This window comes from Actinoplanes italicus (assembly GCF_003001815.1).
Taxonomy (GTDB): Bacteria; Actinomycetota; Actinomycetes; order Mycobacteriales; family Micromonosporaceae; genus Actinoplanes; species Actinoplanes italicus.
Genome location: NZ_PVMZ01000008.1, coordinates 172,683 through 288,025, shown reverse-complemented (window position 1 = coordinate 288,025; position 115,343 = coordinate 172,683). Strand labels below are relative to the sequence as shown.

Genomic DNA, 115,343 nt, shown 5'->3' with positions numbered 1-115,343 from the left:
GAGTTCGACCTGATCGAGTTCCTGCAGATGCTCGCTGATCGGGTCGCGGTGCTCACCGCCGATGCCACCGTCGGCATCCTGCTGGTCGACCCGAAAGGCCGCCTGCACTTCATGGCGGCTTCCGACGAGAGCGCCAAGCTGCTCGAGTTGCTACAGCTGCAACAGCAGGCCGGGCCGTGTCTCGACGCGTTCCGCACCGGCCGTGCGGTGGTCAACACCGATCTGTTCGCCGGCGCGGCCGCCGAAGCCTGGCCGGATTTCGCCCGGTCCGCCACGGACCTCGGGTTTCACGCTGTGCACGCGTTCCCGCTGCGGCTACGGGACGAGATCATCGGGGCGATGGGCCTTTTCAGCCGGACCATCGGCGACCTCGACGACAGCGACGTGCGGATCGTGCAGGCACTGGCCGATATCGCGGCGATCAGCCTGTTGCAGGAGCGCACCATCAGCCGCGCCGAGGTCCTGACCGAGCAACTGCAGTCCGCCCTGAACAGCCGCATCGTGATCGAGCAGGCCAAGGGCGCCATCGCGCAGCGCTACGAGATCGATGTCGACGCCGCGTTCCAGATGATCCGTTCCTACGCTCGCCGGAACAATCGGCGCCTCGGAGAGGTCTCCTACCTGATCGTCACCGATCTGCCCAGCCTGACCGACTTCGCCGGCCCCGCCCGCTGACGAGCCGTCAGGCCCCGGGCCTCACGGCTGAAGTTCGCGCCGGAGCCGGTTCAAGGCTCGTGCGATCAGCCGGGAGACGTGCATCTGCGAGATGCCGATCTCCTGGGCGATGGTCGACTGGGTCAGGTTGCCGTAGAAGCGCAGAGTCAGGATCCGGCGGTCCCGCTCATCGAGTCCGGCGAGAGCCGGAGTGACGGTGATCCGGGTCTCCGCCGCCGCGAAGGCGGGGTCGACCCCGCCCAGAGAGTCAGCGAGTTCGTCGGTGTCCTGGGACCGGATGGGCGTCGACAGCGATACCGCGTTGTAGGCGCGGGCGCTCTCGATGACTTCGAGGACGACCTCCTCGGTGATGCCGAGGTGCGCGGCGATCTGGACGATCGTGGGCGGGTGCCGAAGGCTCTGCGTCAGTTCCTCATTGGCCAAGTTGATCTCCTGCCGCAGTTCCTGCAGCCGGCGCGGCACCCGGATCATCCATGCCCGGTCGCGGAAGTAGCGTTTCAGCTCACCGAGGATGGTCGGGATGGCGAACCCGATGAAGTCGACGCCGAAGCCGGGGTCGAACCGGTCCACGGCCCGGATCAGGCCGACGGCGGCGGTCTGGACCAGGTCGTCGGCCGGCACTCCCTTGCCGTGGTAGCGGGCGGCGAGCCGCCGGGCCATCGGCAACCATGTCTCGATCGCCCGCTCCCGCAAGGCCGCCCGGTCGGGATGTCCAACCGGTAGTGCGGCCATCGCCGCCAACAGTTCGTCCGGATCGCCGTGGTCGCGGGAGGCCATGGCGGTGGCTCTGGAATTTCTGGTCATCGTCCCGGCAATCAGCTGGCTGGGTGCCGGGGTCCGGGGCAGCGGTCATGTACGAGCCGCATCCTCGACTCTAGGCGCTCTCCGGCATTTCGGCAGGGTTCGTTTCGGTTGAGTCGAGATGGGCACACGCCAGGAGGCCGCCCGGACTCCGCGGTCGCTGTCGTCCGGATTTCACCACGGGAAGACCCGATCATGAGTCAGTTCGATGTTCCCCCCTCCTTCGGCCGTACCGTGGCGCCGCCTGTCGCCGGCGATGCCGGTTGGACCGAGATCGACGTCCGCGCCGTCGACACCGCCCGGCTGCTCGCCGCCGACGCGGTGCAGAAGGTCGGCAACGGTCACCCCGGCACCGCGATGAGCCTGGCTCCACTGGCACATCTGCTGTTCCAGAACGTGATGCGACACGACCCGGCCGACGACCAGTGGCTCGGCCGGGACCGGTTCGTGCTGTCCTGCGGGCACTCCAGCCTGACCCTCTACATTCAGCTCTATCTCAGCGGGTACGGCCTGGAGCTGAGCGACCTGAAGGCCCTGCGTACCTGGGGGTCGGCGACGCCCGGCCATCCTGAGTTCCGGCATACGCGGGGCGTGGAGATCACCACCGGCCCGCTCGGTCAGGGGCTGGCCAGTGCCGTCGGCATGGCGCTCGCGGCCCGCCGCGAGCGCGGTCTGCTCGACCCGGACGCCGCACCCGGACAAAGCCCGTTCGACCACCATGTGTACGTGGTCGCGTCCGACGGCGACCTGATGGAAGGCGTCACGGCCGAGGCGAGTTCCCTCGCGGGTCACCAGCAACTGGGCAACCTGGTGCTGTTCTACGACTCCAACCACATCTCGATCGAGGACGACACGGACATCGCGTTCAGTGAGGACGTCGCCGCCCGTTACGCCGCTTACGGATGGCATGTGCAAACCGTCGACTGGACCAGCACCGGAACCTATGTCGAGGACGTCGACGCGCTGCTCGCCGCGACCGAGGCCGCCAAGGCGGAGACCGGGCGACCGTCGCTGATCCTGCTCCGGACGATCATCGGCTGGCCGGCGCCGACGAAGCAGAACACCGGCAAGGCGCACGGGTCGGCGTTGGGTGACGAGGAGATCGCCGCCACCAAGACGGTTCTCGGGTTCGACCCGGATGTCACGTTCGCGGTGCCGGAGGACGTGCTGGCCCACACCCGCGCCGCCACGGCGCGCGGGTCCGCCGTACATCAGCAATGGTTGCCGGGTTTTGCGGCCTGGCGCACCGCGAACCCGGACCGGGCCGCCCTCCTCGACCGGCTGCTGAACCGGGACCTGCCCGAAGGGTGGGAGAAGGCGCTGCCGACCTTCGCACCGGACCCGAAGGGGATCGCGACGCGCGCGGCCTCCGGGAAGATCCTCAGTGCTCTCGCGCCGGTCCTGCCCGAGCTGTGGGGTGGGTCGGCCGATCTCGCCGAGAGCAACAACACCACGATGGCCGGGGAGCCGTCGTTCGTTCCCACCGATCGGCAGACGAAGGACTGGGCCGGTGGACCGTACGGGCGCACCCTGCACTTCGGGATCCGGGAGCACGCCATGGGCGCGATCCTCAACGGCATCGCCCTGCAGAGCCTGACCCGGCCGTACGGCGGAACGTTCCTGGTCTTCAGCGATTACATGCGGCCCGCGGTACGTCTCGCGGCGCTGATGCAGCTTCCGGCTACCTACGTCTGGACCCACGACTCGATCGGCCTGGGCGAGGACGGACCCACCCACCAGCCCGTCGAACACCTCGCCGCGTTGCGGGCCATCCCCGGACTGGACGTGGTCCGCCCGGGTGACGCCAACGAGACGGCGGTGTGCTGGCGTACGATCCTGCAACACCACGACCGGCCGGCCGGGTTGATCCTGACCAGGCAGAACGTTCCGGTTCTCGAGCGTGGCCCGGGAAAGTACGCGTCCGCCGAGGGTGCCGCCCGGGGCGGGTACGTCGTGGCCGGCGCCGACGAGCAACCAGAGGTGATCCTGATCGCCACCGGCTCGGAGGTGCAGATCGCCCTGGACGCCCGAACCCTGCTCGCCGGCGAGGGACGCATCGTTCGCGTGGTGTCGTTGCCGTGCCTGGAGTGGTACGCGGGGCAGTCGCCCGAGTACCGCGATGAGGTGCTGCCACCGGCCGTCCGTGCCCGGGTCAGCGTGGAGGCCGGAATCGGGCAGGGCTGGCGGGAGATCGTCGGCGACGCCGGCCGGATCGTCAGCCTCGAACACTTCGGTGCCTCCGCCGACCAGCAGCGTCTCTACCGCGAGTTCGGCATCACCGCCGAGGCCGTCGCCGATGCCGCCCGCGCCACCATCGCGGACGCCGTGGGGCCGGTTCGTCCCGGTGGCGTCCAGCAGGCCGCCGCTCCCACCACGGGCGGGACGGGTGACCGGCCGGCACCGTCATAGACGCGCCGAGTCCAGCCGGTCGGCAGCGGCGTCCGCGTCGACGCTGAGGTCGGGGTCGCCGGCGGGCTGGGGCACGCACAGCCAGAGCGCCTGCGGAAGGACCGAAACGGTCAGCCGGTCGCCGGTTTCGATGAGGTCGCCGTCGAGCTGCCGGGGCTGAGGCCGGTTGCTGATCACTTCGATCCGGCTGCCGCGGAAGACCTCGAGCGCGGGGATCCGTTCATTGCGCCGGATCAGCCCCCACCCCAGTGCCACCCAGGTGCGCAGGGTGTTGGGGGTCAGGACGGCGATGTCCAGGACCCCGTCGTCCGGCTGTGCCTCGCTCAACAGCCTCAGCCCGCCCTGCAGGCGGCCGACATTGGCGACGAGCACCGAACGGGCCCGCCGGCGCATCGGCGTTCCGCCGTCGATGCTGATGGTGACCCGCATCGGCCGGTCCTTGAGATGCTTCATCGCGCCGAGTACGTACGCGGGCCACCCGATGTGCTTCTTCGCGGTGTCCGACGTGGCGTCGAGCATGTGCGCGTCGAAGCCCATGCCCGCCATCACCGCGAAGTGCCGGCCGTCGAGAGTGCCGACGTCCAGACGCCGCAACCCGCCCTCCAGCGCGACCGCGAGACCGGCCGCCAGATCGGTGGACAGCCCGAGGTTGGCCGCGAGTAGGTTGCCGGTACCGGCGGGCAGGACAGCCATCGACACCTCGGTGCCGGCCAGCGCCGACACCGCGGACATCACGGTCCCGTCGCCACCGCAGACGAACACCACCTCGGCGCCCGACTCGACGGCCGCGCGTGTCTGCCCGAGCCCGGGATCGTCCTCGCTCGTCTCGAACCATTGCGGCGCGGGCCAGCCGGCCGCTGCCAGAGTGTCGTCGACGGTGCCGCGCAACCCGGCCATGTCGTCGATCTTCGCCGGATTGACGACGACCGCCGATCGGGGTGCCGGGCCGGTGCGGGTGGTGGTCACGGTCATCGAGGGGACTCGCTTTCGTCGAGGGAGAATTAGGCAGGCTCGGTGCCCGCCAGCTCGCCGTCCGGGTGATCTGCAGCCGGCTGACCATCTGGATCAGCAGGTCGGCGGGCGGCAGCAGCGACAGCGCGAGGCGCAGTGGCCTCCTGGCTTTGACCGAGCTGTGCGTGAGGTGGCGGTGGAATCCGACCGTGACGCCGGCGACCGCGATCAGACAGCCGATGACGCCATGGCGACGACAGGCGTGCTGATGGCTCGACTCCTGGAATGCTGTCGGCCGACGTGCATCGTGCGGACAAGCGTTTGCGGCGAGAGGTGAGGCCGCAGGAGTCTGGACGGCCGCCGGGACCATGCGAGCCACGGCATAGAGATTGATGATCCTGGAATACCCCGGTGCGTGGTCGGCAAACGGCACCGCTCAGGTCAGCGGCGACCGGGCGAGCAGATGGCGCCAGCGGTCCTCGGAGTACTGGAACGCGGTGCTGCCGGCGAGGAACGCGAGCAACGCCGGAAGGATCTGGTCGACGGCGGTCTCGTGCGGGTAGTGGCCCGCGCCGGTGATCTCGACGACGGTGGGATTCGGCAGGAGATCGGCAACGGCCCGGTGATGCCCGGGTGGGATGGTCGCGTCATGATCGCCCCAGGCGACCATGACCGGCAGGTCAGCGAGCAACTGGAGATGGCTGGTCGCGCTGACGGCCTGCCCGCGCCAGTCCAGCACCGAGCGGGCCGTGCGGATGAACGCCCGGCGATGAGTGACTCTGCCGAGCTGGTGCAGGCTTTCGGCCAACGGCCCGGCGTCCTGGCGGGCCGCCACCCCCGGCAACAGCGAGAGCACCGGAACCACTCGGCGGGTCAGCCACCGGGGCAGCAGTGCCATGCCCGCGACGACGACCTCCGCGCCGGGGAGGGTCGCGGCTCGCAGCACCGGGGTGACCTCCGGGCCGAGACCGCCACTGCTGATGAGAACGAGCCGATCGGTACGTTCGGGGAACTGGTAGGCGAATTGCAGCGCAATGCCACCACCCAGGCTGTGACCGACGACGGTGGCACTGCCGTGGCCGAGGGTGATGAGCAGGTCCCGTAAGGCGGTGGCGTGCGCGCCGAGAGAGAAGTCCCCGGCCGGGGGGCCGGACTGCCCGTGTCCGGGCAGGTCGACGGCGATCACGGTGTGACCGGTCGCGAGCGGGCCGATGAGATGCCGCCAGGTCCGGCGGTCTCCGCCGAGACCGTGCACGAGAAGTACGGCAGGCCCGGTACCGGCCGTGGTGTAGGCGAGTTCGCTGCCCAGGATCGTCGTCTCGCGGGTAGAGGGAATGGCGGGTGGGCGGGCACTGCTCTGGGGAGGAGAGGTCACAAACCGTCCTTCATTGCACGAGGTCAGCGGCAGCCGAACATGGCCACCGGGGTCCCGGGCGACTTCTCGAGCCTACGTCGGCCGGCCACGAGCGACGGGACCCGTTCGGCCCGGAACCACAGCGACGCACCAACCGGTTCACTGCTCGCATCCGTCCGGTTTACCGCCCGGCGATCGGGGTAACCGCAACTTGCTGTCATCGATTTCTTTCGCTGGCGAGCGGCCGTCCAGACTTCGCGGCCTCATCATCGTCCACACCCACCGTTTCTCGGACTCATGGTGGGTGGTGCACCAAGGAGTCGTCACTCATGGTCACAGTCGTCTCGCGTCGCCCCGGGCCATTACGCACGGCGTGGGCAGAGTGGGTTGAATCTCCGTTCTCTCCTCGATCCGCCCGCCACCAGATTCGGCAACGTCGATGAGGTTCTCCGACGTGATCGACGTCCTTCTCCGGGAACACGATGAGATACGCCGGCTGTGTGCGGCTGTCGAGCGCAGCGGTGGCCGGGAAAGAGGCCGGCGGTTCGCCGAGCTCTCCCACGCGGTGCACCTGCACGAGCTCGGCGAGCAGAGAGTCGTTCATCCAGCGGTCCGCAACGTGAGCGCCGCCGCTGCCATGATCGGCATGATGCGTCTGGTGGAGGAGACCGCCCTGTTGCTGTCGCTGGACGCCCTCGACGCTCTCCGCGACGGCGATCCCGACTTCGATCCGGGATTCGCCGCCCTACGCCTGGCGATCCTGGAACACCTCACGCGCGAGGAGTTGGACGAGTTCCCGATCCTGCGGCGCCATGTGCCGGTCCAGCGGCTTCACGGGATGGCCGCGGAGCTGAACGACGTCAAGCTCATGGCCGCGGCCTGACTCCGCTCACCGCCACCCCGGCGCGTTCTGTCCGTCAGAAAGGTACGTGACGGACGCGTAGCGGGAGGTTGTCATGACGCGGCGAGCACTGCTGGTGGGGGCACAGACGGGCCGACTGACCGGACCGAACGGCGACGTGAGGACGATGGCTGCGGCTCTCAAGCGGCACGGCTTCACCGACGTGCGGGTTCACATCGACGAGGATGCGAGCCGCGATCGGATCATCGCGGGGTACGAGCGGCTGATCGAGGACACCGCGGCCGGCGACGCAGTGCTGTTCTACTACGCCGGTCACGGGTCGTACGTGATACCGGCCGTGGGGGAACGGGCCGAGGTCGCCACCAACAGCCGCCAGTTCATCGTGCCGACCGACTACGTCGAGCCGTTCGGTGACGACTTCCGGGGCATCACCGCGGTGGAGCTTTCCGTGTTGCTGGAGCGGCTGACCCGCCGTACCGAGAACGCGATCGTCGTCCTCGACTGCTGCCACTCGGCGCTGATGTCGCGCACGCTGGGGACTCAGGTGCCGCGACAGTTGGACGGGCCGACCGTGCTCGATCTCGAGGCCCATCTGCGGCGGCGCTTCGGTGACGACGTACCGATTGATCGAACCGACCCGCTGGGCAACCAGAAAGCGGTCCGGCTGGTGGCGTGTGGCACCCGCGAGGTCGCGTACGAGCAGCGGCCATGGGGTTCGCCGGAGGCGTACGGCCTGTTCACCGCCGCTTTCGTGCGTGCGCTGGACGAGTCGGCGGGGGTGCCGGTCAGCTGGTCGTCGTTGACCGAGCGGATCCGCCGGCTGGTGCAGGAGCAGGAGCCGCATCAACGGCCCGAGGTGGAGGGTCGATCCGAGCGGCGGCTGTTCGAGACCGAGCCGGATCGATCGGCGGGGTCGCTGCCCGTGGTGCGGGTCGGTGATCGCGTTCTGCTTCCTGGCGCGGCCCTTCTCGGCGTCCAGCGTGGTGACCGTTTCGCTGTCAAGGGTCCCGGCGGGACCACCGCGGTTCTGGAGATCGATCGCTGCGAACCGGAGGGAGCGTCTGGTCTGCTGCCGGGCGTGGACCTGCCCGCCGGTACGCAGGCCGTCCGGACGTATGCCGTCGCGCCCCGCATCGCGGTTCAGGTGCCCGCGGCCCTCGACGAGGCCGTCGAGGCCTGCACTTTCGCACGGCCGGTGGGCGCCTTCGAGGAGGCGCCGTTGCTGGTCACGCAGTCGGACGACGGTGGCTTCCTGCTGCGGGACCGGTTCGGGCCGCTGATGCGGTGCGGACCGGACGGCCGCCGTGACCTGGTCGAGTGCATCGAACGCGCCGCCCGCGCAACCGTTCTCCGCAAGGTGCGCGAGGAGTCGGGGTGGGCGTCCGGAGCGCAGGTCGAGGTCGAGTGGGGGCTGGTCGACGAGGGGGCGCGGGATCCGTTGCCGCTGTCGGGCGCGCAGCTGTCGGTCGGTGACTCGATCTTCATCGAGGTGCGCAACAGGAGCGGCGGCGACCTCTGGGTGTCCGTGTTGGACATCGGCGTGTCGTACGGGATCACGCACGTCACCAATCGGGCGGGCTCCGGTGACCGTTTCGCCGACGGCGACTCGTACGTGTTCGGCCTGGACCGGCGTACACGGGAGTTGACCGGCCGGAAGGTGAGCTGGCCGGCCGGTCTGGACCCGGTGTCCAGCCGGCCCGAGACCGTGCTGTTGCTGGTCACGACCGATCCCTACGACGTGACCTCGCTGGTCCAGCCGCCCGTACGCGGCGCCGCCCGATCGCGCGGCCGGGCCGGGTTGCTCTCCCACTTCCTGCGCGGGACCAGCCGTGACTTGACGGGCGCGGACCCGGAGCTCGACGTGATCTCGCTCGAGTTCACGCTCAGCCCGCTCCCGGGGAGCGCGTCGTGATCAACGATCCCGATCAGCTCCGCGACAGGATGGCCGCCCAGGGTTACCTGGCCGGCGACGGGCTCGCCGAGGCCGCCTACCTTTCCCTGAAACTGGAACGGCCGCTCTTTCTTGAGGGCGATCCCGGGGTCGGCAAGACGGATTTCGCCCGCAAACTGGCCGGTGCGCTCGGCCGGGCCTACGTCCGGTTGCAGTGCCATTCCGGTTTGGACGCCGCGCAGGCTCTCTACGAGTGGAACTTTCCCCAGCAGATTCTCGCGCTGCGCTCCGTTGACTCCCCGAGCCGGCGCGAGGAGCTGCTTGAGCAGCTGTACGACAGGAAGTTTCTGCTGCGCCGTCCGATTCTGCGGGCGTTGCAGGACGGACCGGCGGTGCTGCTGATCGACGAGATCGATCGGGCTGACGACGAGTTCGAGGCGGTCCTGCTGCAGGTGCTCGAGGACTACGAGATCACCATTCCGGAGCTTGCCGATCCGATTCCGGCCGCGGTGAAACCGATCGTGGTGCTCACCTCGAATCGGACCCGGGAGGTGCACGACGCGCTCAAGCGGCGTTGCCTCTATTACTGGATCGACCACCCGAAGCCGGATCAAGAAGAACACATCTTGCGCGTACGGGTCCAAGGGCTCTCCGAGCGACTCGCGCGCGAGATCGCCGAGGGCATGGGCCGGGTGCGTGACGATCCGAAGGTCACCAAAGCGCCGGGTGTGGCCGAGGCTCTCGACTTCGCGTCCGCGCTGGTGGCCCGCGATTTCGGCGGGCTGGACGAGAAGTCGGTGCGCGCGACCGTCACCACGCTCGCCAAGGACCACGCCGATCGGGACCGGATCATCCGGCGGTTGCTGCCGTGAACCGCTTCGAGGAGTTCATCGCCCTCCTGCGGTCCCGGGGTCTTGATCCCGGTCCCGACCGGGTCGCGGACGCGGTCGTGGCGCTGGCGTTACTGCCCGAGCAACCGCGCCGAGTGCTGCGGACGACGCTGTGCGGCAGCAAGCGCGATCTCGACATCTTCGACGGGGTGTGGCAGCCGGCCGGGGAACCCGAAGCCGTCTTCCCGCAGTCCGGGCCGGAGCAGGCGTCCGCCGGTTCGGTGGATCGCCAGGACGATCACGAGGAGGCCACCGACGGCGCCGGCAGCCAGACCGGCCTGGCCGTACGTGACGTCCGGAACCTCACCGAGGCCGAGCGCGCCGAGATCGCCCGGCTGATCGCGGAGCTGGCGCCGGCCGCGCGACCCCGGCCGAGCGCGCGGCGCACGTCGGCGGGTCGCGGGCGGATCGATGCGCGCCGGACCGCCCGGCTGATGTTCCGGTCCGGTGGCGAGCCTTACCGGATCCTGCACACCCGGCGATCCCGGAAGCCGCGGCGCCTGCTGCTGCTCGTCGACGTCAGTGGCTCGATGAAGCCGTACACCGACGTGATGCTGCGTTTCGGGCATGCCGCGGTCACCGCCGGACCGGCCTTCACCGAGGTGTTCGCCCTCGGCACCAAGTGGACCAGGCTGACCGGCCCGCTGCTCGAACGCGACGCGGACGCGGCCATGGCCGCCGTTGCCGCGCTGCCCTCGGACTGGGACCGGGGCACGAAGCTCGGGCCCGTGCTGCAGGACTTCCTGCGGCGCTGGGCCGGGCGGGTGGTGGTCCGGTCCGCGGTGATCGTCGTGATCTCGGACGGTCAGGAGTCCGGTGACAAGAGCGTGTTGCCGAACCAGGTGGCACGCCTGTCCCGCCTCGGAAGCGTTCTGATCTGGGTCAATCCGGCACAGGGGAGACCCCGATACGTTCCCCTCAATCCGGGACTGACCCGAAGCCTGCCGTACGCCGCCGAGCATCTGCCCGGCCACACCATCGACGCTCTGCGCCGACTCACGGAGGTGATCGCACGATGAGCGATGTCGACGAGGAAGTACGCCGTGTGCTTTGCCGCGACAGCCTGCTGATGATGGCGGTCGACGCCGACGAGGCGGTCGGGATCGTCCGGCAACGCGAGACCCTCGCGCGGCTCGAGCGGAACGAGGCCACCCTGTTCGAGGCCGCGCTGGAGCACCACCACGACGCCACGCTGCCGGACCGGCAACGGCACGAACGCGCCCGGGCGTGGCGCTACGCGGGGATCATCGTGCAGTTCAGCGACCTGGTGGACATCCCGGTGCGGCTACCGTCGGACTGGGCGAAGCTCACCGCAGCCGACATGTACCGCGAGTCGCTGCGTCAGCTGTTCGACGAGCGCGACGTCGATAAGCCGGACGCAGTACCGCGAGAGCTCGGCACGTACACGATCCATCGCTACCTCGCCGCGCGTGGCCTCCGGCTGAAAGGCGACGTCGACGACGCGATCGACCTGTCCCAGGTCGCTCCGGAGGATGTGTATGCCGGCGGCACCGACGGCTATCTCGGCTATCTGCTCTTCGAGGCGGCCGCCGCGTATGTGGAACAGGGCCAGCCCGATCAGGTCGACGACGTGCTGAGCGAGCTGGACGAACACTGGAGTAGCCGGGCCGCGGCCAGCGGGGGCCGATACCGCACCGATTTCGCCCGCGCGCTTGCGGCCTGGGGTACGGCAGCGGCAACCGACAACCTCATCACCGCCTTCACCCGGGTGCAGCGGCGGCCGGTCATCGATGATTCGCGGCGCGACGTCGAAGAGCTGTCCGTCACGCTGGCACGGGCCGAGCACCTGGCGTTGTATCCGGCCTCGGACCGTGACCGGGCCAAGGCCGTCGTGCTCGCTCGGCGGGCGCTGAGCCTGGCCGACCGGGTGCAGGGCCGGTGGCGTGTCGTCGCCCGGTCCCGGGCGCCGCTGGCCGTGGTGTTCCAGCGCGTCTACGGCGACATCGCGCTGCTGGCCGCCGGCCTCGACGGCCAGGCCGCGGCCGAGCTGGGCCTGCGGGTCGCACTGTCGGCCAAGCAGACGGGGTTCGCGGCCCGCATGCGTACGGATCGAGGTCAGCTCAATGCGGATCAGCGGCTGCTCAATCCCGATGTCGAGGAGATCATCGAGGACATCATGCTGGCCGAGACCGTGGATGATCCGGCCTCGGCGGAGCCCTACCAGCGGGATGACGACGAGATCGACGAGCTGCGTTTCAGGCTGGCCGAGGCGGTGTCGCCGATGCTGGCCGACACCGTCCTTCCCGTGCCCGCCGACCTGGGCGAGGTGCGTCGTGACATCGGCGACAGGTACGCGCTGGACTACTTGGAGGTGTCGGACTCGCTGGCCGTCACCAGATTGTTCCGATGCGTCGTGAGGCCCGGCTGGCACATCGACTTCGAGACGTTCATGCCCTCCGAGCGGTACACCGGTTTCTTCGCGGCCGGACGAGAACAAGGCCGGCTCGCCCGCGGTCGTCGCGATCTGGCAGTCGACGACGAGGATGGCGTGCGAGTCGAGATCGACTGGCTGCGGCTGGCCGACGAGTTGCTTCCGGCAGCGCTGATCGATGATCTCGCGGGTGTCGACCCCGACCATCCGATCGAGCTGCTGATCTCGGCGCACTCCTGGCTGAGCCTGGTCCCCTGGGCCGCCTTGGAACTGGCCGCCGAGGGAACGCGACGGGCGCGGCTGATCGAACGGGCAGTGGTCACCCAGACTCCGGTCTTCACCTGCCTGCGGCGGGAAAGCCTGCCGCCGGTCCGCGGTGACGCCCTGGTGCGGCTGGTCGGCCAGAGCGGTGAAAAAGCTCGACCGGAGGACGGCGTCAACGTTGAGCGGGAGCGGATGGCCTGGGGTCTCGGCGGCGGCCGGGTGGGAGTACCGCTCAGCCATGCTGTCGTGGTCGGCCAGGAACCACCGCAGGAGATCGGCGGGACGCTGGCCGACGCGCTGCGCGGATCGAACACCTGGGGGTTCGCGCATCTCGCCGGGCACGGTGACGGCGCCGGCCTCTCGCAGTATCTGCGGCTGCCCGGCGAATTGATGTCATTCGGGCTGGCACTCACGCTCGACTGGCCGGAGTCGGTGCTGATGGCGTCCTGCCATGTCGGTCAGGTCGTCAACGAGACCGACGCCGAGCCGCTCAGTCTGGTGATGGCCCTGCTGATCGGTGGCGCCCGCTGCGTCGTCGCGGGCATCAGCGCCATCGACGACGAGGGCACCGGCCGGGTCGCGGAGCGGATCGTGCGGCAGATCCGTTCCGCGACGCCGGTGTCGCTCCCGGTTGCGCTGCGCAATGCGCAACGCGAAGCCGTCGACGCCGGGGAACCCGTGCAGAACTGGGGGTTACTCGGCGCCTATGTCCAGTGAGCCGCGCCGGTCGGCCTCGGCCATCGCCGCCGCGATCAGCTCGGCCCGACCGGGCTCCTCGGCGAACCGGCCCAGACCCGGGTGAGCCTGCCGCCATGCGGCGTAGCCGTCGGCGTCGCCGGTCAGCGACCGCAGTGCTTTCACCGACTGGATGAAGAGCGGCATGATCGCCGCACCCATCAGGTTGCCGTGCTTGGGGCCGCCGCCGCTGTTCTCGTCCTCCAGCCACACCGATTCCCGCTCGACCTCGGCGTCGTCCAGCGGCTCGGGCAGCGGGAAACCGGGCACCAGCAACGCGATGTTGAGCCGGAGCTGGTGTTTGGCGCGCAGATGATCCTCATGCATTCGCACCGGTTCGCCGTCGGGGTCGACGATCACCTTGTCGATGAGGTCGTACGCCTCGACGAACGTCTCCTTGAGCTTCTCGCGTTCCTTCGGCCAGGTCCCGGCCAGGACGGGGCGGCGTCCCATGCTCTGCATGGCCGGGCTGAGGGCGAGCATCAGCAGCGCGGCGCGGGCGGTCATGACGGCCGGATTGCGGAAGCCGGAAACCAGTGCCATGCGGTGCTCGTCCACCTGGCGTACCAGGCCGTGTTCCCGCTCGATACGTTGCACCGTTTCCATCGCCCGCTTCCCGGTCCCGATGCCGCCGCCCAGATTGCGATACATCCGCTGCACCCAGCGCTGCTCGTCGCGGATCGTGCCGCCCGGATTGGCCTCGGTCCACCGGCCGATGCCCTGCTCGGGGAAGCGGCAGGCGGTGCCCGTCTCGGCCAGCCCGAGCTGGATCAGCACCTCGTCGAGCTGGAGCAGCAGCGGCTTGGCGGCCGGATCGAGGCCGAGCGTGTCGCTGTAGGCCCGCTGCAACTCGGCGGCCTCCCGATGGATGGAGTACGCGCTGTCGTACGACTTCTCCGTGTCACGCTTCGATTCCGCGAGGGCCTCCGCGCGGAGCGCACCGAGAGCTCGCGGCGCGTACTCCGGCCAGATCAGCTGACGGCTGGCGTTCGCGACGCGAACCACCTGCTCATACGCCGCTTGGCTGGTGGCGTGGCGCTCGCCGGTGAGCGTCGTGAAGCCGGCCCGCACGCGCTGGAGGGAACTCCACGAAGCCTCGTAGATCAGCCAGCCCATCAGCGGCAGTAGTTCGCGCAGCTCGTCGGGCGGCAGCTGCGGACGCGGGTCGACGAGGAAGTTCTTGCGGTAGAGCTGGATCTCCTCCTCTATCAGCCGTACGTCGTCCTCGTCGGTCTGGTGCTTGTGGTAGCGGAAGTCCTCGCACATCTTCCGCAGTTCGCCGGCCGTCAGCATGCGGAATCTCCTCTCCGTCCGGTGACCCCTGTCCGTCAGCTACTGACGGACAGACCATTCGAGGAGGGGCGGCACGGTGCTGAACGCGAATGAGATCCGAACGCTCTGCCAGCAGATCCGCGCCCGGAGCGCCGCGTCCGGGCCGCCGCCGGGCGGGGCGGAGGTCGGGGAGGAACTGGTCGCCCGGATCGAGGCCGATGTCGCCGAGTACCGGCGGCAATTCCTCGGCGAGTCCCGGGAACAACTGCCCCCGGAGGAGCTGCGGGAACTGTTGCCGCTGATGGGCTGGCTGATCTACGAGGCTTCCCTCGACCGGCTGTGGGGTGTCCCGACCGAATGGGACCGGCTGCCCAACGCCGAGGAGTCGGAGGTGGCCGTGGGGTACATCCGGCGGCTGGCCGACGCGGCGCGGGAGCTCGTCTGGCCCGAGTTCGCGCCGCGGGCGCTCGGCGCGATCCGGGTCGACGCGCTCATCGCGTCCAAGATGGACACCGAAACCGGCTACGACCAGGCGTGGAGCCGCCACCGGGAGGCCGCGGAACGGCATCGCGCGTACGCCGACACCCTGGGCACCGCCGCTGACCGCGAGTCGTTTCTCATCGCTCTCGACGAGGTGCTGCTGCAACTCGCGCTGGCCGAGACCGGCACCGCCTGCCGGACGGCCGAGCGGGTGCTCGGCCGCTGGGCCGAGGAGTTCCGGCAGGACGATCCGCGTGCCGAACGCCGGGAAAGCGATCGCTGGACTCAGAAGTTGTTCAAGCAACTGACTGCCGGCGCGGACATCGGACGGCATGCGCTCGACAAGGCTCTGAGGATCAAGAAGGGTATCGGCTTCACCACCAAGGTGACCGAGGAGCGCATGGCCCTGCCGACCGCGCTGCGCAACCCGGCGATCATGACGTGCCGGGCGGTTCTGCTGGTCTACTCGCTCTGCCCGGAGATGCAGCGGCAGCGGCGCCTGCCTCCGGAGGGCGGGTCGTGGGACGCGTACCGGACGAAGTTGCTGGCCGACTTCGACTTCGCACTGACCGCCCTGCTCGAACCGGTGTCGAAGGCGAGTGGCGAGGACTGGCCGCTCAGCAACGACCACAAGAGGTCGCTGGTGCAGATCTGCCTGCACCTGGGGCTGGTTGCGCCTGCTCATGCGCTGCCTCAACCGGTGGTGGTCGACGCCGACCTGACGTTGCACACGGTGAACGACGAGGCGGTGAAACGGTTGTCGGCCTGGTTGGCCGTCGAGGTCGACGGGAAGCTCCGAGGCGACGCGAACATCATCGGATCGGCCTCGAAGCCGGACTTCATCCGTTCCGTCGAGGCCTGCCGGACCGACTCGGGTGCCACCGCCGACTACCGCGAGTGGCGTCGGGAGTGGTTCCGTCTGGACCGTTACGCCACCGTCGAGGGCCGCCGTGAGCGCATCGAACAGATGCTGGACGAGTCGTCGAAGGAGTAACGCCTGACGTCACCTGGCGCGCCGCTACCTGACCGTCGCGCGCGATGAAGGCCTGAACCGCGGAAACGCGGTTCGGGCCTTTTCGTTGTCCGGCCTGTGTGGCGGAGGTACTCGTTAGTGGACGCCTGAAACGGTGGTTCTCGTCGCCGAGACGGCGGTGGGTGGTCGGTCGTGAGCGTGATGGGCCGCCACGCCCACCTTTCCTAATTTGGACAGGCCCAGCCGCGTCCCGTCAATTTCGCCCGGCGAAGAACGGCGAAGAACGGCGACGGCAGCCGCCCGGCGGCGGGGGTTCAGGCCGTGCCTGGTGGGCCGGCGATCGCCGCCCCGTCGTTCGACTGATCTGAGGGGAAGCGGGACGTGGCGATTCCTGGCCAACAACAGCGGCGCCACGATCCGGAGCGGTCCTGGTACGCCTTTGCCGAGGCGATGACCATGGAGCTTCCCCAGGTCGGGCCGCGGCCGCGACCGGGCAGCCTCCGGGCGGACTGGGCCGATCTGGCCAAGGGGCTGTGCATCATCCTGGTGGTGCTCTGGCACGTGATCATGAAGCACTATCTGCGGATCGACTGGCACATCCCGGTGCCGCTGCCGGGCGCCTGGGGCACGTTCGGGGAGCAGTTGCTGCCCCTGCGCATGCCGGTCTTCTTCACGATCTCCGGCATGTTCGCTGCGGCCGCCGTTCAGCGGCCGTGGCGGGTCGTCCGGCGTAGCCGTATCGCCACGTTCTACTACCTGTACGCGATCTGGTTCATCGTCCACACCGTCGTGCTGGCCGTCGTGCCGCGGTTCGACACACTCGCCGCTCGCAACGTCCTCGACGTGCTGGAACAGGTCACCATCACACCGACGAACCTGTGGTACCTGATCGCGCTCGCCGTCTACTTCGTCATCGCCAAGTCGACCCGCCACCTCCCCGCCCCGCTGGTGCTGGGTGCCGCGTTCCTGCTCTCCGCGGCGGCGTCGGCGGGTCTGCTCGCCGGGCCGGGCAACCGGGGGCAGCTCTACCAGAATCTGCTGTTCTTCCTCGCCGGGCTGCGGCTCAAGCCCTGGGTGGAGAGGCTGGCCGCCGCGTCGACGCCACGTCTCGTGATCGCCGGCGGGCTCGGTTATCTCGGCTTCATGGCGGTCGTGCAGGTACTCGGCGCCAAGCAGTGGTTCGGCGTGTGGCCAGTGGCGAGCGCGCTGGCCGTGGTGCTCGGGGTGGCCGGCGCCGTCCAGTTGCAACGGTGGCGGTGGCTCGCCGCGCATCTGACCCGGCTGGGCCGCCGGACGCTGCCGATCTATGTGATCCACATGCCGCTGCTGGCGTTGCTGCACTGGGCGCTTCTGGGGCTGTTCTCCGGGCTCGGCATGCCGGCGCAACTCCTGCTCGCCACGGTTCTGCCGGCAGCGCTCACGGGCCTGATCATCTGGTCGTCGCTGCTGCTGCACGGTGCTCTCATCCGTACCGGCGCCTCCTGGTTGTTCGGTCTTCCGGTCCCTGGCCCGAGGAAGAGTGAGCGGAGCTGGATGGATCAGCCGACGCAGGTGCTGCCCGTGCTGTGGGCGGATCAGCCCACCCGGGAGCTGGCGGCGGTATCACGATGACCAGGGTGGTCCGCGTCGCTCCGTCGCTCACCGGGGCCGCGTTGCTGCTGATCGTCCTCGCCCTCACGGTCGAGGGGCACTATCTGCAGATCGAGTGGCGGACGAGCACCGCCGTGCCCGTTGCCTGGTGGTATGCGGCAGAAGTCGCCGGGGTGCCGGCCGTCCCGTTGTTCCTTGCCGCGGTGGGGCTCGGCCTCGGCGGAATCGCCGACCGGACACTGGCCGACGTACTGCGGACCCGGGTGGCGCCGAACCTCGCCTGGTACGCCCTGTCCGTATCCGCCACCCTGGTCGTGCTGTGGCGGTTCGGGCCGGTGTACGGCCTGCCGCCGGCCCGGGACCCGCGTGAACTCCTCCTGCTGCTGCTGTTCCCGCCGACCGCGCTGGCCCTGACCTACGCCTTGGCGCTGTTCCCGTTGCTCGCCTGGACGATCCGCGGTCTGCCGGGTCCGCTCGTCGTCGCTGCCGCCGTCACGCTGGCGGTCGTGGCCGGTGTGGCCGCCGCCCGCGACCCCGCCTGGGCCACGGTCGCCGAACTCACCCGGAACCTGGTGTTCTTCCTGGTCGGATGGCGTCTCGCGGCGGCCACGCCGGCGCCTCCGGTGACCGGGGCGTTGGCGGCTGTCGGCCGGGCGGCGGCGCCGATCGCCGCCCTCGGCCTGCCCGTGACCGCTGCCGCCGGCGGCATCCTGGTGAGGCGGCTGTCGGTCGTGGACGGTCCACTTCAGATAGTTGTCGCGGTTGTCGAGCCCGTCCTGGTCGTCATCCTCGTCGTGGTGACCGGCCTGATCGGACACCGCCTGCACCAGCTCGTGCCGCGGCCGGTGACACGATGACGCCGCTGCACCGGCTGGGCCGCGCCGCGCTGGTCGTCGCACTGTCGCTGACCTCCGTGGGGTGCGAGGCGGAACCCGGGCACCGGGAACCCGAGGTGGTGATCGCTTTCGGCGGTGACGTCCATTTCGAGGGCCGGGTACAGCGCCTGCTCACCGACCCGGGTTCGGCGTTTGGGCCGGCCGGTCCGCTGCTGTCGGCAGCCGACCTGGCGTTCGTCAACCTGGAGACCCCCATCACCGGGCGCGATCAACCGGAACCCAAGCGGTACGTCTTCCGTGCCGACCCGGCGGCGGCCACGGCCCTGGACGCGGCCGGGATCGACGCGGTCAGCCTCGCCAACAACCATGCGATGGACCACGGGCGGGCCGGTCTCGCCGACACGATCACGGCCGCACGCGCTGCCGGGGTCGGCGTCTTCGGGGCCGGCCAGGACATCGACGAGGCTTTCCGGCCATGGCGTACGGAGGTCCGCGGCATCCGCGTCGCGGTGTTCGGTTTCAGTCAGGTCGACGATCTGGCCGACAGCTGGACCGCCGGACCTGAACGGGCCGGGATGGCGATGGCTTTCGACACCGATCGGGCGGTACGGGCGGTGGCCGCGGCCCGCATGGACAACGACCTGGTCGTGGTCATGCCGCACTGGGGCGTCGAAGGGGACCAGTGCCCCTCCCGTGAGCAGCAGGACTTCGCCCGCCGGCTGTCCGACGCCGGCGCCGACATCGTGGTGGGCGCCCACGCCCACGTCCTGCAGGGTGCCGGGCGGCTCGGTCCCACGTTCGTGGCATACGGGCTGGGCAACCTGCTGTGGTACAGCTCCGGCCTGTTCCCGCCGTTCAGCGCCCGCTCCGGCATCCTGACCCTGACCGTGCGTGGCCGTACCGTCGTCAGGTCCGATTTCGCACCGATCCTCACCTCCGAGTCCGGGCGTCCCCAACTGCTCACGGGAGCCCGAGCCGACATGGCCGGAGAGAACTACGCGGGGCTGACCCGGTGCGCGGAGCTCAGCGCTCCCGGGCCGGGACGTCTGCAGAATTTCCGGATCGGCTGACAACTTCTTTGCGAGAATGCGTGTCTTCCCTCGTGTGACGACCGTGATGAGGCACCGACCGGCCGGGGCGGCGAGCGGCATGGAGCAGGATTTCCGGGTTTTCGTCCAGGAGTTCGCCGAATCGCTGCACCGCACGGCGTATCTGCTGTGCGGGGACTGGCACCAGGCCGACGACCTCGTGCAGGAAGCTCTGGCGAAGGCGTACAGCAACTGGCGCAAGGTTCAGCGGGCTGACAGCCCGTCCGCGTATGTGCGGCGAATCCTGATCAACGAATCGCGGCGTACGTGGCGGCGGAACCGGCACAGTGCCGGCCAGTCCGGCGCCTACCCGGCTGATTTCGCCCAGGCCGACATGTCTGACGACGTGGTGAACCGCGCCGAGCTCATCGAGGCACTGCAGTCGCTGACCGCCCGGCAGCGGGCGACCGTCGTGCTGCGGTTCCTCGAGGGCCTGAGCGAGCGGGAGACCGCCACGATCCTCAGATGCAGCCTGGGCACCGTCAAAAGCCAGACGAGCCGCGCGTTGGTCAAGCTCAAGTCCGTCCTGAACAGGGGAGAGAACTGACATGTCGTACGACACCGAACAGCGCTTGAGCGCGGCCATGCGGAACGCCGCGGGCGACCGGCCGTACGCGCCGGATGTCGACCGGATCGAGGGCCGTGGAAAGCAGCTCCGTCGCCGGCGTCTGGCCTGGGGTGCGACCGGTGGCGGCGCCTTCGCGATCGCGGCCGTCGCGGCCGTCGCGGTGACGGTCACCGGCGGCGGCGTCCAGGCCCCGGCGCCGAACCTGGCGAAGCCGGCGGCGACGAGTGGCGCGGCCACGGCAGCGGCCGAAGAGGCCCCGATGGTCCAGCTCGTCTCCTACCTGACGACCGCCCCGCAGCCGACGGGCGACGCGACACTGCTCCTGCGCAGCCAGGTGCAGTCCGACGGCAGCAAGATCGACGTGTGGGACCTGCACGCGGACAACGGCGACTATTACTTCGCCAAGAACCGTGGCGCGCTGCCCGCACAGGTGGCCGGCAAGAAGCTGCAGGGGGAGACGGACGGTCGTCGCAAGGTGGTCGCCGCGGCCAAGGCGGCGGCCACGGGCGATCTGAACGATGCCCGCGCCAAGATGGCACTGGCCTACATGCCGGCGAACCCCAAGGTCGAGCCGACCATCGAGGCGCCCGGCGCCCGGCACACGCTTCCGGCTGAGGTCGCCAAGATCAAGGGCGTGCCCGGTGGCGTCGTCGGCAACACCACCGACAACTGGGTGTGGAACAACTCGATGGACGCGCTGATCGTGGGCGCCGGCGACCCGGTCGTCCGGGCCGGAGTCCTGCGTCTGCTCGGGCAGATGCCGGACGTCGCGGTCAAGGAGGGCACGTTCAAGGGCCAGGCGGTGTTCACGCTGACCGCGGGCAAAATCATCACCGGTGGCCCGGAGACGCTCACCATCAACGCCGAGACCGGTCTGCCGATCAAGTTCACCTCGGGCGGGACGACCAACTACACGGTCACCCGGGTGACCATCGATGACGTCCGTCAGGGCGAGTTCTGACGGTACGAGGCGACGTAGGGCCGGCCCGCCCGCCGGCCCTACGTTCTGCTCTGCTGCTGGCAGAACCGGGCGCGATCGGGTGTCGGCGGCGGCGACGGCTCACTACCGTCGGCACATGGCAGACGTGACGTACGGACCGCGGCCTCTGTTGCGCACCCTGCTCGGCGAGGTGCTGCGGCGCCGCCGGCTGGAGCAGGGGCGGACCCTCGCCGAGGTCGCCCGGGACGCGTGCGTCTCGGTGCAGTACCTGTCCGAGGTCGAGCGCGGCCGCAAGGAGGCGAGCTCGGAGATCGTGGCCGCCGTCTGCGACTCGCTGGGCATCGGACTGGCCGACCTGCTGGCCGAGGTGGGGCGCGATCTCACGGTGCATCGCGCCCCCGTTCTGCGGCTGGACACGGCCCGGCTGAGCCGCGCGGCCATCGCGCCGCGCGGCCCCCGATCCGGCGGAGTGTCCGGCGATGTCGTCCTGCTCGCCGCGTGATCAGGCGGCGTTGAGCCGGTAACTGCGGGGTTCACGCCGGGTGATGACCCGATCGGCGAGGCCGTAGGCGACGGCCTCGGGCGCCGTCAGGGTCATCCGGCGGTCGGTGTCCTCCCGGATCTTGGCGATCGAATGACCGGTGTGCTCGGCCAGGATCTGATCCATCTCGGCCCGGACCTTGGCCACCTCCTTGGCCTCCACCGCCAGGTCCGGCAGCGTGCCGCGGGCCTGGCCGGACGGCTGGTGCAGGGTCACCTTCGCGTGCCGCAGCACCGACCGCTTGCCCGGAGTCCCGGCCGCGAGCAGTGCCGCGGCCGCCGACGCGGCCTGGCCGACGCAGGTGGTGGCGATGTCGCACCGTACGAAATGCATGGTGTCGTAGATCGCCGTCAGCGCGCTGAAGGAGCCGCCCGGGGAGTTGATGTACAGCCCGATCTCCTGTTCCCCGGTCGATTCCAGGTGGATCAGCTGGGCGATCACCACGTTGGCGACCCCGTCGTCGATCTCGGTGCCGAGGAAGATGATCCGGTCCGACAACAGGCGGGAGTAGATGTCGAAGGCGCGTTCCCCGCTCGGCGTCTTCTCGACGACGGTCGGGATCGTGTAGTGGCTCATGCGCTGAGTCCCATCGGCTGGCGGGTCGTGTCGGGGCGTACGTCGTCGACGCTGTCGAGGACCTGGTCGATGAGGCCGTACTCGAGGGCCTCCTCGGCGGTGAACCAGCGATCACGCCTACTGTCGCGTTCGACCGTGTCGATCGGCTGCCCGGTGTGCTCGGCGGTCAGGCGCAGCAGAGTCCGGCCGAGCCGCTCCAGCTGGTTGGCGTAGATCTCGACGTCCGCCGCGGTGCCGCCGAACCCGGCCGAGCCCTGGTGCATCAGGATCTGGGCGTGCGGCAGCGCGTACCGCTTGCCGGGGGTGCCGGCGGTGAGCAGGAACTGCCCCATGCTCCCGGCGAGGCCGAGTGCCAGCGTGCTGACGTCGTTGGGGATCAGTCGCATGGTGTCGTAGATCGCCAGCCCGGCGGTGACCGAACCGCCCGGCGAGTTGATGTACAGGTGGATGGTGCGCTGCGGGTTCTCCGCGGACAACAGCAGCAGCTGCCCGCAGATCCGGTTGGCGAGTCCGTCGTCGACCTCGGACCCGAGCACGATGATGCGCTGTTGCAGCAGCTGGATGGACAGCTGGTCGTCAACGGGATGCATGGTTCTCTCCTCCGGCTCGGCCCTGCGTGCCGTCTCCACCTTCAGCGCGGCGGCACCCGCCGGCCAAGCCGATCTGCGGTCAGCAGATGAGTCACGGGGCCGCGGAAGGTGACCCGGGATCGACAGGCCGGTTCCATAACCGGAGTCGTGACCGGCACCGACGGCGCGGCCGACATCGGCACCGCCACGAAGACCGGCATTCCGCTGTCCGGTGTGAAGACGCTGAACCTGACCTACTGAGCCGGGTACGCCGGCCCGCGGCTGCGAATCCGTCGCAGCGGGGCCGGCGCCCACCAGTTCCACTCGCCGAGCAGGGCCATCAGTGCTGGTAGAAGCAGACCCCGTACGACCGTGACGTCCAGCAGCAGGGCGACAGTCATCGCGAACCCGATCTCCTTGACCGCCGTCAGGTCGCCGAGAAGGAACCCCAGGAACACCACGCCGATGCACAGGGCGGCGGCGGTCACGACCGGGCCCGACTTCTCGATGCCGCGGAGTACGGCCTGATCGCCGGCCACGTCCCGTTCCTCCCTGATGCGGGCCAGCAGGAACACCTCGTAGTCCATCGACAGGCCGAAGACGAAGACGAACAGCAGGACCGGTGTGGTGACGTCGATCGCGCCCCACGAGTCGAAACCCAGCAGGGTGTCACCCGCGCCCCACTGGAACACGACCACCAGCGCGCCGAGGGTGGCGAGCAGGGTCAGCACGTTCATCAGCAACGCCTTGAGCGGGATCACGAGCGAGCCGGTCAGCACGAACAGCAGCACCGTCGTGGACAGCAGCACCACCAGCAGCGCCACCGGGAACCGGGCGGCCACCGAGTCACGGTGGTCGACCAGTTCCGCAGCGGCACCGCCGACCAGCACCGGGAACGGCGGATCCAGGTCGCGGATCGCCGTCACCAGCTCGCGGGCGGCGGGGTCGGCGGTCTCGCCCCCGGGCGTCACGTCGATGACGGCGGCCGGTCCGGTGATGTCGGGGCGCGGTTGCACCCGCAGCACTCCGTCGAGGGTGTTGAGGGCGTTCAGGTAGTCCCGGACCGGGGCGCCGGCCGGGTCGGCGTCGATCACCACGACGACGGGGTCGGCCTGGCCGCCGAAGTCGCGCTGCACGGCCTCGTGCAGCTTGCGCGCCTCGGCCGAGGCGGGCAGCGCGCGGGCGTCGGAGTTCTCGAGGTCGACCGCGAACAGGAACGGCGTCGACATCACGAGCAGTCCGCCGATGACGGCCAGCGCGACCGGCGCGGGCCTGGCCTGCGCGAAGGTGGCCAGTCGCACGAGCAGGGACGTCCCGGTGGTGCGGCGGGGCGCGGGGATGCGGCGGTGGGCCACGGCGATGAGCGCGGGTACGACGGTCAGCCCGGCCGCGGTCGCCAGCAGCACCGCGACCGCACCGCCGAGTGCCATCGCGCCGAGCAGCGGTTCGGCGAAAACGGTCAGGCCGAACATCGTGGCCGCGACGGCGAGGCCGGAGATCAGTACGGTCCGGCCGGCGGTCGCGGTGGTGCGGGCGATCAGCTCGGCGACCGGGGCCTCCGGTCCGGCGACGCGCTCTTCACGGAACCGGGCCACCACCAGCAGCGCGTAGTCGACGGCCAGCCCGATGCCGAGCAGCGTGACCACGTTGACGGTGAACTCGCTGACCTCGGCGAGCGCGGTCAGCCCGAACAACCCGAGCAGCGTCACCGTCACGGTCGCCAGCGCGGCGGCAAGCGGGATCAGACCGGCGACGAAACCACCGAGAATCAGGATCAATATCCCCAGCAGTACGACGATCGCGACCGACTCACCGAACGCCGCGTCGGCCAGGGCCTGGTCAGCGAACGCACGCTCGGCCAGTTTCTCGCCGCTGACCAGGACCTCGGGCGCGTCGATGCGGTGCAGGGCGTCGGCGACCGCGTCCTCCACCCGCTCGCGCCGGTCGTCGGGCAGGCCCCGGTCGAGCTCGACACGGATGAGCGAGTGCCGGTTGTCGGCACCGATCCGGCCGCCGGGAGCGCCGTACAGGTCCTCGACCCCGGCGACGCCGTCCATCCCGCGGATCCCGTCGGTGACCGCCGTGACGTCCGCGACCAGGGCGGGGTCGTACACGTCTCGCCCACCGACGACGGCGATGATCATCGGACCCTCGGGCAGCAGGCGGTCGGCCCGCTGCTCCGCGAGCTGCGACTCGGCGTCCGGCCGCAGGCTGTCGGTGGTGGCGAGCCGGTCGAAGACCTGTCCGCCGAGAACGAGCCCGGCGGTGATCAGAACCAGCCAGGCGCCGAGCAGTGGCCACCTCCGGCGGGCACACCAGCGGCCGAGTGCAGCCAACATCATCGGGACATGCAAACACGGATGCCGGTCATCGATCGACGTGCATCGTCCGGACGTACGGCCAGATCTGCCCGGTCGGCGGCCGGTCGAGTCGGACAGCCGACGCCTTGCGCCTCCGTCCTCCACTTAGGATTCCTGCACCGCATGGTGTTCCGCGTATGGGGGAGGGGAATGCCCGTGCTTCGGCGTGTGCTCAGTGGGGTCGTCGCCTTGGTGACCGTCGCCACGATGACATCGTTCGTCGGCTCACCACCCGCGACCGCGGTCGCGCTGCCGACCGGCTTCCAGGAGCAGATCGTCTTCAGCGGCCTCAGCTCGCCGGTCGACCTGGAGTTCGCGCAGGACGGGCGCATCTTCGTCGCCGAGAAGGGCGGCCGGATCAAGGTCTTCGACGACCTCGCCGACACCACCCCGACGGTGTTCGCCGACCTGTCGGCGAACGTGCACAACCAGTGGGACCGCGGACTGCTCGGCCTGACGCTGGCGCCCGGCTTCCCCGCCGACCCGTACGTCTACGTCCTCTACACCTACGACGCGCCGCCCGGCCGGGCCGCCCCGGTCTGGAACGACGTCTGCACCAACGCGAACGACGGCCGCTGCATCGTCACCGGCCGGCTCTCCCGGCTGAGGGCCGACGGGAACGCGATGACCGGCACCGAGCAGGTGCTGCTGCACGACTGGTGCCAGCAGTTCCCCAGCCACTCCATCGGTGACATCGCGTTCGGCGCCGACGGGATGCTCTACGTCGCCGCCGGTGACGGCGCGAGCTTCAGCGCGGTCGACTACGGCCAGTTCCCGTCCGGGGCGCCGACCAACCCGTGCTCCGACCCGGCGAGCGAGGGCGGCGCGCTGCGAGCGCAGGACATCCGCACCGCGAGCGACCCCACCCAGCTGGACGGCACGCTGCTGCGCCTCGACCCGGCCACCGGCGAGGCCGCGGCCGGCAACCCGAACATCGGCGCGACCGACCCCAACACCCGCCGGATCGTCGCCAACGGCCTGCGCAACCCGTACCGGATCACGATGCGGCCGGGCACCAACGAGACCTGGATCTCCGACACCGGGTGGACCACCTGGGAGGAGGTCAACCGGGTGCTCGACCCCACCGCGGGCGTGACCAACTTCGGCTGGCCGTGCTGGGAGGGCAACGCCCGGCAGCCCGGATACGACGGCGCCAACCTGCCGATCTGCGAGACCCTCTACACCGCACCGGCCGGTACCCACACCGCGCCGTTCGTCGCCTGGAACCATTCCGCCAAGCTTGTCGCGGGCGAGGCCTGCCCGACCGGCAGCTCGTCGTCGACCGGCGTGGCGTTCTATCCGGTGGCCGGTGGACCGTACCCGGCGGCGTACCACGGCGCGGTCTTCTTCGCCGACTACTCGCGCCGCTGCATCTGGGCGTCGCTGCCGTCCACACCGGGCGGCCTGCCCGACCCGGCGAACCTGCGGACGTTCGTCTCGGACGCGGCGAGCCCGGTCGACCTGGAGGTCGGCCCCGGCGGCGAGCTGTACTACGCCGACCTGGGCGGCACCATCCGCCGGGTGCGCTACTTCCCCGGCAACCAGCCGCCGACCGCGGTCATCGACGCGTCCCCGACGCAGGGACCGGCACCGCTGACCGTCACGTTCAACGGCACCGGCTCCACCGACCCGGACCCGGCCGACGAGGGGCGCCTGCGGTACGCCTGGGACTTCACCGGTGACGGGGTGACCGACTCGACCGCGCCGACGGCGTCGTTCACCTACGACACGGCCGGCTCGTACACCGCGCGACTGACCGTGACGGACACCCTGAACGCGACCCACACCAGCACGATCGGCATCACACCCGGCAACGAGGCGCCGACCGCGACCATCGACACCCCGACCGTGGGAACCACCTGGAAGGTCGGCGACACGATCACCTTCACCGGCCACGCCACCGACCCGCAGCAGGGCGCCCTGCCCGCGTCCCGGCTGAACTGGAACCTGGTCATGCACCACTGCTCGGCGCCGGACAACTGCCACGAGCATGCGATCCGCAGCTGGGCCGGTGCGGCGTCCGGATCGTTCGAGGCGCCCGATCACGACTACCCGTCCTATCTGGAGCTCGAGCTCACGGCCACCGATCAGGAGGGCCTGACGCACGCCGTGACGCGCCGGCTCGACCCGAAGACCGTCGACCTGACCTTTGCCACCGTGCCGTCCGGGCTGCAGCTCGCCGTCGGGCCGGGATCGGGCGTCACGCCGTTCACCCGTACCGTCATCCAAGGCTCGATCAACTCGGTGTCCGCGCCGTCACCGCAGGGCACGTCGACGTTCGCGTCGTGGTCCGACGGCGGGTCGGCGACCCACGACATCACCGCGCCCACGACGGCGACCACCTACACCGCGACCTACACGGCCACTCCTGTGCCGCAACGGATCGGTCACACCCAGCCCGGGGCGTCGCTGGACACCGGCGCCATGAACCACATGAACGGCTCACGGTTCGTCACGGGGGCCGGTCCGTCGACGGTCACCTCGATGTCGGTGTACATGCGTGGCGTGCAGGCCGCGCCGAGCAACCAGTACCAGCTCGCGATCTACGCCGACGCGAACGGCTCGCCCGGCGCCCGGGTGGCAGCCGGCACGTCGGGGACGCTGACGGCGAACTCGTGGAACACCGCCCCGATCACGGCGACGCTGGCCGCGAACACCCCGTACTGGCTGATGTACAACACCAACGGCGACAACAACCTGAGCTACGACACCGGAACGTCCGGCCAGGGCGCGTGGAGCGGCGCCACCACGCCGTTCGGCACCTGGCCCGCGACGTTCGGCGCGTCCAGCCGGTGGAACGCGAAGTTCTCCATCTACGCGACGACCGGCGCGGACACCACGCCACCTGCGGTTCTCTCCACGAACCCGGCCGCCGGTGCCGCCGGAGTGGCCCCGGACGCGCCGATCACGGTGCGGTTCAGCGAGGACATGGCGGCGGGCACCGTCACGCCGGCGAACCTGGAGCTTCGCGGTCCGGGGAACACGCTGATCGACCGGGCCGTCGCCTATGACGCGGCCGGTCAGGCGGCGACGATCACGCCGTCCGCCGCGCTGGCCGCCTCGACCCCGTACACGGTGACGGTCCGGACGGGCGTCACCGACGCGGCGGGCAACGCGCTCACGGCCGCCCATCAGTTCTCGTTCACGACGGGCGACCCGGGTGCGCCGCGGTTCGGCTACGACCGGGTGGGCGCCGCGCTCGACTCGGGCGACATGAACTTCATGAACGGGTCGCGGTTCGTCAACGGCGCCACCGCGCTGACGGTGAGCCGGCTCTCCGTCTACTCGCGGACGGTTCAGGCCGCACCGGCCGACCAGTACCAGGTCGCGATCTACACCGACGTGAACGGTTCACCGGGCACGCTGGTGGCGTCGAGTACGTCCGGGACGCTGACGCCCGGGGCGTGGAACAGCCGGCCGGTCGCCGCGACGCTGGCGCCGAACACGGCGTACTGGCTCGTCTACAACACCAACGGTGACAACAACCTGAGCTACGACACCGGAACCGCCGGTCAGGGCGCGTGGAGCAGCACCTCCAGGCCTTTCGGCACCTGGCCGTCGTCGTTCGGCACGTCGTCCCGCTGGACCGCGAAGTTCTCGATCTACGCCTCGTGACCCTCGTGGCAACCCTGTGCGGGACGGAGGTGGTGGGCCGCGAGCGCTGAAGGTCAGCGGCGGTACGTGCGTTTCGCGCTGTACACGACGTTGCCCGCGTGGTCGTACGCCCGTAGTTGCATGGTGAATTTCTTGGTGTGCCTGTTCGGGTACAGGGCGATGCGGTAGGCCGCCTTGCGATCGGTGGCCACGACCGTGCCGTTGATCAGCATCTCGACCCGGTTGATGCCCAGGTTGTCGGACACGGCGGCGGCGATCGACACCTTGCCGGTGAGCTTGCTGTTGTTCCGCGGCGCACCGGTGAGGCGAATCGTCGGCTTGCGGTTGTCGACGCGTACCTGTCGTTTCGTCTCCGAGATGTTGTTCAGCGCGTCCCGGGCCCGGATCGTCATGGTGGCGGTGCCGTCCTTCGCCGTGGTGCTCCAGCGCAGGGAGGCGGCGGTGCCGCTCGGGAAGGCGCTGGCGGCCGCGACCGGTTTGCCGTTGATCAGCAGCTCGGCACCCGCGATCCCGTTGCGGTCGGTCGCTTCGATGCGGAGCGTGCCGCCCGCCCGGATGTAGCCGTCGGTGGAGGGGAATTCGACCTTGACCGTCGGGCCGGAGAAGTCGGCCGGGGTGTGGTCCTTCTCGTACACGGTGACCGTGCCCGCGCCGGACCGCTTGATCGTGATCATCTGGGCGGGTGTGGGACGGCCGCTGGTGTCGACGCCGGACAGCAGGTATGAACCGGGCGGCAGCAGGTTCGGGTCGGCCGGCATCCGCGCGGTCACGGTGGCGCCGTTCTGGCTGTACGACAGCGGCAGACGACGCTGGTCGGTGTTGTACGAGTGGGTGACGCTCGATGCCCGGATCAGTGACAGCGACGCGATCTTGCGGGTGTCGGCGAGCCCGAGCGACACCGTGCCGCCGTAGGTGAGCGAGCCGCTGATGCCGGTGATCTGCGGCCGGTTCGCCCAGCGCACCCGTCCGTCCGAGCCCTTGGTGAACAGGTACGGCGGGTAGTAGATCTCGGCGTTGAAGTTGGTCTCCGGTCCCGGCACCCCGCCGCCGGTGGTCAGCACCGAGCCGCTCGGCATGAGCACCGCGGTGGAGTGGTAACTGCGGATCCGTTTCGCGGTCGCGGCGTTGCGCCACCTGCCGGTCCCGGCGTTCCAGATCTCCGAGTCGTACGTCGAGTTCGCCGCACCGCCCTGGGTGCCGACGCGGGTGCCGCCATTGGCCAGCACCTCACCGTTGGGCAGGACCGTCAGGTTGAGCCAGTTGCGGGCGAGCCGCATCGAGCCGGTCGTGGTGACCGCGGGCCCGGTGCCGTTGATGTCGACGAGGGTGGCCTTCTCGGTGGCGACCTCGCTGCTGCCGTTGTTGTGCTGACCGCCGCCGGCGAACAGCAGTTTGCCGGGCGCGTACATCACCGAGGATCCGGAGACGCCGATCGGGGTGGGCAGCGTGCCGAGCGAGGTGACCCTGCCGGCGCCGCTCGGGTCGAGCCGCCACATCTGGTCGTACGAGACACCGAAGACCTTGCCATCAGGTGCGACGTACGCCCGCGGGTACCACCACCGGTTGTCCCTGGCCCCGAACGCCACGGTGCTGTCCGCGCCGGTGAGAGCGGTCCAGTTGCCGGTGCCGGTGCCGATCTCCGGCACGGTGGCGACGGTCGTGTCGTCGTTCGGTTTGAGGTACGCGTCGACGTTGTAGGAGTTGCCGCCGCCGAGGGTCAGCATCCGGTCGTCGGGCAGGCGCAGCACCGAGGCGTACCACCGCTGCCGGCCCAGCTGCGCGCCCATCGTCTGCCGGCCGGTGACCGGGTCGTAGATCATGGTCGCCGTGACGGAGTTGCCGCCCACCATCAGCAGCCGGCCGTCGGGCAGTCGCTCCAGCGAGTTGCAGAACGCGTCGTACTGGTGCATCGACGCGGTGACCGCGTGGGCGCCGGCACCGGCACCGGCGGCCGGGTTCCAGTCGTCGTAGGAGAATCCGGCCTGCTGGGCGACGCCGGGCGGCGTGCCGTAGCTGACCACGTGACCGTTGGGCAGCAGCACCGTGTGGATGCCGACCATCGGCCACGCCACCTGCGGTGAGTACATACCGGTGAGGTGGGCGTTCACGCTCGGGGCGATCTTGGCGAAGTACGGGTCGGCGGGCTGGTTCAGCGCGACCCGGCCGGCGCCGACGGTCACCTGGGCGGCATCGGAGGTCTTCAGGGCGGGGGTCGCGGCACTGCTCTCCCCGGACATGGCGGTGCCGGCCGACAGCGCCATGCCTCCCGCGACGGTGGCCGCGACGGTGGCTCCCGCCAGCAGCCGATGCCGGTGACGCGTAATCCCACGGACCATTCCCGCTCCTGTTCACGCAGCTCGCCCTGATCGCGAGCTTCAGCACCCTACATCGATGCGATACGGAACGATCTTCGGCGTATCGGTGTTGTTGCGCAGGTTGCACTCCGCGCCGGATTGAGACACTTTGCACAGTCGGCGTCGGCAATGCACCGATCCGCCCCCTCGATGCGTCTCGATAACGAACGCGTGCCGATGCCGTGTCCGGTCGTGGAGGGGAGACGCGCGATGGCGGAGTGGAGGGCGGTCTTACGCCGGCCGGTGGCCTGGTTCGGGCGCTGGCCACGGTGGTGCCGGCGGACGCTGGTGGCGTTCGTCGCGATCCAGCTGGTGCTCTCGGTGGCCGCCGGCGGCTATGTGATCAGCGTCGACCTGCCACCGGACCCGGTGCCCCCGCAGGCCTCGGTGCTGTATTACCGCGACGGCCGGACGGTTCTCGCGCGCATCGGCCTCACCGACCGCACCGACGTCACTCTGGACCGGGTGCCCGTCGGCGTCCGGCAGGCGTTCCTTGCCGCCGAGGACCGGGGGTTCTACGACCACAGCGGCGTCTCGGTGCGCGGTCTGCTGCGGGCCCTCTGGTCGAACGTGGTGAGCGACAGCGGACAGGGCGCCTCCACGATCACCCAGCAGTACGTGCGCAACGCCTACCTGACGCAGGAGCGGACTGTCAGCCGCAAGGCCAGGGAGGCGGCGCTCGCGCTGAAGGTCGAGCACCGGTTCAGCAAGGACGAGATCCTAGAGCGATACCTCAATACGATCTATTTCGGTCGCGGCGCCTACGGCATCGAGGCCGCCTCGCACGCCTTCTTCGGTGTGTCCGTCGAGCGCCTGACCACCTACCAGGGCGCCGTGCTCGCGGCGATGGTCAAGGACCCGACCCGCGGCGACCCGGCCGTCGACCCTAAGTGGACCAAGGATCGCTGGCAGTGGATCCTGCGCGCGATGAGCGAGGCGGGCTGGCTGCCCGCCGACGCGGCCGACGCGGTCCCCTATCCGGCCGTCGCCGAGGCCTCGGTGACCGCGGCCGCCGTCGACGGGCCGATCGGCCTGATTACCGACCGGGTCGAGGACGAGCTGGTGTCCGCCGGCATCACCCGCCAGCAGATCCGCACCGGCGGTCTGAACATCACGACGACACTGGACGCCACCGCACAGCAGGCGGCCACCACGAGCATCGGCAAGGCGCTCCTCGGCCAGCCGAAAGAGCTGCGGCCCGCCCTCGTGGCGATCGACCCGGGCGACGGCGGGGTGCGCGCCTACTACGGCGGCGATCGCGGCCGCGGTTTCTACGACGACGCGCTGGCTCCCCGGCCACCCGCCTCCACGTTCAAACCACTGGTCCTGGCCGCGGCCGAGGAGCGTGGCATCGGCTTCCGGTCGTACTACAACGGCACCTCGCCGCGGGTGTTCTCGGACCGGGGCGGTGCGCCGCTCTACAACCAGGACAACCTGCAGTGCCCGGTCTGCCCGCTGGACCTCGCGATGGTGCACTCGCTGAACACGCCGTTCTACGCCCTCGCCGAGCGGGTCGGACCGGGCCGGGTGCGTGACCTCGCGCTGCGGCTGGGCGTGCCGGAGAAGTACGGCGACCAGGTCACCATGGTCGACCTCAAGGGCGAACCCACCCCCGGCCGGACCCGCGCCGACATCGCCATCGGCCGGTATGCGGTGGCCCCGGCCGACATGGCGAGCGTCTACGCCACGCTGGCCGGTGGTGGCGCCCGCTCCGTCCGGCACTTCGTCGTGTCGGTCACCGCGCCCGGCGGCGGTGTTCTGCACCGGTTCGCCAAGAAGCCGGTCCGCGTGCTCGACGCGGGTGTGGCGGCCGACATGGGCGCCGTGTTGTCGCAGGTGGTGGCCGAGGAGGGCCGGGTGCCCGGCGTCGCGGCGGCAGCCAAGACCGGATCCCAGCAGTACGGCAACACGACCGACTCGTCCGACGCGTGGACCGCCGGGTGGGCCTCGGGGCTCGCCGCGGTCGTCTGGGTGGGCCGCGACAAGCCCGGACCGATCCGCACGAAGAGTGGTCAGGCCGTCAACGGCGACGGCATGCCGTACGACATCTTCAAGAACTTCCTGGCCGGAGCGTTCGCCGGACGTCCCGCCGAGCCACTGCCAACGGCCTCGTTCGTGGGCCGGCACGACGCGGGTGACCTCGAGACTCTCGAGGGTGACGTCAAGATGGCGCCCGGCATGATCTACCAGGGCCCGCAGAAAGGTGACCTGGTCGACCTGTCGCTGGCGGTCGGCTCATGGGCGGAGCGGGTGTCCCGGCTCGACGACGTCCTGCACAAGTTCACGGCGTCCGGCCTCGACTTCTCGGTCGCCTTCGTCGACCACAGGACCGGGCGGCGGTACGCCTATCGCGGCGACCGTGCGTTCGAGACCGCCAGCGTGGTCAAGGTGCAGCTGCTGGCCGCGCTCCTGCTGCAGACGCAGGACGAGAACCGGCAGCTCACCGGTGCCGAGCGGAAACGGGTCGGCAAGATGATCATGGCGAGCGACAACGACGCGGCCGTCAAGGTGTACGACAAGATCGGCGGCGCGGCCGGGCTACGGCAGAAACTGCAGCGCCTCGGTCTCGACGACACCGAACCGGACCCGAAGTTCGGCCTGACCACCACCACGGCGAAGGACCAGATCCGGATGGTGTCCGCGCTCACCGCCCCCGGCGGCCCACTGACCAGCGCCTCCAAGGCGTTGATCCTGCAGCTCATGTCATCGGTCAACGCCGACCAGACCTGGGGTGTCAGCGCCGCCTCGTTCGAGGGCGAGCAGACCGCGCAGAAGAACGGCTGGATGGCGCGGTCCAGCGAGGGCGGCCGATGGATCGTCAACAGCACCGGCCGGATCAGCGGCGAGAAGACCGACGTCGCGCTGTCGGTCCTGTCGCACGGCCACAAGAGCAGGCAGGAGGGCATCGCCACGGTCGAGCGGATCGCCGCGACGACCCGCAGCCACCTCGGCTGGTGACGGGCTAGCCGCTGCCCGGGCGCACCAGCCCGGACTCGTAGGCGAAGACCACCGCCTGTACCCGGTCCCGCAGACCGAGTTTGGCCAGGATCCGGCCGACGTGGGTCTTCACGGTGGCCTCGGCGACCTGCAGCCGGCCGCCGATCTCGAGGTTGGACAGGCCCTGCGCCACGAGCAGCAGCACCTCCCGCTCGCGGTCGGTCAGGTCGGGCGGGCCTGCCGAGTCAGGTCCGCCCGCGACGAGCCGGCCCGCGAAACGTTCCAGCAGGCGCCGGGTCACCCGGGGCGCCACCACGGCGTCGCCACCGGCCACCACCCGGATCGCGGACAGCAGGTCGTCCGGCGGCACGCTCTTGAGCAGGAAACCGCTCGCTCCGGCCTGCAGCGCGGCGAACGCCTCCTCATCAGTGTCGAACGTGGTCAGTACCAGCACGCGGGGAAGGGGCCCGGCGGCGCAGATCCGCCGGGTGGCGGTCACTCCGTCGAGCACCGGCATCCGCAGATCCATCACCACGACGTCGGCCGGGGTGGTCCGCAGCAGGCGCAGCGCCTCCGCGCCGTCGCCCGCCTCACCGACCACGGTCATGTCGTCCTGATAGTCCAGCACCATCCGGAAACCGGCCCGGACCAGGTGCTGGTCGTCGACGAGAACGATCCTGATCATGCGGTCACCGCCCGGGCCGCGGCACCCGTGAGCGGGATCCCGGCGTGCACCCGCCAGCCGCCGCCGGGGTCCCGCCCGGCCGCGAAGGTTCCGCCGTACAGTGCCACCCGCTCCCGCATGCCGATCAGACCGTGCCCGCCGGAGGACGCGGACCCGCTTTCCCGGCCGGAGTCGGTCACCTCGATGTCGATGGAGCCTCGCTGGTAGCTGACCGTGACGGTGGCCGACGGGTCCGGCCCGGCGTGCTTCAACGTGTTCGTCAGGGACTCCTGCACGATCCGGCAGACCGCCAGCGCCACTCCGCCGGGCACCTCGGGCGGTGTGCCGTGCACGACCAGCTCGGCGGTCAGACCGGCGTCACGGGCCCGCTGTACAACGGCGTCGAGCTGGTTCAACGCGACCGGAACACGGTCGGGCGGGCTGTCGCCGTCACCGCGCAGCAACTCGACCAGCTGCCGGATCTCCTCGAGGGCGTCGGTGCCGGTCGTGCCGATCGTGCGCAGCGCCTCGCGGGCGCGCTCACGGTCGCGGTCGAACGCGTACGCCGCGCCGTTGGCCTGCAGAATGATCACCGACAGTGAATGGGCGACGATGTCGTGCAGCTCCCGCGCGATCCGGGCCCGCTCCTCGGCGACCGCGATCCGGGCGAGGTGCTGCTGTTCCCGTTCGGCGCTGAGGCGGCGTTCGGACGTGTTCAGCCGCATGTGGCCGAAGTACCGGACGCTGAGGGCGGCAGCCCACACCACGGCCCCATACCCGAACACGAGCCCGAAGTTGTGCCAGAACGTCGCGAGGGTGATCTCGGTGTCGTTCTGCAGCGGCAGCAGCAGGGACGAGAACAGCCATGTCGCGACCCCGCCGGCCACGGCCCGCCGCAGCGTCGCCGCGTGCACGATGACCGCGTACATCGCGACGGCGACCGTGATCAGCAGCATGCCGTCGTGCAGTCTCGTCCCGTCGACCTCGATCGTTGCGGTCACCCCGGTCAGCACCGACACGGCGAGGGCGACGGCGATCGGATACCGGCGTCGCCACATCAGCACCAGCCCGGCCAGCACGCCGAAGAGCAGGCCACCGGGCCGGTACTGGTGCCACCACCACGTGGCGAGGGCGGCCACCGAGCCGGACACCAGCAGATCCGCCAGGAGGCCCCGGCTGCGGGACGACATGACGGCCAGCCTATTTGCTCTACTCACTGCGCAGCTCCTGGACCGTCAGCAGGCGGAACAGTGCCGGCAGTCCGGCCGCGGTGACGGCCATGATCATCGCGGCCACCGTGGCGGTCATCGTGGCGATCGCCGGCCAGTCGAACTCGACCGGCGCCCGGGTGGCCGCCAGCAACACCGCCGACAGCCCACTGCCGATCAGGACGGCCAGCAGCAGCCCGATCGCGGCCGGGACGGCGACCTGGTACAGCACCGAGGCCGACAGAACCCGCCGCCGGGTGCCGAAGGCGGCGAGCACGGCCAGCAGGCGGCGTCGCTCACGCAACTGCTCGATCACGTTGACGAGCATGCTCGCGCCGATGAACAGCAGGAACAGGACGGCACACGCCTGGGCGACACTCCGGGCACCGTCGAACTGGTCACCGATCCGCTCGTCGCCGAACAGCTGCAGCGGTGCTGCCGGAGCCAGCCGGGCCATCGTGTTGCGGACCCGTTCCACGGCGTCCGGGTCGGCCGGATCGAGCCGCACCAGGTACGCGTCGGTGATCAGGCCGCGCAGGTCGGGGCGCACCTTCAAGGCCGCGGGGGTGGCCAGGTACGACATCGGCCCGGCCTCGCCCGGGTACAGCGTCACGGTCGGCAGGTCGGCCGGCACCGCCCAGCGTGAGACCGGTGCCGTGTCGTCGGCGCCGTGGACGGTGGTGGTGGCCCCGGGATCCAGCGAGGTGCTGTCCCAGCCGGGCTGAACGGCCTGAAATGCGTCCCCGTCCGCACAGGACGGCAGGGAGGCGTACTGCTGGAGAACCTCGCAGTCGCCCACCCGTACCGTCACCCCGATCTGGTCTTTCGGGTCGGCCCGCAGGTAGCCGTAGCCGGCGGTGCGTACCTCGGCGACGCCCGGCGTGCCGGACAGTGCCGCGCCCCAGCCGGTGCCGTCCGCGCCGTTGGTATAGGCGACCATCTGGAAGCGATCGGCCGGTGGCTGGCTGCCGCTGGTGGCCGCGATCGAGGCGCCGAGCAGCCCCTGGACGGCGATGATCCCGGCCACCGAAACGGCGATCCCGGACACCGAACGCACGGCGGTGTCACTGTCCAGCTGCAGCCGCCGGACACCGAGCTGCCACGCCACACTGCCTCGGCCGAGCGGCCGCACCACCGCCTGCACGAGCCACGGCAGCAGCACCACCACACCGGTCAGCAGCAGGATCGCCCCGGCCGCGAGCTGAGCCCGGGTGCCGTCGCCGACCTCGCCGGACATCCCGCCGAGCAGCGGGTAGAGCAGGACGACACCGGCTCCCGGCGGGATCAGCCGCCACCAGAGCCGCCGCCGGCGTGCGCCACTCTGCCGTACGACACCGAGCGGTTCGATGACGACGCGGCGCAAAGCGGAGAGCGCCACCAGAACCGCACCGGCGGGCACGAGCAGCAGGATCAGGACGAGCAGGACCGGCACCGGGCGCAGATCAGCGACGTACGGGCTGAAGTCGGACGGCAACAGCGCGCCCACCACCCGGCGGAGGCCGAGGAAGACCAGCCCACCGGCCGCGAGCCCGAGCGCCGCACCGATCAGGGCGTCACCGGCCGCGATCCGCCGTGTCATCCGGCTGTCGGCGCCGACCAGCCGGATCGCGGCCAGCTGCCGGTCCCGGCTCGCGCTGCCGAAACGTACCGCCGTGGTGACCAGGACCAGCACCGGCAGCAGCATGACGGCCGCGCCGACGACGGCGAGGACCACGATCATCAGGTCGGTTCCGGAGGGCTGCTCACCGCCGTGCGCATCGATGCGCTGGGCCTCGTCCTCCGTGGTCAGAGTGTCGGAGCCGACGTAGAAGTACACCTCGTCCGGCCCGGAGAGCCCGGTCGGCGCGATCGTGCCGGCCACCCGCGCCGGCCACCGCTCGGCCAGCACCGCGCCACCCGGACCGTCGAGGAGCCCGGCCAGCGCCGGAGACACGAACATCTCGCCCGCGGTGGGTACCCGTGGCAGGCCCGGCGGCACGGGTGCGCGATCCCCCTCCGGGCGCAGGATCCGGCCGCGTACGACCTCGTCCCGGAAGCGCGTCTCGACGGTCAGGGCCAACAGGGTATCCGGTCCCGGCTGCTCGACGGCCGCACCCATCGACCGGTCGGCCCGGCGCTGCTCGCGGGCCGAGACGGCGGTCGGCGCGGCCGCCAGCAGCAGGAGCATCCCCACGCCGAGGCCGACACCGACCGCGATCAGGGCGAGTCGCAATCGGCCCGAACGTCCGCCGGCCACGCTCAGCCGGACGCCGAGCAGCAGGTCGCCGAGCCAGGCGAGCCGGCCCCGGCCGGTGTGCCGTGCGCCGGCGTTCACCGGGCGGCCTCGGCCGCGACCGCGCTGCCGTCCCTCAGGGCGACCTCTCGGTCCGCGCACGCCGCGATGTGCGACTCGTGGGTGACCAGTACGACCGCGCTCCCGCGTTCCTTCGCGGCGGCGACCAGCAGACGCATCACCTGCGCGCCGTTGTGGGAGTCGAGGGCGCCGGTCGGCTCGTCCGCGAAGATCACCCGCGGGCCGGTGACCAGCGCGCGGGCCACCGCCACCCGCTGGCCCTGCCCGCCGGACACCTGGCCGGGCCGTTTGCCCGCCACGTCGGCGACCTCCAGGCGGTCGAGCAACTCGGTGGCGTGCTGTTCGGCGCGCGTACGCCGTACGCCGTCGAGCCGCAACGGCAGAGCGACGTTCTCCAGGCAGGTGAGCTCGGGCACCAGCTGGCCGAACTGGAAGACGAACCCGAACGCGCCCCGCCGCAGCGCACTGCGCTCGCGGTCGGTGAGCGCGGCCAGATCCCGGCCCTCGAAGGCGACCCGGCCGGAGTCCGGCGTGAGGATCCCCGACAGGCAGTGCAGCAGCGTTGATTTCCCGGAGCCGGACGGGCCGGTCAGCGCCAGCACCTCGCCGGGGAAGACCCGCAACGACGCGCCGTTAAGGGCCCGGGTGGGGCCGAAGGACCTACTCACCTCGTCGGCGACGAGCAGGGGTTGCGATGACACGGACGGCTCCCGGTGGCTTGAGGATCGGGGACATCCGCAACGCTAGAAAGCGGTCCGGTCACCGGCGTCCGTCTTGATGATGGACCTTCGGGTACGACCTGAGTCGTACACGGCGAACGGCCGGGAACCCGATGTGGATCCCCGGCCGTCTCGGTGGGTGCCGCTACTTGGTGAAGGTGAAGTACTGGTACGGCGCCCAGGTGGTGATGTTCATGCTGTCGCCGGAGCTGCCCTTGACGTACGCCGTCCGGATCCGGAACTTGGCGCCGTTCAGGCCGGTGCCCGGCAGGAACAGGATGTCGGTCGCGTCGAAGTAGCGGCCGTCCCAGTTCCGCCACTTGCCGCCGGAGTAACGCTGGACCTGCACGTAGACGAGCCGCTGCGAGGCGCTGTTCATCGCGTTGGTGAACCAGGCGACCGAGTTGGTGCGGTAGAACTTGTACGTGATCTTGCCGATCTTGGCGTTCTTGTAGTACCTCGACAGGTGCAGCTTGAGGTAGGCCTTCGCGCCGACGTTCGCGTACACGGTCCGCGGAGCGGTCCGCGCGTCACCGGTGAACACCGCGGACACCGTGGTGTTGCGGGTCAGCTTGACGCTGGCCGAGACGTAACCCGTCTTGCTCACGGTGGCGCGTTTGACCAGCTTGCGGGCCTGGTCGGCACCCGCAGGGTCGGCCCAGATCTCCACGACCCGGTTCTTGTACGTGGTACCGAGTTTCGCGGTGAAGGTCACCGTCTGGCCGTACGCATAAGTCTTGCCGTTGTTGTTGATCGCCAGAGCCGGAGCGGTCCGGGAGACCGCGACCGCCTTGCTGGCCGACGCCGGGGTGTGCGTGAGGTCACCGGCGTAGGAGACCCGGTAGGTGACGGTGCCGCCGGCCGTCGGGGTGTCGACGATGGAGAACGTGCCGTTGGCGGCGACGGTCTTGGTTCCCAGCGACCTGCCGGACGGGTACTCCAGGTCGACGCGGGTGACCGACACCTTGGTGCCGGCGGACAGCGTCAGCGGTGAGGCCAGCTTGCCGGTGATGGTGAGTGCCTTGGCCCGGGTCGCCGAGGACGGCCCGGCGAGCGTCAGCGTGGACGCCGTCCGGGAGACGACCACCGACGTCGTCGCGGTGACCGGCAGGCGGATGGCGTCGCCCGCGTAGGACGCCTGGTATTCCCACGTGCCCTCACCCGGCGGGGTGTCGGTGAAGGAGAAGTCGTTCTTCGTGTCGACGGCGAACGTGCCCAGCGGTGTGCCGTTGCGCGAGACCGTGACCGAGGCGCCATTCCATTCCGCGACCGGCGAGACCAGCCGGCCGGGGATGGTGATCGCCTGACCCGGGATCGCCGTCGTGGGGCCGAACAGGGCCATCGTCGGCTGGGCCTTGGCGACCTCGACCGATGCGGTCGCTGCCGACGGCTCGTGGGTGGCGTCTCCGGCGTACGAGACCTGGTAGGTCGCCCTGCCCTCGCCCGGCGGGGTGTCGGTGAACGAGAACGAGCCGTCCGGACCGACTGCGACGGGACCCAGTGCGGTGCCGTCCCGGGACAGCTCGACGGTGATGCCGTCGGCCAGCGTCAACGACGAGGTCAGCTTGCCGGTGACGGTGACCTGCGCGCCGGGGAGCGCCGTCGACGGACCGGTGAGGGTCAGTTTCGTCGGGGACGTCCACGTGTCGGCGAAGACGTTGAACCGGTACACGTTGCCGTTCGACTGGATGCCGAACAGGCGGTTGCCGTTCGGTTCCCACGCGATGCCCTGGTCCTGCCCGAGCCCGGACAACGGGTAGGCGATCTCTTTGATCGACTCGCCGGACGGCGCGAAGATGTGCAGGTCCGGATCGGAGACGGTCCCGCTGCCGCCGGCGACCCGCCCGTCGGCCGCGAAGTCCACAGCGTTCGAGAACGCCTGGGTCGGGTAAGCGAGCCGCCGCGCGGTCGTCAAGTCGCTGACGTGCCGCAGCATGATCCCGAAGCTGGTGTTGTAGACCGTGGCGATCTGCTCACCGTCCGGGGACAACGCCACGTCCTGGACCTCGGCGAGGGAGTCGGCCGCCCCCACTTCGGTGATCGTGTCCCCGGACACGTCGAGGACGGCGATCGTCCCCTTGGACGCCACGCCGATCCGGTTCGGCTTCGCCGCGGTGGTGTCCAGCTCGGCGGCCCACGATCCGGTCTTGTAGAGCTCCAGCGTCACCGGGTTCTCGCCGACAGGGTCGACCGTGCCGAGTCTGCCCCCGACACCGTTGGCGTACGAGAACCAGATCCGGTCACCGGCGAGAGCCAGGTCCTTCGGCTTGACGGTGGTGGAGTACTTCGCGGTCTGGGTCAGGTCGGTGGTGTCCAGCGCGAAGATCGCCGACTCGCTCAGCGAGCTCACGTAGAGCCGCGAGGAGTCGGGCGTCAGGGCGAGGTTCCGCGCGTCGGCCACCGGCGCGCTGCCGAGTTCGTTGCCGCTGTAGTCGGTCGCGATGACCTTGCCGCCGGCCGGGTCGGTGATGAAGACCCGCTCGTGCACTCCGTCGACCACGACATCGCCGACCGATTTGATGGAGAGGATCTGGTTGCCGTCGGCGGACGCCGGGGCGGCGGTGCCGATCGTCAGGCCGGTCGTGCCGGTCAGCAGCGCCATGGCAGCCGCGCCGATCCTTTTTGTAACCATGTTTCCCCCGTGGATGGGGACGCTGGAACGCGTCGAGTTCGAGGGCGACGCTATATCGAAGATCACCGAAAGGGGATCATGCGAAAGGACGAGCCGCCCTCGAATCGACGTTACGGTCCAGTTGCGACCGACCTAGCCGGCCTGACGCGCCTTGAACTCCTGATAGGTGATCGTGCCGAGCAGGGCGCCGTCCCCGGCCGGGGTCAGGGTGTTCTCGTCCAGATCGGCGCCGAAGTACCTGGCGGCAGGGTCGGTGACCACCTCACGCGGGTCACCGATCTTGGCCAGTCCGGCCCGGAAGAACTCGTCCATCCGGAACGTCTCCGGTCCGGCCACCTCGACGATCCCGTTCAGCGGCGTGCCCACCGCGGTCCGGCCGACCGCCTGGGCCACGTCGTCACCGGCCACCGGCTGGAAGTGCACCGGCGCGAACCGCACCACGTCGCCGTCGGTGGCCGCGGCCACCATGCTCTTCGCGAACTCGAAGAACTGGGTCGCGTGCACGATCGAGTACGGGACGTCCGACTTGCGGATCAGCTCCTCCTGGGCGAGCTTGGCCCGGAAGTAGCCGCTCTGCTGGAGCCGCTCGGTGCCGACCACCGACAGGGCGACGTGGTGGCGTACGCCCGCCTTCGCCTCGGCGGCCAGCAGATTGCGCGTCGACGTCTCGAAGAAGTTCAGCACCGCCGCGTCCTCGAAAGACGGTGAATTGGACACGTCGACCACCACGTCCGCGCCGGTCAGGACCTCGTCGAGACCAGCGCCGGTGAGGGTGTCGACCCCGGTGTTCGGCGACGCGGCGATCGCCTCGTGCCCGTGCTCCCCGAGCCGTGCCACGAGCTTCGAACCGATGAGACCGGTGCCACCGACAACCACGACCTTCATGACTTACCTCCGGTACGCCGGGCGGCTGCTCCGCCCGATCACCAGTCATGACCGGGCAGCACCGGAATCTGTGACGAGCCCGCCGCAGATCAACGAGAATTTGTCGTGGCTCACAGTGCCGGGCGTCGCCGTGTAGACCACCAGCTGCTGTGACTGGTCCGGGTCGATGAGCCGTTGACAGTTCAGCTCCAGCGCTCCGACCAGCGGATGGGCGAAGCGCTGCGGCCCGCAGTAGGCGCCCGTGACCGGATGCTCCCGCCACAGCGCCGCGAACTCCGGGCTCACCGTGAGCAGATCGTCGGCCAGCTCGGCGGCGCGGGACCGGACCCCGTCCCGGGTGTACGACACGAGCAGATCCGCGACGATGACCCGGCTCTGCTCCGCGTGCTCCTCGACGGGGTACAGCAGCCGGGCGGCCGGGTCGGTGAACCACCGGTAGTGCCTGCTACGCGCCGGTCCGGTGTGGACGCTGTCGTCGCCGAGCAGCGCCACCGCCGGTCCGGTCTGCAGCAGCGTCTCGCCGAGATGCGACACCACCAGGGCGGCGGCGTCCCGTAGCCCGTCGAAGATCCGCATCATGCCCGGATTGACGTGCCCGGTGTCGGCGGACCGGCGCGGAGTCGGGTAACCGCCCAGGTGGAAGAGATGATCACGCTCTTCCAGAGAGAGGCGCAGGCCCCGGGCGAGCGCGCCCAGGATCTGCTCCGACGGGTGTGGACCGCGCGGCTGCTCGAGGCGGGTGTAGTAGTCGATCGACATGTCGCTGAGCACGGCCACCTCCTCCCGGCGCAGGCCGCGGGTGCGGCGGCGCTGCCCGCGTGGCAGTCCTGCATCCTCGGGCCGCAACGCCTCCCGCCGGCTGCGCAGGTACTCGGCCAGACGCGCACGGTCCACGAGGATCATCCCTTCACGGCGTCGGCGGACAGCGACCACAGACGGGCGGCGGCGTCCCGGTCGCGGGCGGAGCGGTAGATCCCCAGTTCGGCCGGTCCGCCGGTGAACTGACCGATTCCGTCCGGCCCGTAGAGGCGGCCGCCTCCGGCGTGCGGGTCGGCCGCGGCGTACAGGATCGGTTGAAGTCCCTGCTCCACGCCGTGTACCAGGATGCCCCAGCGGGCCAGCCTCGACATGATCGCCTCGTGCGGGGCGGGGCGCTGCCGTCCCAGGTTGGGGCCGGCGGCGTACAGGCCGGTCAGCGTGGTGCCGGGGTGGGCCGCGTTGCTCACGATGCCCCAGCCCTGCTCACGGCTGCGCCGGTCCAGTTCGAGGGCGAACATCAGGTTGGCGAGCTTCGACCGGCCGTAGGCGCGGACCGCCGCGTACGCCCGCTCGCTCTGCGGATCCGTCCAGCCCGGCCGTGCCTGCCGGGCCGCGCTGCTGGTGACCGTCGTCACCCGGGCACGCCCGGCACGCAGCACCGGCAGCAGCCCGGTGGTGAGCGCGAAGTGCCCCAGATGGTTGGTGCCGAACTGCAGCTCGAAGCCGTCCGCGGTGGTGTGCCGGGTGGCGGGTGCCATCACCCCGGCGTTGTTGATCAGCAGGTGGAGCGGCCGGTCCGCGCCGTTCAGCTCCTTGGTCAGCACCTCGATGGACGCCAGCGACGCCAGGTCCAGCTCACGCACGGTGACACGGGCACCTGGCACCTCGGCCTCGATCCGCCGCAGGGCGCCACGCCCCTTGGTGGTGTCCCGGACGGCCAGCACGACCTCGGCTCCGGCGGCGGCGAGCCGGGTGGACAGCCCCAGTCCGAGGCCACCGCTCGCCCCGGTGACCAGGGCGAGCCTTCCGTTCAGGTCCAGCGGTGAGATCCGCACTCTTGTCATGAACACCACGTTGACCCGGCTCCGGAGCGGCAACCATGGTCCGCCGATACATGGTTACAGGGAGCGGAGCTTGTCCGGATTCATCAGCCACAGCAGCTGGTCGATGCCCTGCTCCGAGGCGGTGACGGTCAGCACCGCGGCGATCGTTCCGTCCCGGTACAGCAGGGCGGACGCCTGGCCGTTCAGGGTGCTCCAGCGCACCTCGACGTCCTCCCAGTACCAGTCGGCGAGTACATGGAACATGTTCGCCAGCTTGGCCACGCCGGTCACCGGGAAGCGGGACACCTGCTTCGCGCCGTTGCCGTCGGACACGCTGACCACGTCGACCGCGAAAAGCTTCTCGAGAGCGGCTGTGTCGCCGGAACGGGCGGCCGCGACGAATGTGGTGAGCAGCCGTTTCTGGTCCTCGGCACTCACCGGGGTTCGCCGTTCGCCGGTCACGTGCCGACGGGCGCGGTTGACCAGCTGCCGGACCGCGGGTTCGGTGGTCTGGAGGATCGCGGCGATCTGCGCGTACGGATAGTCGAAGGCCTCGCGGAGGACGTACGCCGCACGTTCGTTGGGGTTGAGTCTCTCCATCAGGAGCATCGCCGCGAACTCGAGCGCCTCTCCGCGCTCGGCGCCCAGGTAGGGGTCCGCGCTGGTGTCGACAGGTTCGGGAAGCCAGGGCCCGATGTACGTCTCCCGACGCGCCCGCGCCGACTGGAGTGCGTTGATCGCCAGCCGGGTCGTCGTCGTGGCCAGGAACGCGGCCGGGTTGAGCACCTGACCGCGGTCGGTCGTCTGCCACCGCAGCCACACGTCCTGCAGCAGGTCCTCGGCCTCGGCGGCGCTGCCGAGCATCCGATAGGCGATGCCGAACAGTCGTGGGCGCACGGTCGTGAAGACCGTCACCGCCTCGTCGAGGTCCTCCGCTGTCACCGAACCATCCTGCCACCGGGCGGTCGGCCCGGTGGCAGGAGTTCGATGAGGATCAGAAGCCGGCGCTCACCTTGGTGAACGCCCAGTCGGTCTGCGCGATGCCGGAGCAGTTGCTGACCACGCCGCCACCGGCGCAGCCGCGGTCCCGGTTGACCGCCCAGAAGGCGAAGCGAGCCAGGCCCTTGTTCTTGGCGTAGTCACGGATCCGGGTCCAGGTCTCGACCGTGGTGACCTCCTGCTGGTCGGAGAGCCCGTTCATCCCGGAGATCCCGATCCGGGAGTACGCCTGAGCGTCGGTCCAGCCGAACGTCGACTTCAGCACGTTCTTCAGACCCTCGGTCGCGCCGACGGTCGAGGCGTACATGTCGGCGTGGCCGCTGAAGTCGAACGGCATCTGGGTGAAGATGTCGATGTTCGCGTTCTTGGCCTTGGCCTGCTGGATCAGCCGGACACCGTGCGCGTTCGGGCCGGTCGGCGTGGTGCCGAAGGTGAGGATCGTCTTCACGCCGGGGTTCTTCTGCTTGACGATCTTCAGCGCGTCGACGATCCGGTCGGCGACGACGTAGTTCTCGAACTCGTCGGTGTTCTCGATGTCGATGTCGATCGCCTTGAGCTGGAAGGTGTCGATCACCTTCTGGTACGCGCCGGCGAGCGCCTCGGGGGTCGAGCAGTTCGGGCCGAGCTTGTTGCCGCTCCAGCCGCCGATCGAGGGCACCACGTCGGCGCCGGCCGCGCGGATGGCGGCGATGGTGCTGGCGTGCGCCCCGCCGGTCAGGCCGGACGAGCCGTCCCACGCCGGGTTGCAGCCGCCGCTGGCCAGCACGAACGCCAGGGTGAAGGACTTGATGCCGGTCGCCTGAACGACGGTCGCCGGTGCGGGCGGGTTGCCCCAGCCGGGGTAGAGGTACGGCGCGGCGGCCATCTTCGTGCCGGTGGCCGGGGGTGTCGTCGGGTCGGTGGTGGGCGGCGTCGTCGGCGGCGTGGTGGGCGTGGTCGTACCGCCGCAGACGCCGTTGTCGGCCCAGACCGCCCACTGGCTGCTGTTGGTGGCCGGCGACTCGTTCTGCGTCCACCACTTGGCGGTGTAGTTGCGGCCGTTCTGCGAGGCCTGGTTGTCCTTCACGTAGACCGCGGACGCGCTCCACGCCGGGGCGCACGCGACGGCTGCGCTCGAGGTGGCCATCGGAAGGATCGCGGCGGCGGCTCCGACCGCTCCGACCGACACGATGAGGGCGATTTTCCTGCTCAGCTTCATGGGGGATCCAGTCAGGGAAGAGTGGCGAGGTGCGGGTCGACCGTGTTGGCCCAGGCGTTGCCGTTGGTCACGTCCCAGTTGATCGACCAGGTCATGGCGCCGCGGATGCCCGGGTAGGTGGCCGGCGGCTTGAAGGTGCCGCAGTTGGTGCCCTTGGCCAGGCAGTCGAGGGCGGCGTTGACGACCGACGGGGCGACGTAACCGCCACCGGCGGCGCGGGTGCTGGACGGCAGGCCGAGGGCGACCTGGTCCGGGCGCAGGCCGTTCTGCAGCGGGATGCAGGCGAGCGCGGTCAGGAAGTTGACGTTGCCCTGGCCGTACGCGGCGTTGTTGTCACAGCCGAGCATCGCGCCGGAGTTGTAGTACTGCGTGAAGACGACGGTGAGGATGTCCTTGATGTCGAGCGCCAGCTTGAAGTACGAGGACGCCGGGTTCTGCATGTCGATGGTCTGCGGCGCCATCGTGATGATCAGGCTGCTGCCGACCTTGGCCCGCAGGCTGCGCAGCGCCTGCGCCATGTAGGTCGGGTTGAGCCCGTTCTCCAGGTCGATGTCCACGCCGTCGAAGCCGTAGTTGCGGATCAGCGTGTGCACCGAGTCGGCGAACGCGGTGGCCGCGGACGCGCTGTTGACGGCGACCGTGCCCTTCTCGCCACCGACCGAGATGATCACCTTCTTGCCGCGGGAGTGCAGCGTGGCGATGTCCGCCTTGAACTGGGCGTCGGTGTACCCGCCGACGGCCGTGGCCAGGCCCGGGTCGAGGTTGAAGGTGACCGCACCGGGCGTGCTGGTGGCGTCCGCGAAGGCGACCGCGATCAGGTCGTAGGTGTTCGGGACGGCGGCGAGCTTGAGCGGGGCGGCGCCGTTGTCGAAGTTCTGCCAGTACCCGGTGAGGAAGTGCTTCGGCAGCGTGCCGTTGGAGGGCGGCTGGGTCGTCGGTGGCGTCGTGGTGGGGGGAGTAGTGGTCGGCGGAGTGGTGGTCGGGGGCGTGGTGGTGGGCGGTGTGGTGGTCGGCGGCGTGGTCGGCGTGGTGCCGCCCTCGCAGACGCCGTTGTCGGCCCACACGTCCCACTGACCACTGCGGACAGCCGGTGACTCGTTCTGCGTCCACCACTTGGCGGTGTAGTTGTGGCCGTTCTGCGAGGCCACGTTGCCCTTGACGTAGACCGCGGACGCGCTCCACGCGGGACCGCAGGCCGTCGCGGCCGACGCGTTCCCCGCGAAGTAGGTCGCCGCACCGCCGGCGGCCAGCGCCGTGACCGTGGCGAGGATTACCGATCTGGAGCGCTTCATCGCAGTCCTTCCATGGATGACCTGGGGATAGGTCAATCTTTAGGACTGTTAACAGTGAATGTAAAGAGGGTGGACCTTAAACAACCTAAAATCTCGGCGCCGTCGATATCCCCGTTTGGTCATGACGTAGCTACATCGATGAACATCGCTAGATTCTGATACGGTGCGCCCGGGTTGTTCCGCAACAACGATGAACGGGGAGAAAGAGATGGCAACACGTGTGACAAGGCGTGCGACCACGGTGGCCCTGATGGCGGCGGGCTTCGCCGCGGTCCAGCTGGTGTCGGCGGGCGCCGCCGCAGCCGACCCGATCACCATCCTGGCGACGCCGACCTGCTCGACGTCGGTCACCTATCAGGGCGCCCTGGTCCCGTCCACCTCCGGCGGCTCGGTCACCTGCAACATGGTCCGCGGCAACTTCAGCGAGGGTGTCCGCCGGCTCCAGGACACGATGAACGACTGCTACCGCACCGCGCTCACCCGAGTGGGCGTCTACCCGCTGGTCATCGACGGCGACTTCGGCGGCAACACCGAACGGGCGCTGCGCGAGGTGCAGCGGGTCGCCGGCACCGCCTCGGATGGGCAGTACGGCCCGAACACCCGCAGGGCGATGCTGCACGTCGACCCGGACTTCGGCGACCCCTGCCGCCGCGTCAGCTGACCCTCGGGACCTGGGCACTCAGCGTGCCCTCGTGCACCCGGTAGACGACGCCGCCGGTCACGATCAGATCGCCGGTGAAGGCTGAGCCTTCGGCGACCACCGTGCCCTTCACGGCGTCCAGCACGACGGCCTCCGCGTAGACCAGTCCGCCCGCGACCAGCGGCTGGCCCGCGGAGGCCTTCAGCTTCCGGCTCCACAACTGCTTGCCGGTACGGGCGTCCAGCGCCGCGACGGTCCGGTTGCTCGACCGGTAGACCCGCGCGCCGTCCGCCGCGATCCGGTAGTTCTCGGCGTCCTCGGCCGGCGGTGCCGTCCACCTGACCTTCCCGTCCCCGGCGCCGACCGCGGCGAGCCGGTCGGAGCCGTCGCTGCCGTAGAACACGTCACCGGCCGGGGATGCGGCCCCGGCGGCCAGATGGTGTTTCGCCGTCCACCGCACCGCGCCGCTGATGATGTCCAGCGCGGCCGTCTGACCGGTCCGGATGCCCTCGCCGTCGGTGGTGAACGCGGCCACCACGCCGTTCGCGGAGGAGCCGCCGGTGTGCCGGTTCGGTGCCCGCCACAACTCCCTGCCGTCGCGTACCCGGTAGGCCACGGTCAGGGTCTCGCCGTAGACGCCGTCGGTCTCGGAGAGCAGGGCAACGCCCTTGTCCACCACGAGATCACCCATGATCGGGGTACGGACGGCCCAGCGCTTCTTCCCGGTGGCGACGTCGAGGGCGATCAGCCGGCTGTTCGGATCGCTGACCGAGCCGCAGTCGTGGTAGCCGGCGATGAGCAGCCCGTCGGACACCGCCAGCCGCGGGCGGGTGCCGTCCCCGAACTCGTCCCAGCTGAACGCCCATTGCTGGGCGCCGGTGGCGATCGAGCGGGCCGAGATGCCGGCCCGGTCGCCCACGAAGATCCGCCCGCCGGACACGACGGGAAGGCCGAAATCGGAGCAGGTGTCCGCGGTACGCAGCTTGACCGACCATTTCGTGCTGAGCCGTCCGACACGAGCCGCCGTGAGGGTCCTCTCACCAGGGTTGAACCAGCTGTCCTCGGCGTCGTAGCCGACGTGGTCCCACAGGGTCGGTGCCGGTGCGGCGGTGGCCGGAACGGCCAGGAGCAGAGACGACAACACCGCGGCTGAGGTACGGGCCAGAGCATGCACGCACGTAACGTATGCGGGCAGCACGCCAAAACCCGACCAATCGCCTAAATACCCGATTCGGCGGGGCGGATCGCCTTGCCGCACTGTGCCTACACTGTGCCTTTGTTTCGGGGGGCAGGGCGGCAGATGTCATCGAGTTCGGCGACGCGTACTTCGGTCCGGCGCTGGTGGATCGTCGCCGCGTGGATCGTGGCAACCGTCGTCGCGGGCCTCCAGGCGTGGGGCGGTCTGCGCCGCTCACCGGATGGCCGGCTCTCCGACCTGCAGGTCTACCTCGGTGCCGTGGCCGATCTGTGGCGTGGGGGGAGCCTCTACGACTTCGCCACGCAGAACGGCGCCGCGCCCTTCACGTACCCACCGTTCGCCGGTCTCGTCTTCGCGCCCCTGCATCCGATCCCGTTCGGAGTGCTGGCACCGCTCTGGTGTGTCTGCACGTTCGCGGTCGTGGCGGCACTGGCGTGGGCTGTGACCGGCCGGTCGGAGATCCGCCGGTTCGACCGGCGCCTGCTGACACCGCTGCTGGCGATCGCCCTGTTCGCGTCCGCGCCGATCTCCAGCAACTTCCGGTTCGGCCAGGTCAGCGTGTTCCTGGTGGCGCTCGTCCTGCTGGACGCCCTGGCGGTGGTCCCGGAACGATGGCGGGGCGTGGCGACCGGAGTGGCCGGTGCGATCAAGCTGACACCGATGATCTTCGTGCCGTACTACTGGTTCTCCGGCCAGCGGCGCACGGCCGTCGTCTCGACGATCACCTTCCTCAGCTGTACGGCACTCGCCTGGCTGATCCTGCCATCCGATTCGGTGCGGTTCTGGTTCACCGAGATCTGGAACGTCAACCGGGTGGGGCACATCGCCACCGGCGGCAACCAGTCGCTGAACGGGGCGCTGCTGCGGGCCGATATACCCGACTCGGCGCGTGCGCTCATCGCCGGGATCATCGGCCTCGCCGTGGTCGCGGCGGCGCTCTACCGGGCCTCCCTGGCGTACCGGCAGGATCGCCCCCTGCTCGCCGCGGTGATCGTCGGCGCCGCCGGACTGGTCTTCTCCCCGGTGTCCTGGACCCACCACCAGGTGTGGCTCGTGCTGGCCGTGCTGGTGGTGGTCGGCGCGGGCCCGCGGATGCGGGTGGCTTGGATCGCGGTGGTGCTCGCGGTCATGATCCTGCCGGTGACGTCGCACGGCGCACGCCTGCCCGGCGCCGAGTTCGTGCTGGGCAACGCCCGGCTCTGGCTGGCCCTCACGATCGCCGCGATCCTGCCGGTGCTGGGGCGAGCCGCCACCCCGCTCGAGACCCGCCACCCGGCAGCGGCGGCGGATCTCGAGCGGCCCCCTCAGGCGTAGGTGTACGTCGCCCGGTGATCGAGGACCGTCGCCGGGGTCACACCCGGCCACGGCTGCATGGTCTCGTTCAGGTCGACCACCCCGGAGGTGCCTGCCGCCGGCAGATAGTGGCCGGAGTCGAAGCCCCAGCGGGTCTGCCAGCGCGACCACAACCGGTCGATGTTGCAGTGGTGCAGCCAGAAGACCGGATCGTTGGGCGAGTCCTGCTGGCCCATGTGCCCGCCGACCCAGACGTGGACCGAATTGTGTAGGTTCGGTGTCTGCCAGCCCTCCAGCCGGTTGCGCATGCCGCCGCTCGCCGAGGTGTTCCACGGGGCGGCGTCGTACGCCGCGACGCCGAGTACCGAGTCCACCTGCGCACTGGTCGGCAGCGCGCGGTTGCCCATGGCCCGGCGCAACGACGTCGACGAGGACGGGCTCACGGTGATCCGCCAGTTGGTGGCCCCGGCGAACGGGCCGGTGGTGACCGGGCCGTTGCCGCCGGAGCCGTTGCCGCCCATGAGGTCCGCCGTGAACGGCGTTCCGGTGGTCGTCCGGTCGGTGGTCCAGTCCCAGTAGGGCAGGTCGACCGCCGGGTCGATGGCCTGCAGCGCCTTCTCGAACTCGATCAGGTACTGACGGTGCCAGGGCAGGAACGACGGCGACTGGTGGGCGTACCGGATCCCGCCGACGGCGGCGAAGAACTGGATGTGTGTGGTGACGAACCAGTCGTAGTTGCGGCCGGTGGTCTGCGCTTTGAGACCCTTCACCGCGGCGACGAAGGCGGCCTTCTCGGCGCTGGTCAGATCCCGCGCGTTCTTACGGATGCCCATGTGTCACCGCCCGTGCTCGTGGGCGGCACCGGCCATGGTGGTCAGTTCGGCGTCACCCAGGACGTCGACCGCCCGTTTGGTGAGTTCGAGCAGGCCACCCCGGTTGCGGCCGGTGTCGATCAGCACCGGTTCGTAGTGGTTGATCGCGCTGATGAACCCGACCGTCACACCGCCCCCGGCTGCCGGTAGTTCGATCTCCATGACGGCCAGCTTGCGGTCGTCGATGAACACCTCGTGCGACCTCGACCGGTTCCGGCTGAGCGACCGGACGTCCTGTGCACCGACGTGCACACCACGGATCCGCTTGCCCCGGTATTCGAGTTCGAAGTCGCGCGGGTCCTTACCGGCCGCCGGATTCGCCATAACCTGGGCGCCGACGAATCCGCTCGCCACGGCCGCGGTCGCCGCACCGTAACGAAGCATCTCCCGTCTATTGACGGAGATGGATGGCGTCATTTTGTGACCCCCCGAAGAATTGTTTCTCAACGCCTTTTGGGCAGCTCGGAGCGGGTCCCCCGCCGCTCCGGCGCAACCGAACATACATGAGTTGCGCAATGCCGTGCGGAATGGTGGCGCAGGCCATAGATGGGCGTTCTTAATGCCTTAACGATTGTTTAATCAGCGGCATATTTCGGCGCTGAAAACAGTCAAAGGCCACGCTGGCCCCGCGGGGACGTTCCAGGCGGGGATCGAGAAGGTGTTATCGGCGGTTCCGGAACCCGTCCCCATTGACTGATGGCAGTCGAACTATAAACACTGTTTCCAGTTGTAACATCCCTCTCCCCCAGGAGGTTCCCCATGCGTGGGATACGCACTCTGCTGGGCGCAGCCGTCGTCGCGGTCACCCTGGCCGGCGCCCTGACCGTTGCCTCGACCAACGACACGGCGGAAGCCGCGATAGGCCCGGTGACCTGGTCAGACGAGTTCAACGGGGCGGCCGGTACCGCGATCGACTCGTCGAAGTGGAACTTCGACGTCGGCGGCGGCGGTTTCGGCAACAGCGAGCTGCAGTACTACACCAACTCCACGAACAACGTCCGCCAGGACGGTCAGGGTCACCTGGCGATCACCGCCCGCAAGGAGAACCCGGCCGGCTACCAGTGCTGGTACGGCTCGTGCCAGTACACGTCGGGCCGGATCCTCACCTCGGGCAAGTTCACCCAGCGCTACGGCCGGTGCGAGGCCAGCATCAAGGTGCCGCGGGGTCAGGGCATCTGGCCGGCGTTCTGGATGCTCGGCGACAACCTGGGCAGCGTCGGCTGGCCGCAGTCCGGCGAGATCGACATCATGGAGAACGTCGGCAAGGAGCCGAACAAGCTGTACGGCACCGTCCACGGCCCCGGCTACTCCGGCGGCAGCGCGATCGGCGGCAACCGGACCTTCTCCGCGCCTCTCGGGGACGCCTTCCACTCGTACGCCGTCGAATGGTCTCCGAATCTGATCGTCTGGTACGTCGACGGCAGTGAGTACTTCCGCGTCACACCGGCCTCGCTCGGCGGCCGTCAGTGGGTCTTCGACCACCCGTTCTTCCTGATCCTGAACGTCGCGGTCGGTGGCAACTGGCCGGGCAGCCCGGACGCCTCCACCTCGTTCCCGCAGACCATGCTGGTCGACTGGGTGCGCGTCTCGGCCTGGAACGACTCGACCACGCCGCCGCCGGCCGGCGGCAACGCGCTGAAGAGCAACCTCAACGGCAAGTGCATCGACATCCCGGGCGCGAACGCGGTCGACGGTGCGCGGCTGCAGATGTGGGACTGCAACGGCAGTGCCGCCCAGAACTGGACCTTCAACAGTGACGGCACGGTCCGCGCGATGGGCAAGTGCATGGACCCGGCCGGTGGTGCTCTCACCAACGGCACCCCGATCCAGCTCGTGACCTGCAACGGCAACCCGGTGCAGCGGTTCACCCTCTCCGGAGCCGGTGACCTGGTGAACATCTCGGCCAACAAGTGCGTCGACATCGCCGAGGTGAACAGCGCCAACGGCGCCCGTCTCCACCTCTGGGACTGCGTCGGCGCGGCCAACCAGAAGTGGACCCGCGCCTGATCGGAAACTGGAAGGGGCGCCGCGGATCATCCGCGGCGCCTCTTTTCGATGTGGTGACAGAACCTGGAGAGCTTTCGCCGTCGGGGTTTCCGGCCCGTCAGCCGCATCCGTCTGAGCCGTGGTGGCGCTCGGTCGGCCGATGGCCTGGCGTTACCGTCGTGGGCTCCGGGGCCGCGGGGTCGGTTATCGCCGCGGCCCGGTGCTGGACGATCAACTAGGGCCGTTTTCGGAGCCGGGCTCCGGGATATCGCTGCCTCCGGCCCTGGGAGGGGTTCGCCTGCCACGGCTGGGCGATCAGGCGGCCTGGGGAAGGGTTCGCCTGCCACGGCTGGGCGATCAACAGCCCTGGGAGGGGTTCGCCTGCCACGGCTGGGCGATCAGGCGGCCTGGGGAAGGGTTCGCCCGCCACGGCTGGGCGATCAACAGCCCTGGGAGGGGTTCGCCTGCCACGGCTGGGCGATCAGGCGGCCTGGGGAAGGGTTCGCCTGCCACGGCTGGGCGATCAACAGCCCGGGGAAGGGTTCACTGGGCACGGCTGGGCGATCAGGCGGTCCGGGACATGGCTATCCCCACCAGCCTCAGACCCTGACCGTAAAGGTTCTAGAGAGCCTTCGCAGTCAGGGTGCGGCCCGCCAGCCGTAGCTCAGCCGTGGAAGCCAGGCCGGCAACGGAGGGCAGCGGGATCGATTGGCCGCCGCGAAGAGCGCGGCCTGAGCCGGTGCCGCGGAGAGCGCGACCTGATCCGGTGCCGCGGAGAGCGCGGCCTGATCCGGCGCACCGGATAGCGTCGCTGTGGAGAGCCGGTGTTGCGGCGGCGGGATCACACTTAGTCGTTGTGTGCGACCCTGCCGTCGCGATGGCGGCGGCAGGCGTCCACGGACCGGCGGCGTGGGACCTCACCGTTGTTGCCGACGACGTCAGGAGCACACGCGAAGCCTGGGTGTGTGCCCCAGCCGTAGCCAAGCCACGTCATGGCAGCTGGATTCGAGGGCTGAGATCGGGCCGGTGAGCTGGACCTCGACTGCGAAAGCTCTCTAGCTGTCCATGTTGACGATGCCCGGGTTGTCGATGAGGAACTGGGCGACCTTGTCCTGCTTGACCGCCGTGAAGAAGTTCTCGGCGGTGGCGGCCGGCAGGAACTCCTCACCCAGGTACTTGCCGTTCTCGAACTTGCCGCCACCGGGCAGCTTGATCGTGACCATGTCGTCGACGTTCACGTCCTTGAGCGCCAGGGCCCACTCGATCGGGCTGTTGCCGCCGCCCGCGAAGGTCAGTGACTTGCCGGCCGCGTCCAGGATCTTCGTCATCTTGCCGACGTCGGTGATGACACCCTTGGTCAGCGCCTCCTTGGCCATGGCCTTGATGAACTGCTGCTGGTGGCGCTGGCGGTCGTAGTCGCTCATCGGGACACCGGCGTTCGGGTACCGCTGGCGGACGTAGTCGAGCGCCTGCCACGGCTGGAGCCGGACCGGCTTGGAGCTCTTCTTGTAGTACGCCTGCGGCCCGGTGTACGGGTGGTCGCACTTGGAGGTCACCGGGCAGCTCGACTTGCGCGGCCGCTGCTTGCCCTCGGGGGTCAGGTGCTCCGACTTCACATCCATGTCGATGACCATGGACACGCCGCCCAGTGCCTCGACCATGTCCTTGAATCCGCCGAAGTTGATGATCGCCGCGGCGTCGAACTGCTCGATCCCGGTGTAGTTGCGCACCGTCTTGGAGAGCACCTTGAAGCCGTTCGTGACGTCGATCTTGCCGTTGACCTGGCTGCCCAGTGCCATCGCCGAGTTGATCTTCCCGCGGTGTGCCCGGACGCCGGACTTCGAGTCGGCCGGGATGTCCACGTAAAGGTCGCGGGGCATCGAGAAGAGGTAGGCCGTGCTCATGTCGGCCGGAATGTGCGCGATGAGGATCGAGTCGGACAGCGGCGGAGTCTCCGCCTTCCGCGGGTCGATGCCGACGAGCAGCAGCGTCAGCGGGCCCTTGATCTCTTCCTTCTTCTTCGACGCGGCCTGCGCCGCGTCGCCCTCGAGCAGGCCCTCGTCGGTGATGCCGCCGGTGTACTTGGCGATGAGGGTCTGGCCGGTGACCAGGGTGCCGCCGCTGGCGACCATGAGGACGGCGCCGAAGGCGGCGCACAGTCGCGCCCACAGCGGTGTGCGACGACGCTTCGCTGACTTAGGCAACCGTTCTCCTACCCCTGCTCCGACATCGACCACGCATGTTCCCACGACCGTACGGGTCTGAGGCAACCATCTCGATGGCCCGCGTGACCGGTGCCACCTTAGTTCTCTTACGGCTCCGGTTACCACAGGGTTCGATCGGAGGTGTTTACAGAATCAGTTAACAGTCCTAATAATTAGCCATGCGTCGATCCGTTCTCCTGGCCACGGCAGCGATCCTGGCCGCCGCGGGCTCCCTCGTCTACGTGGCCTCGACCGCGAGTGCGGCCGTGGCCTGTGCTCCCGCCTGGAGCGCCTCCTCCGTCTACGTCAAGGACAACGTCGCCTCCAAGGGCGGCAACAACTACACGGCCAGGTGGTGGACCCAGGGCGAGGACCCGGTCCTGAAGAGCGGCCAGTGGGACGTCTGGATCAACAACGGCGCCTGCGGCGGTACGACCAACCCGTCGCCGTCGAGCCCGTCCCCCTCCAGCCCGTCACCGAGCCCGTCCAGCCCTTCGCCGTCCCCGTCGAGCCCGTCCCCGTCCCCGTCGACGTCGCCGAGCACCCCGATCCCCGTCGGTGGCCTGCCGAAGCACGCGCTCATCGGCTACCTGCACGCCAGCTTCGCCAACGGTGCCGGTTACCTGAAGATGGCCGACGTGCCCGCCGAGTGGGACATCATCAACCTCTCGTTCGGCGAGCCGACCAGCGTCACCTCAGGTGACATCCGGTTCACCCTCTGCCCGGCCACCGAGTGCCCCGGCGTGGAGACCGAGGCGCAGTTCATCGCCGCGATCAAGGCCAAGCGCCAGGCCGGCAAGAAGGTGCTGCTCTCCATCGGCGGGCAGAACGGCCAGGTCCAGCTCACCACCACGGCGGCGCGCGACAAGTTCGTCAGCTCGGTCAGCGCGATCATCGACAAGTACGGCCTGGACGGCGTCGACATCGACTTCGAGGGCCACTCGCTGTCGCTGAACACCGGCGACACCGACTTCAAGAACCCGACCACCCCGGTCATCGTCAACCTGATCAGCGCGCTCAAGTCGCTGAAGACCCGCTACGGCGCCGGTTTCGTGCTGACCATGGCCCCGGAGACGTTCTTCGTCCAGCTCGGCTACCAGTACTACGGCTCGGGCCCGTGGGGCGGCCAGGACCCGCGCGCCGGTTCCTACCTCCCGGTGATCCACGCGGTGCGCGACTTCCTCACCGTGCTGCACGTCCAGGACTACAACTCCGGCTCGATCATGGGTCTGGACAACCAGTACCACTCGATGGGCGGCGCCGACTTCCACATCGCGATGACCGACATGATGATGGCCGGCTTCCCGGTCGCCGGTAACACCGCGAACGTCTTCCCCGGACTGCGTGAGGACCAGGTCGCCTTCGGTGCGCCCAGCTCGGTCAGCGCCGGCAACGGATACGTCGCGCCGGCCGGTGTCCAGCAGGCAGTGAACTGCCTGGTCAAGGGCGCGAACTGTGGCGGTTACACGGTGCGCAGCGGTCTCAACCCGAACTTCCGTGGCCTCATGACGTGGTCGATCAACTGGGACCGCTTCTACAACTGGGAGTTCAAGAACAGCCACGAGCCGTTCCTGAACGCTCTTCCCTGATTTTCGCCGGACTTTTTCGCCGGGACCGATGAGTTCGTGTCGGTGGCTCGGTCTACTGGATCGAGACACCGACACGAAGGGGCCACCACCATGGCGAAGCTCATCTCGACCCTGTTCATCTCCGCCGACGGCGTCGCCGAGATCGACCCGGACTGGCACTTCCCCTACTTCGACGAGAACATGGGACGCGCGGTCACTGAGGACTACGAAACCTCCGACGTGCTGCTGATCGGGCGCAACACGTACGACAGCTTCGCCGGCGCCTGGCCGGACCGGGAGGCCGCCGGCGGCGAGGACGCGCCGTTCGCCAAGCAGCTGGGCGACACCCGCAAGGTGGTCGCGTCCCGGCAGGACCTCGAGTTCACCTGGCGCAACTCGGAGCTCATCGACGGCGAGCTGACCGACGCCGTCCGGGCCCTGAAAGCGGACGAGAGCATCAAGGGCATCCTCATCCCGGGCTCCCTCGACGTCGTGCACCAGCTGCTGGCCGCCGGGCTGATCGACGAATTGCGGCTGCTCATCCATCCGGTCGCGGCCGGCAAGGGCGACAAGCTCTTCACCGAGGGCAGCCCGGTGCAGCATCTGAAGGTGCTGGCCACGGAGGCCTTTCCGACCGGTGTGATCCGGGTGATCTACGCGCCGGTGGAGCCGCCCGCCCCGGCCGGCTACTCCGACGTCAAGGACTTCCCCGAGGGGAACTAGCGCACGCAGCGGACGGCGGTCCGGATATCAGTTCTGCTTGGTCTCCCAGAAGATCTTGCTGATCTCCTCGATCTTCGCGAGCAGCTGATCGGCGACGGCCGGGTCGATCGAGCCCTTGGCGCCACCGGCTCCGGCCAGCTTGGTGGCGTCGTTGAAGAGCTGGTGCAGCTGCGGGTACTTCTCGAAGTGCGGGGCCTTGAAGTAGTCGGTCCACAGCACCCATAGGTGGTGCTTGACGAGCTCGGCCCGCTGCTCCTTGATGATCAGGGCCCGGGTACGGAACTCCGGGTCCTCGTTGGCCCGGTACTTCTCGGCGATCGCCTTGATCGACTCGGCCTCGATCCGGGCCTGGGCCGGGTCGTAGACGCCGCACGGCAGGTCGCAGTGCGCGCTGACGACGGTGCGCGGGGTGAACAGGCGGGGCAGTCGCATCAGATTCCGTTTCCGTTTCCGTGAACGTGGGTGAAGAACTCGCGGTCGTGGTGCACGAGCCGCCCCTCGGCCGGGCCGAGCAGCACCTCGAGCACGGTGGCGACCACGACGGTGGAGTCACCGACCGGGACCAGATGCAGCGGAGCGGCCCGCAGGCTCGCCTGGGCGCCGGGCAGGAACGGCTCTCCCGTCGGCAGCACGCTCCAGCCCTGTTCGGGAGTGAAGCGCGGCCCGCCGGTCCGGGCGAAGTCGCGGGCCAGGCCGGCGTGCCCGGGTCCGAGCAGGTTGACGGTGAAGCTCGGCGCCTCGAGGATGGCCCGCGCCGAACGGGAGCCGATCACCGAGAACGACAGCGCCGGTGGATCGACCGAGACCGAGGCCACGCTCGACGCGGTCAGCCCGGCCGGACCGTGCGCGCCCTGTGCGGCGATCACCGCTATCCCGGTCGGATAGCGGCGGAAGGCGGACTTGAAGAGCTCCCCGATGCCGGTTTCGATACCGCTCAACACTGGTTTCCTCACCTCGCTCCTGCCCACCGACGGAAACGACGTTAGAACCTCAACCTGAATTGAGGTCAACGATCGGGGCCTCCGGGCGGAGAGGCCCCGATCACACCACGCTCAGCGGTGGTACGTGTATTCGCTGCTCGTCGTCTCGTTACCCGCGCGGTCGTACGCGCGGAGTCGTACCTTGATGTTCGTGCCGTGGTTCTCCGGATCGAGGGTGAAGCGGTAGCCGCTGTCGGTGTCGGTCGCCGCCACTGTGCCGTCGATCACGAGCTCGACCCGGTCGACGCCGTTGAGGTCCGTGGCCTCGGCGCTGATCTCGACCGGCTCGGTCAGGGTCGAGCCGTCCTCCGGGGCCTCGGTGATGCTCAGATCGGCGCCGACAGTGTCGTTGATCACGACGCGCTCGCCCGTCGTGCTGTAACCCCGCCGGTCGGCGATGGTCCACACGATGGTGTAGGGGCCCTGCTCGGTGGGGTTGACGATCCACCGCAGGGGATCAGCGGTCGGCTGGCCGTCCTTGACCGAGATGGTGATGAGGCCGCTCGAGTCGCCGGCGAAGATCCTGGTGACAGTGCTGCCGCGGATCAGGGTGTTGTGCTCCGGGAGGATGTTCGCGATTTCGGGGCCCACGTTGTCGATGAAGTAGGTCCGGTCCATGTCCCAGCTGTTGTCGGCGCCGTCCCTGATGATCAGCCGCACCTTCGTGAAGCCGTTGAACGGACGGGTGTCCCAGTTGAGGACCCACGGAGCCTGAGTGGTCTGGGCGAGAGTGTTGCCGGCCATGTCCCGGATCTCGATCCGGGCCAGGTCGCCGTCGCGGGAGTTGAACTGGATCGGCGTCGTCCCGCCGATGACGGCGTTCGCGGCCGGGTAGACGATGCTCATCGGCGCCCGGAGATCGACCCGGACCGGTGTGCTCGCCTCACTGACGTCGCCGTCGACGTCGTAGGCCCGGACGGTCAACGGGACGGTCTGCTCGTGGAAGCCGGTCAGGTAGAAGGTCAGCGCCGGCGGAATCGGCGCGTCGAAGGTGCCCTTCACGACGTCCTTGAACAGCACCTCGACCTTCGCCAACTCGACGCCTTCGGCGAAGACCGGGCGGATCGTCGGGTTGTTGCCGATCAGCTGGCCCTCGGCCACGCCGGTGCTGAGAACGAACGAATCGGCGACGACCGCCGGTGGGCTCGCGGCGGCCGGCGCCGCGGCGAGCAGGGTGGCCGCGGCCGCGGTGGCCAGGGCGGACAGCAGTTTCACTTCGGAATCTCCCCGTGTCTGAAGTGGATGGTCGCAGGCTATCGACCGAACGTGAGGCGCGCGACCCGCTCCGTGACGAACTGGGAAATGAGGTATGCCTATCCTTATCCGCATGTCCGACGTGCTGCTGCGGCTCACCGGCGTGTCCGTGCGGCACGAGGTGTACGACGAATCCGGTGCCCCGAGCCACGGCGAGCCCCGGCCGCGAGACGTCTCCGCGGAGCTGCGCGCCGGCGAGGTGGTGCTGCTGCTCGGTCCCTCCGGATGCGGCAAATCCACCCTCACGCTGACCGCGAACGGCCTGATCCCACAGGTCATCGGCGCGCGGATGGACGGCACCGTGACCGTCGGCGGACGGGACACCGTCACCACCCCGGTGCCCGCCCTGGCCCGTGACGTGGCCATGGTCTTCCAGGACCCGGACGCCCAGATCGTCACGGCGAGCGTCCTCGACGAGGTCTGCTTCGGCCCGGAGAACCTGCTGCTGCCCGCCGCCGAGGTGCTGGACCGCGCCGAGGAGGCGCTGCGCCGGGTCGGGCTGTGGGAACGTCGCGACGACGACCCGGACCGGCTCTCCGGTGGCGGCCGGCAGCGGCTCGCCATCGCCTGTGCGCTCGCGTTGCGTACCTCCGTGCTGGTCCTCGACGAACCCACCGCGAACCTCGACCCGGCCGGTGTCGAAGAGGTCTACCGGACGCTGCGGGAGATCGCCGCCGGGCGGGATCGCGCCGTGCTGCTGGTCGAGCACAACCTGGACGCGGCCATCGACTTCGTCGACCGGGTGATCGTGCTGGACGCCGGCGGCAGGGTGACGCTCGACGGCCCGGCCCGGAGAATCCTCACCGACCACGTGGACGAGCTGGTCGAACTGGGGGTGTGGCTGCCGGTCGCCACCCTCGCGGCGCTGCGGTTGCGCGCGGCCGGCATCCGGCTGGACCCGCTGCCGCTGACCCCGTCCGAGCTCGCCGCCGGCCTCGACACGCTTCCCGAGTTGCCGGCTCCCACGGTCCCGACGGCCGTGCCGATCGCTGTCGAGACCTCGGTGCGGGTACGCGGAATGACCGTCCACCGCGGACGGAGGGCGATCCTGCACGACATCACGCTGTCGATCGGCGCCGGAGAGTTCGTCGCGGTGGCCGGCGCCAACGGGGCCGGCAAGACCACGCTCGCCCAGGCGATCGCCGGGGTCGTCGGCGTGCCGCGCGGGACGGTCGAGGTCACCGGGTCGTCCGGGTTCGTCTTCCAGAACCCGGAGCACCAGTTCCTCACCAACCGGGTCGACGACGAGCTGGCGTACGGGATGAAGGTTCTCCGGAGACCACAGGCCGAGATCGACGCGCGCGTCGAGGACCTGCTGGACCGCCTCGGCCTGCGGGAGTTGCGTGCCGTGCACCCGTTCCTGCTCTCCGGTGGCCAGAAGCGCCGGCTCTCCGTCGGCACCGCCCTGGTGACCCGGCCGGCCGTGCTGGTGCTCGACGAGCCGACGTTCGGCCAGGACCGGGAACGCGCCACCGAACTGCTCGACCTGCTCGACGCCCTGCACGCCGACGGCACCACGATCGTCGTGGTCAGCCACGACATGCACCTGATCGCCGAGTACGCGACCCGGCTCCTGGTCCTGGCCGACGGCCGGGTGATCGCCGACGGGACGCCCGCCGACGTCTACGCCGACGCCGCGGTGCTGGCCGCCGCCGGACTGAGGCCACCGCCGATCGCCCGGGCCGCCCGCGCGCTCACCCGTCACCCCGGTTGGCGCCGGCTGACCCGGCTCGCCGACCTGCCCGTGCTGGAGACCGCCCGATGAGCGACTCGATCCGGTCGCTGCGCTCGTACAACCCGGTGGTCAAAACGCTCGCACCGGTGCCCGCGATGATCGTGGTGGCCCTGTCCCGGGACCTGTGGACACCGGCCGTGATCGGCACGATCGCGCTGCTCCTGCTGCTGATCGGCGGTGGACTGCGCGGCCGTACCCTGCTGTGGGTCGTGGCCGGACCACCCCTGCTGGTGGCGCTGCTGACCGTGTCGTTCGGGATCTGGACGGACCCTGCCCTGGTCGACGAGACCACGGCGCTGCTCACGATCGGGCCGTTCACACTCTGGTCCGGCGCGCTGCACACCGGGCTCGCCACCGGCCTGCGGGTGGCCGCCGTGCTGTTGCTCGGGCTGATCGTGGGCCTGACCACGGACGGGCCGGACCTGGTCCGCTCGATGATCGCGCACCTGCGGGTGCCGTACCGAATCGGATACGCGGGTTTCGCGGCGATGCGGTTCGTGCCCCGCTTCCAGCGTGACCTCGAGATCATCCGGCTGGCGCACCGGGTGCGCGGCGTGAGCGGCGGACGCGGGCCGGTGACCACCCTCCGGCGGTACGGCGGCTACGCGGTGCCGCTGCTCGCCGGTGCCATGCGGCACGGCGACCGGGTGTCGCTGGCGATGGAGGCGCGGGGATTCGGGGCGGACCGGACCCGCACCGAACGCCGGCAGGTCCCGCTGCGCTCCCGTGACGCCGTGCTCGCCGCGCTCCTGATCGCCCTGTGTTTCGTACCCCATCTCCCTGGAGCTCTCGGATGAAGACCCTCACCACCCGTTATCTGATGGCGTGCGCGGCGATCGGCGCGGCCACCGGCGTGCTGCTGATACCCGCCTATTTCGTGTCGTTCGCAATCTCCGCGGCCGTTCCGCTGGCCTACGCGGCGATCGCCGGCGTGTGGTTCCTCGGACCGGTCGTCGCCCTCGCCGTGCTGCGCCGCCCCGGCGCCGCGGTGCTGACGATGTTCCTCGCCGGGATCATCAACATCGCGTCGCCGGCCGGTCCGAGCGCCATCATCACCAACCTGATGGTCGGCGGCGCTCTGGAACTGGGCTTCCTGATCACCCTGTACCGGATCTGGCGGCCCTGGCTGTTCTTCCTGACCGGGGCGCTGTTCCAGGTCTACTACGCGATCAGCGCCTACGCCTACTTCAACATCGACGACATGACGACCGCGGCCCAGGTCGCCTTCTTCGTCCTGCTCTTCGCCAGCGCCGCGATCTTCACCCAGCTCGGCCTGATCATCGCCAAGCGTCTGACCGCGGCCGGAGTGGCCCGCGGCATCGCCCCGGCGCCGGTGCCGGCCGCTCGATGACGCCGGCGGACAGATCTTGTGAGTGACAACTCCGAGCGCCGCCCGAGCACATCGGCCGGGTGCTCGGTATCTTCCTGCGCGTGTTCATCGGACGCCGAACCGAACTGCGGGAGCTGCGGACCGCGCTCACCGAGAGCGGGGTGTGCGTACTGACCGGTCCTCCGGGGATCGGCAAGTCGGCGCTCGCCGCCGCGTACGCGGCGGACGGCGGCGCCCATCCGGGCGGAGTCTGGTCGGTGAGCCTGTCCGGCAGCAGCGCCGACCCGGGCGAGATGGCCGCCACCCTGGCCGCGGGACTCCGTGCCCGGATGGGGAACCCACAGGTCGCCGATGTCGTCGAGGTCTTCGCGGAGCAGGTCGCCGCCGAGCCCGGACCGAGCCTGCTGATCGTCGACGACATTCCCGGCGGGCACACCGACGACCTGGTCGACTGGCTCAGCGTGCGTCCGGCGGGGCGTCGTCTCCGTACCGTGCTGATCACCAGCCGGGGTGTGCCCGGAGTCCCGGCGCCGGTGCTCGAGATCGGCCCGATGACCGGCGACGACGCGACCGGGATCCTCGGTGCCGACGCCGGTACGGACATCGCCGAGCTGGTCGGCGGCCATCCGCTGGCGCTGCGCCTGGCCACCCTCGCGCTGCGCAAGCACAGCCCCGCCGACCTGGCCGACCGCCTCGCGACCGCTGATTCACCGCTGACCATGCTGCTGCGTGACCGTTTCGACGGCCTCGGCGAGACGGCGTGCCGGGTGCTGCGGTTCTCCGCGCTCAGCTCACCGGCCGCCCTGCCCCCGGGAATGCTCCGCCTGCTCCTCGGCCGGCCCGGCGCCGAGGAGGCGATCGAGGAGCTGCACCGCGAACTGCTCGCCAACCCGGTCGACGGCGCCTGGCAGGTGCCGTCGCTGGTCCGTGACGCGGCCCGGCAGCACCTTCCGCCGGTCGACTGGACCGCCCTGGCCCGGCGGCTCGCCGACGCGGTCATCGACCATCCGTGGTCCGACCCGGCCGAGTCGTTCCTGGTCAACCGCCACGCGGCCCGGCTCGCCGGACGCCCCGACCTGCCGGCGGCCATTGTGGACCGGCTGCACCGGCGGGTCACCACGCTGCGCGAACCTCTCCTGACCCTGCCGCACCACCGGGCACTCGCCGAACGGCACTTCGACGACCCTGCCGTGCTCGTCGACGCCGCCGAGACCATGCGCGTCTGCGGCGAAGCGGAGGAGGCGCGGGACTGCGCCGAACGCGCGGTACCGCTCGCCACCGACCCGGCGCTGCGGCACCGGGCCCGGCTGCTGCTCGCCGAGGTCCTCGACGAGCTCGGCGAGACCGGCCGCGCCGACCACCTGTGGACGCTGCTGACCTCGGCGAACGGCACGGCGCTGCCGTACCTGCGGTCACGGCGGCTGCGCGGGCGGCACGACGAGGCACGGCAGGGCCTGACCGAGCTGATCGACCGGCTCGGCATCCGGCAGGCGGTGTTCGACCAGGTACAGCTCGCACAGCTGGAACTGGCCCGCAACGAGATCGAGGACGACGCCCACCCGGCCGCCCGGCGACGGGCCGTGGCGGTCGTCGCGGCACACGCCTACCCGAGCCTCAACGATCACGTAACCGTGGCCGAGGCCGTCCGCGTGCTGATCGACGCCCGGCTCACCCCGCCTCCGGCCGACCCCGGACAGGACCGGCCGATCTGGGCAGAGACCGCTCGTGAGCTGCATCGACTCCGCGAACGCTATGCCGGAAGTCACGGTCCCCGGCACAGTCTGACCCTCGCCCTGGCGGTCGCCCACGCCGAGGCGCTGACCGCGCTGGGAAAACCGGGCGAAGCCCGGCAGAAGCTCGATGCGGTACGCGACGACGTGCGCGACCGGTTCGCAACGGTTCATCCGGCCCGCTTCCGCGCCGAGCTGATGTTCGGTTTCACGGCCGCCCGTTCGCGGCGTAACGAGGACGCGGCGGAACACTTCGAGCAGGCCTTCCACGGCTTCCGCGCCGCCCTCGGCGACACCCACCCCAACACGCTGCGCGCCGAACTGGCCCTCGGCGTGGCCCTCAAACTGACCGGCCGCCGCGGTGCCGCCAAGCACATGCTGCACGTGCTGCGCCGCGCCCCCGGCAGCGTCGGCATCGGCACCGACCTGTTCCTGCAGAGCGCCTTCGGCTCCGGCCTGTCCGTCTTTCCGTCCTGGCTGTGGCGCCGCCTGACCCCCCAGCCCCGCGAATAGGGCGGGTCAGTGCGGGTCCCGGTGGCGGTGGCGGAGCATCGGGACCAGCATGGCCGGGAACATCAGGATGTGGCCGGCGGTCATCATCGTGTCGCCGGAGATCAGGTCCAGCCAGTAGGGGACCAGCAGCACCACGAACGGGACGTACATGGCGGCGCACATCTCGATGATGTGGGCCCACGCGTGCTTGCGGAACCACATCCACAGCGCCATGCCGATCGCCATGTTCGTGGCCATCACCATGGCGTGCGCGTCCGGGCGGTCGTGCAGGCCGGGCAGCGCCAGGGACCAGACGGGGCCGAGCGCGAACATGCCGACGAACATCGCGACGACCATTTCCAGGTAGTGACCGAGGAATCGAAGCATGCCGACGATGGTCCCGGCCGCACGGCGTGAAGTCGGGTGCCGAAGGTCATGCCGGAGGGTCATGGCGTGGCATGAGCAGGCCCAGGGCCCGCGCCCGGAGCGCCGCCTGGGTGCGGTCCCGGACGCCCAGTTTGACCAGCACGTTCGTGACGTGGTTCTTCACGGTGCCCTCGGCCAGGAACAGCGCCGCGGCGATCTCGCGGTTGCTGCGGCCGCGGGCCAGCAGGTCGAGGACCTCGTGTTCCCGTTCGGACAGCGGATCCACCAGCGGTTGCGGCTGCGCGGGGGCGGCCGGGTCGGGCAGTGCGGCGAACCGGGCGACGACCTTGGCGGCCACCGACGGATGCAGGACCGACTCGTCGCGTACGGCCGCGCGCACCGCCTCCAGCAGCCGTTCCGACGACACGTCCTTGAGCAGGTAGCCGACCGCCCCGGCACGCAGGGCCGCGAACACGTCGTCATCGTCGTCGAACGTGGTCAGCGCGATCACCCGGGTGCCGGGGTGGTCGACGCGGATCCGCCGGGTGGCCGCGATCCCGTCGAGCACCGGCATCCGCAGGTCCATCAGCACGACGTCCGGCCGCAGTTCCGCGACCCGGCGCAGCGCCTCGTCGCCGTCGGCCGCCTCACCGACCACCTCGATGTCGTCGTGCACGCCGAGCAGCACCGCGAGCGCCTCCCGGAACAGCGCCTGGTCGTCGACGAGCAGCACCCGTACGGTCATCCTGGAACCTCCATGAGCAGGGTGGATCCGCCGCCGGGCGCCGGGGTGAGACTCAGGGTCCCGCCCAGTCCGGCGGCGCGTTCCCGCAGCCCGAGCAGGCCGTACCCGGAGTCGGCGCCGGGTTCGGAGAAGGAGCCGTCGTCGCGTACCTCGAGACGGACCGCCGACGGATCGGTGTAGTCGAGGACCACCACGGCCCGGCTGGCCCGGGCGTGCCGGCGGACGTTCGTCAGGCCCTCCTGGGCGGCCCGGAACAGGGCCTCCTCGGCGTCGGCGAGCAGGGTACGGACGTTTCCGCTGACGTCGACCTCGGTGGGCACACCCGCGTCCTCGGCGAGCGCCCGCAAGGCCTCCGGCAGCGGTGGCCGGCTCTCGCGTAGCGCGCTGACCGATCGACGCACCTCGCGCAGCGCCTCCTCGGCCTGGTCCTGTGCCTTGACCAGCATCGTGTCGGCGCGGGCCGGGTCCGGGGCGAGGACCGCGCGGGCGGCCTTGATCTGCATCTGCACCACGGTGAGCGCGTGCCCGAGCCCGTCGTGGATGTCCCGGGCGACGCGGTTGCGCTCCTGCGCGGCGGCGAGGGTCTCGGCCTGGGCGGCGTACTCGCGCAGCCGCTGGTGGGCCCGGGCCAGTTCGGCGCGGGCCTGCTGTTCGCGCATCAGCACCTTGGTGATGACGACCGCGAACCCGGCCGCCGCGAACAGCGCGACCCCTTCGCGCAGGCCCTCGTCGACTTCCATGCCCGCGTGCAGCAGTGGCAACGGCAGCACGACCGCGGCGACGGCCGGTAGTGGCAGCAGGAGGGTGGCGCGGATCGCCAGGACGACCAGCATCAGGGTGGCGCCGACCGAGGCGGCGGAGAACGCGAAGACCCCGACACCGAGCAACAACAGCATCCCGATGTACGCGTATCGCAGCCGCCGATTCTGTGAGGCCCAGCCATACCCGAAGGTGGCCAGCAGCACGAAGGCGGCGGCCGGTGGCAGCGACCACGGTGACCGGCCGTCGCCGAGCACGTCGATGACGAGAGTGGTGAACGCCGCCAAGGTCAGCGCGGCCATGGCTCTCTTCACCCGACCACTGTCCGTCACTACTTTCGGTGCGGTCAATCCATCACAGAGTGTCAGGTACGAGACGACCGCAACCGCGGGCACTCGCGGGCCGTAACCATTCGTAATAATCTCTGGGCCGCTCTCGGAGCGGTCACTACGGGGGCTGTGGAAGGAGTGCACTGGTGGCGGCATTGGCGGACGCCCGGCGGCGGGCCGGACTGACGGCGCTCTACCTCGGAATCTTTGCAACGATCTGGCTCAGCGTGCCGGTGGCGGAGCCGCCGTTCGGTGCGGTGCTGGTGGCGGCCAGTATCGCGGCGCTCATGACAGCGGGTGCCGGTGGTGCGCTCGTGATCCGTGGCCGCATCGAGGGCCCGCTGGGGCGGGACGCGGCAGCCGACCGGAAATACCTCGTGATCTTCGCGGGTGAGCTCGCGGCGGCCGGCTTCGGTGCGGTGCTGCTCGCGGTGACCGGCCGGTCGGCGTACATCCCGGTGCTCGTCGGCGCGGTCGTCGGCGTGCACTTCTGGCCGCTCGCGCCGGTGCTGCGCGATCCGGCGCTGCGGATTCTGGCCATCCTCGTCTGCCTGGCCGCGCTGGCCGGTCTGATCGCCGGCGCGATGTCGTCGGTGCCGCCGGGCACGGTGGTCGGCGCGGGGGTGGGCGTGCTGCTGCTCGGGTACGCGATCGGCGCGCTGATCCGCGGCGCGATGACCTTGCGGGCGTCGCACGGCTGAGGTTTCTCGGTGACCACCGCCGTCAGCCCCGGCGGTGGCGCTGGGGCCGTGAGTCTCACCTGCGTCGCTCCGGAGCCCGGGGGCTCCTCGTAGCCGTACCGAAAAAGGGTTTTAAGGCCTTTCAGTTGCGGGAAAGGGGCTTTTGTCGTCGAGTGCCGGTAGGGTACGGGTTTCCAACACCTAGGACGTGTAGAGACCACCTAGGACGGCCCGTGGACAAGCTGACGCGCCCCGATCCGGCGATGCGTGACGTCGACCGGCTGGCCGAGTTGTTTCCGGCGGTCGTCACCGAGGTCGCCGACGCGTCCGGCCGCCTGACCCGGGTCGTCGACTTCGACCTGCTCCGGCAGCGGCTGGGTGGTGATGCCGGTGAGGACGTCCGGGAGCGTTACCGGCTGGAGTGGCCGGGCAAGCGCCGGGCGCAGCGGGTGGCGCGGGAGCCGGCCGTGGGAGCGTTGCGGCCGTCGCGGGAGCAGTCGCGTGATTTCGACCGCACCGGGAACCTGTTGATCGAGGGTGACAACCTCGACGTGCTCAAGCTGCTGCAGGAGTCGTTCCTCGGGCGGATCAAGGTGGTCTACATCGATCCGCCGTACAACACCGGCAACGACTTCCTCTATGACGACGACTTCTCGCAGACGCGGGCGGGTTATCTGGCGCGGTCGGGGCAGGTCGACGCGAACCGGGTGCCGCTGGTGGCGAATCCGGAGACCGGCGGACGGTTCCACTCGGACTGGCTGAGCATGATGTATCCGCGGCTGCTGCTCGCCCGGGACCTGCTCACCGACGACGGTGTCATCTTCATATCGATCGACGATCATGAGATCGACAACCTGCGGAAGATCTGCGCGGAGATCTTCGGTGAGCGCAACTTCGTCGCGCAGATCATCTGGCAGAAGGTCTACGCGCCGAAGAACTCCGCGCGCTGGTTCTCCGAGGATCATGACTACATCCTGGTCTTCGCCCGGAACAAGGACCGCTGGCAACCGCAGCCACTGGCCCGCACCGAGGAGATGGAGGCGCGTTACCGCAACCCCGACGGCGACCCGCGCGGGCCGTGGAAGCCGGAGAACATGTCGGCCCGCAACCGGTACGACGCCGGCGTCTACCCGATCACCACGCCGTCCGGCCGGGTCATCGACGGACCGCCGCGCGGCAGCTACTGGCGGATCTCGAAGCAGCGGTTCGACGAGCTGAACGCGGACGGCCGGATCTGGTGGGGCTCGGGTGGCGACAACGCGCCCGCGGTCAAGCGCTTCCTCTCCGAGGTGTCGGCCGGGCGTACTCCGCAGACGCTCTGGTCGTATCGCGAGGTGGGGCACACCCAGGACGCCAAGCGGAGTCTGTTGCGGTACGTGCCGTTCGAGCACACCGCGAACGTCCTCAACTCCGTCAAACCGGTCGAACTCCTGCAGCGGATCCTTCAGCTGGCCGGCCGCCCCGGCGACGGGGACGTCGTGCTGGACTTCTTCGGCGGCAGCGCGACCACCGCCCATGCCGTGCTGACGCAGAACGCCGCGGACGGTGGCAACCGGCGGTTCGTCAGCGTCCAGATCCCCGAGCCGTTGCCGGTCGCCGAGCACGGCCTCAGGTCGATCTTCGAGATCGGCCTGACCCGGGTCCGCAACGTGGCCGCCGAGCTGGAGGCGTCGGGCGTCTCGGGTGACCTGGGGTTCCGGGTGCTGAGGCTGGACTCGCCCAATCTGACCGACGCCCGGGTGCCGCCCGGCGATCTCGACCAGGCCGCGCTGACCGCCTACGCCGACCGGGTCGAACCGGACCGGACCGGTGAGGACCTGCTGTTTCAGGCGATCCTGGACGCGGGCCTCGATCCGGGCCTGCCGATCTCGTCCGACGGCGGGCTGTTCGTCGTGGGTGCGGACGAGCTGGTCGCCTGCTTCGACGAGACGATCACCCCGGCGCTGGTACGGGAGATCGCCGCGCGGCGGCCACGACGTGCGGTCTTCCGGGAGTCCGCCTTCGCCGACGACGCGACCCGGATCAACACCGACCGGATCTTCGCCGAGCTGTCGCCGTCAACCGACGTGAAGGCTGTCGGGTAGGTGCGGCTCCAGTTCCGGGTGCAGGAGTTCCAGACCGAGGCGGTGCACGCGGTCGCCGACTGTTTCGCCGGGCAGCCGTACCGGCGGCCGGACACCCGCAACGCCGAGCTGGAACTGGACCCGTCGCGGCTGCTGGCGAACGTGCGGGCCGTGCAGGAGCGGGCCGGCCTGCCGCAGTCCGGTGCGCTCGCGTGCAGCGACGCGGCCCCGGACGCGCCCAATCTGGACGTCGAGATGGAGACGGGCACCGGGAAGACGTACGTCTACATCAAGACGATCATGGAGTTGCACCGGAGACACGGCTGGTCCCGGTTCATCGTGGTGGTGCCGGGCGTGGCGATCCGCGAGGGGGTGCGCAAGGCGTTCGAGATCACCGCCGGGCACTTCCGGCAGACGTACGGGACATGCCCGCGCCCGTTCACCTACGACTCGACCCGCCTGCACGAGCTGGAACGGTTCCGCACCGGCGCCGGAGTCCAGGTGATGATCATCAATCTGCAGGCGTTCAACTCGGCCGCCCGCGAGAACCGCCGCATCTACGAGGAGCTGGACGGATTCGGGTCACGGCGGCCGATCGACGTGATCAGCGCGTCCCGGCCGATCGTCGTGATCGACGAACCGCAGCGAATCGGATCGGCCCGCTCCCTGGAGTCGCTGAGCCGGTTCCGCCCGCTCATGGTGCTGCGCTACTCGGCGACCCACCGGGTCCGGCACGACCTCGTGCACAGGCTCGACGCGCTCGACGCCCACCGGCGTGAGCTGGTCAAACGCATCGCCGTGGTGGGTGTCGAGGGCGAGCCCGGCCCGGCGAAGCGGCGTGTGCAGATTCGTGAGGTGATCCGCGCCCACCTGGGCCGGGAACGCGAACTGCACGCCCGCGGCGTCAAGGTGCTGTCCCTGCTCTTCATCGACCAGGTGGTCCGCTACCGGGACTATGCACGCGCCGACCAGCTCGGTGACTACGCCCGGATGTTCGTGGAGGAATACCGCGCCCTGACCGCGGGCGTTCCGGACGGTCCCTACCGGCGGTACCTCGACGGCATCAGTGTCGAGCGCACCCACCAGGGCTACTTCGCGATCGACCGGCGCACCGGGCGCATGGTCGACGGCGACGCCTCCGATGTGGACGCCTATCACCTCATCCTGCGCGATCGGGAGCGCCTGCTGTCGATGGACGAGCCGGTCCGGTTCGTGTTCTCGCACTCGGCGCTGCGCGAGGGCTGGGACAACCCGAACGTCTTCGTCATGGGCATGCTCAAGAGCAGCGACAACACCGTCTCCCGGCGCCAGGAGGTGGGCCGGGGCCTGCGGCTCGCGGTCGACCAGCGCGGCGAGCGGGTGGACGGCGTCAACGAGCTGACCGTGGTGGCCGACGAGTCGTACTCGGCGTTCGTGGCCGCGCTGCAGGCCGAGGGCGAGACGGGCGAGATCACCGACGGCCGCCGGGCCGCTGCCAGGCGGCCCGCGGCACCGAAGAACCCGGTCGTGCTGGCCGACTTCGACTCGGCCGAGCTCGTCGGCCGGTGCGTCGCGGCACTGGACACGTGTCTGGTCGTGCCGATCGGCAAGTACACCGTGCAGACCGCGACCGGCGAGCGGACCTACGACGACCGGGCTCCGGACAGCCGGATCGACCTGCTCGGGGAGCTCGTGGCACGGACCGGGCTCACCCGCCGGACCGTCTGCGCCATCCTGACCGGGCTGCGGCCGGCCACCTTCGCGCTCTACCGCAACGATCCACCGCGGTTCGTACGCGAGGTCGCCACGATGATCAGCCGGGAGATCGCCGGGGCACCACCATCGGCGTCCCGGTCCGCGGATGATCGAACACCTCGACCCCGTGCCGGTAGACATCACTCAGCAGTTCCCCGGTGAACACCTCCCGTGGTGGGCCCTCGGCCCCGACCTGGCCGCCGGCGGCCAGGTCGCGGCGGCCGACGCGAAGAACGCGGTGGCACCGGGAGCCCCGGTGGCCCCCGGTGCGGGTCTGGGCGCCAGCCGGACCCTGTGCAGCGCCGAAACGGGCAGCAGCCTCGGCAGCGCGACCTGCGGCGCCACACTGAACCCCGGGATCCCCGGAGTCGAGCGCGGCCGGTGAGTACAGCGCCGTACTCACTCTCACGCTCGCCTGATCCGTCAGGCCTGACTCCGGGTTCCCCGGGTGAGGGAACCGGCCGGGGATTCCGCAACAATCCCCGGCCGGCCCGCCCCATCGTAAGGAGCGACAGGACCGTCCGAGGCACGCTGGCCGCGGTTCTTCTGCTGATCATGCTTCCGGCCCCGGCGAACACCTGCCTGGACGTACCGTTCTCGATCACGGTCCCGGCCGACGCCACCCCCGGTGACCACGCGGGCGGAGTGATCGCCTCGATCGCCGAGGAGGCGGTCGACGCCACGGGGCAGAAGGCCCTGGTGGACCGGCGGGTCGCGGCGCGCGTCCACCTCACCGTCGCGGGTGCCGTCGCTCCCACACTCACGATCGACACGGTACGGCTGGAGTACACCCAGTCGGTGAACCCGGCCACCGGCGGCGAGATGACCGTCCGCTACCGGGTCCGCAACACCGGCGACCTGCGTCTCAGCGGCACCGGCGCGGTGCGGGTGACCGGCCCGTTCGGCTGGGAACTGGCCCGCACCGGCGTCCTGGAGATCCCCGAACTGCTGCCCGGCGGCTCCGTGACCGTCACCGAGAAGATCGTCGGAGTGCAGCCGACCGTCCGACTCAACGCCGAAGTCACCGTGGAACCGGCGAACTTCGACGAGAAACTCACCGGAGTGACCCGCGGCACAGCGGTCTGGGCCTGGCCGTGGGCCCTGGTAGGAGTCCTGGTCGCGGCTGTCTTGTACCTGCTCTTCCGATTCACCCGCCGCGGCTCGTCCCACCGACGGCAGAAGAAGAACCGCACATCTCTGGACCCGGCCCCCGCGCAATGAGGATGATCAGTACGACATCGACGTCGTGTCGCCAGCCGGTGACGACCCGTACGCGCCACCACTCGATGATCAGGAAGGACGAGCCGACATGACCGACTTCTCCACCCGCCTGCGCCGCGCCACCATGGTCGAGCACCGCGAGGCCGAGACCCGGAGCTTCATCTCCCGCCTGATGGCCGGTGACGTTCCGGTGGCCGGGTTCGCCGCGCTCACCGCCCAGTACCTCGCCGTCTATCGCGAACTGGAGGCCGCTGCCGCCCGCATGCGCGCCGATGCCGTCGCGGACGAAGTCCAGGCCGCCGGGCAGGCCCCTGGAAAGGCCGTTGGATCCGCCGCCGCTCACGCCGCTGGGCACGCCGGGCACGCCGCCGCGCTGGCCCCGGAGATCGTCTCGGCGTTCGCCGACCCGGCGCTCACCCGGGCTCCCGCCCTGGAGGCCGACCTGGCGCACCTTTACGGGGCCGACTGGGAGTCGACGATCACGGTCCTGGACTCGACCCTCGCCTACACCGATCGGCTCCGCGAACTCGCGGCCACCTCGGCCACCCACTTCATCGCCCACCACTACGTGCGCTATCTGGGCGATCTCAGCGGCGGCCAGATGATCGGCCGCACCCTCGCCAAGCACTACGGGTTGGGCGAGGCCGGCACGTCGTTCTACCGCTTCGAGCAGATCCCCGACCCGCGCGCCTACAAGATCGCGTACCGCGAGCGCCTGGACGCCCTGGACCTCACCGACGACCAGGCCACAACCCTGATCGACGAGGCTCAGCTGGCCTTCCGCTACAACGCGGCCGTTTTCGTGGAGCTGGGCGCCCGATACCCGGAGAACCCCGAAGACCTCGCCCCCGCCGCCTGATCAATCCGGCCCTCGCGCACCGCCGGCCGCTTCCGGCTCGGCCGTCGCGTGCCGCCAGCCGCCTTTCGGTCCGGCCATGGCTCACAGCCGGGGATCTATGACGCGGTCAGGTCGGTGAGGTCCCGGAGGATCTCGGAGACGCTCACCGGGTCGAGGCGGTTCAGGTCGATGTGCCTCTGGCCGGTCCGGCTCCAGCGATGGGCGACGCCCTGCTGCAGCCAGATGTCGTTGAGGGTCTGCTCCGGGTAGAAGTCGACGTCACCGACCGCGATGCCCGGCTCGAACTCGACGATCACACGCAGGCCGTCGTCGAGCGAGAGTTCGATCTGGCTCTGCATGCCGGCGTCCTGCGGTGCCTCCCGGTGCCAGCCGCGGCGTTCCATGCCGAGCAGCTTGGCGGACGGCACCTTCGCACCCCGGAAGCGGATCAGGCGACTGCCGTCCACATCCGCCTCGGTCAGGGTGAAGACCGGCCGTCCCAGCTGCGGGAACGGCTGGAGGATCTCGTAGTCGGCGAACACCTCCGCCCACGCCGCGACGTCATCGCTCAGATGCAGCGGATGGGCGAGCCCGATCACCGTGTCGTCGGTGAGGGCGATTTCATCGTCGGCCACGTCGGAGAAGGACCGGTCCTCGGCGACCCGGAACGACCCGGCCGGCCTCTCCGCGCCCGCCGACTCGTACGTCACCCAGACCAGGCGGCGGACGATGTGCCAGAGCAGGGGATGCTCGACGAACAGTTGACGGAACTCGGCACCGGTCCAGCGACGGTTGGTCAGCATCGCCTTCTCCAGGCGGCGGACCAGGTCGGTCGCCACCGTGCGGACATCCTTCTTCAGACCGGTGAAGCGTTGGTAGGCGGCCGGCGCCAGGATGACGTCGTCACGCGTGCCGGGCTTGGGTAGCGCCTTCAACGGTTTCCCGGCGCCGTCGGTCACGAACGGCCGCAGCTGCTCGTCGAAGCCGACCACGAACTGCCGGGGACCGTAGTCGAGACGCAGGCTGCCGTCGCCGTCCAGCCCGAAGCCGGGCACCAGGCGGTCGGCCAGCTGTTCGGGGGTCAGCCCGAGACGGTCGGCCACCTCCTTCATCATCTGCTGGGCGGCGTGCTTGAGAGCGCTGAACTTCGACCGCTGCGCGATGGTGTGCAGGTGCATCAGGGCGATGTCGGTGCCGATCCGGGCCAGTACGTGCAGGCCGGTGACGGCCCGGTTGTGCCCGCCCTCGCCGGGCCAGGCGAGGATCAGCGGCGACAGCCGGCGAACCGTGTCGTCATCGCCCAGCAGCCCGAGAGCGTCGAGCACCCAGTTGTCCTTCGACGCGGCTCCGGCGGCCTGCCACTGCTCGAACAGGCTCCACGCGAAGGCGGCCGAGTCGCACGTGGCGCGGACCTCGTCGAGCCCGGGGAACGGCGTGTCCATCCTGGACATCGCCAGCATCGTGATCAGGTTTGCGACCGGCTCGTCGGTGAGCGACCCGGCGCCGTCGCGCAGCAGCACCGGCCGAAGCGCCCCGAGAGCTGCCCAGGCCGGAACAGCCGGGATCTTGGGCGGGTTGAGGACCGCCGGGTCGGTGGCGAGGAGGGCCTCGATGGCGGTGGCGGCCTCGTCGCCGTACCCCCGGGCCGTCGAACGCACCGTCTCCGCATGGTCGTTGTCCCGGAGCGCGAGCAGCGCGGTCTCGGCCTGCCGCCGCGCCACGCCGGCCTTGCCGAGGGCCGCCGGGATCAGTGCGCGGGCCGTCACGTCGTGGTGCCGTACCAGCCAGTCGAGGGCGTCCTGACGAACCGTCTTGAGCCGGGACAGCCAGTCCGCCATCAGCGTCGCGACCGCCGGTGACGCGAACGGCCGGACCAGCACTGCGGTGTCGCCGGGCGCGCGCCGGGCCACCGACAGGACCACCGGGAGCGAGTCGATGCCGAACCGCGCGACGACCGGCCGGAGGTAGGTTTCGGCGGCCCAGGTGTCCTCGGGTTGCCACTCGGCCAGCGTGCGGCGGGCCAGCTCATCCGGAGCGTTGAGCAGGTAGGAGGCCGCCTCACGCACCGACAGCTGGTTGGCCAGGACGACCTTGTGACGCAGATCGGGGTCCCACTTGTCGTCCGCGTAGCGGGGCAGCGTGTAGCTGCTCCAGCGTTCCAGCTCGCCCGGCAACCAGCTCATCGACGCCGACTCGTCGCGGGTCAGGCCGCTGACGACGATCGGTTTGGCCCGCTTGGGAGCCCGTTTCCACGACGGGTCGGCGAGCACCGGCGGCACCGCGGAGAGCGGGGCGGGCGTGACGGCCGACGCCTCGTCGAGGATGCTCCGGACACGGCCGGCGGCGTCGAGGCTGAGCTCTGGCAGGACCCGTGCGGCCGGCTCAGGGTGCTTGAGCAGGTGACTGCGGAGCAGACCGGCGGCACCGCGCTTGCCGCCCGCCTCGGCGAGCAGGCGCAGCGTGCGTCCCGGGAACCGGTCGGCGTGCGTCATCAGGGCCGGTGTGACGTATTTGGCGTCGGCCCGTTCGATCAGGCCGGCGGTGACCTCGTCGCCGGGCAGCACGGTCAGCACCGATAGCAACCGCTTGCGCGAATCAGCGTCCCACGCCTCGTCGAACCAGCGGAACAGCGCCGGAGCGGCGGCCGGGCCGACACCGTCGACCAGGGTGGTGAGCAGGACCATCGAGTTGGTCATCAGGTTCGAGGCGGCCACCGGGTGAAGCGCGTGCACGTCCCCGGTGGTGGAGGCCCCGGCGAGCAGCAGCGTCGCGAGATAGGCGTCGGCCACCGCGACCGTGTCGGTCACGTCCTGCTCGAACCACGCTCGCTGATCCGGGACGAGAACGGACGCCGCGGTACGGGCGAACAGGCCGGCCTCCCGGTAGGGCCGGAGAGCAGCCGTGAGCTCGGCGAACTCCTCTTCGGTGGCGGCGGCGACCGCGTGCCGCACCCGCAGCAGCGCCTGCATGGCGGGGTCGGCCCACCACCCCTCACGGGTCTCACCGGGAAGCAGATGACGCACGCCGGGGTGACCGTTGGACCACCGGCCACGACCGCTCGGAGCATTGTCGTCGATGACGGTCAGCGCCGTCATGATGATCGCGGCCTCGGCGGCGAACGGCAGACCCCGCTCACCGATCCACACGTCGGCCCAGGGATTGACCCAGTCGTCGCTGGACCACCGGTGCGAATAGGCCGCCGCCGCGATCGCCGCGGCACCCAGCGGAGACGCGTCGGGCGAACCGCTCAACCACCGTCGCCCGGCGTCACGGGTCGCCTCGGCCGTGTTCGGAGCGTCCAGGACGATGCGGATGTGTCCGCCGGAGTCGGCGATGCTGCCGTCGACGACCGTGCGCGCCTTCGCGTCCGGCGTGAACCGGCCGACGCCGGTGCTACCCCGGCGTGGCGAGCGGTGCCGGTGCCAGGCCGGTGGAAAGACGAACGTGTCCTCGTCGAAGCTCCGCATGGCGCGCACAGTAACGGCAGGGTCCGACAGGAACTGAGGATCATGCGATCATCCGCAGATGCCCGATGAGAAGCTGCGCCGGCTCGTTGCGATGCGCGACTGCGACCGGATCCTCTCCGGCGTCCGTCCGAAGACCATGCGGGACCGGCTCGCCGACCTCGAGGCCGGCGGTGACCTGGATGGATGGCCGGACTTCTACGGTGACGGGCCGGTCGAGGCGCTCGAGGCGCGCGTGGCCGACCTGCTCGGCACGCAGGCTGCGGTGTTCTTCCCGACCGGCACGATGGCACAGCAGGTGGCGGTACGGTACGGCGCCGACCGCACCGGTGTCGCGGCGGCTGCCCTGCACCCGCTCGGACACCAGGAGGTGCACGAGCGGCACGCGTACGCCGAGCTCACCGGCCTTCGCGGGATCGCCTCCACGGATCGGCCGCGCAATCCGACCGCCGCCGACATCGCCGCCCTGGCCGAGCCGGTGAGCACCGTCGTCTTCGAGTTGCCGCTGCGGGACGCCGGATTCGTGCTGCCGGGCTGGGACGAGCTGGTGGACGCGGTCAAGGCGACCCGCGCGATCGGCGCCCGGGTGCACTTCGACGGTGCCCGGATCTGGGAGTCGACGTCGCATCTGGGCCGTTCACTGCGCGAGGTGGCGTCGCTCGCGGACAGCGTCTACGTCTCGTTCTACAAGTCGATCGAGGGCATCAGCGGGGCGGTGCTCGCCGGGACCGAGGACCTGGCCCGGTACGCCCGCGCGTGGCGCCACCGGTACGGCGGGACGCTGTTCCAGCAGTGGCCGGCGATACTCATCGCGATGGCCGGGCTCGACCGCGAGTTGCCTCGGCTGCCGGAGTATGTGCGCCACGCCCGTACGATCGCCGAATCCCTGGCCGAACTGCCGGGAGCGAAGGTCTTCCCGCAACCACCGCACACCCATCAGTTCCGCCTGTGGCTGCCCCATTCAGCGGACGCCTTGAACGCGGCCGTGCTGACCGTCGCCGAGCGCGACCGCGTCTGGTTCGCCGGCAACTGGCAGGACGCGACCGTGCCGGGTTGGGCGATGACCGAGATCACCGTGGCTGCCGAAGCTCTCCAGTGGACGCCCACCGACGTAGCCGACACAGCCACCCGCCTGCTGGCCGAACTCCCCTGACCTCTCGCGTCCTGCCTCTCGCGTCCTGCCTCTCGCGTCCTGCCTCTCGCGTCCTGCCTCTCGCGTCCTGCCTCCCGCGTCCTGCCTCCCGCGTCCTGCCTCCCGCGTCCTGCCTCCCGCGTCCTGCGTCCTGCCTCTCGCGTCCTGCCTCCCGCGTCCTGCCTCCCGCCTCTCGCGTCCCGCGCCCGTCTCTCGCGTTCCGCCTCCCGCGTCCCGTCTCTCGCGTCCCGTCTCTCGCGTCCACCCTCGACCCGCCGGCCATTCCTGACAAGCGCTTACGTGGCGATCCGCGGTGCACATATGGGCGCGGGTCACCACGTAGCGGAGATCGCGCCCGTATGTGGTGACCTGCGGTGCGTTTACGGGCGTTTCGGGGTGCGTTTGCGGGCACAGATCACCACGCGGACAAGGACAGGGCAGCACCCCGAAAGCGCACTCACCCTGGACAACCGCCCCGGCGATCACCAGGCTCCCCGCGCCACGTCTACGCAGAGACCACCCTCGAACGATCTTGTGGAGTAGCGGCTGCTTACCGGGCGAAACCTCACAAGATCTGCCCAAACAGCAACGCCCGCACAAGGTCCGCCACCGCCGACAACGCCGCACAAGATCCGCGATCTAGCGCTGACAGCTGCACAAGATCCGCTGCCTGGCGATGGCAGGCGCGCAAGATCTGTGCGGGTCGCTGTCAAGCGGTTGCGGCGCGGGTGGACGGCCGCACCGCCGCGCCGTCGCCGTCGCCGTCGCCGCACGTCGCGCCGTCGCCGCCGCCGCGCTGCCCGTCAATGCGACAGATCTTGTGAGGTTCGGCCGTCATCTCGACCCGAACCTCACAAGATCTGTCAGGGTGGTGGCCTCGCAACGTGCCCTTCGTGGGGCATCGACCGCGGCTGATCGAGTCGGCCGGCCCGCACGCGCCGCACCTGCCGGATCTGCTCGCCGAGTGGAACGCGCCGGACATCTGCCGGACCCGCCTTTCACGCGGCTGACGGACGTGGCCGGGCGAACGTGGCCGGACGGACGTGGCTGACGGACGTGGCCGGGCGGACGTGGCCGGGCGAACGTGGCCGGACGGACGTGGCTGACGGACGTGGCCGGACGGACGTGGCTGACGGCGTGGCCGGACGGACGTGGTTGGGTGAACATGGCTGACGAGGGCCCGGTTCGGTCACCCGACGAGGTGCCACAGTCCAGCAGGTGGACGGCTCTGAAACGGCTCTGGCAGGGCCGACAGCCAGTGGTGATCAACTAGGACTTGTCGTAAGGAGTTTGTACGCCTACGCTGCCAGCAGCAGGAAAGCGCTTTCCTATTAACCTCCGGAGGGATACCGAATGGCAGCGCGTAGAACGATCGGAATCGTCGTCAACGGTGTCACCGGCCGGATGGGCTACCGGCAGCATCTGGTCCGCTCCCTTCTCGCCATCCGTGAGCAGGGTGGCGTGCCGCTCGCCGGCGGCGGGCACATCTGGCCCGAGCCGATCCTGGTCGGTCGTGACCCCGACAAGCTCGCCGCCATCGCGGCCCAGCACGGCCTCACCGAGTGGACCACGGATCTCGACGCGGCGCTCGCCCGGCCGGACGTGGAGATCTACTTCGACGCCCAGGTGACCTCGCGGCGGGAGAAGGCGATCCGCCAGGCGATCACCGCCGGCAAGCACGTCTACACCGAGAAGCCGCTGGCCGAGAGCTCGGCGGCCTCGCTGGAACTGGCCGAGCTGGCCACCGCCGCGAACATCAAGAACGGCGTGGTGCAGGACAAGCTCTTCCTGCCCGGCCTCCGCAAGCTCAAGCGCCTGATCGACGGCGGATTCTTCGGACAGATCCTTTCGGTACGCGGTGAGTTCGGCTACTGGGTCTTCGAGGGCGACTGGCAGGTCGCTCAGCGGCCGAGCTGGAACTACCGGCTCGCCGACGGCGGCGGCATCGTGATGGACATGTTCCCGCACTGGAACTACGTGCTCGAGGAGCTGTTCGGCAACGTCCGCACGGTCCAGGCGACCACGGCCACCCACATCACCAAGCGGGTCGACGAGCGCGGTGACGAGTACACGGCCGACGCCGACGACGCCGCCTACGCGATCTTCGAGCTGGAGGGCGGCATCATCGCTCAGCTCAACTCCTCCTGGACGGTCCGGGTCAACCGGGACGAGCTGGTCGAGTTCCAGGTCGACGGCACCCACGGCAGCGCCGTCGCCGGCCTGCGCGGCTGCAAGATCCAGCACCGGGCGGGCACCCCGAAGCCGGTGTGGAACCCGGATCTGCCGCTCACCGGCAAGTCGTTCCGCGACGAGTGGAGCGAGGTGCCGGACAACGAGGAGTTCGACAACGGCTTCAAGGTCCAGTGGGAGGCGTTCCTGCGGCACGTCGTCGCGGGCGAGACGTTCCACTGGGACTTCGAGTCGGGTGCCCGTGGCGTTCGCCTGGCCGAGGCCGGTCTGCAGTCGGCGCGCGAGGGCCGCCGGATCGCGATCGGGGAAGCCTGACATGGGTGTCGTGAACCTTCCCGGCGGCCGCAGGCTGCCCCTGTCCACCGAGGCCGACTGGGGTCCGCCGGCCGCTCCGCCGAGCCGGCGGATCGCTTACGCCGCCGCGCACGTCGTGGCCGACCCGTTCGCGGAGAACGCGCCGGGCGCTCCGGCCGCCCTCGACTGGGAGTCCACGCTGGCGTTCCGCCGGCACCTCTGGTCGTACGGCTTCGGTGTGGCCGAGGCCATGGACACCGCCCAGCGGGGCATGGGCCTCGACTACGCGGCCACCAAGGAGCTGATCAGGCGGAGCGCCGCGGAAGCCGGTGGGCGCATCGTGGCCGGTGTCGCCACCGATCAGCTGGCGCCCGGCCAGGTGACCCTCGATCAGGTCCGGAAGGCGTACTCCGAGCAGCTCGCCGACGTTCTCACCGCCGGTGCGAACCCGGTGCTGATGTGCAGCCGGCATCTCGCCGCCACGGCCCGGGACGCCGACGACTACCTCCGGATCTACCGTGAGCTGCTGAACGAGTCGGACAAGCCGGTCGTGCTGCACTGGCTCGGCACCGCGTTCGACCCGGCCCTGGAGGGCTACTGGGGTTCGTCCGACGTGGACAAGGCCACCGAGACGGTCCTGGAGCTGATCAACAGCAACCCGGCCAAGGTCGACGGCATCAAGATCTCGCTGCTCGACGCCGACCACGAGATCCGGCTGCGCCGCCGCCTGCCGGACGGTGTCCGGATGTACACGGGCGACGACTTCAACTACCCGACGCTGATCATGGGCGACGACAAGGGTTACTCGGACGCGCTGCTCGGGATCTTCGCGGCCATCGCGCCGGCCGCCGCGGGCGCGCTCGAGGCTCTGGACCGGGGCGACCGCGAGTCGTACAACCGGTGCCTCGACCCGACCGTCCCGCTGTCGCGGCACATCTTCCAGAAGCCGACTTTCTACTACAAGACCGGCATCGTCTTCCTCGCCTGGCTCAACGGCCACCAGGAACACTTCACCATGGTCGGCGGGCTGCAGTCGGGCCGCTCGGTGCCGCACTTCGCCAAGCTGGTCGAGCTGGCCAACGACGCGAATCTGTTCCTCGACCCCGACGTGGCCGCTCACCGGGCGAACCGATTCTTCGAGGTGGTGGCCGGATGAGCAGCGACAGGTTCTCCTTCAACCAGATCACGGCCAAGCACTGGGAGCTGACCGACCTGGTCAAGGGCCTGGTCGAGGCCGAGGTCGACAAGGTCGCGCTGTGGCGCGAGCCGGTCGCCGAGTACGGCCTGGAGCGCTCCGCCGCCCTGGTCCGCGACGCCGGTCTGACCGTCACGACGCTCTGCCGGAGTGGCTTCTTCCAGCTCGACGGCTGGTTCGACGAGAACCGCCGGGCCATCGACGAGACGGCCGCGCTGGGAGCACCGGTCCTGGTGCTGGTGTCGGGCGGCCTGCCGGAGGGCTCGAAGGACATCGCCGGCGCGCGGGCCCACGTCGCCGACGCGATCGCTCAGCTGGTCCCGCATGCGGCGGCTGCCGGGGTGACCCTGGCGATCGAACCTCTTCACCCGATGTACGCCGCGGACCGTTGCGTCATCAACACGTGGGACCAGGCGATGGCCATCGCCGAGCAGCACCCGGTCGGCCAGGTCGGTGTCACCGTCGACACCTACCACCTGTGGTGGGACGACACCGTGCTGCCGAAGATCGAGGCGGCCGGCGACCGGATCGCGATCTACCAGCTCGCCGACTGGATCACCCCGTTGCCGGCCGGCGTGCTCACCGGCCGGGGCCTGCCCGGGGACGGCTGTGTCGACATTCGCGCCTTCCACGCCGCGGTCGAGAAGGCCGGCTACACCGGCCCGATCGAGGTCGAGGTGATGAACGAGGAGCTCTGGCAGCGGCCCGGCCGGGAGATCCTGGCCGACACCATTGCGGGCTACCGGGGTATCTGACGCCGGTGAGATCACCGGTTCGCGGTCAACGGCGCCCGCGAACCGGCTTCGCCCGTACCTGCGCATAAGTTGGTTGGTATGGCTTTTGATCAGGTGCTCGCTGAGCGGATCCGGGACGCCCTCGGCGATGTCGACGGTGTGACCGACCGGAAGATGTTCGGCGGGATCACGTTCATGGTGCACGGCAACCTGGCGGTCGGTGTGATGGGCGACGACCTGATCGTGCGACTCGGTGCCGAGGTCGCCGAGACGGCTCTCGCCGAGCCGGGGACCAGGGTGTTCGACTTCACCGGCCGGCCGATGAAGAACTGGGTCGTCGTCGACGGCGATCGCCTCGACGACGACGGCCTGGCCCGATGGCTGCGGGCGGGCGTGGACTTCGCGTGCTCGCTACCCCCGAAGTAGGCCCGCAACGGTCCTTAGAATGGTCTTGCTGACCGGGAAGGCGTTGCCGCCGCGGAAGCGCTCGGGTGAGATGCGTGGTTCATGCTGCGCGAGGGAGGCGGATACGTGGCGGGGATAGACACCCCGGCCGGCTACACCCGCCTGGAACGGATCGGGACGGGCGCGGAGGCCGACGTCTACCGGGCCTGGGACGAGCGGGCCGGCCGCTGGGCGGGCCTCAAGCTTTTCCACCGGTTCGTCAGTGGACGCTCCGAGGAAGCCGCCTTCGCCACACATGTCGCCGCTTCGGTCGGTTTGGGACGTAATCCGACGATTATCCCGGTCCGGGCGGGCGGGATCACCAAGACCGGCCGGCCGTGGCTCGCTCTCGACTGGACCGAGGGCCGCCTCCTGTCCGAGATTCTCCGCGACGAGCCGCCGTCCCCGGCCGACTCCCTGCGACTCGTGATCGTGCTGGCCGACGCACTGGCCTGGGCGCATTCACTGCGTCCGCCGATGGTGCACGGCCGGATCCGGGCCGAGCACATCCTCGTCGACACGTCAGGCGCGCCGAAGCTGACCGATTTCGCCGTGCCGCGGCCCACCCGGGCACGGATTCCGGCCGGTGACGTCACCGAATTGGCCGCACTGCTGTTCGAGGCACTCACCGGCGGTCGGTGGCCGGGTCGCGGCGAGCCTGACGACCGGCTCATCGGGGACTGGCCGGGCCTGACCGAGCTGTTCGACGAGGTTCTGACGCCGGTCCCGGCGATCGATTCGATGGCGGTCTTCGCGGATCGGCTGCGACGGGTGCGAGGGCCGGAGGGCGCCGTGAGCACGCCACCGGCAACCCCCGAGATCAAGAGCCCGGAGATGTCGTACGCCCCCAAGCGCGTCTTTCCACTGCTGGCACTGATGTCGCTCCTGCCCGGACGAAGAGAACCGCGCCGGCGCGACCGCTGACCCGGCTCAGCGCGGGGTCTGTGACCGCAGCTCCACCAGCAGGCCGTCCCGATCGGTGAGGACGGCGCCCAGGATCCGGCGGCCGGCCGCCAGCAGGTCGGCGACATCCGGAGTGCTGAGGGCGTACATGACGAGCGCCCCGTCCCGGAACGAGGTGACGATGCCGGCCCGCCGCAGGACGGCCAGCTGCTGAGACAGGTTCGACGCCTCGACGTCGATCTCGGCGAGCAGGTCACGGACCGGCCGGGGACCGTTCTGGAGCAGCTCCAGCACCCGGATCCGGACCGGGTGCCCGAGGGTCCGGAACATCTCGGCCTTCGCCTGGTACAGCGGCACCGACATGCCATGCCCCCCTTCGCCGAGATTCCAGCTCTACCCGCATCCAACCGCCGAGGTGCGGGCCCGGTTACGGCGTACCGCTGAGGTTGCTCTATGTATGCGTGCCCACGACGCACCGCGACCTGAAGTGATCAGAAGTTTCGGAGTTGCAGAAATCTTCAAGTCGGTCGTCACACGAACCATGAACCCATGCGGCGGGACCGCGGAGGCGGACGCGGTGTGCGACCAGTTCCGGCCGGTGTCGTACACGCTCTGGCGCAGACCCGGAGCGAGTGGAGGATCGATATGCCGGACATGGACGTAGCCCTCAAGGACGCGATGCAGATCGACGGCGCCATCGGCGTCGCGCTGGTCGACCGTTCGAGCGGGATGGCGCTGGGGATCGCCGGCGGAGGCCGGGAATTCGACCTCCAGGTGGCGTCGGCGGCGAACACCGAGGTCGTACGGGCCAAGCTGCGCACGATGGAGATGCTCAACCTGCACGAGAAGATCGAGGACATCCTGATCACGCTGGACACGCAGTATCACCTGATCCGGCCGCTGACCGGGCGCTCCGGGCAGGGACTGTTCCTGTACCTGGCGCTGAACAAGGACCGGGCGAACCTGGCCCTGGCCCGCCACCAGCTGAAGCGGATCGAGGGCACGCTCGACATCTAGAGTGGGGGTGTGCATGCGCCCCCGATGGCGGAGATCCGCACCGCCATGATGATCCAGCAGTGGCGGCGGATGACGTTCCTGCACTGGCGTTATCCCGTGGGTGCGGTCCGTCCGCTGCTTCCCGACGGTCTTGTGCCCGACACCGACGACGACGAGGTCTGGGTGGGCATGCTCCCGTTCCTGATGGACGAGGTGCGCCCACCCTGGCTGCCGGGGCTGCCGTACCTGTCCACCTTCCCGGAGACCAACCTGCGGACGTACGTGCGCGGCCCGGACGGTCAGGCCGGGATCTACTTCTTCTCGCTCGACGCCGCACGGCTGCCCGCCGTGGCGGTCGCCCGGGGCACGCTGAACCTGCCGTACCGCTGGTCCCGGATGTCACTGCGCACCGACGGCGCGATGACGGAGTACCGGGGCAGCCGGTTCGCCGAGCCGCGCGGTGCCGGTTACCGGTTGCGGGCGCGCGCCGGTGAACCGTTCCCGATCGAGGAACTCGGGCAGATCGATCACTACCTGACCACCCAGTACCGGCTCTACACCGTCGTGGCCGGTCGGTTGATCTCGGTCGACGTGTGGCATCCGTCCTGGGTGCTGCACCGGGCCGAGGTTCTGCACCTGGAACAGGACCTGACCGCGGCAGCCGGCCTGCCGGCACCGCCCGGCGCGCCGCTGGTCCACTCGTCGCCCGGTGTACGGACCCGGATCGGCCTGCCGCGGCTGGTCCGCTGACCGGATTCGCACAGGTGTTCGAGTTATCCACAGGCTGTGTGCACAGCCTGTGGGTTAAAGCCCCGCGACTCCCGGGCCGGTCAGTTGTGACAGGGTCGCGCGCCGCCCGGTCAGCAGCATGAGCAGGGCCGCGATCGGCCCGCTGACCTCGGCGCCGTCGCCCGCAGACCAGTCCGTGTCGGTCGCCGTGAGCCGCACCCCGGTCAGTCGGCGCCGGGCCCAGAACGGCCAGCCCATCGTCCACACCCGGGTCGCGCCGGCGGCTGCCGCCCGGACCGGCATCGGCAGCGGCCGGTGCAGCGGGATGGCGATGTCCTGGGCGTGAACCATCACGTCGAAGAGGATGTTCCGGCAGTTCGTCACCGCCGGCAGCCTCCGTGAGTCGGCGTGTTCTCGCAGCTCGGCGACGAGATCGGCGCCCGGGCGGTCGGCGTGGCGGACGGCCATGTCGTGGTTGAGGCGGTGGAACCGGCCGCCGGCCCGGATCGCCTCGGCGGCCATGGTGAGTGGGCCGGGCGGTTGCGGTGCGAGGGCGACATGCGCGGCGACGTCACGCACCCGCCACCCCGCGCAGAGCGACGGGCTGTCCCGTTCCGCTTCGGTCAGGTCGTCGAGCAGGTCGGCCGTGAGTCGTCGTTGATCCGCAATGACGGTCCAGCAATCGTCCTCGTTCATAGTCAGATTATCTGACGAATATAGTCAGAGGATCTGACTTGATGGCAGGATTGGCGGATGGCGCGAGACGATCTCAACGCGGGGCTGCTGATGTTCGTCGCCTACCGGGCCATGGAGAAACGCGTGCTCGACGCGATCGCCGCGGCCGGTTTCGACGACATCACGCTCGCCCAGGCGCGGGTCTTCCAGAGGATCGGGCCGGACGGCACCCGTCTCGGCGAGCTGGCCGAGCAGGCGCAGGTGACCAAGCAGACAGCCGGGTTCCTGGTGGACCAGCTGGAACGCGCCGGTTACGTGGAGCGGACGCCGGATCCGGCCGACGCGCGGGCCCGGCTGGTGCGCGTCGCGGAGCGGGGCCGGACGGCCGGTGTCGTGGCCGCCGCCGTGGTCGCCGAGGTCGAGGGTGAGTGGGCGGCGCACCTGGGCGCGCGCCGCATGACGCAGTTGCGGGAGGCTCTCGGGATGCTCCGGGAGATCACCGACCCGTATCGGCCTCGCTGATCAGTATCGGTCTTGGTTACCTTGACGGCGGTTGATCATCAGCCACGTGGCCGGGAGCAGGGCGGCGGCGAACAGAGTCTTCAGCACATCGCCGATCAGGTACGGGACCAGGCCCTGACCCGCGGCGACGGTCAGATCGACACCCGTCGAGAACGCCAGCCACGGCACCCCGATCAGATAGATCAAGGCGTTGCCGGCGGCCATCAGGCCGATCGTGTGGGTCGGGCGGCGGTCCGCACCGAGCGCGGCAAGCTGGCCGATCAGGGCGGCCGCGAGCACGAACCCGATCAGATAACCGGCGGTCGCCGAGGGCCAGCCCGAGGTGCCGCCGGCGAACCACGGAACCCCGAGGAACCCGGCCACCATGTAGATCACCATGCCGGCGGCGCCGCGGGTGGCGCCCAGGGCGGCACCGGCCAGCAGGACGGCGAAGGTCTGCCCGGTGATCGGGACGGGTGATCCGGGGACCGGGACGGCGATCTGTGCGGCCAGGCCGACGGCGCCCGCGGCACCGAGGGTCAGGAGCACATCGCGTACGACGGAACGACCCCACACGTCGGCCAGGACACCGGTCGGTCTCCCGGAGGGGACACCGAGCGCGCTGTAAGTCACAGGGGGGCCTCCTGTCCGTACATGTAGGAGGAACCATAGGTCCCTCCCGCCGTTCGTGGGAGCCGTCAAGCGGAACCGTGATGCGCTAGTGATCGTTTCGGGTCGCGGTGCCGCACCCGGTGGTGCGGCACCGGCCCGTTTCTCAGAGGGTCAGCGTCCAGGTGTTGATGTACCCGGTGTCCGACGAGTAGACGTCCTGCGCCTTCAGCCGCCAGGTACCGTTCGCCGCCTCACCGGACAGGTTGGCGGTGTAGGTGGTGTTGACGTTGTCCGCGCTGTCGGAGCTGGACGTCGCCTTCAGGGCGTAGGTGCTGCCGTCCGGCGCCACCAGGTCGACCTTCACGTCACCCCGGAAGGTGTGCACGATGTTCACCGCGACCTTCGAGGTGGACGACGCGTTCCGGGCACAGCCGCTGATCGTGACGTTGCTGTAGACCGCGCTTCCTGCGTCCGGGATCGAGACGTCGGTGGCGTTCGTCCCGGTGCAGCCGCCGGCCGGCGGGGTGGTGGTCGGCGGCGTGGTCGGGGTGGTCGTGCCACACGTCGGGTCGGCGGTCTGCGCCGGCACGTTCACCGCGTCCCAGGCGGCCTTGGTCTTGTTGAACAGGCCACAGGTGCTGTCCAGAGCCTTGGCCGAGGTCAGCGTCCAGGTGCGGTACTTCAGGTACGACGAGCTGGACGTCTTCATCAGCATCGCGTTGTACATGATCTTCGTGGCGGTCTGGATGCCCACGCCGGTCAGGGCGCCGGAACCGCTGCACCGGGTGCTGGCCGGCTGCCCGTTCGTCGGGTTGGTGCCCTCGGCGAGCAGGTAGAACCAGTGGTTGCCGGGGCCGGCCGCGGCGTGCACCTCCTGGCTCGGGGTGCTGCTGGAGTAGCAGTTGTCGTCACCGGCGAGCGACGGGTTGTACATGTACCGGATCGGGCCGCTGCCGACCAGGTTGACCTCCTCGCCGACCTGGTAGTCGAACGGGTCGTTCGGGTTGGCGGCGTAGGCCTCGGTGGCCGCACCGAACACGTCGCCGACGAACTCCTGGGTGCCGTTGCCGGAGATGCCACCCGGGGTGTTGTCGTCGATGCCGTGGCCGATCTCGTGACCCACCACGTCGAGCGAGGAGATCCACTGACCGGCGCTGTTCTTGCCGATCTGGACCTGGGTGCCGTCGTAGTAGGCGTTCGTCTGGTTCAGGCCGACCCGGATCGGCCAGGCGCCGCCGCTGCTGGTGAAGCCGGTACGACCCAGCCAGCTGGAGAGCATGGCCTTCTGCTTCTGCGCCGCGTAGAACGCGTCGACGCAGCCGGTCTCCTTGTTGCTGCCGGTGCCGTTGCCCCACACGTTGTCGGTGCCGCTGAACGTCGTGTTGGTCGACGAGTCCTGGCAGGTCAGGCTGGCGATCGACGGATCCTTCAGGCTGTACGTGCTACCCGACAGCGTGGTGTCCAGAGTGACCGAGCCGGTGATCCAGCCGGTGCCCGTACCCGAGACGTGGGTGATGTTGTCCTTGGTCCGCAGCACCTTGCCGGTGAGGGCGTCGACGTCGACGGTGAGACGGCTGGGGCCCTCGTCACCGTGGTCGTCGATCCGGGTGCCGTTGACGACGGACTCCCAGGCCAGCGCCGGTGCGCCTGTCGTGTTGACCACGACCAGCCGGGTGCTCTCGACGTTCTTCACCGTCTTGAGCTCGGCCCGGGCGAACGGGATCGAGTCGGCCGCGGACAGCTTCGGGGTGACCGAGAGCTGCCCGATCGGCCGCTCCTGCGCGACCGACGTGAACTGGGTCTGACCGGCGCGGTCGGTCACGACGACGAAGTCGCCACCGATGACCGGCAGACCCTTGTAGGTGCGCTCGTAGGGGACGTACTGAAGCTTGTCGGTGGAGATCACCTGGCGCTGCACGAACGCCTCGTCGGCGCTGGCCAGCAGCGCCGCGGGACGGTCGGCGATGAGGGCCGCCGCCGAGTCCCTCGCCATCGCCGCGACCGCGGCGGGATCGGTGGGGATCGGTGTCTGGGCGGTCGCCGGTCCGGCGATCGCCACCATCGCCGACGCCGCCGCGGTCGCGGCGGTCAGGGCGATGACGACTGGGGTACGGGATTTCACGCCTGCTCCTCTCCCGCCCGGGGGATTTGCGGGCGGGCCTCAACCGTCCGTGGACGGCAGGTCACACCGAGGTGACTTGAGGTGAGACGTTAAAGATCGATGACGGTCACCGAATCGGGGAAAACCCTTGCGATCCAGCGGAGGGTCAGCTGCCTACTTCGCTGACCTCGACGAACGGGGCGTTGTTGAACCACTGCGCGTGGATGATGAAGCTCTTGCCGGTCTGGTGGAAGTAGACGGCCAGGTTGACGTCGGAACCCTGCTTCTCCACCCGATAGCCGTCGGCCGGCGTCGCCGTGACCAGCGAGACGATGCCCTTGCTGGTCATCCTGATCACAGCCGTGCCGCCCGGGGTGGTGAACGACTTCACATAGGTCTTCACGCCGTCACTGGTAGTGACAGTCCAACCGTCCTCGGTGGTGGTCACCGGCTTCGTCGGCGTGGCCGGAGCCTCGCTCGCCGACGGCGATTTCGACGTGGGCCGCGGGTCGGCCGACGACGAACGGGTCCGCGACGGCGAGGGTTTCGTGGTGGTGCGGGTCGGGTCCGCGGTCTCGGGCGGCGGCGGGACCGGACTCGTCTCCGACACCGCGGCGGGAGCCGGGAGCTGATCGATGTCGGGAAGCTCGCCCGAGTCGGCCCGAGCCGCGTTGAGCACGGGCGACAGTGCCACCGAGGAGAGCACGATGCTGGTCGCGGTGGCCACGCACCACCCGGCTATCGGCACCCACCTGGAAGATCGCACGCGGCCATCATCTCACCTGGTCCTATGGTTATCGCCATGGCGATGATCCTGTTGGTCGAGGACGACCGCATCATCACGGCCGCGCTGACCCGGGCATTGACGGATGCCGGTCATGTGGTGCGTCCGGTCGGTCAGGCTGCCCAAGCGTTGAAGATCGTCACGCAGGAGCGGCCCGACCTGGTGATTCTCGATCTGGGACTGCCCGATATCGACGGCACTGATGCTTTGCGGATGATGCGTACGGTCTCCGACGTCCCGGTGATCGTCGCCACCGCACGGCGTTCCGAGGCGGACATCATCGCCCTCCTCAGTGCCGGTGCCGACGACTACGTGACCAAACCGTTCTCCGGCGGGCACATCCTGGCGCGCATCTCGGCGGTGCTGCGCCGGGCACGGACCACCACCGAGCAACAGCCCAACGCGATCACTGTGGGTGAGCTCGTGATCAAACCGCGGCAGCGCCGGGTTGAGCTCCGCGGCGAACCGCTGCAACTCACCCGGCGCGAGTTCGACGTTCTCGCGTATCTTGCCGAACGGGTCGGCCAGGTCATCAGCCGGCGCGAGCTGATGAACCAGGTGTGGCAGCAGGCGCGGATCGGCGAGGAACAGACCATCGACGTCCACATCTCCTGGCTGCGCCGCAAGCTCGGCGAGACCGCCGCCAAACCGCGCTACCTGCACACCGTCCGGGGAGTTGGAGTCATGATGGTCGATCCGCAGTGAGGTGGGCGCTCAACCGCCTGGCGCTGGCGATCACCTCGATGGTGGCGCTGGCCTTCCTCGTGCCGCTCGCCGTCGCGACCCGGCAGATCGCCTACGACCGGGCCATCACCGACGCCCGCCAGCAGGCCACCTCGATGGTCACCGTGCTCGGCGTCGACAACGACCTGGTGACCCTGACCAACGCGGTGGCCAGCACGACCGCCGGCAGTGACGGGCGGCTCGCTCTGCACCTGCCCGGCGTCGACCCGATCGGGACGTCGCACCTCACCGAAGCGACCGTGCAGCGGGCCGCGGCGGACCGGCGGGCAGCCACCGCCGAGGCCGAGGGCGGGGTCGCCTACCTGCAGCCGACCGTGCTCACCGACGGCCGGACCGTGGTCGTGGAGGTCTTCGTGCCCGGGGCGGACACCCGGCGCGGCGTCGGCACGGCCTGGCTCGCGCTCGGCGGGCTCGCGGTTCTCCTGGTCGGCGGCTCGACGCTCTTCGCCGACCGGCTCGGCAGCCAGCTGGTCCGGGCCACCCGCCAGCTCGCGGCGGCCAGCCGGCGCCTCGGCGGCGGTGAGCTCAACGAACGGATGACCCCGACCGGCCCGCGCGAACTCCGCGATGCGGCCAACGCCTTCAACACCATGGCCGACGATCTGCGACGGTTGCTGGACCGGGAACGCGAGCTGGCCGCAGACCTTTCCCACCGATTGCGTACGCCCTTGACGGGCCTGCGTCTCGACGTGGAGGCGATGCCGCCCGGCCCGATCGCCGAACGCATGCGCCAAGCCTGTGACCTGCTCGACGAGGAGCTGGAGGCGATCATCACCGGCGCCCGGCTGGGCAGCATCGAGAAGCGCGGTTCCCAGCAGTGCGACCTGGTCGAGGTGCTGGCCGACCGGCTGGCCTTCTGGTCGGTGCTCGCCGAGGACCAGGAGCGGCCGTGGGAGGTGGTCGGCGGCAACGAGCCGGTGTTCCTCCCGATGCCGGCGAGCGAGGTGATCCTGGTCGTCGACGCCCTGCTCGGCAATGTCTTCTCGCACACCCCGGACGGGACCGCCTTCCGGGTCAGCGTCTCGTCGAGCGGGCTGCTCGTCGACGACGCCGGTCCCGGGATCCCCGATCCACAGCGGGCCGTGACCCGAGGGTTCAGCGGCGCCGGCTCGACCGGGCTGGGCCTCGACATCGTCCGCCGGGCCGCTGAGACGGTGCGTGGTCAGCTCGTCATCGACCGTAGCCCGCTGGGTGGTGCGCGCATCGGTTTCCTCCTCCACGCCCTCGCCCCGGAGCCCGCTGAGCAGCGCAAACGTCGCTGATTACAGCTTTTAACCGAGTTTCCAGTTCCTTTAAGGCTCCGTTATGGCAGCCACTCCTAATGTTCCGGCCTGTAACTGCCAGGTCGAATCATTGGAGAGCTGACATGCGCAGGAAGATCGCCTACCCGCTGGCCACCCTCGGGATGGTCGCCTCCTCGTTGGCGGTCGCGTCGTCGCCCGCAATGGCTCACGGCTACGTCTCCTCGCCGCCCAGTCGCCAGGCGCAGTGTGCCGCCGGTTCGGTCGCGAACTGTGGCGCCATCCAGTTCGAACCGCAGAGCGCGGAGGCCCCGAAGGGGTCCAAGGAGTGCAACGGCGGGGTCGCCGCCTTCTCCGAACTGAACAACAACTCCCTGCCGTGGAAGGCCACCAACGTCGGGAAGTCGGCGACCTTCAACTGGGTCCTGACCGCCCGGCACCGGACCGCCACCTGGGTGTACTACGTGGACGGCAACGCGATCGCCACGTTCAACGACAACAACCAGATCCCGGCGGCCTCCGTCTCGCACACCGTCGACCTGAGCCGCTTCTCGGGCCGCAAGACGGTCCTCGCGGTGTGGAACATCGGCGACACCCCGATGGCGTTCTACAACTGCGTGGACGTCAACATCGGTGGTACCGGCGGTGGCGGCTCGACGACGCCGACCACGCCGCCGACGACCGCTCCGACGCGGCCGCCGGCCACCACGCCCACCACGCCGCCGACCAAGGCCCCGACCACCGCACCGACCGCGACCACCGCGCCGACCAGCACGGTCCCGGCGACCGGCAAGGAGTGGGCGCCGGGAGTGGCGTACAAGATCAATGACGTGGTGACCTACAACGGCGTGTCCTACAAGTGCCGCCAGGCCCACCAGTCGATCCGCAGCTGGGAGCCCAGCATCTGGACGCTCGCGCTCTGGCTGCCGCTGTGAAGCCCCGGAGCGATGCCGCTGTGAAGCGCCGGAGCCCTGTCGCTGTGAAGCGCCGCCACGTCGCCGCGCTGATCGTCGCGGCCGCGCCGATGCTGCTCGGCGCCTGCGGGACCGCCCGTGACGACGCTCCGCCGCCGCCGGCCGCGGTGCAGACGCAGAACGTCAAGAACGTCTCGGAGATCACCGCCGGGTCGACGTTCAACGACACCGACGTGATGTTCCTGCAGATGCTGATCGACAACCTGGAGCAGGGCCAGGAGATGGCGCAGACCGCGGCCAAGCGGGCCACCCGCCCCGAGGTCGCCGACCTGGCCAAGGCCGTGCAGGTCACCCAGGCCGACGAGATCAAGCTGATGAAGAGCTGGCTCGCCGAGTGGGACAAGCCGGCCGAGCTCGACGAGCGGGTCAGCCTGCACGCGGACCACGGCGGCATGCCGAGCACCGGCGACAAGGAGATCGCGTCGCTGAAGACGGTGAAGAAGGCGCAGTTCGAGACCGCCTTCCTCAACCTCTTCCTGGCGCACCAGCACAACGCCGTCGAGTTCGCTCAGCTGGAACTCGACAAGGGCGGCAACGAACTGGCCAAGTCGTTCGCGGAGCGGGTCAAGCAGTCCCGCACCGACCAGGTCCAGCAGATGCTCAAGCTGCTCGCCGGCTGAACGTCCCCTCCACGTTCCCCGCGGAACAGGGCGGTCCACCACGGACTGCCCTGTTTCGTGCGTTCTCGGGGCTGGGCGGCGACAATCGGCATAATTTACGCAACATGCCAGCTCTTAGCCGTACCGTAGCCATGTCCTTGTCCTTGATCTTGATCGCGACTCCCGCCGTCGCGTCGCCCGCGCCACTCTGGGACCACCCCGGCTATGACGCCGAGGACAGCCACTACAACCCGTCCGAGACCGTGATCAACGCCGGCAGCATCCGCCGCCTGACCGAGAAATGGCGGGCCGGCCTGCGAACGAGCGACGCGAGCTGCGGCGGCTTCTCGGCGCCCGTCCTCGCCGGCGAGCGGATCTACGTGAGCGACCAGCTCGGCATCTCCGCCTATTCGACCATCAACGGCGAGATCCTCTGGCGGTACGACTGGGACGATCCGATGGACAGCGAGACGCCACGGCTCGCCGTCACCGACGGGCTGCTCATCGTGGCCGGCGGGGACTGCAACTCGCAGAGCGACCCGGACGGGAAGCTGCTCGCCCTCGACGCGCGGACCGGACTGCCCCGTTGGCGGCAACGCGTCGACATCCCGATCTATACGGTCGTCGTCGACAAGAGCACCGTCGTCGTCTCCGGCGGATCGCCGTCGGACGAGGACGCGGTCATCGCCTACCGCTCCCGCGACGGGCAGCTGATCTGGCAGAAGGCGAAGCACCGCAGCTCGGAGGTGTCGGCGGACGGCACCGTCCTGGCCCGCGCCACCGATGGATCCGACGTCACCACCGGGACGAGCGCCGCCGTCGACATCACCACCGGCCGGGTGCGCTGGACCCGCAAGGCCGTCTGGACCGCGCAGGCCGCCCACCCCGGCAGTGCCGTGTTCTATGTCACCGACAAGGCGGGGAGACTCAGCGCCGTCCAGGTCGGCGACGGCACACCGAAGTGGACTGTCCCCGGCCCGGCGAGCGAGACCATCGCGGTCGACCGTGACCGGATCTACTCCGTGTCCGGTGCGGGCGTCGAAGCGCTCAAGGTTCAGGACGGCACGCGCGCCTGGATCGTCCGGCGGAAGGCCGAGGCGGTGCAGCCGATCCTGGCGGGCGGGCTGCTCTACGCCGGTGGGCCGGTGCTCGACGTGGCCACCGGGAAGGTGGCGGGGCCGGCGCTCGGCGGTCGCGTGATCGTCGCCGGTGGACGGCTTCATCAGGTGCGCGACGGTGTGCTTTCCACACTCGGCTGAAACCTGGGGTGCGGGGTGGCGGGTGGTGTCACCACGGGAGCGTGTCGGTTGCGGTCGGGTAGTCGTGGCCGTACGAAATCATCCGGGGTTGCCGTTGGGTTGTTCCTGAACCCGCCGCCGAAGTGAACCCGAGGCCGGTCCGAACAGGGAGACGGCGCCGAGAGACGGCGCCGTTTTCCCTGTGGAGGTGCCGCCACCTTGGCTCCGATGTTCGCGCCGCTCCGAGAGCGCAACTACCGCCTGTGGGCGGCCGCCGACCTCATCTCGGTCAGCGGCACAGGCTGTCGAGTTCGGCCCGGGACTGGCATTAGCTGCTGGAGTTGTGTGCGCCGTCGCGGACGCTGCTGGCCGACCCGGATGGGGTCTACGACCCGGCGGCCATGCAAGGCAGGTCGACAGGTGTAGCCGTAGTCGCATCTTCGGCGAGCTCAACTTGCGTGAGTAGCGCGCTCTGGCCTTCGACGCTGAGGCCCAGATCCCCGTCGTGTCACGGAGCGCTCGGCATAGGCGCAAATCGTCGGGCGCTACTCGACGATGGCGCGCTCCGTCACCGGATCTCCCGTACGTGGTGGCGCGTTGTACGAGCGAAACGCTTGTCATCACGTCAACTGCCCTTTCAGGCCGTCGTAGACGCGTTCGGCGCCCTCAAGAGCTAGGTCCTCTTCTACATCGCCAGCCCACTTCCGTCGGAATGCCGAGTCTCCGGCCATAAGGACCTCCAAAGCCTCGCACGCCAGCCCGATGAGTTGTGGTGTCGGCTCGACGCCTTCCGTGTCAGCGAGGATTACCGTGGCGTAGGGCGTCGTCGTGGCGGGCTTCCCGGTCGCCGTCTGGAAGACGATCGCGGCTGCGGCGAAGACCTCCGAGGCGCTCGCCGGGTTGAGGTCGGCCAAGTGGGTGACGGCATGGGACAACGTCCTCTCGATGAGTTCGACGCGCAGTGCCGGATCTGCGGCACTTAGCCGGTCACACCACTCCACCGCGTCGTCGTTGTCGAACGGGCCGACGTTCCAGGTGGCCATCTCACTCCTTGTTAGCGGTGACTCGAACCGGTCAGCGCTTGTTGTGGTGAGCTCAGCCGATTATCCGCCAATGTACTGGCAGGCTTCCGCGACTCACCGAGTTCTTGGGTCTCGTTCGAGGACGTACGCATCGAAAGCGCTTGGCGTGTCGACTTTCAAGATCCATAACTCCGCGGTATGCTTTTGCGATGCTTGAGCCGCAGCTAGAAGAAACTAAAGACCGGAGGTCGGTCGAGCTGTTCGCCGGCGGCGGCGGTTTGGCCATGGGGGTGCACCAGGCGGGCTTCCGGCCCCTGCTGGTGAACGAGATCGTCAAGTGGGCCTGTCAGACGCTGCTGGACAACGAGGCCGAGCTCCGTGGCGACGAGGAGCGGCTACCCCTGCCCGGTGAAAGATGGCCTCTGGTCCCCGGCGACGTTAATGACGTCAAGTTCCACTACCTCCACGACGAGGTGGACTTGCTCGCCGGGGGCCCGCCATGCCAGCCGTTCAGCCTTGGCGGTGTGGCCAAGGGGGACGAGGACAAACGCAACATGTTTCCCCAAATGTTCCGCGCTATCCGCGACATCCAGCCCAAAGCGGTCATTTGTGAGAACGTTCAGGGCCTACTGCGCCCCTCGTTTCGCCCGTACTTCGAGTACATCGAACGCGAACTTTGCCTTCCGTTCGTGGAACGCCAGGAGGGGACGGACTGGCGCGAGCACGACGAGATCCTTCGGGAACGCCTGTCCACGACACTGGCCAACCCTAAGGAGAAATACGAGCTGGTTACGACGAGGGTTAACGCGGCAGACTATGGCGTTCCCCAGATCCGTAATCGGATCATTATTGTGGCTTTCCGTAGCGACCTAGGCGTCGATATCGAGCGGTTCAGGAAGTCGATCGCCCCAACCCACTCCGAGGCGGCACTGAATCGATCGATCAGGGACGGGTCCTACTGGAAGCGTCACAAGGTTGACGCTCGGATCAGGAAGCTCGTGGAGGCGCGACTGCCCCGGGAAGTCGCCATCGACGACGGGAAGCTGCCGTGGCTGACCCTGCGCGACGCGCTGATGTATGACTTAGCCACGTATGGCGTCGAGAAGAAGCGACAGCTGCCACCGGTGTCGTGGGAACAGCTCGACCGCGTCACGATGGCGGGCGGCGTGCCGTACCACGTCGGCTGGCCTGACGCGCGAATCTACGCGGGGCATACGCCGAACGTGCTGGACCGCCCCGCGAAGACCGTGAAGGCGGGCGTACACGGCGTACCGGGAGGAGAGTCAGTACTCCTGACCGACGACCTGCTCACCGAGCCCACCGCCAGCGAGACACCAACCTTCCGTCATCGCTACATGACGGTTCGTGAGACGGCGCGTGTCATGACCTTCCCCGACGAGTGGAAACTGGCGGGGCCCCGGGGTGAGCAGATGCGCCAGCTGGGAAACGCGGTACCAGTTCTCCTGGCGCGCTTCTTCGCCAACGCCGTCGCGGAGGCGCTGAACGAGGCCGACGAACGGCGATGACCGGAACGGGGGAAAGGAGCGAGCGCTTCTGGGCTACCACCTGCCCAGCGGACGCGGCATGGCGCGGCCGCCAAGGCCGTAGCCGCCGCGCTCTCGCGGCTGAGCAGGATCGGGCGGCCGGCGGCCCGGATCGCCGCTGGGTGAAACTCGACAACGGCCGACAGGCACGCGCCTCCGTAGCGCTCAAGTTGCTACCGCGGACTCGACGAATCCGCGCGTATCTACGCTGGTCCGACAACGGTCGGTCACCGACGCGGTACCTCGGCGAGGTCGGCTTCGCTTCCCGGGCCGAAAACCTGCGGGAGGGCTGGCGCCTTGCTCACCAAAAGGGGCTCCTCTCGCCACCGGCGCCGAAACCCGACTCATGGGCCAAAAGCCCAGCGGTCCGCTCGGTGATGCGCGCCAACAAGAACCGAGACACCGGGCCCGAACGACGGCTCCGCGCGATGCTTCATGCGCGCGGGCTGCGCTACCGGGTCAACTCACGTCCAATATCAGGTAGCCGCCGCACTGCCGACCTGGTCTTTCCTCGACTGAAGATCGCCGTCTTCGTTGATGGCTGCTACTGGCACGGCTGCCCTGAGCACTACCGGCCGTCTCAGGCAAATCAACAGTTTTGGCACACCAAGATTGAGGGCAACAAAGCCCGCGACGCGGAAACCGACAAGCTGCTGGCGGCCGCCGGCTGGACAGCGATCCGCGTATGGGAGCACGACGTACCAAAGCCGGCGGCGGACCGAGTGGAAACCGCCGTCCGAGAAGCGCGAGGGTGAGGTGGCCTCATTCGAGCAGGTCACCCTGATCCGCCATTTCGACCTCTCCAGCGTCGAAACGTTGCGGGCCGCGAGTCTCAAGCGCCGTTCCGTGGTCCTTTCGACTCCACCACAACAGAGCGCTATCGTACGAGGTCTCCTCCTTGTAGAGGATCACGTAGCCGGGAAGCGCGGTTGCCTGCCAACCCGGGGAAAGCGCGTCGATGGTTGCGATCAGCAATTCTGCCGCAGTCAACTCGATATCCGGCAACTCAATACGCGTATGTTTCAGCTCCGTCAGATGCGACTTGTTCTTGTTCTCATACCGCAAAAGATAAGGAAGCTCGCGTTTGAGCCAGTCTAGAAGGTCGGCCACAGACCAAACAGTGAACGGGACGCTCAGCTGGTAGCCCAGATCGATCGTGTACAGAGCATCGAAATGCTGAGCCTTGACGACGCTCCGGTCACGGTTGCGGCCAGGGTCCTTGTTGCCGAAGCCGTTGGTGTTCCAGGGGATTGTGTCGTCGAGCCGATACTTTTTGATCAGGAGCTTTTCCGGTGCGGCGGCGTCTAGGTCCTCGTCGACGTAGACACAGGTAAAACGGACGTCCGACATAGTGATGCCAGTGCGCCCGGAGAGTTTCCGGTAGTGCTGCTCCAGGCGGGTGCGGAGGTTGCTGGCCGCTTTGCCCACGTATACACGCTTCCAGGCGACGAAGAGAACGTAGACCCCCGGCCGCGCGTCGACCTTACTCAGCGCCGCTGGGCCCAGTATGGCTGGTGACAGCGGATTGAGTGTGGTGGCTAGCTGCTCGGCCAATGCCCGCGTGATGCTCAGGCGGAACTCGGCGATCCATGCGTCCATTCCGAATCTCCCCATGTCTAGCTACCACGTTCCAACGACGACACCCGTGGCACCGGAGCAGTCAGCACTCAAAGCGATTACTCTAGAGCATCATCTCGACACACTGGTTGTAGTCGACCGCATCACCCGGACCCGCACAATCAATGAATCGCCTGAACTACGCACGTGAAACCTGGGGTGCGGGGTGGCGGGTGGTGCCACCACGGGACCGGGTCGGTTGCGGTCGGGTGGTCGTGGCCGTACGAAATCAATCGGGGTTGCCGTTGGGTTGTTCCTGAACCCACCGCCGAAGTGAACCCGAGGCCGGTCCGAACAGGGAGACGGCGCCGAGAGACGGCGCCGTTTTCCCTGTGGAGGTGCCGCCACCTTGGCTCCGATGTTCGCGCCGCTCCGAGAGCGCAACTACCGCCTGTGGGCGGCCGCCGACCTCATCTCGGTCAGCGGCACATGGATGCAGGTGCTGGCACTGAACTGGCTGATCCTCACGGCCACCGGATCGGCCACCGCCATGGGCGCGGTCGTCATGCTGCAGTCCCTGCCGGTACTGCTGCTCGGCAGCTGGGGCGGCGCCATCGCCGACCGGCTGCCGGCCCGGCCGATGCTGATCGCCTTCCAGGCCGTCCGCGCCCTGCTCGCCCTGGCGCTGCTGCTTCCCGGTGGCGAATGGCCGATCTACGCGGTCGCGCTGGCCTCCGGCGTGATCGGCTCATTCGAGGGCCCGGTCCTGGGCCGCTTCGGCTCCGCACTCGTCCCCCGCGAAGCTCTCGGCTCGGCGCTGGCCCTGGGCTCGGTGCTCAGCTCGGCCGGCCGGATCGGCGGGATGGCCCTCGGCGGCATGCTCATCGGCGTCACCGGCCCGTCCACGCTGTTCGTGATCAACGCGGTGTCGTACTCGGCGGTCATCGTCGCGCTGCTCGCCATGCGCACCCGCGACATGCGCCCCCTCGCCGTCTCGTCGCCGACCGACGGCGGAGTGATCGCCGGCTTCCGCTACCTGCTGCGCCAGCCCGTCATCCTGGTCGTCCTGGCCCTGTCGTTCGTGCTCGGCTCGCTCGGCCGCAACTACCAGGTCTCGATGGCCGCCATGGTCTCCGGCCCGCTGGGCGGATCGTCGGGTTCGTACGGTCTGCTGTCAACGGTCTTCGCCGTCGGCGCGGTGACCGGCGGCCTGCTGCTGGCCGGCACCGGCCGATCGACGCTGCGGGTTCTGCTCGGGACGGGCTTTCTGATCAGCGCCCTGCAGCTCTGCTCCGGCCTGGCCCCGAACATCCTCGGCTTCGCGGCCCTGATCCTGCCGATCGCGGCCGGCGCCGTCATCTTCGACACCGTGGTCTCGACCAGGATCCAGCTGGACACCCGCGAGGAGATGCGCGGCCGGGTCCTCGCCACGGTGGGCATCGTGTCGTCGCTGTCCGGCATCGTCGGAGCCCCGGCCATCGGCTGGTTGTGCGACTCGATGGGCGCGCGGGGAGCCCTCGTCACCGCCGGCACCGTGACCACGATCGCCGCGGTCGCGGGCGGGGTGGCCCTGGTCCGCCTGAAGGGGCGGGCACTCAACTGGTCGTTCCTGCTGGGTCGTCCCGCTCAACAGCCCGCCTGATCTCCCGATGCCGCCCAACCGATCTGGTTGGGCGGCATCTCTCATGGGGTCGGCTACGCGTTGCCGCCGTAGATACGCGTCCGGTGCCACTCGAGGTAGACCGGCTGAGGACGAAGGGCGCCGGCCGGCAACAGCAGATGTTCGGCAAGCGGTGGCCGGCCGAATGCGGCGCTCACCCCAGAATTGGTGGCGGCCGCCGCCGCCAAGTCCGGACGAACTTCAATGCGAAGTTCAGGGGTAACGGTGATCAGCCCGGTATCGAACGCGACATCGTGGGTCGGGCATGCCGTCAGACCGTTGGCGATGTCCAGGCGTTCCCGCGAGTCGCAATCGCGCCACGGCTTGATGTGCGATGCGAGAAGTAGCCGAGGGGTACGGCGGCCGTCGAACGCGACTGCCAGGCCGCAGAACACGCACTGGTGGTCGTGGTTGCGCAAGACATCGCGGGCAAAGCGGTGCTGGCCCACCCGAATGGTCGCGGTCAGCATCTTTTCGGTCAGCTGATCAATAGTGTCCGAGAGCCGTTGCCGTACGACTCCGGCGAGGTCCCCGGGCTTGATCTCCTCCTGACCGAGGAACGTCATCGGGCTGTCGTCGTCCTCCAGGGCGAGGAAGTCCGGCAGAGCCCCGGCGGTGATGCCTACATCCCGAGCCGCTTGAATGACGAGTCGATAGGTGCTGGCCAGTTCGTTCTCGTCGTTGAGGAGCCGAGCGGCAACCTCCATCTCGTGACGGGCACCGTTGGTTCGGCTTCCGTCCAGGTTCGCCATTTTCGCCAGCACGCTGCTGTTCGGGCGCTTGAAGAGCTCGGCGAGGCTCGGAACAGGCTCTACCGCTTTGTGCGACGTGCTTCCCCCGTACCGCCGATGGTCGACGACAAGGCTCGCCGCCAGGCAGGTGAGCGTCTCCACTGGGATGAAGGCGACCTGTCGGCGGCCTTCGCTGGGCTTTGACCGCTCGATGATGGATCGCCATTGCTTGCGGGCCGCCGATGACGTGATCTCGAGGTAGTCAGCCGCTGTGAGCATCAATTCTCCGAACTCGATATCGAGAGATGTCTCGGTTCCCGTCATGCGGAGAGATAGCGGCCGCCCTCGGAGTCGGCAAACGATGCAGCGTGGGGCCAGATGGCGCCGATGTCGGCGGTCCGCAGGAGTCCCATCAGGTCGTCACTAGGTCGCCTGGGAACCAACACCGCGAGGCTGACTTCGAAATTGAGATATCGCCGATAGTCATAGAGCTGTCCGACAGCGAACCGCAGAGGGTCTCGATCGGCTTTCGCCTTGACCTCGATCAGGAGACTGGCCGCCGGGTCGTAAAGATCCACTCGAAGTGTTGAGGCCGGAGTGTCGATGGAGATACCCAGCAGCCGTCTTCCCTTTGGGTCTCGCCACCGACGAAAGCGTTCCCGCAGCACAGCTTCCGCCTGCTCAGCCTCTCTGGCCGCCTTCTGAGTGACGACCGCAACCGGCTTTTGGTTAGGCACCTCAGGCGGGACGATGCGAACGTTCGTACCGTCTGGACCCGGCACGTGTTGACCGGTCAGCAGCGCCATGCGGGCTTCCGCTTCGGCTACGGCCCGGGCCAGAGCCGCACGATTTCCGCGCAGCTTCTTCCACTTCTCCAGCGGTTTGCCGGAGATCGGTTTCGGTCCGCTACCGGGGTTGTCGGTGCTGGCGAAGTTGCCTACGCGCCAGGTGATGGAGTCGGCGCTTCGTCCGAGAAGCTTTGCGATGCCGACGACCTCGGCGTCGTTGGAGCGGACGGCTCGACCTCGACGGAGCCAGAGGTCGCCCACGATCCAGTACTCGTCATGCAGCCATGGAACGCCGTCCCGAACACCCATCGAAGGCTCCTCGAGTCTTTCGACGGCACGTTATCGAGGGGCGCCCTAGCGGCATGTACAGCAGTGAGGTCGGCAGGTCGTGGTCCATGGACGTATCCGGACCAGCCATTCGATAGCGTGAGACCGGCACGCCGCCCGCCAGCACTGAGGGGAACACGTGGAGCTCCTGCACTCCGGCAAGGTCCGGGACGTCTATGCCGATGGTGAGGACCTCGTCCTGGTCACCTCGGACCGGATCTCGATCTATGACGTCATCCTGCCCACCCCGATTCCGGACAAGGGCAAGATCCTCACTCAGCTGTCCCTGTGGTGGTTCGACCAGCTGGCAGACGTGATTCCGAACCATGTCGTCTCGGCCACCGATGTGCCGGCCGAGTTCGCGGGGCGGGCCATCCGGTGTGAGCGGCTCGACATGGTCATGGTCGAGTGCATCGCTCGGGGCTATCTGGCCGGCTCGGGGCTGAAGGACTACGAGCGGGAGCGGATGATCTCCGGCAACCTGCTTCCCGACGGGCTGGTCGAGTCGTCCCGGCTACCGGAGCCGATCTTCACGCCCAGCACCAAGGAGCCCGTCGGTGGCGGGCACGACGCGCCGCTGACCTTCGACCAGACGGTCGACCGGGTGGGTAAGGAACTGGCGGAGGAGCTGCGCCGCGTGACGCTCGAGGTCTACCGGCGCGGGTCGGAGATCGCGGCAGACAAGGGCATCATCATCGCCGACACCAAGATCGAGGTGGGGCGGTCGAAGGACGGGACCCTGAAGATCGGTGACGAGTTGCTGACGCCGGACTCCTCGCGGTTCTGGGACGCCGGCGAATGGCAGCCGGGGCAGGCTCCGCGATACCTGGACAAGCAGTTCCTGCGCGACTGGTCGACCAAGCACACCGACTGGGACCGCACCGAGCCTGGGCCGGAGATTCCGGACGAGGTCGCCGAGGCGACGCGCAACCGGTATGTCGAGGTCTACGAGCGGCTCACCGGCGATCGCTGGCGCTGAGCGACTGCGCCACGGCGGCCCACCTCTTGCGCTTCTGCATCAGGTGGGTCCCGTAGACGCCGGCCAGCACCGCCTCGATGAGGCCGGTCCAGCCGCCGTAGATGATGCAGATCGGAGCGATGGTCCACAGCAGAACGGCGATGACCATCCACCGCTGCGGCGGGCGGGCGGCACGGCGCCGGAAGCCGGGGTCGTCGGTCTCCAAGCGGGTCACCAGATCGGTGAAGACCTGCTGTTCTTCAGGTTTGAGCAAGACGGCCACCTCCATAGCCAGGGCTGGGCGGCGACCGCGTACCCACATCCTCGGGGTGGGAAACAGCCTGCGGTCAGCTGGAAAGCGGCTTCGACGGCAGCTGCAGCATCGAGCCGTCGCGGGCCTGCTGCTCCGGCTCGGTGCACTCGGGGCACCAGTCGTTGGTGCTGCGTAGATACCACCCGACGGCGACTCCGGCGAAGAGGCTCAGCAGGCCGACGACCGCGGAGACGGTGACCGCGCCGGTCATGTCAGTGGGTTCCGGCGCACCAGCCGCAGCGCCCGGTGGTCGAGGTCGGGGAACGAATCCTCGCGCAACGTCACATACGGCGCCGTGAAGGTGTCCACGCCGGTGCCCCGATGGGTCGTCGCCGGCTGGTAGGTGACGGTGACCGCCCTGGGTGAGGCCGCCTCGATCACGCCGGCACGCCATCCGTTCCGGTAGACCCACACCGGGTCCGCCGGCCGGTAGCTCTCGGCGGGGGCGACATCGGCTGCGTCGCGGTGCACCGGGGCCACGGTAGGCGTGGACGCCGTCATGTTCGGCATGGAAATGCCTCCAATGGCTTGAGGCGGACTCTTGCCGGGCAACGAGCGCAACATCTGAGCAGGCGAACATTTCGGCACGCTGCGTCAGCGGTCGGATCGTGTCTGTCAGCTATCATGCTCGTCATCAAGTGCGTTCGCAAGGCCGGATGCACGTGCATCCGCAACGAGCAGATGTCAGGGCACGCCGATACGGACCGGTTTCGCGGCTGACGATCTCCGCTCTAGGATGCGTAAGACTGCGCCGGGCAGTCACAGGGCAGCGACAAGGAGTCAGGTGAGCGCGGGTTCGCAGGAGGAGGCGCCGGGCGGCGGCCCCACCGTGCTGCGCATCCTGCTCGGCTCGCAGCTGCGGAAGCTGCGAGAGGCGCGGGGCATCACCCGGGAGGCGGCCGGCTACGAGATCCGCGCCTCCGGATCCAAGATCAGCCGGATGGAGCTCGGCCGCGTCAGTTTCAAGGAACGCGACGTCGCGGACCTCTTGACCATGTACGGCGTGAACGACTCCGCCGAACGCGACGCGCTGATCGGCCTCGCTCGTCAGGCCAACAACCCCGGCTGGTGGCAGCACTTCGGTGACGTCCTCCCGAACTGGTTCCAGGCCTATCTGGGGCTCGAAGCGGCCGCCTCGCTGATCCGGACCTACGAGATCCAGTTCGTCCCCGGTCTGCTGCAGACGCCCGACTACGCTCGCGCCGTGATCATGCTCGGCCACGCCGGCGCCAGCGCGGAGGAGATCAACCGACGGGTGGACCTGCGGTTGCAGCGCCAGCAGATCCTCACCCGTTCGGGTGGCCCTCAGCTGTGGGCGGTGATCGACGAGGCGGTGCTGCGGCGCCCGATCGGCGGCATCGACGTGATGCGGGCCCAGATCGAGGCGCTCATCGAGGCTTCGAAACTGCCGGGCGTACGCCTGCAGATCATCCCGTTCCTGGCCGGTGGCCATGCCGCGGCGGGCGGTCCGTTCGCGATCCCGCGGTTCCCCGAGCCGGAGCTGCCCGACGTGGTCTACGTGGAGCAGCTGACCAGCGCGATCTACCTGGACAAGCGCGAGGACGTGGACCACTACGCGATGGCGATGGAGCGGGTCTGCATCGACGCCGAGCCGCCGAACCACACTCCTGAGATCCTCGGAAAGCTCCTGAACGAGGTCGGCCGCCCGGTCTGAGTGAACCGAGCGGCCGCCGCGTCGTCAGTGAATCGCTGTCTGTGATCAGGCGAGCAGGTTGTCGAAGTCTCCGTCGCGGACGCCGCCGAGGAAAGCCTCGATCTCGGCGCGGGTGTAGATGAGTGCAGCACCCTCGGGATCCCGGGAGTTACGCACGGCGACGTCACCGCCGGGCAGCACGGCGCACTCAACGCAGTTGCCGCTCGGGTTGCTGCGGCGGCTCTTCTGCCAGGTGACTCCCTGGAGATCGCCGGCTGGCATGCCGTTGACCACGTTGGTCATCTGAAGCTCCCTAGATTTGCCCCGGATCGCCCATCGATCCGAGATCAGTGGTGTCCTCGTGCCTAAATCCTGGCGGTGATGCAAATGCACGTGCATCTGGCCTTGCGTAGTCACGGGATTCTGAGCATGATAACGCACGTACTACAACCTTTGGGTGTCACTCACGGTGACATCTTTAGGTGACGGGTCGGTCGCGGAGCGACAGTCTGCGGCCTCGGCGCGAGGCTCCCTGGCGGGGGCGTCCTTAGCGAGAGGTGACGAGCATGTCGGTACCGAACTTCGGCCCGGAACGCCCCGAACCGAGTGACCCCGGCGCGGCCGACAGTCCGCGCTGGGGTAACTCGTTGATCCATCGGGACGAGCCGTTCGTCGGCGAGGTGTTCGCGGCCTCGACCAGGGCAACCATGGTGACGCATCGGTTCGGAGGGGTCAGATATGCGTTGAGCCGGCCCGGCGGGACGACCGTCCGGAGGCCGCCTGCCGAGGAGGATGAGTCCGACGCGCGTGACTGAGCTCGTTCGTTGCCACCGCCAGCAGCGACCTGCCCGGCCTCCGCAGGCGAGAGCCCCGCATGTCCGCGACAACCGTCTGCGCCCGAGCGGCCCGGCCTGGCCGGTCTATGAGTTCGCCGAGTCCGACTATTGCTACGGCATCGGCCCGATCCGGCTCCGCCTCGAATGGGTGAACTGGTCGCAGCCCATCCCCCACGAGGGTGACTACTGGCTCGGTGTGCGCGGCGTCGTGATCGATCAGTACGGGCAGGACGGCGCCGTCCGCGAGATGTTGATCCGCGCGGCGTGCGTGCCGGTCCCACCGGCGAACAAGCGGCCACGCTTGAGGGTGTTGCGCAGCAGCACACCCGTCTGAACGCCGGGTGGGCGGCGCGGTTCCCCGTGCTGGGCCGCCCACCCGGTCAGAACGCCAGACGCCCGCGTGGTGATGTGTGGCTTGCGGGCGGGCGTATGTCACCACACATCCGACTCGGACCACCTGTGTGGTGACGTGTGGCCCACGGGCGGGCACAGATCACCACGCAAAGCTGTTTGGCCCGCGGGCGCTCCAGCCGCGCAAAGCTGTTTGGCCCGCGGGCGCTCCAGCCTGTCAACTCCGCTCGAATCGTGACCAGGTAGTTCCGGATGAAATCTGACCACCTCTGGTCGCCGATCTTGGTTAGTCGTTGGTCTTGGTAGCTGGGGGGACGCGGCCGAGGTCGCGGTCTTTGAGCCGGTAGCTGTCGCCTTTCATGGAGATCACTTCGGCGTGGTGGACCAGGCGGTCGATCATGGCGGCGGCCACGACGTCGTCGCCGAAGACCTCGCCCCAGCGGCCGAAGGGTTTGTTGCTGGTCACGATCAGGCTGGCGCGTTCGTAGCGGGCCGAGACGAGTTGGAAGAACAGGTTCGCGGCCTCGGGTTCGAACGGGATGTAGCCGACCTCGTCGATGATCAGCAGCGGGATCCGGCCGAGTTTGACCAGCTCGTCCTGCAACCGTCCGGCGGCATGGGCGTCGGCCAGGCGGGACACCCATTGGGCGGCGGTGGCGAATGCCACCCGGTGCCCGGCTTGGCAGGCCCGGATGCCTAGGCCGATCGACAGGTGCGTTTTGCCGGTGCCGGGCGGGCCGAGGAACACCACGTTCTCGCGGCCGGTGACGAAGTCCAGGGTGCCCAGATGGGCGATCTGCTCGCGTTTCAGCGACCGCTGATGCTCGTAGTCGAACTCCTCCAGGCTCTTGCGGGCCGGGAACCTCGCTGCCCGGATGCGGCCCTCACCGCCGTGCGACTCGCGGGCCGAGACCTCGCGCTGCAGGCAGGCGGCCAGGAACTCCTCATGTGTCCAGGACTCCGCCCTCGCTCGTTCGGCGAGGCGTTCGACCGAGGCAGCCAGCGACGGGGCCTTCATCGCCCGGGCCAGGAACGCTATTTCCGAACTGACGTCGCGGCTACTGCTCTTGGTGGGCATCAGGCCACCTCGCTGTCGATGCCGAACATCCGGTCGTAGTCGGCCAGATTGCGGTCCTCGACCTCAGTGCGGACCGGGCTGGTCTTGGTTTGCCGGTGGACGGCACGCAGCAGCGTGGCCGCGTCGCGGTGCCGCGGGTCGGTGATGCTTTGATGCGCCGCCCAGCAACGCTGGTGAGCGGCCACCTGCCGGCCGTCGCAGGTCACCGCGACCTGGTCGGTGTCGGCGCCGATGTCGACGCGCCGGCCGATCGCCGAGGGGTGCACCGAGTAGTCGTTGGCGTCCAGACGCACGTAGTGGTCGCGGGGCAGGCGGGTCGATAGCTGCCAGCCGACCACCGGCGGGACCGGCGGCAACGCAACCATGGCGGCCCGGTCAGCGTCGACGCGATCAGCTGGGCGGGCCTGCAACCGGCGGTGCAGGCGCTGGTTGGCTCGGCCCAGCCACTGCTCGAGCTGGGCGTTGAAGTCCTGCGGCGAGCCGAACGAGCGGCCGGGCAGAAATGAGGTTTCCAGATAGCCGTTCGCTCGTTCGACCAGGCCTTTTGCTTCCGGGTCGGCGGGCCGACATTGGATGATCCGGATGCCAAGGCTGCCGCGGAACGCGTTCATCGCCTCGGTCAGCTGCGGCCGGCCGGCCCGCCAGGACCCGACCGCGGACTCGTTGTCCCAGACCAGGGCTTTCGGGACCGCACCGAGACCGGTGAGCAGCCGCCAATGCCCGGCAAGCAGGTCCGGGGCCTGCCGGGTCGGGATCATCGTCGCCGACAGCCAGCGTGAATAGCCGCAGACCATCACCAACACTGGTGGCCGGCCGACCTGCCCGAATCCCAGCGGAACGTCCACCGGCGGGAACCACAGGTCACACTGCGCGAGCTCGCCCGGCAGATACTCGGTGCGTTGCGCTGGATCCGGCGGCCGGAACAGCGGACGCAGTTGCTGCACCCGGTCGCAGAACACCGTCTTGCCGCGAGTCCACCCGACCCGTTCCATGATCACCGTGGTCGGCATGTCCGGGAACTCGGCCAGCAACGCCCGGATCTGCGGCTCGATCCCGTCGACGATCGAGCCCTTCGGCGCCCGCTGATACCGCGGCGGACTGTCGCTGGCCAGCGCTTTCTTCACGGTGTTCCGTGACACCTTCAACCGCCGGGCGATGGCCTGGATCGCCATCCCTTCCGACCGACGCAGCCGCCGGATCTCTGCCCAGTCCTCCACGTTCAGCACCTCCCGATGCTTCAGGAGGTGGTCCCGATTCACGCGGAACCATGTGGTCAGTTTTCAGGCGGAGCCGACACAGCCGCGCAAAGCTGTTTGGCCCGCGGGCGCTCCAGCCGCGCAAAGCTGTTTGGCCCGCGGGCGCTCCAGCCGCGCAAAGCTGTTTGGCCCGCGGGCGCTCCAGCCGCGCAAAGCTGTTTGGCCCGCGGGCGCTCCAGCCGCGCAAAGCTGTTTGGCCCGCGGGCGCTCCAGCCGCGCAAAGCTGTTTGGCCCGCGGGCGCTCCAGCCGCGCAAAGCTGTTTGGCCCGCGGGTCGCCCCAGCCGCGCAAAGCTGTTTGGCCCGCGGGCGCTCCAGCCGCGCAAAGCTGTTTGGCCCGCGGGTCGCCCCAGCCATGCGAAGCTGTTTGAACTGCGAAACGCCGAGGCTGCTGACAGATAGTCAGGGCTTGGCGGGTGTCAGGGCTTGCGGGCGACTCCAGCCCAGTAGTAGGCAGCCTCCGGGTTCTCGACCGGGGCGTCCGGCCGCCACGCCGAGACCGGCGCGAGGCCCGGCTCCAGCAGCTCCCAGTCACCGAAGAAGCGTGAGACCGCCTCCCGGCTGCGGGCGACCAGCGTCATGCCGGCGCCGGTGGCCGCGGCCACCGCGGCGTCCACCTCGGCGGGGTTGAAGTCGGCGGTCGGGTGGGTGATCGCCAGGCAGCTGCCGGATGGCAGGGCGTCACGAAGCTCCGCGACTTTGCTCCACGGGTCGTCCGCGTCGGCCAGGAGCATGAGGATCGCGATCAGGGTGAGCCCGACCGGCTCCTTCAGATCGAGCGTGTCCTTCAGTGCGGCATCCTCGAGGATGGACTTCGGGTTGCGGATGTCGGCGGCGATGTACTCGCTGCGTCCCTCGGGCTTGCTGATCATCAGGGCACGGGCGTGCACGAGGACGATCGGGTCGTTGTCCACATAGACCACCCGCGCTGTCGCCTCGTGCTGCTGGGCGATCTCGTGCAGGTTGGGCCGGGTCGGGATGCCGGTGCCGATGTCCAGGAACTGGCGGATGCCCTCCTTGAGGACCAGGTCACGGGCCGCCCGGTGGACGAACTTCCGATTCTCGCCGGCCATGTAGCGCATGCCGGGGATGGCCTGGATCATGGCCTCGCCGACGGCCCGGTCGACGGCGAAGTTGTCCTTGCCGCCGAGCCAGTAGTCGTAGATGCGTGCGGAGTGCGGGACGTTGATGTTGACACCGGGCGGTGCGACCTCGGTGGGTGCGGGACTGCCCTCTGCCACGACCGCCTCCTTGCGACACAACGCGTTACGACCGCTGACCAGCGTAACCCCAACGATCGACCGACTTAACCCCCGGATTCCGGTTTTCAGGCGGCGGAGGCGTACCCACGGGCGGCCGTCGAGACGACGCGATCACGTCCGGCGTGCTTGGCAGCGTACAGCCGACTGTCCGCAGTGGACAGAAGGCTCGGCTGTGTCGGTGCCGGGACGTCAGCGCTGGAGACCGCACCGATACTCACAGTGACCGGCAGATCGCCGGTCATTCGGTGCCAATCGTGATCGCGGACAGTCCGGCGGATGCGATTCAGCAGAGGGACGGCCCGTCGCATGGACGTGCCGGGCAGCACGATGAGGAACTCCTCGCCGCCCAGCCGGGCGACATAGCCCGACGGGCAGCCGGCGGCGACCCCGTCGGACAGGATGCCTGCCACCTCGATGAGCACCTCGTCGCCGACGTTGTGCGAGAGGCTGTCGTTGATCTGCTTGAAGTGGTCGAGGTCGACGAGCGCGATGGTCAGCGCCGGATCCGACGCGATCAGGACGGGCAGCGACTCGTCGAGGTGCCGGCGGTTGTGCAGACCGGTCAGCGGGTCACGGCGGGCCTGCTCGCGGAAGTGCTCGGCCTCCTGCCGGGCCTCGACGGTCTCGAACATGGCCTGCCTGGTCCGGGTGCGGGCCTCACGCTGCAGCGAATGCATGTTCTGATGGGCCGCGAAGAACACCTTGTGCACCGCGAACGCCTCGGCGAACTCGCCGCGGGCGGCATGCAGCTCGGCCTGCTCCTGATGCACCCTGACCAGCACGTCCACCAGATCGCGTTCGACGCAGAGGCCGCGGCACGAGTCGAGGCTCTGCTGGGCCCGGTCGTACGCCCCGAGGCCGCGCTGCGCCCCGGCGAGTGTCAGCAGGTATTCAGGGAGGGCGTCGGCGTCCTCGTGGCGCCCCTCCCCGTGCTGCTCGATGCAGAGCCGCATGGTCGCCTCGGCCTCGGCGTAGCGCCCGTTGCCGACCTGGATGGCGCCGACCGTGTCGAGGAAGGCGGGCTCGAGTGTCAGGCCGCGCTCGGTGGCGAGCCGCTGGAGCCGGTCGGCCACCTCCTCGGCGCGCTGCTGGTTGCCGGTGTCGTACTCGGCGTAGGCGTGGTTGTTGAGCAGGCAGAGCAGCACCGGCGACCCGGTCAGCACGGCCAGCTCCTCGGCCTGTGCGTAACGGATGCGGGCCGCCTCCATCGAGCCGGCCGACCAGAGCGCGTCGGCCAGCTTGGTGCGGTGCCAGATGTGCATGTGGGTGGTCGACTCGTCGTCGAGCAGCTCGACCGAGAGCAGCGCGTGCTCCAGGGCCTGCTCGGTGTCGCCCAGGTGCTGGTGGATGGCGGCCCAGATGAGATGGGTGCGGGCCATCAGGACACGGGCGTCGTTGGCGACCGCCCACTCGTGGACCTGCCACATCTGCTCGACGGCGCCGGCGATGTCGCCCGAGCGCAGCCGCATGTTGGCCTGGCACAGCCGCGCCCGGACGACCAGCAGCGGATCGCCGAGAGCCCGGGCGTCCTCCTCGATGCGGAGGGCCCGGGCCAGCTCGGCCTGAGCGTCCCAGGAGCGTTCGTCCTCGATCTCGAGGAGCTCGGCCGACAGCGCCTCGGCGCTGATCGTGTCGGTCACCGGATCCCCCCTCCGTCTCGGCCGGCCTGCTCCCACGGCGTGAATCGGCGCGGAATCGCGGTGGTTGAGGGAAAGCACCGGCTCCCCGAGGCTAGCTCTGTGTGAAGAGATGACCCCAGGGAGTACGGCGTGATCTGCGAGACACAAAGGAACTAGGGCTGTCGCTCCGGGGCGAGGTCGACGGTCGAGCGCAGCTTCGTCGGCTTCAGCGCGATCGCGGCGATCACACCGATCACCGCCACACCGGCCGAGATCAGGAAGATGTGCCCGGTGGCGTCGCCGTACGCAGCCCGTACGACATGTTGAATTTGATCGGGAAGGGCACCCAGGTCGAGGCTGCCGGTGCCGCTCGCGGAACTGCCGGCCGGAACGCCCATGGCGGTGAGCTGCTCGGTGATCGAGTCCGAGACCCGGCGGGCGAGCACCGCGCCGAGCACGGAGACGCCGATCGTGCCGCCGAGCGACCGGAAGAAGGCGATCGTCGAGCTGGCCGCGCCGATGTCCTTGAGGGCCACGGTGTTCTGTACGACGAGGACCAGGTTCTGCATGGACATGCCGACGCCGACGCCGACCGCGGCCATCACGGTGCCGATGTACCAGAGGGAGGTGTCGTGATCGAGGACGGAGAGCCCGGCGAACCCGATGACCAGGATGATCGTGCCGGCCACCACGTACGGCTTGATCCGGCCGCTCCTGGTGATCGCCCGGCCCGCGACGGTCGACGAGACCAGGATGCCGAACATCATCGGGATCATCAGCAGGCCCGCCTCGGTCGGGCTGTAACCGCGCCCGATCTGGAAGTACTGCCCGAGGAAGACGGAGCCGCCGAACATCGCCATGCCGACCGCGAGGCTGCCGATGATGGCCAGCGCCGTGGTGCGCTGCCGCACGATGGGCAGCGGCACGATCGGCTCGGCGACCCGGGACTCGACCCATACGGCGAGGCCCAGAAGCAGTACTCCGCCGCCGACCATGGCGCCGCTCTGCCAGGAGAACCAGCCGAACGCGTCGTCCACGAACGACACCCAGATCAGGATGACGCTGACACCGGCGGCGATCAGGGTGGCGCCGAGGTAGTCGACCTTGACGTCGTCCCGGCGCAGGACGGGCAGGTGCAGGGTCTTCTGCAGCACGATCAGGGCGATCACGGCGACCGGCGCGCCGATGAAGAAGCACCAGCGCCAGCCGAGCGCATCGGTGTCGACGATCACCCCGCCGAGCAGCGGGCCGCCGACCGTGGCCAGGGCCATGACGCCACCGAGGTAGCCGTTGTAGCGGCCGCGCTCGCGGGGCGGGATCATCGCGGCGATCGCGACCTGGACCAGCGCCTGGACGCCGCCCATGCCGAGGCCCTGGAAGGCGCGGGCCGCGATGAGCTGCTCGGTGTTCTGCGTGAAGCCGGCGATCAGCGAGCCCAGGATGAAGACCACGATCGAGATCTGGACCAGGAGCTTCTTGCTGTAGAGATCGGAGAGCTTGCCCCAGATCGGGGTGGACGCGGTGGCGGTCAGCAGAGTCGCGGTGACCACCCAGGTGTACTGCGTCTGGCTGCCTTCGAGGTCGCCGATGATGCTCGGCAGGGCGGTCGAGACGATGGTCGAGCTGGCCATCGCGACGAAGAGCACGAGCAGAAGGCCGGAGAGGGCCTCCATGATCTCGCGGTGGGTCATCGGGCGCTGTTCCGCCCGATCAAGGGTCGTAGAGCTCATCGGGCGGTCTCCAGGATCAGGTCGTCGGCGAATCGGCGTAGCGACGCGGTCAGCGTGGCGATCTCCTCGGGCGTCCAGTCGTGCAGCGCCGCGGTGATCCGCTCCTCGTAGCGGCCACGCACCTCGTCGAGGACGGTGGTGCCGCGATCGGTGAGCCGCAGCGTGCTGGCGCGCCCGTCGGCCGGATCCGCGATGCGGGCCACCAGGCCGTCGCGGACCAGGGCGGCGACCGCGCGGCTGACGGTCGACGGGTCGAGGGCGTGCTCGGCGGCGAGCTCCTTCATGTGGCAGCTGCCGGCCGGCTCGTGGCGGCGGATCGCGGCCAGCATCCCGAGCGGCGCGATCGTGGGTTGTCGCTGCTTGAGCAGGCGGACGGCTTTGAGGAGGTCGTGGAACGCCTCCATCAACCCGCGCGGCTCGATCATGCTTGCCTCCCGGTGATGCTTGCTGCATACAACTATCTTCCCAAACTTGCCTGTTGCGCAACTTTGCTCATTGGGAACTGAATCACATGCCGGTAGGCTCAGGCCCATGACAGCGGTGGGCCTTCGCGAGCGCAAGAAGGCGGCCACCCGGCAGGCTCTGCACGAGGCGGCGCTGCGCCTCGCCCTGGAACACGGACCCGACCGGATCACCGTCGACGCCATCGCCGACGAGGCCGGCGTCTCCCGGCGCACCTTCTCCAACTACTTCGCGAACAAGGAGGAGGCGCTCTTCCACGGCGACCTCCGCCGGATGCGGGCGCTCGCCGACC

At 69.4% G+C, this 115,343-nt stretch carries 103 protein-coding genes (2 of these 103 cut by a window edge); 53 read left to right on the top strand and 50 right to left on the bottom strand.

What is annotated here, in order from left to right; all coding sequences use genetic code 11:
• Positions 1–675: the 3' portion of a GAF and ANTAR domain-containing protein gene (locus CLV67_RS21395; protein ID WP_106321062.1), read on the top strand. Its footprint begins 66 nt before the window's first position; only the last 675 of its 741 coding nucleotides appear in the window; its start codon lies off the left edge, out of view; it ends in the stop codon at positions 673–675.
• Between the two features lie 21 nt (positions 676–696).
• Here the strand turns inward: CLV67_RS21395 and CLV67_RS21390 are convergent, their stop codons facing one another.
• Positions 697–1,479, bottom strand: a complete 783-nt coding sequence (locus tag CLV67_RS21390; RefSeq protein WP_106321060.1) for a SigB/SigF/SigG family RNA polymerase sigma factor — start codon at positions 1,477–1,479, stop codon at positions 697–699.
• 192 nt (positions 1,480–1,671) lie between these two features.
• Here CLV67_RS21390 and tkt point away from each other — a divergent pair, with 192 nt between their 5' ends.
• Positions 1,672–3,885, top strand: a complete 2,214-nt coding sequence (gene tkt / locus CLV67_RS21385; RefSeq protein ID WP_106321058.1) for a transketolase — start codon at positions 1,672–1,674, stop codon at positions 3,883–3,885.
• On the opposite strand, the gene CLV67_RS21380 is transcribed toward tkt, so the two are convergent.
• Entirely contained in the window at positions 3,880–4,857 is a 978-nt protein-coding gene (locus CLV67_RS21380) for a diacylglycerol/lipid kinase family protein (RefSeq protein WP_106321056.1), read from the bottom strand. The two genes, tkt and CLV67_RS21380, sit on opposite strands and share 6 nt — an antisense overlap.
• A gap of 415 nt (positions 4,858–5,272) precedes the next feature.
• On the bottom strand, positions 5,273–6,211 hold the full coding sequence (locus CLV67_RS21375; RefSeq protein ID WP_203737858.1) for an alpha/beta fold hydrolase: 939 nt from the start codon (positions 6,209–6,211) through the stop codon (positions 5,273–5,275).
• A gap of 433 nt (positions 6,212–6,644) precedes the next feature.
• Between CLV67_RS21375 and CLV67_RS21370 the strand changes: the two genes are divergently transcribed.
• From CLV67_RS21370 to CLV67_RS21350, 5 genes are all read left to right on the top strand, one after another.
• Complete coding sequence (locus CLV67_RS21370; RefSeq protein ID WP_170153949.1) at positions 6,645–7,073, top strand: hemerythrin domain-containing protein; 429 nt, start codon at positions 6,645–6,647, stop codon at positions 7,071–7,073.
• Positions 7,074–7,146: 73 nt separating this feature from the next.
• Positions 7,147–8,964 carry a caspase family protein gene (locus CLV67_RS21365; protein ID WP_106321052.1) on the top strand — a complete coding sequence of 606 codons (1,818 nt, stop codon included), beginning with the start codon at positions 7,147–7,149 and terminating at the stop codon, positions 8,962–8,964.
• Positions 8,961–9,815, top strand: coding sequence for an AAA family ATPase (locus CLV67_RS21360; protein WP_239166955.1), 855 nt, complete (start codon positions 8,961–8,963; stop codon positions 9,813–9,815). The genes CLV67_RS21365 and CLV67_RS21360 overlap by 4 nt, the downstream gene beginning before the upstream one ends.
• A complete protein-coding gene (locus CLV67_RS21355; RefSeq protein WP_106321050.1) occupies positions 9,812–10,852 on the top strand; it encodes a vWA domain-containing protein in 1,041 nt (346 codons plus the stop codon). Before CLV67_RS21360 ends, CLV67_RS21355 begins: the two co-directional genes overlap by 4 nt.
• Positions 10,849–13,206 carry a CHAT domain-containing protein gene (locus CLV67_RS21350; protein WP_106321048.1) on the top strand — a complete coding sequence of 786 codons (2,358 nt, stop codon included), beginning with the start codon at positions 10,849–10,851 and terminating at the stop codon, positions 13,204–13,206. Before CLV67_RS21355 ends, CLV67_RS21350 begins: the two co-directional genes overlap by 4 nt.
• Here the strand turns inward: CLV67_RS21350 and CLV67_RS21345 are convergent.
• Complete coding sequence (locus CLV67_RS21345) at positions 13,183–14,517, bottom strand: hypothetical protein (protein ID WP_106321046.1); 1,335 nt, start codon at positions 14,515–14,517, stop codon at positions 13,183–13,185. The two genes, CLV67_RS21350 and CLV67_RS21345, sit on opposite strands and share 24 nt — an antisense overlap.
• Positions 14,518–14,593: 76 nt before the next feature.
• Here CLV67_RS21345 and CLV67_RS21340 point away from each other — a divergent pair, with 76 nt between their 5' ends.
• The 7 genes from CLV67_RS21340 to CLV67_RS21315 all read left to right on the top strand — a co-directional run bounded on the left by CLV67_RS21340 (position 14,594) and on the right by CLV67_RS21315 (position 21,473).
• Positions 14,594–15,970, top strand: coding sequence for a hypothetical protein (locus CLV67_RS21340; protein WP_106321044.1), 1,377 nt, complete (start codon positions 14,594–14,596; stop codon positions 15,968–15,970).
• Positions 15,971–16,330: 360 nt separating this feature from the next.
• The gene (locus CLV67_RS21335) at positions 16,331–17,560 is read left to right on the top strand and encodes an acyltransferase family protein (RefSeq protein WP_146169246.1); all 1,230 of its coding nucleotides are present in this window, start codon (positions 16,331–16,333) and stop codon (positions 17,558–17,560) included.
• Positions 17,557–18,396: a hypothetical protein gene (locus CLV67_RS51995; RefSeq protein ID WP_170153948.1), complete on the top strand. Its 840-nt coding sequence runs from the start codon at positions 17,557–17,559 to the stop codon at positions 18,394–18,396. Before CLV67_RS21335 ends, CLV67_RS51995 begins: the two co-directional genes overlap by 4 nt.
• Positions 18,393–19,445 carry a CapA family protein gene (locus tag CLV67_RS21330; RefSeq protein WP_170153947.1) on the top strand — a complete coding sequence of 351 codons (1,053 nt, stop codon included), beginning with the start codon at positions 18,393–18,395 and terminating at the stop codon, positions 19,443–19,445. The genes CLV67_RS51995 and CLV67_RS21330 overlap by 4 nt, the downstream gene beginning before the upstream one ends.
• Positions 19,446–19,491: 46 nt before the next feature.
• Positions 19,492–20,010: a SigE family RNA polymerase sigma factor gene (locus CLV67_RS21325; RefSeq protein ID WP_106321352.1), complete on the top strand. Its 519-nt coding sequence runs from the start codon at positions 19,492–19,494 to the stop codon at positions 20,008–20,010.
• Between the two features lies 1 nt (position 20,011).
• On the top strand, positions 20,012–20,992 hold the full coding sequence (locus tag CLV67_RS21320; protein WP_106321037.1) for a hypothetical protein: 981 nt from the start codon (positions 20,012–20,014) through the stop codon (positions 20,990–20,992).
• 115 nt (positions 20,993–21,107) lie between these two features.
• Positions 21,108–21,473, top strand: coding sequence for a helix-turn-helix domain-containing protein (locus CLV67_RS21315; protein WP_106321035.1), 366 nt, complete (start codon positions 21,108–21,110; stop codon positions 21,471–21,473).
• On the opposite strand, the gene CLV67_RS21310 is transcribed toward CLV67_RS21315, so the two are convergent.
• The 3 genes from CLV67_RS21310 to CLV67_RS21300 all read right to left on the bottom strand — a co-directional run bounded on the left by CLV67_RS21310 (position 21,474) and on the right by CLV67_RS21300 (position 24,999).
• Positions 21,474–22,088 carry a ClpP family protease gene (locus tag CLV67_RS21310; protein WP_106321032.1) on the bottom strand — a complete coding sequence of 205 codons (615 nt, stop codon included), beginning with the start codon at positions 22,086–22,088 and terminating at the stop codon, positions 21,474–21,476. It abuts the gene before it with no gap.
• Positions 22,085–22,678, bottom strand: coding sequence for a ClpP family protease (locus CLV67_RS21305; RefSeq protein WP_106321030.1), 594 nt, complete (start codon positions 22,676–22,678; stop codon positions 22,085–22,087). Before CLV67_RS21305 ends, CLV67_RS21310 begins: the two co-directional genes overlap by 4 nt.
• A 233-nt stretch (positions 22,679–22,911) precedes the next feature.
• Positions 22,912–24,999, bottom strand: coding sequence for an MMPL family transporter (locus CLV67_RS21300; RefSeq protein ID WP_239166954.1), 2,088 nt, complete (start codon positions 24,997–24,999; stop codon positions 22,912–22,914).
• Between the two features lie 225 nt (positions 25,000–25,224).
• Here CLV67_RS21300 and CLV67_RS21295 point away from each other — a divergent pair, with 225 nt between their 5' ends.
• The gene (locus CLV67_RS21295) at positions 25,225–28,632 is read left to right on the top strand and encodes a PQQ-dependent sugar dehydrogenase (RefSeq protein WP_239166953.1); all 3,408 of its coding nucleotides are present in this window, start codon (positions 25,225–25,227) and stop codon (positions 28,630–28,632) included.
• Positions 28,633–28,685: 53 nt separating this feature from the next.
• Here the strand turns inward: CLV67_RS21295 and CLV67_RS21290 are convergent, their stop codons facing one another.
• Positions 28,686–30,968, bottom strand: coding sequence for a galactose oxidase-like domain-containing protein (locus CLV67_RS21290; protein ID WP_106321026.1), 2,283 nt, complete (start codon positions 30,966–30,968; stop codon positions 28,686–28,688).
• A 228-nt stretch (positions 30,969–31,196) separates the two neighbouring features.
• Here CLV67_RS21290 and CLV67_RS21285 point away from each other — a divergent pair, with 228 nt between their 5' ends.
• Positions 31,197–33,944: a transglycosylase domain-containing protein gene (locus CLV67_RS21285; protein WP_106321024.1), complete on the top strand. Its 2,748-nt coding sequence runs from the start codon at positions 31,197–31,199 to the stop codon at positions 33,942–33,944.
• A 4-nt stretch (positions 33,945–33,948) separates the two neighbouring features.
• Here CLV67_RS21285 and CLV67_RS21280 read toward each other — a convergent pair whose 3' ends face one another.
• The 11 genes from CLV67_RS21280 to CLV67_RS21225 all read right to left on the bottom strand — a co-directional run bounded on the left by CLV67_RS21280 (position 33,949) and on the right by CLV67_RS21225 (position 47,615).
• A complete protein-coding gene (locus CLV67_RS21280; protein WP_106321022.1) occupies positions 33,949–34,608 on the bottom strand; it encodes a response regulator in 660 nt (219 codons plus the stop codon).
• Complete coding sequence (locus CLV67_RS21275; protein ID WP_106321020.1) at positions 34,605–35,777, bottom strand: sensor histidine kinase; 1,173 nt, start codon at positions 35,775–35,777, stop codon at positions 34,605–34,607. Before CLV67_RS21275 ends, CLV67_RS21280 begins: the two co-directional genes overlap by 4 nt.
• A gap of 19 nt (positions 35,778–35,796) precedes the next feature.
• On the bottom strand, positions 35,797–38,109 hold the full coding sequence (locus CLV67_RS21270; RefSeq protein WP_106321018.1) for an ABC transporter permease: 2,313 nt from the start codon (positions 38,107–38,109) through the stop codon (positions 35,797–35,799).
• Positions 38,106–38,789, bottom strand: coding sequence for an ABC transporter ATP-binding protein (locus tag CLV67_RS21265; protein WP_106321016.1), 684 nt, complete (start codon positions 38,787–38,789; stop codon positions 38,106–38,108). Before CLV67_RS21265 ends, CLV67_RS21270 begins: the two co-directional genes overlap by 4 nt.
• Before the next feature lie 163 nt (positions 38,790–38,952).
• Positions 38,953–41,439, bottom strand: a complete 2,487-nt coding sequence (locus CLV67_RS21260; protein WP_146169245.1) for an Ig-like domain repeat protein — start codon at positions 41,437–41,439, stop codon at positions 38,953–38,955.
• Between the two features lie 132 nt (positions 41,440–41,571).
• Positions 41,572–42,324 carry an SDR family oxidoreductase gene (locus CLV67_RS21250; RefSeq protein WP_106321010.1) on the bottom strand — a complete coding sequence of 251 codons (753 nt, stop codon included), beginning with the start codon at positions 42,322–42,324 and terminating at the stop codon, positions 41,572–41,574.
• Positions 42,325–42,369: 45 nt separating this feature from the next.
• Positions 42,370–43,227: a helix-turn-helix transcriptional regulator gene (locus tag CLV67_RS21245; RefSeq protein WP_106321008.1), complete on the bottom strand. Its 858-nt coding sequence runs from the start codon at positions 43,225–43,227 to the stop codon at positions 42,370–42,372.
• On the bottom strand, positions 43,224–44,147 hold the full coding sequence (locus CLV67_RS21240; protein WP_106321348.1) for an SDR family oxidoreductase: 924 nt from the start codon (positions 44,145–44,147) through the stop codon (positions 43,224–43,226). Before CLV67_RS21240 ends, CLV67_RS21245 begins: the two co-directional genes overlap by 4 nt.
• A 54-nt stretch (positions 44,148–44,201) precedes the next feature.
• Complete coding sequence (locus CLV67_RS21235) at positions 44,202–45,068, bottom strand: RNA polymerase sigma-70 factor (RefSeq protein WP_106321006.1); 867 nt, start codon at positions 45,066–45,068, stop codon at positions 44,202–44,204.
• 52 nt (positions 45,069–45,120) lie between these two features.
• Entirely contained in the window at positions 45,121–46,323 is a 1,203-nt protein-coding gene (locus CLV67_RS21230; RefSeq protein WP_106321004.1) for a glycosyl hydrolase family 18 protein, read from the bottom strand.
• Between the two features lie 11 nt (positions 46,324–46,334).
• Positions 46,335–47,615 (bottom strand): chitinase, encoded by a 1,281-nt coding sequence (locus tag CLV67_RS21225; RefSeq protein ID WP_106321002.1) that lies wholly within the window; start codon positions 47,613–47,615, stop codon positions 46,335–46,337.
• A gap of 208 nt (positions 47,616–47,823) precedes the next feature.
• Here CLV67_RS21225 and CLV67_RS21220 point away from each other — a divergent pair, with 208 nt between their 5' ends.
• The gene (locus tag CLV67_RS21220) at positions 47,824–48,276 is read left to right on the top strand and encodes a peptidoglycan-binding domain-containing protein (protein ID WP_170153946.1); all 453 of its coding nucleotides are present in this window, start codon (positions 47,824–47,826) and stop codon (positions 48,274–48,276) included.
• Here CLV67_RS21220 and CLV67_RS21215 read toward each other — a convergent pair.
• On the bottom strand, positions 48,269–49,429 hold the full coding sequence (locus CLV67_RS21215; protein WP_146169244.1) for an outer membrane protein assembly factor BamB family protein: 1,161 nt from the start codon (positions 49,427–49,429) through the stop codon (positions 48,269–48,271). The genes CLV67_RS21220 and CLV67_RS21215 overlap by 8 nt on opposite strands.
• Positions 49,430–49,555: 126 nt before the next feature.
• On the opposite strand from CLV67_RS21215, the gene CLV67_RS21210 reads away from it, so the two are divergent.
• On the top strand, positions 49,556–50,767 hold the full coding sequence (locus CLV67_RS21210; RefSeq protein ID WP_106320996.1) for a glycosyltransferase 87 family protein: 1,212 nt from the start codon (positions 49,556–49,558) through the stop codon (positions 50,765–50,767).
• Here CLV67_RS21210 and CLV67_RS21205 read toward each other — a convergent pair.
• Both CLV67_RS21205 and CLV67_RS21200 read right to left on the bottom strand, forming a co-directional pair.
• The gene (locus tag CLV67_RS21205) at positions 50,758–51,579 is read right to left on the bottom strand and encodes a tyrosinase family protein (protein ID WP_106320994.1); all 822 of its coding nucleotides are present in this window, start codon (positions 51,577–51,579) and stop codon (positions 50,758–50,760) included. The two genes, CLV67_RS21210 and CLV67_RS21205, sit on opposite strands and share 10 nt — an antisense overlap.
• 3 nt (positions 51,580–51,582) lie before the next feature.
• Entirely contained in the window at positions 51,583–52,002 is a 420-nt protein-coding gene (locus CLV67_RS21200; RefSeq protein ID WP_170153945.1) for a tyrosinase family oxidase copper chaperone, read from the bottom strand.
• A gap of 375 nt (positions 52,003–52,377) precedes the next feature.
• On the opposite strand from CLV67_RS21200, the gene CLV67_RS21195 reads away from it, so the two are divergent.
• On the top strand, positions 52,378–53,625 hold the full coding sequence (locus tag CLV67_RS21195) for a glycoside hydrolase family 16 protein (RefSeq protein WP_106320990.1): 1,248 nt from the start codon (positions 52,378–52,380) through the stop codon (positions 53,623–53,625).
• Between the two features lie 1,034 nt (positions 53,626–54,659).
• Here the strand turns inward: CLV67_RS21195 and CLV67_RS21190 are convergent.
• On the bottom strand, positions 54,660–55,808 hold the full coding sequence (locus CLV67_RS21190; RefSeq protein WP_444978867.1) for an LCP family protein: 1,149 nt from the start codon (positions 55,806–55,808) through the stop codon (positions 54,660–54,662).
• A 179-nt stretch (positions 55,809–55,987) separates the two neighbouring features.
• On the opposite strand from CLV67_RS21190, the gene CLV67_RS21185 reads away from it, so the two are divergent.
• Both CLV67_RS21185 and CLV67_RS21180 read left to right on the top strand, forming a co-directional pair.
• Positions 55,988–57,397, top strand: a complete 1,410-nt coding sequence (locus tag CLV67_RS21185; protein WP_106320985.1) for a chitinase — start codon at positions 55,988–55,990, stop codon at positions 57,395–57,397.
• Positions 57,398–57,487: 90 nt separating this feature from the next.
• Positions 57,488–58,099, top strand: a complete 612-nt coding sequence (locus CLV67_RS21180; protein WP_106320983.1) for a dihydrofolate reductase family protein — start codon at positions 57,488–57,490, stop codon at positions 58,097–58,099.
• Positions 58,100–58,126: 27 nt separating this feature from the next.
• On the opposite strand, the gene sodN is transcribed toward CLV67_RS21180, so the two are convergent.
• The 3 genes from sodN to CLV67_RS21165 all read right to left on the bottom strand — a co-directional run bounded on the left by sodN (position 58,127) and on the right by CLV67_RS21165 (position 60,294).
• Complete coding sequence (gene sodN / locus CLV67_RS21175) at positions 58,127–58,531, bottom strand: superoxide dismutase, Ni (protein ID WP_106320981.1); 405 nt, start codon at positions 58,529–58,531, stop codon at positions 58,127–58,129.
• Positions 58,531–59,037: a flavin reductase family protein gene (locus CLV67_RS21170; RefSeq protein WP_203737503.1), complete on the bottom strand. Its 507-nt coding sequence runs from the start codon at positions 59,035–59,037 to the stop codon at positions 58,531–58,533. Before CLV67_RS21170 ends, sodN begins: the two co-directional genes overlap by 1 nt.
• Positions 59,038–59,151: 114 nt before the next feature.
• Positions 59,152–60,294 (bottom strand): Ig-like domain-containing protein, encoded by a 1,143-nt coding sequence (locus CLV67_RS21165; RefSeq protein WP_106320979.1) that lies wholly within the window; start codon positions 60,292–60,294, stop codon positions 59,152–59,154.
• 112 nt (positions 60,295–60,406) lie between these two features.
• On the opposite strand from CLV67_RS21165, the gene CLV67_RS21160 reads away from it, so the two are divergent.
• The 4 genes from CLV67_RS21160 to CLV67_RS21145 all read left to right on the top strand — a co-directional run bounded on the left by CLV67_RS21160 (position 60,407) and on the right by CLV67_RS21145 (position 65,641).
• Complete coding sequence (locus CLV67_RS21160) at positions 60,407–62,098, top strand: ABC transporter ATP-binding protein (protein ID WP_239166697.1); 1,692 nt, start codon at positions 60,407–60,409, stop codon at positions 62,096–62,098.
• Positions 62,095–62,865: an energy-coupling factor transporter transmembrane component T gene (locus CLV67_RS21155; protein ID WP_106320975.1), complete on the top strand. Its 771-nt coding sequence runs from the start codon at positions 62,095–62,097 to the stop codon at positions 62,863–62,865. Before CLV67_RS21160 ends, CLV67_RS21155 begins: the two co-directional genes overlap by 4 nt.
• Complete coding sequence (locus tag CLV67_RS21150; RefSeq protein WP_106320973.1) at positions 62,862–63,419, top strand: ECF transporter S component; 558 nt, start codon at positions 62,862–62,864, stop codon at positions 63,417–63,419. Before CLV67_RS21155 ends, CLV67_RS21150 begins: the two co-directional genes overlap by 4 nt.
• Positions 63,420–63,499: 80 nt before the next feature.
• Positions 63,500–65,641, top strand: coding sequence for a tetratricopeptide repeat protein (locus tag CLV67_RS21145; protein WP_146169243.1), 2,142 nt, complete (start codon positions 63,500–63,502; stop codon positions 65,639–65,641).
• 6 nt (positions 65,642–65,647) lie between these two features.
• Here CLV67_RS21145 and CLV67_RS21140 read toward each other — a convergent pair whose 3' ends face one another.
• From CLV67_RS21140 to CLV67_RS21130, 3 genes are read right to left on the bottom strand one after another with little or no spacing between them, the layout of a single operon-like run.
• On the bottom strand, positions 65,648–66,007 hold the full coding sequence (locus CLV67_RS21140) for a hypothetical protein (RefSeq protein ID WP_106320970.1): 360 nt from the start codon (positions 66,005–66,007) through the stop codon (positions 65,648–65,650).
• A 46-nt stretch (positions 66,008–66,053) separates the two neighbouring features.
• Positions 66,054–66,731 carry a response regulator transcription factor gene (locus CLV67_RS21135; protein WP_106320968.1) on the bottom strand — a complete coding sequence of 226 codons (678 nt, stop codon included), beginning with the start codon at positions 66,729–66,731 and terminating at the stop codon, positions 66,054–66,056.
• On the bottom strand, positions 66,728–67,804 hold the full coding sequence (locus tag CLV67_RS21130; protein ID WP_203737504.1) for a sensor histidine kinase: 1,077 nt from the start codon (positions 67,802–67,804) through the stop codon (positions 66,728–66,730). The genes CLV67_RS21135 and CLV67_RS21130 overlap by 4 nt, the downstream gene beginning before the upstream one ends.
• 161 nt (positions 67,805–67,965) lie before the next feature.
• Between CLV67_RS21130 and CLV67_RS21125 the strand changes: the two genes are divergently transcribed.
• From CLV67_RS21125 to CLV67_RS21100, 6 genes are all read left to right on the top strand, one after another.
• On the top strand, positions 67,966–68,520 hold the full coding sequence (locus tag CLV67_RS21125) for a hypothetical protein (protein WP_146169242.1): 555 nt from the start codon (positions 67,966–67,968) through the stop codon (positions 68,518–68,520).
• A 212-nt stretch (positions 68,521–68,732) separates the two neighbouring features.
• A complete protein-coding gene (locus CLV67_RS21120; protein WP_239166698.1) occupies positions 68,733–70,583 on the top strand; it encodes a site-specific DNA-methyltransferase in 1,851 nt (616 codons plus the stop codon).
• Positions 70,584–72,458 carry a DEAD/DEAH box helicase family protein gene (locus tag CLV67_RS21115; RefSeq protein WP_106320963.1) on the top strand — a complete coding sequence of 625 codons (1,875 nt, stop codon included), beginning with the start codon at positions 70,584–70,586 and terminating at the stop codon, positions 72,456–72,458. It abuts the gene before it with no gap.
• Complete coding sequence (locus CLV67_RS52720; protein ID WP_203737505.1) at positions 72,424–72,681, top strand: hypothetical protein; 258 nt, start codon at positions 72,424–72,426, stop codon at positions 72,679–72,681. The genes CLV67_RS21115 and CLV67_RS52720 overlap by 35 nt, the downstream gene beginning before the upstream one ends.
• Positions 72,682–72,851: 170 nt before the next feature.
• Positions 72,852–73,517 (top strand): COG1470 family protein, encoded by a 666-nt coding sequence (locus tag CLV67_RS21105; protein WP_106320961.1) that lies wholly within the window; start codon positions 72,852–72,854, stop codon positions 73,515–73,517.
• An 88-nt stretch (positions 73,518–73,605) separates the two neighbouring features.
• On the top strand, positions 73,606–74,376 hold the full coding sequence (locus CLV67_RS21100) for a biliverdin-producing heme oxygenase (RefSeq protein ID WP_106320959.1): 771 nt from the start codon (positions 73,606–73,608) through the stop codon (positions 74,374–74,376).
• Between the two features lie 95 nt (positions 74,377–74,471).
• Here the strand turns inward: CLV67_RS21100 and CLV67_RS21095 are convergent, their stop codons facing one another.
• Complete coding sequence (locus CLV67_RS21095) at positions 74,472–77,822, bottom strand: DUF4132 domain-containing protein (RefSeq protein ID WP_106321342.1); 3,351 nt, start codon at positions 77,820–77,822, stop codon at positions 74,472–74,474.
• 58 nt (positions 77,823–77,880) lie between these two features.
• On the opposite strand from CLV67_RS21095, the gene CLV67_RS21090 reads away from it, so the two are divergent.
• Positions 77,881–78,972: a threonine aldolase family protein gene (locus tag CLV67_RS21090; protein WP_106320957.1), complete on the top strand. Its 1,092-nt coding sequence runs from the start codon at positions 77,881–77,883 to the stop codon at positions 78,970–78,972.
• 688 nt (positions 78,973–79,660) lie between these two features.
• Here the strand turns inward: CLV67_RS21090 and CLV67_RS54270 are convergent.
• Complete coding sequence (locus CLV67_RS54270; protein WP_275414933.1) at positions 79,661–79,789, bottom strand: hypothetical protein; 129 nt, start codon at positions 79,787–79,789, stop codon at positions 79,661–79,663.
• Positions 79,790–80,304: 515 nt separating this feature from the next.
• On the opposite strand from CLV67_RS54270, the gene CLV67_RS21075 reads away from it, so the two are divergent.
• From CLV67_RS21075 to CLV67_RS21055, 5 genes are all read left to right on the top strand, one after another.
• Positions 80,305–81,456 (top strand): Gfo/Idh/MocA family protein, encoded by a 1,152-nt coding sequence (locus CLV67_RS21075; protein WP_106320953.1) that lies wholly within the window; start codon positions 80,305–80,307, stop codon positions 81,454–81,456.
• A gap of 1 nt (position 81,457) precedes the next feature.
• Positions 81,458–82,591, top strand: coding sequence for a dihydrodipicolinate synthase family protein (locus CLV67_RS21070; protein WP_106320951.1), 1,134 nt, complete (start codon positions 81,458–81,460; stop codon positions 82,589–82,591).
• Positions 82,588–83,385 (top strand): sugar phosphate isomerase/epimerase family protein, encoded by a 798-nt coding sequence (locus CLV67_RS21065; RefSeq protein ID WP_106320949.1) that lies wholly within the window; start codon positions 82,588–82,590, stop codon positions 83,383–83,385. The genes CLV67_RS21070 and CLV67_RS21065 overlap by 4 nt, the downstream gene beginning before the upstream one ends.
• A 78-nt stretch (positions 83,386–83,463) precedes the next feature.
• Positions 83,464–83,790 (top strand): TfoX/Sxy family protein, encoded by a 327-nt coding sequence (locus CLV67_RS21060; RefSeq protein WP_106320947.1) that lies wholly within the window; start codon positions 83,464–83,466, stop codon positions 83,788–83,790.
• Positions 83,791–83,871: 81 nt separating this feature from the next.
• Positions 83,872–84,732, top strand: coding sequence for a phosphotransferase (locus tag CLV67_RS21055; RefSeq protein ID WP_106320945.1), 861 nt, complete (start codon positions 83,872–83,874; stop codon positions 84,730–84,732).
• 6 nt (positions 84,733–84,738) lie between these two features.
• Here the strand turns inward: CLV67_RS21055 and CLV67_RS21050 are convergent, their stop codons facing one another.
• Entirely contained in the window at positions 84,739–85,074 is a 336-nt protein-coding gene (locus CLV67_RS21050) for an ArsR/SmtB family transcription factor (protein WP_106320943.1), read from the bottom strand.
• Between the two features lie 282 nt (positions 85,075–85,356).
• Between CLV67_RS21050 and CLV67_RS21045 the strand changes: the two genes are divergently transcribed.
• Positions 85,357–85,728: a hypothetical protein gene (locus CLV67_RS21045; protein ID WP_106320941.1), complete on the top strand. Its 372-nt coding sequence runs from the start codon at positions 85,357–85,359 to the stop codon at positions 85,726–85,728.
• Between the two features lie 9 nt (positions 85,729–85,737).
• Positions 85,738–86,457, top strand: coding sequence for a YqjF family protein (locus CLV67_RS21040; RefSeq protein WP_146169241.1), 720 nt, complete (start codon positions 85,738–85,740; stop codon positions 86,455–86,457).
• A gap of 54 nt (positions 86,458–86,511) precedes the next feature.
• Here CLV67_RS21040 and CLV67_RS21035 read toward each other — a convergent pair whose 3' ends face one another.
• Positions 86,512–87,132, bottom strand: a complete 621-nt coding sequence (locus tag CLV67_RS21035) for a maleylpyruvate isomerase family mycothiol-dependent enzyme (RefSeq protein WP_106320937.1) — start codon at positions 87,130–87,132, stop codon at positions 86,512–86,514.
• A 57-nt stretch (positions 87,133–87,189) separates the two neighbouring features.
• Here CLV67_RS21035 and CLV67_RS21030 point away from each other — a divergent pair, with 57 nt between their 5' ends.
• Entirely contained in the window at positions 87,190–87,633 is a 444-nt protein-coding gene (locus tag CLV67_RS21030; protein ID WP_106320935.1) for a MarR family winged helix-turn-helix transcriptional regulator, read from the top strand.
• Here the strand turns inward: CLV67_RS21030 and CLV67_RS21025 are convergent, their stop codons facing one another.
• The 3 genes from CLV67_RS21025 to CLV67_RS21015 form a co-directional block, all read right to left on the bottom strand.
• A complete protein-coding gene (locus tag CLV67_RS21025) occupies positions 87,634–88,245 on the bottom strand; it encodes a biotin transporter BioY (protein WP_106320933.1) in 612 nt (203 codons plus the stop codon).
• A 142-nt stretch (positions 88,246–88,387) separates the two neighbouring features.
• The gene (locus tag CLV67_RS21020; RefSeq protein ID WP_106320931.1) at positions 88,388–90,346 is read right to left on the bottom strand and encodes a M4 family metallopeptidase; all 1,959 of its coding nucleotides are present in this window, start codon (positions 90,344–90,346) and stop codon (positions 88,388–88,390) included.
• A 145-nt stretch (positions 90,347–90,491) separates the two neighbouring features.
• Positions 90,492–91,091 (bottom strand): DNA mismatch repair protein MutL, encoded by a 600-nt coding sequence (locus CLV67_RS21015; protein WP_170153943.1) that lies wholly within the window; start codon positions 91,089–91,091, stop codon positions 90,492–90,494.
• Positions 91,092–91,127: 36 nt separating this feature from the next.
• On the opposite strand from CLV67_RS21015, the gene CLV67_RS21010 reads away from it, so the two are divergent.
• From CLV67_RS21010 to CLV67_RS20990, 5 genes are all read left to right on the top strand, one after another.
• Entirely contained in the window at positions 91,128–91,814 is a 687-nt protein-coding gene (locus tag CLV67_RS21010) for a response regulator transcription factor (RefSeq protein ID WP_106320927.1), read from the top strand.
• Complete coding sequence (locus CLV67_RS21005) at positions 91,811–93,115, top strand: ATP-binding protein (protein ID WP_106320925.1); 1,305 nt, start codon at positions 91,811–91,813, stop codon at positions 93,113–93,115. The genes CLV67_RS21010 and CLV67_RS21005 overlap by 4 nt, the downstream gene beginning before the upstream one ends.
• 104 nt (positions 93,116–93,219) lie before the next feature.
• Positions 93,220–94,029, top strand: coding sequence for a lytic polysaccharide monooxygenase (locus tag CLV67_RS21000; RefSeq protein WP_106320923.1), 810 nt, complete (start codon positions 93,220–93,222; stop codon positions 94,027–94,029).
• A gap of 44 nt (positions 94,030–94,073) precedes the next feature.
• On the top strand, positions 94,074–94,688 hold the full coding sequence (locus CLV67_RS20995; protein ID WP_106320921.1) for a DUF305 domain-containing protein: 615 nt from the start codon (positions 94,074–94,076) through the stop codon (positions 94,686–94,688).
• A gap of 131 nt (positions 94,689–94,819) precedes the next feature.
• Positions 94,820–95,926 carry an outer membrane protein assembly factor BamB family protein gene (locus CLV67_RS20990; protein WP_170153942.1) on the top strand — a complete coding sequence of 369 codons (1,107 nt, stop codon included), beginning with the start codon at positions 94,820–94,822 and terminating at the stop codon, positions 95,924–95,926.
• 599 nt (positions 95,927–96,525) lie between these two features.
• Here CLV67_RS20990 and CLV67_RS20985 read toward each other — a convergent pair.
• Entirely contained in the window at positions 96,526–96,948 is a 423-nt protein-coding gene (locus CLV67_RS20985; RefSeq protein ID WP_106320917.1) for a DUF4259 domain-containing protein, read from the bottom strand.
• Positions 96,949–97,136: 188 nt separating this feature from the next.
• On the opposite strand from CLV67_RS20985, the gene CLV67_RS20980 reads away from it, so the two are divergent.
• Together CLV67_RS20980 and CLV67_RS20975 are read left to right on the top strand one after the other, a co-directional pair.
• Positions 97,137–98,453, top strand: coding sequence for a DNA cytosine methyltransferase (locus CLV67_RS20980; RefSeq protein WP_106320915.1), 1,317 nt, complete (start codon positions 97,137–97,139; stop codon positions 98,451–98,453).
• Between the two features lie 140 nt (positions 98,454–98,593).
• Entirely contained in the window at positions 98,594–99,226 is a 633-nt protein-coding gene (locus tag CLV67_RS20975; protein WP_239166699.1) for a very short patch repair endonuclease, read from the top strand.
• Positions 99,227–99,233: 7 nt separating this feature from the next.
• On the opposite strand, the gene CLV67_RS20970 is transcribed toward CLV67_RS20975, so the two are convergent.
• Positions 99,234–100,070 carry an Eco29kI family restriction endonuclease gene (locus CLV67_RS20970; protein ID WP_170153941.1) on the bottom strand — a complete coding sequence of 279 codons (837 nt, stop codon included), beginning with the start codon at positions 100,068–100,070 and terminating at the stop codon, positions 99,234–99,236.
• Between the two features lie 376 nt (positions 100,071–100,446).
• Here CLV67_RS20970 and CLV67_RS20965 point away from each other — a divergent pair, with 376 nt between their 5' ends.
• Positions 100,447–101,670, top strand: coding sequence for an MFS transporter (locus CLV67_RS20965; protein WP_106320909.1), 1,224 nt, complete (start codon positions 100,447–100,449; stop codon positions 101,668–101,670).
• Between the two features lie 53 nt (positions 101,671–101,723).
• On the opposite strand, the gene CLV67_RS20960 is transcribed toward CLV67_RS20965, so the two are convergent.
• Together CLV67_RS20960 and CLV67_RS51145 are read right to left on the bottom strand one after the other, a co-directional pair.
• Entirely contained in the window at positions 101,724–102,743 is a 1,020-nt protein-coding gene (locus CLV67_RS20960; protein ID WP_239166700.1) for an HNH endonuclease, read from the bottom strand.
• A complete protein-coding gene (locus CLV67_RS51145; protein ID WP_146169240.1) occupies positions 102,740–103,516 on the bottom strand; it encodes a hypothetical protein in 777 nt (258 codons plus the stop codon). The genes CLV67_RS20960 and CLV67_RS51145 overlap by 4 nt, the downstream gene beginning before the upstream one ends.
• A 157-nt stretch (positions 103,517–103,673) precedes the next feature.
• Between CLV67_RS51145 and CLV67_RS20950 the strand changes: the two genes are divergently transcribed.
• Entirely contained in the window at positions 103,674–104,513 is an 840-nt protein-coding gene (locus CLV67_RS20950) for a phosphoribosylaminoimidazolesuccinocarboxamide synthase (RefSeq protein ID WP_106320905.1), read from the top strand.
• On the opposite strand, the gene CLV67_RS20945 is transcribed toward CLV67_RS20950, so the two are convergent.
• The 3 genes from CLV67_RS20945 to CLV67_RS20940 form a co-directional block, all read right to left on the bottom strand.
• Positions 104,491–104,766 (bottom strand): DUF3040 domain-containing protein, encoded by a 276-nt coding sequence (locus CLV67_RS20945; protein WP_170153940.1) that lies wholly within the window; start codon positions 104,764–104,766, stop codon positions 104,491–104,493. The genes CLV67_RS20950 and CLV67_RS20945 overlap by 23 nt on opposite strands.
• A 73-nt stretch (positions 104,767–104,839) precedes the next feature.
• Entirely contained in the window at positions 104,840–105,016 is a 177-nt protein-coding gene (locus CLV67_RS51990; protein WP_170153938.1) for a hypothetical protein, read from the bottom strand.
• Entirely contained in the window at positions 105,013–105,276 is a 264-nt protein-coding gene (locus CLV67_RS20940) for a hypothetical protein (RefSeq protein WP_239166701.1), read from the bottom strand. The genes CLV67_RS51990 and CLV67_RS20940 overlap by 4 nt, the downstream gene beginning before the upstream one ends.
• Positions 105,277–105,589: 313 nt before the next feature.
• Here CLV67_RS20940 and CLV67_RS20935 point away from each other — a divergent pair, with 313 nt between their 5' ends.
• Entirely contained in the window at positions 105,590–106,480 is an 891-nt protein-coding gene (locus CLV67_RS20935) for a helix-turn-helix domain-containing protein (RefSeq protein ID WP_106320899.1), read from the top strand.
• A 45-nt stretch (positions 106,481–106,525) separates the two neighbouring features.
• Here the strand turns inward: CLV67_RS20935 and CLV67_RS20930 are convergent, their stop codons facing one another.
• Positions 106,526–106,762 (bottom strand): DUF397 domain-containing protein, encoded by a 237-nt coding sequence (locus tag CLV67_RS20930; RefSeq protein ID WP_106320897.1) that lies wholly within the window; start codon positions 106,760–106,762, stop codon positions 106,526–106,528.
• Positions 106,763–107,025: 263 nt separating this feature from the next.
• Here CLV67_RS20930 and CLV67_RS20925 point away from each other — a divergent pair, with 263 nt between their 5' ends.
• Positions 107,026–107,274: a hypothetical protein gene (locus CLV67_RS20925; protein WP_106320895.1), complete on the top strand. Its 249-nt coding sequence runs from the start codon at positions 107,026–107,028 to the stop codon at positions 107,272–107,274.
• Positions 107,267–107,629 (top strand): hypothetical protein, encoded by a 363-nt coding sequence (locus CLV67_RS20920; protein WP_239166702.1) that lies wholly within the window; start codon positions 107,267–107,269, stop codon positions 107,627–107,629. Before CLV67_RS20925 ends, CLV67_RS20920 begins: the two co-directional genes overlap by 8 nt.
• A 303-nt stretch (positions 107,630–107,932) precedes the next feature.
• Here CLV67_RS20920 and istB read toward each other — a convergent pair whose 3' ends face one another.
• The 6 genes from istB to CLV67_RS20890 all read right to left on the bottom strand — a co-directional run bounded on the left by istB (position 107,933) and on the right by CLV67_RS20890 (position 115,014).
• Positions 107,933–108,724, bottom strand: coding sequence for an IS21-like element helper ATPase IstB (istB, locus tag CLV67_RS20915; RefSeq protein ID WP_106320893.1), 792 nt, complete (start codon positions 108,722–108,724; stop codon positions 107,933–107,935).
• Complete coding sequence (gene istA / locus CLV67_RS20910; RefSeq protein ID WP_106321336.1) at positions 108,724–109,950, bottom strand: IS21 family transposase; 1,227 nt, start codon at positions 109,948–109,950, stop codon at positions 108,724–108,726. Before istA ends, istB begins: the two co-directional genes overlap by 1 nt.
• Positions 109,951–110,397: 447 nt before the next feature.
• Positions 110,398–111,219, bottom strand: a complete 822-nt coding sequence (locus CLV67_RS20905; RefSeq protein ID WP_106320891.1) for an SAM-dependent methyltransferase — start codon at positions 111,217–111,219, stop codon at positions 110,398–110,400.
• 86 nt (positions 111,220–111,305) lie between these two features.
• Positions 111,306–112,880: a GGDEF domain-containing protein gene (locus CLV67_RS20900; RefSeq protein WP_239166703.1), complete on the bottom strand. Its 1,575-nt coding sequence runs from the start codon at positions 112,878–112,880 to the stop codon at positions 111,306–111,308.
• A gap of 152 nt (positions 112,881–113,032) precedes the next feature.
• On the bottom strand, positions 113,033–114,589 hold the full coding sequence (locus CLV67_RS20895) for an MDR family MFS transporter (RefSeq protein WP_106320889.1): 1,557 nt from the start codon (positions 114,587–114,589) through the stop codon (positions 113,033–113,035).
• Positions 114,586–115,014, bottom strand: coding sequence for a MarR family winged helix-turn-helix transcriptional regulator (locus CLV67_RS20890; RefSeq protein WP_106320887.1), 429 nt, complete (start codon positions 115,012–115,014; stop codon positions 114,586–114,588). The genes CLV67_RS20895 and CLV67_RS20890 overlap by 4 nt, the downstream gene beginning before the upstream one ends.
• 106 nt (positions 115,015–115,120) lie before the next feature.
• Here CLV67_RS20890 and CLV67_RS20885 point away from each other — a divergent pair, with 106 nt between their 5' ends.
• On the top strand, positions 115,121–115,343 hold the start of the coding sequence (locus tag CLV67_RS20885; protein ID WP_106320885.1) for a TetR/AcrR family transcriptional regulator. Its footprint extends 368 nt past the window's final position; the window shows 223 of its 591 coding nt (coding positions 1–223); the start codon lies at positions 115,121–115,123; its stop codon lies off the right edge, out of view.

Bases quoted from the DNA above. Each gene is read 5' to 3' on its own strand.
- CLV67_RS21390 (WP_106321060.1), bottom strand. From the start codon at position 1,479: ATGACCAGAAATTCCAGAGCCACCGCCATGGCCTCCCGCGACCACGGC.
- tkt (WP_106321058.1), top strand. From the start codon at position 1,672: ATGAGTCAGTTCGATGTTCCCCCCTCCTTCGGCCGTACCGTGGCGCCG.
- CLV67_RS21380 (WP_106321056.1), bottom strand. From the start codon at position 4,857: ATGACCGTGACCACCACCCGCACCGGCCCGGCACCCCGATCGGCGGTC.
- CLV67_RS21365 (WP_106321052.1), top strand. From the start codon at position 7,147: ATGACGCGGCGAGCACTGCTGGTGGGGGCACAGACGGGCCGACTGACC.
- CLV67_RS21350 (WP_106321048.1), top strand. From the start codon at position 10,849: ATGAGCGATGTCGACGAGGAAGTACGCCGTGTGCTTTGCCGCGACAGC.
- CLV67_RS21345 (WP_106321046.1), bottom strand. From the start codon at position 14,517: ATGCTGACGGCCGGCGAACTGCGGAAGATGTGCGAGGACTTCCGCTAC.
- CLV67_RS51995 (WP_170153948.1), top strand. From the start codon at position 17,557: ATGACCAGGGTGGTCCGCGTCGCTCCGTCGCTCACCGGGGCCGCGTTG.
- CLV67_RS21330 (WP_170153947.1), top strand. From the start codon at position 18,393: ATGACGCCGCTGCACCGGCTGGGCCGCGCCGCGCTGGTCGTCGCACTG.
- CLV67_RS21325 (WP_106321352.1), top strand. From the start codon at position 19,492: ATGAGGCACCGACCGGCCGGGGCGGCGAGCGGCATGGAGCAGGATTTC.
- CLV67_RS21320 (WP_106321037.1), top strand. From the start codon at position 20,012: ATGTCGTACGACACCGAACAGCGCTTGAGCGCGGCCATGCGGAACGCC.
- CLV67_RS21315 (WP_106321035.1), top strand. From the start codon at position 21,108: ATGGCAGACGTGACGTACGGACCGCGGCCTCTGTTGCGCACCCTGCTC.
- CLV67_RS21310 (WP_106321032.1), bottom strand. From the start codon at position 22,088: ATGAGCCACTACACGATCCCGACCGTCGTCGAGAAGACGCCGAGCGGG.
- CLV67_RS21305 (WP_106321030.1), bottom strand. From the start codon at position 22,678: ATGCATCCCGTTGACGACCAGCTGTCCATCCAGCTGCTGCAACAGCGC.
- CLV67_RS21300 (WP_239166954.1), bottom strand. From the start codon at position 24,999: ATGATGTTGGCTGCACTCGGCCGCTGGTGTGCCCGCCGGAGGTGGCCA.
- CLV67_RS21295 (WP_239166953.1), top strand. From the start codon at position 25,225: ATGACATCGTTCGTCGGCTCACCACCCGCGACCGCGGTCGCGCTGCCG.
- CLV67_RS21290 (WP_106321026.1), bottom strand. From the start codon at position 30,968: ATGGTCCGTGGGATTACGCGTCACCGGCATCGGCTGCTGGCGGGAGCC.
- CLV67_RS21285 (WP_106321024.1), top strand. From the start codon at position 31,197: ATGGCGGAGTGGAGGGCGGTCTTACGCCGGCCGGTGGCCTGGTTCGGG.
- CLV67_RS21280 (WP_106321022.1), bottom strand. From the start codon at position 34,608: ATGATCAGGATCGTTCTCGTCGACGACCAGCACCTGGTCCGGGCCGGT.
- CLV67_RS21275 (WP_106321020.1), bottom strand. From the start codon at position 35,777: ATGTCGTCCCGCAGCCGGGGCCTCCTGGCGGATCTGCTGGTGTCCGGC.
- CLV67_RS21260 (WP_146169245.1), bottom strand. From the start codon at position 41,439: ATGGTTACAAAAAGGATCGGCGCGGCTGCCATGGCGCTGCTGACCGGC.
- CLV67_RS21250 (WP_106321010.1), bottom strand. From the start codon at position 42,324: ATGAAGGTCGTGGTTGTCGGTGGCACCGGTCTCATCGGTTCGAAGCTC.
- CLV67_RS21245 (WP_106321008.1), bottom strand. From the start codon at position 43,227: ATGATCCTCGTGGACCGTGCGCGTCTGGCCGAGTACCTGCGCAGCCGG.
- CLV67_RS21240 (WP_106321348.1), bottom strand. From the start codon at position 44,147: ATGACAAGAGTGCGGATCTCACCGCTGGACCTGAACGGAAGGCTCGCC.
- CLV67_RS21230 (WP_106321004.1), bottom strand. From the start codon at position 46,323: ATGAAGCTGAGCAGGAAAATCGCCCTCATCGTGTCGGTCGGAGCGGTC.
- CLV67_RS21225 (WP_106321002.1), bottom strand. From the start codon at position 47,615: ATGAAGCGCTCCAGATCGGTAATCCTCGCCACGGTCACGGCGCTGGCC.
- CLV67_RS21220 (WP_170153946.1), top strand. From the start codon at position 47,824: ATGGCAACACGTGTGACAAGGCGTGCGACCACGGTGGCCCTGATGGCG.
- CLV67_RS21210 (WP_106320996.1), top strand. From the start codon at position 49,556: ATGTCATCGAGTTCGGCGACGCGTACTTCGGTCCGGCGCTGGTGGATC.
- CLV67_RS21205 (WP_106320994.1), bottom strand. From the start codon at position 51,579: ATGGGCATCCGTAAGAACGCGCGGGATCTGACCAGCGCCGAGAAGGCC.
- CLV67_RS21200 (WP_170153945.1), bottom strand. From the start codon at position 52,002: ATGCTTCGTTACGGTGCGGCGACCGCGGCCGTGGCGAGCGGATTCGTC.
- CLV67_RS21195 (WP_106320990.1), top strand. From the start codon at position 52,378: ATGCGTGGGATACGCACTCTGCTGGGCGCAGCCGTCGTCGCGGTCACC.
- CLV67_RS21185 (WP_106320985.1), top strand. From the start codon at position 55,988: ATGCGTCGATCCGTTCTCCTGGCCACGGCAGCGATCCTGGCCGCCGCG.
- CLV67_RS21180 (WP_106320983.1), top strand. From the start codon at position 57,488: ATGGCGAAGCTCATCTCGACCCTGTTCATCTCCGCCGACGGCGTCGCC.
- sodN (WP_106320981.1), bottom strand. From the start codon at position 58,531: ATGCGACTGCCCCGCCTGTTCACCCCGCGCACCGTCGTCAGCGCGCAC.
- CLV67_RS21160 (WP_239166697.1), top strand. From the start codon at position 60,407: ATGTCCGACGTGCTGCTGCGGCTCACCGGCGTGTCCGTGCGGCACGAG.
- CLV67_RS21155 (WP_106320975.1), top strand. From the start codon at position 62,095: ATGAGCGACTCGATCCGGTCGCTGCGCTCGTACAACCCGGTGGTCAAA.
- CLV67_RS21150 (WP_106320973.1), top strand. From the start codon at position 62,862: ATGAAGACCCTCACCACCCGTTATCTGATGGCGTGCGCGGCGATCGGC.
- CLV67_RS21140 (WP_106320970.1), bottom strand. From the start codon at position 66,007: ATGCTTCGATTCCTCGGTCACTACCTGGAAATGGTCGTCGCGATGTTC.
- CLV67_RS21135 (WP_106320968.1), bottom strand. From the start codon at position 66,731: ATGACCGTACGGGTGCTGCTCGTCGACGACCAGGCGCTGTTCCGGGAG.
- CLV67_RS21105 (WP_106320961.1), top strand. From the start codon at position 72,852: ATGCTTCCGGCCCCGGCGAACACCTGCCTGGACGTACCGTTCTCGATC.
- CLV67_RS21100 (WP_106320959.1), top strand. From the start codon at position 73,606: ATGACCGACTTCTCCACCCGCCTGCGCCGCGCCACCATGGTCGAGCAC.
- CLV67_RS21095 (WP_106321342.1), bottom strand. From the start codon at position 77,822: ATGCGGAGCTTCGACGAGGACACGTTCGTCTTTCCACCGGCCTGGCAC.
- CLV67_RS21090 (WP_106320957.1), top strand. From the start codon at position 77,881: ATGCCCGATGAGAAGCTGCGCCGGCTCGTTGCGATGCGCGACTGCGAC.
- CLV67_RS54270 (WP_275414933.1), bottom strand. From the start codon at position 79,789: ATGACGGCCGAACCTCACAAGATCTGTCGCATTGACGGGCAGCGCGGC.
- CLV67_RS21075 (WP_106320953.1), top strand. From the start codon at position 80,305: ATGGCAGCGCGTAGAACGATCGGAATCGTCGTCAACGGTGTCACCGGC.
- CLV67_RS21070 (WP_106320951.1), top strand. From the start codon at position 81,458: ATGGGTGTCGTGAACCTTCCCGGCGGCCGCAGGCTGCCCCTGTCCACC.
- CLV67_RS21065 (WP_106320949.1), top strand. From the start codon at position 82,588: ATGAGCAGCGACAGGTTCTCCTTCAACCAGATCACGGCCAAGCACTGG.
- CLV67_RS21060 (WP_106320947.1), top strand. From the start codon at position 83,464: ATGGCTTTTGATCAGGTGCTCGCTGAGCGGATCCGGGACGCCCTCGGC.
- CLV67_RS21055 (WP_106320945.1), top strand. From the start codon at position 83,872: ATGCTGCGCGAGGGAGGCGGATACGTGGCGGGGATAGACACCCCGGCC.
- CLV67_RS21050 (WP_106320943.1), bottom strand. From the start codon at position 85,074: ATGTCGGTGCCGCTGTACCAGGCGAAGGCCGAGATGTTCCGGACCCTC.
- CLV67_RS21045 (WP_106320941.1), top strand. From the start codon at position 85,357: ATGCCGGACATGGACGTAGCCCTCAAGGACGCGATGCAGATCGACGGC.
- CLV67_RS21035 (WP_106320937.1), bottom strand. From the start codon at position 87,132: ATGAACGAGGACGATTGCTGGACCGTCATTGCGGATCAACGACGACTC.
- CLV67_RS21030 (WP_106320935.1), top strand. From the start codon at position 87,190: ATGGCGCGAGACGATCTCAACGCGGGGCTGCTGATGTTCGTCGCCTAC.
- CLV67_RS21010 (WP_106320927.1), top strand. From the start codon at position 91,128: ATGGCGATGATCCTGTTGGTCGAGGACGACCGCATCATCACGGCCGCG.
- CLV67_RS21000 (WP_106320923.1), top strand. From the start codon at position 93,220: ATGCGCAGGAAGATCGCCTACCCGCTGGCCACCCTCGGGATGGTCGCC.
- CLV67_RS20990 (WP_170153942.1), top strand. From the start codon at position 94,820: ATGTCCTTGTCCTTGATCTTGATCGCGACTCCCGCCGTCGCGTCGCCC.
- CLV67_RS20985 (WP_106320917.1), bottom strand. From the start codon at position 96,948: ATGGCCACCTGGAACGTCGGCCCGTTCGACAACGACGACGCGGTGGAG.
- CLV67_RS20980 (WP_106320915.1), top strand. From the start codon at position 97,137: ATGCTTGAGCCGCAGCTAGAAGAAACTAAAGACCGGAGGTCGGTCGAG.
- CLV67_RS20970 (WP_170153941.1), bottom strand. From the start codon at position 100,070: ATGGACGCATGGATCGCCGAGTTCCGCCTGAGCATCACGCGGGCATTG.
- CLV67_RS20965 (WP_106320909.1), top strand. From the start codon at position 100,447: ATGTTCGCGCCGCTCCGAGAGCGCAACTACCGCCTGTGGGCGGCCGCC.
- CLV67_RS20960 (WP_239166700.1), bottom strand. From the start codon at position 102,743: ATGACGGGAACCGAGACATCTCTCGATATCGAGTTCGGAGAATTGATG.
- CLV67_RS51145 (WP_146169240.1), bottom strand. From the start codon at position 103,516: ATGGGTGTTCGGGACGGCGTTCCATGGCTGCATGACGAGTACTGGATC.
- CLV67_RS51990 (WP_170153938.1), bottom strand. From the start codon at position 105,016: ATGACCGGCGCGGTCACCGTCTCCGCGGTCGTCGGCCTGCTGAGCCTC.
- CLV67_RS20930 (WP_106320897.1), bottom strand. From the start codon at position 106,762: ATGACCAACGTGGTCAACGGCATGCCAGCCGGCGATCTCCAGGGAGTC.
- CLV67_RS20925 (WP_106320895.1), top strand. From the start codon at position 107,026: ATGTCGGTACCGAACTTCGGCCCGGAACGCCCCGAACCGAGTGACCCC.
- istB (WP_106320893.1), bottom strand. From the start codon at position 108,724: ATGCCCACCAAGAGCAGTAGCCGCGACGTCAGTTCGGAAATAGCGTTC.
- CLV67_RS20895 (WP_106320889.1), bottom strand. From the start codon at position 114,589: ATGAGCTCTACGACCCTTGATCGGGCGGAACAGCGCCCGATGACCCAC.
- CLV67_RS20890 (WP_106320887.1), bottom strand. From the start codon at position 115,014: ATGATCGAGCCGCGCGGGTTGATGGAGGCGTTCCACGACCTCCTCAAA.